This is a genomic window from Streptomyces sp. NPDC088553, assembly GCF_044752965.1.
Classification (GTDB): Bacteria; Actinomycetota; Actinomycetes; order Streptomycetales; family Streptomycetaceae; genus Streptomyces.
Map to the genome: position 1 here is coordinate 223,907 of NZ_JBIVMG010000006.1, position 113,444 is coordinate 337,350.

Here is a 113,444-nt window from a genome sequence, read left to right on the forward strand (position 1 = left end):
AGGCCCCCAAGGCCATGCACGGCGTCATGCCGCGCGCCAAGGGCGTCGCACGGGCCGGTCTCGCCACCGTCAACCGGAACCTTTCGCCTTTCGTCTGGGCCGGGAAGCAGCGCTGGTTCGCCGAGCCGCCGCACATGCAGGTGTCGATCCTGTTCGTGCCGGCCGACGCCCAGGAGCCCCGGGTCGGCGACGAGCTCGTGGCCCATCTGCGCCACACCACGACGCAGTTCGACCGGCTCGTCGAGCGCTGAGCCGGCCGGTCGCCCCACGCCCCCGGGAGCTCAGCTCCTGGGGGTTCCCCATTCCACCAGAAGCCCGTCCTCCGCGGCCGGGGCCGCGTGCCGGGCGGGATGGGCGGCCCTGCCCGCCACGAAGACGTCCTCGGCGCCGTCCAGGACGCCTCCGGAGGGGTCGTCCGCGCCGTCCTGCCGGACCGGGTCCTTCTCGGGCGTGAGGATGTCGCGTACGACCATCACGCACAGGTACAGGGTGCCGAGCAGGTGCAGCACGATCGCGAACTGGTAGCCGTCCACCGGCAGACCCTGCTTGTTGCCGCTGGTCGTGAACGCCAGGTACATCCAGACGCCCACGAAGTACATGACCTCGCACGCCTGCCAGACCAGGAAGTCGCGCCAGCGCGGCCGGGCGAGCGCCGCCAGCGGCACCAGCCACAGCACGTACTGCGGTGAGTAGACCTTGTTGGTCAGGACGAACGCGGCGACGATCAGGAACGCCAGCTGGACGAAGCGGGGCCTGCGGGGCGCCGTGAACGCCAGATAGGCGAGCCCTCCGATCGCCGCCAGCATCAGCAGCAGCGCGTACAGATTGGCCTGGCCCGGCGTTATCGCGTCGCCCGTCCGCTGGCTGACCAGCAGCCAGATCGAACCGAAGTCGACGTTCCGGTCCCGGCTGAAGAGGTAGAACTGCTTCCAGCCCTCGGGTGCGAGCAGCATCACCGGCAGGTTCACCACCAGCCACGCGCCGCCGGCGGCCAGCACCGCCGTCCCGTACTCCCGCCACTTCCCGGCCCGCCAGCAGAGCAGCAGCAGCGGGCAGAGGAGCAGTATCGGGTAGAACTTGGCGGCGGTGGCCAGGCCGAGCAGGATCCCGAAGGCCAGCGGCCGTTCGCGCGACCACATCAGGATCGCGGCGGCCGTGAGCGCGACGGCCAGCATGTCCCAGTTGATCGTCGCGGTCAGCGCGATCGAGGGCGCCAGGGCGACGAGCAGTCCGTCCCAGGGCCGCAGCCGGTGCGTCCGGGTCACACAGACCGCGAGGACAGCCGCGCAGACCATCAGCAGACCCGCGTTGGCCAACCAGTACGACTGCTCGCGCTGCATCGTGTCGCCGCCGCCCGGCGTCAGCCAGGCCGCGACCTCCATGAAGAGCCCGGTCAGGACCGGGTACTCGAGGAACGGTATGTCGCCGCCCAGCCGGTCGAAGTAGGGCACCAGGCCCTCGGCGAAGCCCCGCCCCGTGAAGAGGTGCGGGATGTCCGAGTAGCAGGCGTGGGTGTACTGGGAGGTCGTGCCCCGGAACCAGGCCCAGTTGTAGCAGGGCAGCTTCTGCACCATGCCGAGGGCGAACATGCCGATGGCCACGAGGGCGATCACCCGCACCGGCGAGAACTGCCCGGTGCCGGTCCTCGCCCGCCGGCCGTAGGGGCCGCCGATCAGTTCGCTGCCCGCGGCGGCCACCTTGTCCCGGTGGGTGGGGATGACCGTCTGCGAGCGGCCCTCGGGCCGGTCCTGCGGCGCGCTCGTCTTCTGGAGGCTCGGCATGGGGGACATCCTGCCGTACGGCTCCGGGAAAACGGCGAGGGCCGCCGCGGCCGGCCCGTACGGAAAGGTACGGATCGGACGCGACGGCCCTCGGATCACGCGTCGGCGGGGAACCGGGGAGTGCCCCGCCGGAGGGTCAGGGGACCCAGACCCCGCTGCCGGGTTTGCCGTTCCCCCCGCCCGGACCGTTCCCGTCGTCCGTCGGCGTGCCGGTCCCGGTCGGTGTGCCGGTGGTGGGTGGCGCGGTCGTGGGCTGCCCGGTGTTGCCGCCGGGATCGCCCGGATCCTCCGTGCAGCCCCAGCCCCAGACACCACAGGTCGTCTTGCCCGGCTTCGGCGTCCGCGTCGTGGTCGGTGCGGTCGTCGTCGGCGGCGGCGTGGTGGTCGGCGCGGACGTCGTCGGCGTGGCCGAGCTCTCGGTCGGCGTCGGGGTGGCCGTCGGAGTCGGCGTGGGGCTGGCCGCGCCACCGCCGAAGACGGGCTCGGCGCCCTCCAGCTTCTCCGGCTTCGGGAAGGCCTTGACGTCGTCGTTCTTCACGGCCTGGGTCATGTAGTCGTGCCAGATCTGGGACGGGAACGACGAACCGTGAATCCGGGGCTGGGCACCCGTGCCGAACATCTCCTGGAACTCGCGGTTCTTCTTCGTGTCGTCGTCGTCGAACCGGTACATGTCGATCGCGGTCGACAGCTGCGCGGTGTAGCCGACGAACCAGGCCGACTTGTTGCCGTCGGTCGTACCGGTCTTGCCGGCCACGTCACGGCCCGGGATACGCGCCTTGCGACCGGTGCCCTCGTCGTCCTCCACGACGGAGCGGAGGACGTCGGTGACGTTGTTGGCCACCGCGGGCGAGAAGGCGAGCTTCTCGTCCTGCTTGTGCTTCTTGAAGGGGGCGCCTCCCTTGCGCACCTCCTCCACCGAGTAGGGCTCGTTCTGCTTGCCCTGGTTGGCGAAGGTCCCGTAGGCACCGGCCATCCGGATGGCGCTCGGGCTGGAGACACCGAGGGAGAAGGAGGGGAACTCACCCGGGACGAGCGAGTCGGGGCGCAGGCCCGCCCGGACGGCCGCATCACGGACCTTGTCGATGCCGACGTCCATGCCGAGCTGCACGTACGGCGAGTTCGCCGACTTGACCATGGCCCGGCGCAGGGTCATGTCCTTGTAGTCCGCGTCGTCGTCGTTGGTCTGGCGCCACTCCTTGCCCTTGTCGTCGTGCCAGACCTCGCCGTCGTACCTGCGGATCGTCAGCCCGTTCTTGCCGGAGTAGCGGCTCTTGTCCGGGTCCACGATCGTGCGGCTGGACGCGTCCTGCTCCGCACCCAGCTTCTTGTCCCGGACCCCGTCCGTCATCGCGGCGGCGAGCACGAAGGGCTTGAACGTCGATCCGACCTGCGCACCGGTGTTGTCGGCGTTGCTCCGGAAGTGCTTGGTCGCGTCCACGCCGCCGTAGAGGGCGACGATCTTCCCGGTCGCGGTGTCGACGGAGGCACCGCCGAACTGCACGTTGGTGTCCTCCTTCGGGCGCTTCTTCGGGTCGATGTGCTCGTCCAGGATCTTTGTGACCGACTTCTCCAGAGTGGCCACCTTCTGCTTGTCGAAGGTGGTGTAGATCTCGTAGCCGCCGCGCTCCAGATCCTGCTCGGTGATATCGAACTGGGCCTTGATGTTCGCCTTCGCGGTGTTGACCAGATAGCCGATCTGACCGCTGAGGTTGGCGTTCTTCTTGGGCTTCTCGATCTTGGGGAACGTCGTGTACTTCGCACGTTCCGCGGCCGGGAGGTGCCCGTCCTTCTGCATCTCGTCGAGAATCCAGGACCACCGCTCGGTGGCCCGCACGGTGTTCTTCTCGGGCGTGGCCTCGGGGTCGACCTCGGGGAGGCCGGCGGGGTCGTAGTACGTCGCGCCCTTGAGCACCGCGGCGAGCAGCGCCGACTGGCTGGGGTCGAGATCCTCGGCGTCGACGTTGAAGTACGCACGTGCCGCCGCCTGAACGCCGTAGGCGCCACGTCCGTAGTACGCGGTGTTCAGATAGCCGGCGAGGATTTCGTCCTTCTCGACCTCGCCGCCGACCTTCATGGAGATGAAGAGTTCCTTCACCTTCCGGCTGAGGGTCTGCGACTGGTCGTCGAGACGGTTGTTCTTGACGTACTGCTGGGTGATCGTCGAACCACCCTGGGTCTCGCCGCCCTTGGCCATGTTCCACACGGCACGGCCGATACCCATGGGGTCGATTCCGGAGTCGTCCCAGAAGGTCTTGTTCTCCGCCGAGATCACGGCGTTCTGCATGGACTTCGGGATGTTGGCGAACGGGATGATCTGGCGGTTCGCGCCGCTGCCCGTCGCGACCATCCGGGATCCGTCGGCCCAGTAGTAGATGTTGTTCTGCGACTTCGCGGTCAGCGCCTCGTTGGGAATCTCCACCCGCGAGTACGCGATCGCGGCCGCGCCCATCAGGCTGGCCATGAAGAACAGGAACGTGCCCGTCACGAGCTTCCATGACGGCATCCAGCGACGCCATCCGTACTTTCCGTGACGGGGGTAGTCGATGATGCGCTTCTTGCCCGGCGGACGCCCGCCGGAGCCACGGCCGGGACCGCTGCCGCGGCCGCCACCGCCGCCACCTCGCCGCCCGCCCCCGGGACCACCGGGACCCCCGGGGCCGGCCTCGGCCCCCTTTCGGCGGCTGCCGCGCTGGGCAGCCCTGCGGGCCTCGGCACGGCCCCCGTAGGGCCGCTGCTCCTCCCCAGGGGAGGAAGGAGGTCCGTACGAGGCCGAAGGGGCCTCCCTACCGACGTCTTGGGTGGGGGCCGACCTGCGGCCCACCGGCTGCTGGGCAGCGCGCCGTGCCGCCGCGCGACCGCCCGTCGGCGGCTGCTGCGGCGGCATTTTGCGACGATGCTCGCTCATCGAACGACTACTCCTCGGGCAGGCGTGAACGCCTGGAAGCGGCAGTTGAGTTCCGGTCCCCCCGAAATGCGCACGGCCGGAGCCCCATCGGAGGCCCCTCCGTATCGCAGCCGGTCACCCGGAGCACTGACGCCCCTCGGCAGCGCTCGGTTCCCGGTGTTCTGCATGCGGCACAGCCTACGCACGGCCAAAACCCACCTAGGGCCGGAGTTCACCCCAAATCAGGCAAGTCGAACGCTGTGAATTGACGATGTGACGCCGGTCACGGCGGGCCCACTTGTCGGGACCTTCGGGCCGTTCTATCGTGCTGATGTATCGAGCCGATACATCAGCACGGCATAAGGGCCCCGAAGGCGGAGGAGGCGACGAATGAGCAGACGTTCCGGCATCCTCGAGTTCGCCGTCCTCGGCCTGCTGCGCGAGGCTCCGATGCACGGGTACGAGCTGCGGAAGCGCCTCAACACCTCGCTGGGCGTCTTCCGGGCCTTCAGCTACGGAACGCTGTACCCCTGCCTCAAGACGCTGGTCGCCAACGGCTGGTTGATCGAGGAACCGGGCAGCGCTCCCGAGGAAGCCCTCGCCGCTTCACTCGCAGGACGCCGAGCCAAGATCGTCTACCGGTTGACGGCCGCGGGTAAGGAGCACTTCGAGGAGCTCCTGTCCCACACCGGCCCGGACGCCTGGGAGGACGAGCACTTCGCCGCACGCTTCGCCTTCTTCGGGCAGACCGAGCGCGAGGTGCGGATGCGGGTCCTCGAAGGCCGCCGCAGCCGGCTGGAGGAGCGCCTGGAGAAGATGCGCGCCTCCCTGGCACGCACCCGCGAGCGCCTCGACGACTACACGCTTGAGCTGCAGCGCCACGGCATGGAGTCCGTGGAGCGCGAAGTGCGCTGGCTGAACGAGCTCATCGAGAGCGAGCGGGCAGGGCGGGATCAGCGATCCGGCCCCGACGCCCCCGCTCTGCACGACAACGATTCTGGAGACACGGGCGGCCTGCCCCGGCACGGGGGCAGTACCCGGCCGGATCCGTCCGACGACACCACCAAGTGAAACCCTGCGCACAGCAGGGCTTCCACGATCACACAGGGAGCAACCGGAATGGGTTCGGTTCGCGTAGCCATCGTCGGCGTGGGCAACTGCGCCGCCTCGCTGGTTCAGGGCGTCGAGTACTACAAGGACGCCGACCCGGCGGCCAAGGTCCCCGGCCTGATGCACGTTCAGTTCGGCGACTACCACGTCCGTGACATCGACTTCGTCGCGGCCTTCGACGTCGACGCGAAGAAGGTCGGCCTCGACCTCTCGGACGCCATCGGCGCCAGCGAGAACAACACCATCAAGATCTGCGACGTCCCGAACAAGGGCGTCACGGTCCAGCGCGGTCACACCCTCGACGGTCTCGGCAAGTACTATCGCCTGACCATCGAGGAGTCCGCCGAGGAGCCGGTGGACGTCGTCCAGATCCTCAAGGACCGCGAGGTCGACGTTCTCATCTGCTACCTGCCGGTGGGTTCCGAGGACGCGGCGAAGTTCTACGCCCAGTGCGCCATCGACGCCAAGGTCGCCTTCGTCAACGCGCTTCCGGTCTTCATCGCCGGCACCAAGGAGTGGGCTGACAAGTTCACCGAGGCGGGCGTCCCGATCGTCGGCGACGACATCAAGTCGCAGGTCGGCGCGACCATCACGCACCGCGTGATGGCGAAGCTGTTCGAGGACCGCGGTGTCCGTCTTGAGCGCACGATGCAGCTCAACGTCGGCGGCAACATGGACTTCAAGAACATGCTCGAGCGCGACCGCCTCGAGTCCAAGAAGATCTCCAAGACGCAGGCCGTCACCTCGCAGATCCCCGACCGCGAGCTGGGCGAGAAGAACGTCCACATCGGTCCCTCGGACTACGTGGCCTGGCTGGACGACCGCAAGTGGGCGTACGTGCGCCTCGAGGGCCGCGCCTTCGGCGACGTTCCGCTGAACCTCGAGTACAAGCTCGAGGTGTGGGACTCCCCGAACTCGGCGGGTGTCATCATCGACGCCCTGCGCGCCGCGAAGATCGCCAAGGACCGCGGCATCGGCGGCCCCATCCTCTCCGCGTCGAGCTACTTCATGAAGAGCCCGCCGGTGCAGTACTTCGACGACGAGGCCCTGGCCAACGTCGAGAAGTTCATCAAGGGTGAGGTCGAGCGCTAAAGCGCCGCACGCTTGTCGATCGAGGGTCCCCGCGGCACTGCCCGGGGGCCCTCTTCGTATGTGAGTCTTGCTGCCATGTCCGTCGTACGTGATCTGCGCGTACTCCTGCGCCTGACGAACTTCCGCCGCCTGCTCGCCGTCCGGCTGCTCTCCCAGTGCGCCGACGGCGTCTACCAGGTGGCCCTGGCCACGTACGTCGTGTTCTCCCCCGAGAAGCAGACCTCCCCCGCCGCGATCGCCTCCGCCATGGCGGTGCTCCTGCTGCCGTACTCGCTCGTCGGGCCCTTCGCGGGGGTGCTCCTCGACCGCTGGCAGCGCCGCCAGGTCTTCCTGTACGGCAACCTCCTGCGGGCCCTCCTCGCCGGCGGCACCGCCGTACTCATCCTCGCTTCCGTGCCCGACTGGCTCTTCTACGCCTCCGCGCTCTCTGTCACGGCCGTCAACCGCTTCGTCCTCGCGGGGCTCTCGGCCTCGCTCCCGCGTGTCGTCGACGACGAACGGCTGGTCGTGGCGAACTCGCTGTCGCCCACCGCCGGCACCCTCGCCGCGACCGTGGGCGGCGGACTCGCGTTCGGCATCCAGCTGATCGCCGACAGGTCCGACGCGGCCGTGGTGGCCTTCGGCGCCGTCCTCTACCTCTGCTCCGCCCTCGCCTCGCTACAGATGTCCCGGGAGCTCCTGGGCCCCGATCCGGCCCTCGCGCCCCAGCGACTCGGCTCCGCTCTGGCCTCCACGGCGCGAGGACTGGGCGAGGGACTGCGACACCTCTCGGAACGACGGCCCGCCGCGCGCGCCCTCATCGCGGTGGGTCTCATGCGCTTCTGTTACGGCGCCCTGCTCGTCACCGTGCTCATGCTCTGCCGCTACGAGTGGGGCTCCACGGAGTCCGAAGGGCTCGGGCTCCTCGGAATCGCCGTCGGCGTCTCGGGCGCGGGATTCTTCGCGGCCGCCCTGCTCTCCCCGTGGGCGGTGGGACGGCTCGGGCCCTTCGGCTGGATGACGGTGTGCGCGGCGACGGCAGCCGTGCTCGAACCGGTGCTGGGCCTGACCTTCGCCCCGATGCCCTTCTTCGTCGCCGCCTTCGTCCTCGGGCTCACCACCCAGGGCTCCAAGATCGCTACGGACACCGTGGTGCAGACGTCCGTGGACGACGCCTACCGGGGCAGGGTCTTCGCGCTGTACGACGTGCTGTTCAACGTCGCCTTCGTGGCCGCGGCAGGGGTCGCCGCGCTGATGCTGCCGCCCGACGGCCGTTCCTCGCTCCTGGTCGTGCTGGTGGCCCTGATCTACGCGGTGATCGCGCTGGCCTTGCGGGGGGAACGCACCGAGGGGTGATGTTTCACGTGAAACATCACCCCTCACGGCTGTCGCGTGACCGATGTTTCACGTGAAACATCGAGGCTCACGGACGAGGCTCAGCCCTGCGTGGCCCACCACTCCTTGAGCGCGGCCACGGCCTGGTCGTGCTCCATCGGCCCGTTCTCCAGCCGGAGCTCCAGCAGGAACTTGTACGCCTGCCCGATGGCGGGACCGGGACCGATGCCCAGGATCTCCTGGATCTGGTTGCCGTCGAGGTCAGGACGGATCGCGTCGAGCTCCTCCTGCTCCTGGAGCTGGGCGATGCGGTCCTCCAGGCCGTCGTAGGCACGGGAGAGAGCGCCCGCCTTGCGCTTGTTGCGGGTGGTGCAGTCCGAGCGGGTCAGCTTGTGCAGACGCGAGAGCATCGGCCCGGCGTCCCGGACGTAGCGGCGCACGGCCGAGTCGGTCCACTCGCCGGTCCCGTAGCCGTGGAAGCGGAGATGCAGTTCCACGAGCCGCGAGACGTCCTTGATCATCTCGTTGGAGTACTTGAGCGCGGTCATGCGCTTCTTGGTCATCTTCGCGCCCACCACCTCGTGATGGTGGAAGGAGACCCGGCCGTCCTTCTCGAAGCGGCGGGTGCGCGGCTTGCCGATGTCGTGGAGCAGGGCCGCGAGGCGCAGCACCAGGTCGGGACCGTCCTCTTCCAGGTCGATGGCCTGGTCGAGCACGGTCAGCGAGTGCTCGTAGACGTCCTTGTGACGGTGGTGCTCGTCGCTCTCCAGACGCAGCGCCGGCAGCTCGGGGAGCACGTGCTCGGCGAGCCCCGTGTCCACGAGGAGCCCGAGGCCCTTCCTGGGGTGGGAGGAGAGCAGCAGCTTGTTGAGCTCGTCACGAACCCGCTCGGCGGAGACGATCTCGATCCGGCCGGACATCTCCTTCATCGCCGTGACGACCTCGGGGGCCACCTCGAAGTCCAGCTGAGCGGCGAACCGCGCGGCCCGCATCATGCGCAGCGGGTCGTCGGAGAAGGACGCCTCCGGCGTACCCGGCGTACGCAGCACGCGGGCGGCGAGGTCCTCAAGACCGCCGTACGGGTCGATGAACTCCTTCTCCGGGAGCGCCACGGCCATGGCGTTGACGGTGAAGTCACGCCGGACGAGGTCCTCGTCGATGGAGTCGCCGTAGGAGACCTCGGGCTTGCGCGAGGTCCGGTCGTACGCCTCGGAGCGGTACGTGGTGACCTCGATCTGATAGCTCTGATCGACGTCTCCGACGCGGGCCTCCTTCTGGCAGCCGACGGTCCCGAAGGCGATGCCGACCTCCCACACCGCGTCGGCCCATGGACGGACGATCTTCAGTACGTCCTCGGGGCGGGCGTCGGTGGTGAAGTCCAGGTCGTTGCCGAGCCGGCCGAGCAACGCGTCCCGTACCGAGCCACCGACCAGCGCGAGGCTGAACCCGGCCTCCTGGAAGCGGCGGGCGAGGTCGTCGGCGACAGGGGACACACGCAGCAGTTCACTGACCGCGCGGCGTTGCACCTGGCTCAGTGCAGTCGGGGTGTCTTCGTTGGCGTTCGGCACAACAGAAAAGGGTACGTGCCCCGGCCCGCGCCGACGTCCTCGTTTTCCCGTGGGCGATGCACAGGGAGCCACCGGACGGGCCCCGTCGAAGATCGGCTGGAGCAGTCCCCGGCACTTGCTCCCAGCGTGCCTCGTTACCATGCCTGGACACAGCAACCGGGAACCACCTACTCCACTCACACCAGAGACAACGACGAGGACGGGCGAACGCGTGGCCGAGGCGGCAGACATCCAGGGAACCGGTCCCTCACCTGCCCGCCGATGGCTGCGGCGCACGATCACCGTCGCCTTCGGGGCGCCGCTCCTCGCCGGCCTCCTCCAGGCCCCGGCCACGTCCTCCCCGGTGTTCGCCGCCGAGGACGCCACCAGCTCGAAGGCCGTCGACTCGAAGACCGTCGATGTGTCTCTCGACACGCTGGCGCCGAGCGCGCCCGTCGAGGGGGACACGGTCACGATCACCGGCTCGGTGACCAACCGGAGCAAGAAGACGGTGACCGACGCGACCGTGAACCTGCGCGTCGGGCCGCAGATGACGAGCCGCAGCGAGATCGAGCAGGTGACGGGGCGCACCGGTTACCGGAGCGACAGCGACCCCGCCCCCCTCGACGACGCTCCCACGGTCAAGATCCCCCGCCTGGGCCCCGGCCTCAGTGCGGGCTTCTCCCTCTCCGTGCCGGTCTCCGAGCTCGGCCTCGACGAGGCCGGCGTCTACCAGCTGGGCGTCTCGCTCACCGGGCAGACCTCGGACCGCCGCTCCGACCGGGTGCTCGGTATCGAGCGGACCTTCCTCCCGTACCAGCCCGAGGCCACCGAGAAGAAGACCCAGCTGACGTACCTCTGGCCGCTGATCTCCTCGGCCCATGTGTCGGCCGAGACGGCGACCGACGACCAGCAGACCCCGGTGTTCGAGGACGACACCCTGGCGGACGAGCTGAAGCCGGGCGGGCGGCTCGACGAGCTCGTCTCGCTGGGCAAGGACCTCCCGGTCACCTGGGTGGTCGATCCGGATCTCCTGGCCTCCGTCGACGCCATGGCGAACGGCTACCGCGTCAAGGGCGGCACCCTGCGCCTCCCCGGCAAGCACCAGGCCGTCGCACAGCGGTGGCTGGACTCGCTGGAGAAGGCCGTCCAGGGCCACAAGGTCGTCGCCCTGCCCTTCGCCGACCCCGACCTCGCCTCCCTCGCCCACCGCGGCAAGGACGTCCCCGGCTCGCTGGGGCACCTCCAGTCGGCGACCGCCCTGGCCGGGACGACGGTCGAGACCATCCTCCACGTCCAGCCCGCCACCGACTTCGCCTGGCCCGTCGACGGGGCCGTCGACCCGTCCATCCTGTCGGTGGCGACCTCGGCCGGTGCCGACAAGGTGATCGCACGCAGCGACAGCGTCCGCGACGACCTCCCCTACACGCCCACCGCGGCCCGCCCCTTCAGCAACGGCACCAACGCCGTGGTGAGCGACGCGCTCCTGTCCACGGCCTTCGAGGGGGACATGGTCCGGACGGAGAACTCGACCCTCGCGGTCCAGGAGTTCCTCGCCCAGTCCCTCGCCATCACCCTGGAGCAGCCGGAGGCCCAGCGCAGCATCGTCGTCGCCCCGCAGCGGGTGCCGACCGCCGCGCAGGCGCAGACCATGGCGACCGCCCTGCGCGGGCTCTCCGCCAAGCGGTGGAGCCAGCCGAGCGACCTCCTGGCGGCCGCCGCGGCCAAGCCGGACCCCGACGCCTCCACCGCGGTGCCCGCCGGCTCCCGGTACCCGAAGAAGCTGCGCGACCGGGAGCTTCCGGTCCAGGCCTTCCGCGACATGAAGACCACGCGCGACGAGCTGGACGACTTCAAGGTCATCCTGACCGCCCAGTACCGCGTCGTGCCCCCGTTCACCAACGCGATCAACCGCGAGATGTCTACCTCCTGGCGGGGACAGGCCCGGGCCGCCGCGCTCTACCGGATCAACGTCCTGGAATACCTGCAGACCCTCACCGAGGGGGTCCAGCTGGTCGACAAGTCCGACCTCACCCTCTCCGGCCGCAGCGCGACGATCCCCGTGACCGTCCAGAACAAGCTGCTGCAGGACGTGCATCTCGTGCTGCGGCTCACCTCCGGCAGCAAGAACCGGCTCAACCTGAACGGCGAGAGGTACAAAGAGCTGCCCGTGAGGATCAGCGGCGGCCACAGCCAGTCGGTGAAGTTCTCCGCCTCCGCCAACGTCAACGGCCAGGTGCCGATGACGGCCCAGCTCTACACCGAGGACGGCACTCCCTACGGGCAGCCGATGACGTTCACCGTGAAGGTCTCCGAGATCACCGCCACGGTGATGCTCGTGATCGCCGGTGGTGTCCTCCTCCTCGTCCTGGCCGGCGTGCGGATGTACAGCCAGCGCAAGCGGGTGGCCGCTCGGAAGGCTGAGGCCGAGGCGGAGGAGACGGGCACCACCCCGGAGGAGTCGGAGCCGCGGCCGGAATCCGGGGCGGATCCCGAGGTGGAACCCGCGGCGGTCCCGCCGCAGGAGCCGGAGGCCGCTTCGGACGGGCGCGACGCGGACGAACCCGAGCAGCCGAGTGACCCGACACCGGACACCGGGCCCGAAAGCGGCGACCCGTCGGGCCCGGGTGAGAAAGTGGACCGTTGAGCTATGTCGTGGCCGGTCGGCCGGGGACGATGAGGTGGGGTAACCATGAACGCGCCGTACGACGGTGACCGCGGCCAGGGTGCGGGCGGCACCCCGCCGTCCGGTGGGACGCCCGCGGCACCTCCCGGCTCCGGCCACCCGCCGGTGCCGCCCCCGCCGCCGGGTGCCGCCGGCCCGCAGGGGCACGCCCCCTACCCGCAGGACGGCTACGCGCCGGACGGCCACCAGCAGAACCCGTACGCCCAGGACCCCTACGTCCAGGACGTGTTCACCCATGACCCGTACCGGGCCCAGGACCTGTCCGCGCAGGACCCGGTGACCGAGGCGCTCTACGACCGCGCCGCGCATCCGCCGCCCCCGCCCGGCACGTACCAGGAGCCGCAGCCGCTCTACCAGCAGCCGGCCGCACCCCACCACGCTCCCGACCCACGGGTGTGGGCCCAGACCCCGGCGCCGGAGCCCGAGGGCCCCTCCCGCCACCTGCCGTACGGCGACGACGCGCGCACCGTCCAGTTCACCGGCGTCGACGACCTGGTGACCCGGGCCGGCGAGGAGGAGCCCGAGCCGGACGCCTTCGCGCACCTCTACCGCGACCAGCAGACGCCCGGCCAGGTGCCCCCGCCCGCCCCGGAGCCGGATCCCATGCCCGCCCCCGCACCCAAGAAGTCCGGCCGCGCCTCAGGCCTGCTGAAGTCGAGCGCGGTGATGGCCGCCGGCACCCTGGTCTCCCGGCTCACCGGCTTCGTCCGCAGCCTGGTGATCACCGGTGCGCTCGGCGCCGCCCTGCTCGGTGACACCTTCACCATCGCCTACACCCTGCCGACGATGATCTACATCCTCACCGTCGGCGGCGGCCTCAACTCGGTCTTCGTCCCGCAGCTCGTCCGCTCGATGAAGAACGACGAGGACGGCGGCGAGGCCTACGCCAACCGTCTACTCACCCTGGTGATGGTGGCCCTCGGCGCGATCGTGGTCCTGGCCGTCTTCGCGGCACCGCTGCTCATCAGGCTGATGTCGAACACCATCGCCGACGACGCCGCGGCCAACAGCGTGGCCGTGACCTTCGCCCGCTACTGCCTGCCCACGATCTTCTTCATGGGTGTGCACGTGGTGATGGGTCAGATCCTCAACGCCCGCGGCAAGTTCGGCGCGATGATGTGGACCCCGGTCCTCAACAACATCGTCATGATCGTCACCTTCGGCCTGTTCATCTGGGTCTACGGCACCTCCGCCGAGTCCCACATGGGTGTGCAGACCATCCCCGACGACGGCATCCGCCTGCTCGGCATCGGCACCCTGCTCGGACTCGTCGTCCAGGCCCTGGCGATGATCCCGTACCTCCGGGAGACCGGCTTCCGCTTCCGGCCCCGCTTCGACTGGAAGGGCCACGGGCTCGGCAAGACGGTCAAGCTCGCCAAGTGGACCGTGCTCTTCGTCCTCGCCAACCAGGCGGGCGTCCTGGTCGTCACCCAGCTCGCCACCGCCGCCGGTGAGGAGTCCGGGAAGAACGGTGCGGGCTTCCTCGCCTACTCCAACGCCCAGCTGATCTGGGGCATGCCGCAGGCCATCATCACGGTCTCCGTCATGGCCGCGCTGCTGCCGCGAATCTCCCGCGCCGCCCACGACAACGACCCGGGCGCCGTCCGGGACGACATCTCGCAGGGCCTGCGCAACTCGGCCGTCGCGATCGTCCCCGTCTCCTTCGCCTTCCTGGCGCTCGGCGTCCCGATGTGCACCCTGCTCTACGCCTCCAGCGGCGTCGAGGCCGCCCAGGGCATGGGCTTCATCCTGATGGCGTTCGGCCTCGGCCTGATCCCCTACTCCGTCCAGTACGTCGTGCTCCGAGGCTTCTACGCCTACGAGGACACCCGGACGCCCTTCTACAACACGGTCATCGTCGCCGCCGTCAACGCGGCCGCCTCCGCGATCTGTTACGTCGTCCTGCCCGCCCAGTGGGCCGTCGTCGGCATGGCCGCCTCGTACGGCCTCGCCTACGCCGTCGGTGTCGGCATCGCCTGGCGCCGCCTCCGCAAGCGGCTGGGCGGCGACCTGGACGGCACCCATGTGCTGCGGACCTACGCCCGCCTGTGCATGGCTTCCGTGCCCGCCGCCATCGTCTCCGGCGCCGTCGGCTTCGGCCTGCTGAAGCTCCTCGGCGAGGGGGCGTTGGGCTCGCTCGTCGCCCTGATCGTCGGCGGTGCGGTGCTCCTCGGAGTCTTCTTCGTCGCGGCCAAGCGCATGCGGATCGCGGAGCTGAACACCCTGGTCGGAATGGTGCGCGGACGCCTGGGACGCTGAGCCGACAGCTCCCGCACAACCATCGGGGGGAACCGCGTGTCGTGCATAGCGTCCGACTGTGGGCACAATTGGCTTGGCTGTTGGATGTGGCGCAACGGATGGGGAGGCAGGAACGACGGTGGCGGAACGTAGCACGGCTGCCGTCGACGTGGCCGACAACAGCGGTGACGACCCGCTGACCGCCAAGGCGGACACGGCCGCGACCGACGGGGTGGCGGACAAGAGGAAGACGGCGGAACAGCCCGCCGAGGCCACGGACAAGAAGGCGGTCGAACGACAGAGCGGCGAACAGCCCTCCACCACGGCTCCGGAACTGCACAGCGGCCACAAACTGGCCCGACGGTACCGGCTGGAGGAGTGCGTCACCCGTCTGGACGGATTCAGCAGCTGGCGTGCCGTCGACGAGAAACTACGGCGTGCCGTCGGGGTCCACCTGCTGCCCGCCGACCACCCCAGAGCCCGTTCGGTCCTGGCCGCGGCCCGCTCCTCGGCCCTCCTCGGCGACCCCCGCTTCGTGCAGGTCCTCGACGCCGTCGAGGAGAACGACCTCGTGTACGTCGTGCACGAGTGGCTGCCCGACTCCACCGAGCTGACCGCGCTGCTCGCGGCCGGCCCCCTGGAGCCCCACGACGCCTACCAGCTCGTCAGCCAGGTCTCCCAGGCCATGGCCGCCGCCCACCGTGAAGGCCTCGCCCACCTCCGCCTCACGCCGAGCGCCGTCCTGCGCAGCTCCACCGGCCAGTACCGGATCCGCGGCCTGGCCGTGAACGCCGCCCTGCGCGGCATCACCGCCGAACGTCCGCAGCGCAACGACACCGAGGCCATCGGCGCGCTCCTGTACGCCGCGCTCACCCAGCGCTGGCCGTACGACAGCGACGCCTATGGGCTCTCCGGCCTGCCCAAGGGCGTCGGCCTGCTCCCGCCCGACCAGGTCCGCGCCGGCGTCCACCGGGGCCTCTCCGAGATCGCCATGCGTGCCCTGGCCAACGACGGGGCCACCGCCTCGCGCCAGGAGCCGCCCTGCACCACTCCGGACGAGCTGGCCAAGGCCGTGGCCGCCATGCCCCGTGTGAAGCCCCCGGAGCCCGAGTTCACCGCTCCGCCCGAGTACCAGCGCACGACGTACCAGCAGGGCACGTACGGGCGTCCCCAGGCGCATCCCGCGATCACCCAGCCGGTGGTCGTCCCGCCGCCCCCGCTGCAGAGCCGTACCGGCAAAGCGCTGAAGTGGGCCGTCTCGGCCCTCCTGATCGCGGCCCTGGGCCTCGGCAGTTGGCAGATCGCGGACCGGCTCCTCGCGCCGGACTCCAGTCAGAAGGAAGTTCCGGTCCCGGCACCGAAGGTCGACGAGAAGCCCGCACCGCTCAAGCCGGTCACCATCGAGTCGGCCCACGACTTCGACCCGCTGGGCAACGGCTCCGAAAAGCCCCAGGCCATAGACCTCGCCTACGACGGCGACCCCAGCACGTCCTGGTACACCGAGAACTACCACGGCCCCGGATTCGCCAATCTGAAGACCGGCGTGGGCCTCGTGCTCGACCTCGGCAAGGTACAGAAGATCAGCGCGGTCGACCTGTCGTTCGTGGGCCGCACCTCGGTGGAACTGCGCACGGCGCCCTCGGACGCGACGTCGGAGCCGACCCTGCCCGACGCGTACACGACCCAGGCGGCCGGAGACGGCAGCCAGGTGGCGCTGAAGCTCGAGAAGCCCGTCACGACCCGCTACGTTCTCGTGTGGCTGACGGAACTGCCCTCCAACGACGGGGGCTACCGAGGCAAGCTGAGCGAAGTCAAGATCATGGGCTGACGACCGCAGGGGAGGGGGCTCACCGTTGGACCGACCGATAGACGACGCCACGGACGACCAGGAACTCCTGGCTCGTCATGTCGCCGGCGATCCCGACGCCTTCGGTGAGCTCGTACGGCGCCATCGCGACCGGCTCTGGGCGGTGGCCCTGCGCACCCTGGGGGACCGCGAGGAGGCCGCTGACGCCGTCCAGGACGCCCTGCTGTCGGCCTTCCGGGCAGCCCATACCTTCCGCGGCCAGTCGGCCGTCACGACGTGGCTCCACCGCATCACGGTGAACGCCTGCCTCGACCGTCTCCGCAAGACGGCCTCGCGCAGGACCTCGCCGGTCGACGACAACGACCGTTTCGAGCAGCTCCTCGAACCGCACGAGTCCGCCGAGGCCCCCGTGGAACGGCAGGACGTCCACCGTGAAGTCCTCGCCGCACTGGCTTCGATCCCCGCCGATCAGCGCGCCGCCCTCGTCCTGGTCGACATGCAGGGATACCCGGTCGCGGAGGCGGCCCGTATCCTCGGCGTTCCCACCGGCACCGTGAAGAGCCGCTGCGCGCGCGGGCGGGCACGACTGCTTCCGATGGTCACTCATCTGCGCGTCGACACCGTGGGTAACGAAGCCCCCGATGGGGGAAGGAACCGGACGGCGGGGACATCCGTCCCACCGGTGCCGGGGCCGACGGACACCGGACCGACTGATCCAGCTGCTGTGAAGGGCGGAGGTGGGCGCACGTGACTTCCACGGCCGGCAGGGCCAACGCCACACAGCACCCGGACGTCTCGGAAATCTCCGATCTGACCGAGGGGCTCCTCTCACCGACCCGCTCGGCCGCCGTCCGCCGGCACCTGGACGGCTGCCCCCTCTGCGCGGACGTACGGACCTCCCTGGAGGAGATCCGAGGACTGCTCGGCACCCTCCCCGGGCCGCCTCGCATGCCCGCGGAGATCGCCGGACGGATCGATGCCGCCCTCGCCGCCGAAGCCCTCCTCAACGCCACCACGCCGGAGAGCGACACCCCCGTTTCACGTGAAACACCGCCCGCCACGGCCGCGGCGGCTCCCACGGACCCTCCCGTCCCTGTCACGGACGGCCCCGCCGGCCGTGCCGCAGATCGCCCCGCCGGCCGCTCCGGTGCCGCCACCGGCCCCGGGCGGGCGGGGAAGCCCCGCCGCCGTCGCATCGCCCTGCTCTCGACGCTCGGCGCCGCCTTCGGTGCCGTGGTCCTCGGTACGAGCCTCTATCTCAGCCAGGCGGGCCATGTGACCGCCGGTGGTGAGGCGGCCGACACCAAGAAGGCGGACACCGTCGCCGGGACGGCCCTGAGCCCCTTCTCCGGCTCCCCGGTCGAGGACCGGGTCCGCGCGCTCCTGACCGAGGACGTGCCCGCCGGGACACCCCGTGCGATCGGACCGGAATCGATGTCCGCCGAGACCGGCACCAAGGCCCCCCAGCGGAACAGGGACAGCGCCGTCCCCGGCTGTGTCCTGGCCGGCACCGGCCGCTCCGACGCGGTCCTGGAACACGAGCAGGGCGAATACCAGGGGAAGTCCGCCTATCTGCTGGTCCTCACCGATCCCGCGGACAGCAAGCGGGTCCAGGCCTATGTGGTCGACGCCTCGTGCGCGGAGCGGACCACCGGGAGCGGAAGCCCGACCGCTGATCTGCTGTTCAGCGGGACATACCCCCGCTCCTGACCTCTCTCCCCGTCCGGCGACGGTGCCGCGCGGCGGTTTCGGGAATGTACGCCCCTTAGGATCCGTTGGGTGGGGTGAGAGTGACCGAGACAACCGCCCCCGTAGGCAGTGCCAGTCTGCAGAGACGAGGAAGAAACCCGTGAGCGACGTCCGTAACGTGATCATTATCGGCTCCGGGCCCGCGGGTTACACCGCTGCGCTCTACACCGCCCGAGCGTCGCTGAACCCCCTGGTCTTCGAAGGTGCCGTCACCGCCGGTGGCGCGCTCATGAACACGACCGAGGTCGAGAACTTCCCCGGTTTCCGTGACGGCATCATGGGCCCGGACCTGATGGACAACATGCGGGCCCAGGCCGAGCGCTTCGGCGCCGAGCTCGTCCCCGACGACATCATCGCCGTGGACCTGTCGGGTGAGATCAAGACCGTCACCGACACCGCCGGCACCGTGCACCGCGCCAAGGCCGTCATCGTCACCACCGGCTCGCAGCACCGCAAGCTCGGCCTCCCGAACGAGGACGCTCTCTCCGGCCGCGGTGTCTCCTGGTGCGCCACCTGCGACGGGTTCTTCTTCAAGGACCAGGACATCGCCGTCGTCGGCGGCGGCGACACCGCGATCGAGGAGGCCACCTTCCTCTCGCGTTTCGCCAAGACGGTCACCATCGTCCACCGCCGGGACACCCTGCGTGCCTCGAAGGCCATGCAGGAGCGCGCCTTCGCCGACCCGAAGATCTCCTTCGCCTGGGACAGCGAGGTCACCGAGATCCACGGTGAGCAGAAGCTCAGCGGCCTGACCCTGCGCGACACGAAGACCGGCGAGACCCGCCAGCTGCCCGTCACCGGCCTCTTCATCGCCGTCGGCCACGACCCGCGGACCGAGCTCTTCAAGGGCCAGCTGGACCTCGACGAGGAGGGCTACCTGAAGGTCGCCGCCCCGTCGACGCGCACCAACCTCACGGGTGTCTTCGGCGCCGGCGACGTCGTCGACCACACCTACCGTCAGGCCATCACGGCCGCCGGCACCGGCTGCTCCGCCGCGCTGGACGCCGAGCGCTTCCTGGCCGCCCTCGCCGACAGCGAGAAGCTGGCCGAGACCCCCGCGGTCTGACCCCGTCTCTCCCCACCCCACACCCCGCGAGATCAAGGAGGCCGCTGTGGCCCTGAAGACTGTGACCGACGCTTCCTTCGAAGAGGACGTCCTCAAGAGCGACAAGCCCGTCCTGGTGGACTTCTGGGCCGAGTGGTGCGGCCCGTGCCGCCAGATCGCCCCGTCGCTGGAGGCCATCGCCGCCGAGCACGGCGAGATCGAGATCGTGAAGCTCAACATCGACCAGAACCCGGCCACGGCTGCCAAGTACGGCGTCATGTCCATCCCGACGCTGAACGTCTACCAGGGTGGCGAGGTCGTGAAGACGATCGTCGGCGCCAAGCCGAAGGCCGCCATCCTGCGCGACCTCGAGGGCTTCGTCGAGCCGACCAAGGCCTGACGCTGCCGCTCTGTTTCACGTGAAATCGTGAAACAGAAGCAGCGTTTCACGTGAAACACAGAACGGCCCGCCCCTGAAAAGGGGCGGGCCGTTCTCGTGTCCCGAGCGGATCGTCTTCGTGTCCCGACGCTACAGAGGCCGCAGGACGGGTTCCTTCTGGACCGCGCCGAGGAGCCGGTCGAGCGCCATCTCGACGTCCTCCTTCCAGGAGAGCGTCGTCCGAAGTTCCAGCCGCAGCCGGGGGAAGGCCGGATGCGGCCGCACCGTCTTGAAGCCCACCGCCAGCAGATGATCGGCCGGCAGCACACAGGCCGGCTCCTTCCACCGGGCGTCCCCGAACGCCTCGATGGCCTTGAAGCCCCTCCGCAGCAGATCCTTGGCCACGGTCTGTACGACCATCCGGCCGAGCCCCTGCCCCTGATAGCCGGGCATGATCCAGGCCGTCATCAACTGCGCGGCATCGGCCGCCACGGGGCTCGTGGGGAAGGCCGTGGAACGCGGCACATAGGCCGGGGGAGCGTAGAGGACGTAGCCGACCGGCACCTCGTCGACATAGACCACCCGGCCGCAGGAGCCCCACTCCAGGAGAACCCCCGAGATCCATGCCTCCTTCTCCAGCTCCGGACGCCCCGCCTTCACCGCGGCTTCTCCACTGACCGGGTCGAGCTCCCAGAAGACACAGGAGCGACACCGCTTGGGCAGATCCGGAAGGTTGTCCAGTGTGAGCGGTACGAGCCGACGCCCCACGGCCGCGCCTCACTTCCCTCGCGATCGAGCACGGATACGCCTGCTGGAATCGTATCGATCGGCTGATCGGGACGACACCGCTCACAGGCAAAGGGCGGGCCGTGTTCCGGTGAAACCGGAGCACGGCCCGCCCTCAGCGGCCTTGGACAGCGGAAGGCGTCAGCCCTCCGCCCCCTTCTCGGCGTTCTTCTGGTCCATGACCCGTCCCTCACCGGGGGCCAGGGTCGCCAGGATCCGGTCCAGATCCTCCACCGAGGCGAACTCGACGACGATCTTTCCCTTCTTCTGACCGAGGTCGACCTTCACCCGGGTCTCGAAGCGGTCCGAAAGACGAGAGGCGAGATCCGTGAGCGCGGGCGAGACCCGGCCACCGGCGCGCGGCTTCGTCGGCTTGACCGCACCGCCGGGCTCCTCGGAGCCCATGAGGCTCACCATCTCCTCGACGGTGCGCACCGAGAGGCCCTCGGAGACGATCCGGTACGCCAGCTTGTCCTGGGCCTCCGGGTCCTCGACACCGAGCAGCGCCCGCGCGTGGCCGGCGGAGAGCACTCCGGCGGCGACCCGGCGCTGCACCGGCGGGGAGAGACGCAGCAGTCGCAGCGTGTTGGAGATCTGCGGCCGGGAGCGCCCGATCCGCTCCGCGAGCTGATCGTGGGTGCAGCCGAAGTCCTTGAGCAGCTGCTCGTAGGCGTGCGCCTCTTCGATCGCGTTCAGCTGGGCGCGGTGGAGGTTCTCCAGGAGCGCGTCCAGGAGCATCTTCTCGTCGTCGGTGTCCCGGACGATCGCCGGGATCCGCTCAAGACCCGCTTCCTTGGACGCCCGAAGACGCCGCTCACCCATGACCAGCTCATAGCCCTCGTCATCGGTCTTGCGCACGACGACGGGCTGGAGGAGGCCGACCTCCTTGATGGAGACGACGAGCTCCGCCAGGGCGTCCTCGTCGAAGACCTCACGCGGCTGGTGCCGGTTGGGAACGATGGAGTCGAGCGGAAGCTCGGTGAAGTAGGCACCCGCCGGAGGCTCCGGCCGGACCGCCGGCTCGGCGTCGTTCCACGACGGAGCCGACTCCGGGGACTGCGCGCTCTGCGGCAGTGACGCCAGCTTCGCGGCCGCCACCCCCCGGCCCGCGGGCATGGCGGGGGCCGCACCCTGCGAGGCCACGCCCACGCCACCCGACGGCGACTGCCGTTCCTGGGGAGCAGCGGGGATCAGCGCACCGAGCCCACGCCCCAATCCCCTACGTCGCTCACTCACTGGATCCCCTCCGACATGCTGCGCTGGTGGTTCTGGTGCCCGACATGGGCGTGCTGCGGGTCATAGTGCACGGCGGCCCCCCGCAGGGCGATCTCACGGGCCGCTTCGAGATACGACAGGGCGCCGCTGGAGCCCGGGTCGTAGGTGAGGACCGTCTGCCCGTAGCTCGGTGCCTCCGAGATACGGACGGACCTCGGAATGCTGGTCCGCAGCACCTCCTCGGCGAAGTGGGTGCGCACCTCGTCGGCGACCTGGGAGGCGAGCCTCGTCCGGCCGTCGTACATGGTGAGCAGGATCGTCGAGACATGGAGCGCCGGGTTGAGGTGCCCCCGGACCAGGTCGACGTTCCGCAGGAGCTGACCGAGCCCCTCCAGGGCGTAGTACTCGCACTGGATCGGGATCAGCACCTCGGCTCCGGCCACCATCGCGTTGACCGTGAGGAGACCGAGCGAGGGCGGGCAGTCGATCAGGATGTAGTCGAGCGGCTGCTCGTAGGCCTGGATCGCCCGCTGCAGTCGGCTCTCGCGGGCCACGAGCGACACCAGCTCGATCTCCGCGCCGGCGAGGTCGATGGTCGCGGGGGCGCAGAACAGGCCCTCGACATCCATGACCGGCTGGACGACTTCGGAGAGCGGCCTGCTGTCGACAAGAACGTCGTAGATCGAGGGGACCTCGGCGTGGTGGTCGATGCCGAGCGCCGTGGAGGCGTTGCCCTGCGGGTCGAGGTCGATGACCAGGACCCGGGCCCCGTGCAGGGCGAGGGACGCGGCAAGGTTGACCGTCGTGGTCGTCTTGCCCACGCCGCCCTTCTGATTGGCGACCACCATCACGCGAGTCTGCGCCGGGCGGGGAAGACCCTCGCCGGCACGACCCAGTGCCTCTACTGCCAGCTGGGCAGCACGACCAATGGGGGTGTCGTCCATCGGGGGCGGTGTTTCACGTGAAACATCCTCCCCCACCGATTCGGTTCGGGGACCGGGGACCGGATCGGTCATCGGTCCCGCGATGTTGGCGTCGGACCGCAAGGATTCACTCTCCTCGGCTTCAGGCTCGCGATGGGGAGAGCCTGCCATGCTTTCGGGGTCGTGAACCAGCGAGCCCGGTGGTTCTGTGGATGAATCCACCTCTGTGGACATCTCCGTAACTCTCGCGGGTGGGTTCACGCGGGGTCTACGGTCCCGGGGCGTGGCAGCCGCGCGACCGCGGCTGATGATCCCCTGCAGCAGTGAGCGACGTTTCACGTGAAACACCATGCCCCTGCTGCCCGGCCGGGACCGTTCGACACTCCGAAATGGTACGAATGCGACGCTCAGCGGCGTCGACGGGTCTTGCTCGTCCGGGCGGCCTTGGCGCGCTTGGCGGCGAACCTCACACCACCCGGGCTCTCGCCGACCTCCACTCGGACGACGGTGGACAGCGGATCGACGATCCCCTCGCCCACCTGCAGCACGGAGGTCTCCACCACGCCGAGGCGGGAGAGCGCGGCGCGAGCCCCGGTGATCTCCTCCTCCGCGGTGTCGCCCTTGAGCGCCAGCATCTCCCCGTACGGGCGCAGCAGGGGAACGCCCCAGCCGGCCAGCCGGTCGAGCGGCGCCACCGCGCGGGCCGTCACCACGTGCACGGGCGTGATCTTGCCGAGCATCTCCTCCGCGCGACCGCGGACCACGGTCACATGATCGAGGCCGAGCAGCTCGACGACCTCCTGGAGGAAATTCGTCCGACGCAGAAGCGGCTCCAGGAGCGTGATCTTCAGGTCGGGCCGGACCAGCGCCAGAGGGATACCGGGAAGCCCGGCACCCGAGCCCACGTCGCAGACGGTGACGCCCTCGGGGACGACCTCGGAGAGAACGGCACAGTTCAGCAGGTGCCGCTCCCACAGTCGCGGGACCTCACGCGGGCCGATCAGACCGCGCTTCACACCCGCGTCCGCGAGGAGCTCCGCGTACCGCACGGCCTCCGGGAAGTACTCACCGAAGACTGTCCGCGCCTGCTCCGGAGCCTCGGGGAGCTCCGCTTCCTCCGTCACGGGAACCGTCCTTCCGTACCGCACGCATCGTGTGCGGGCGCACTGTGGTGGCTGACTATCAAGGCTGACAAAGATCGGCCCCGCCTGCGAACAGACGGGGCCGACACTACGTGAGGGTTCAGGCCGGGAGAACAACGACGAAGCGCTGCGGCTCCTCGCCCTCGGACTCGCTGCGCAGACCGGCGGCGGCGATCGCGTCGTGCACGACCTTGCGCTCGAACGGCGTCATCGGGTCCAGCTTGACCGGCTGGCCGGTGGACTTGACCTCGCCCGCGGCCTTGGCGCCCAGCTCGGCGAGCTCGGCACGCTTCTTGGCCCGGAATCCGGCGATGTCGAGCATCAGACGGCTGCGGTCACCGGTCTCCCGGTGCACGGCCAGCCGGGTCAGCTCCTGGAGCGCCTCCAGGACCTCGCCGTCGCGGCCCACGAGCTTCTGCAGCTCACGAGCCGAGTCGCTGATGATCGAGACCGCGGCCCGGTCCGCCTCGACGTCCATGTCGATGTCGCCGTCGAGATCGGCGATGTCGAGCAGACCCTCGAGGTAGTCGGCCGCGATCTCACCCTCCTGCTCCAGGCGGGTCAGGGTGTCGCCACCCTCGGCGGCGGCGGAGGTGGTGCCTTCCGTCACGGATGGACTCCTTCTTGCTTCGGCGAGGCTTACTTCTTGGAGGACGGGTGCTTGGGCCGCTGCTGGCCCTTGCGCTGACCGGACTTGCCCTGCTGGCGGGACCCTCCGGAGTTGGCGCGGGGACGCGCGGGCTTGTCGCCCTGCGCCTCGCTCTGGGCCTCGCCCTTGGGCTCTTCCTTGGCGGCGGCCTTGGCCGAACCCTGGGGCTTCTTCTCGAGCGAGGTGGTCGGCGCCTCTTCGGCGGCCGGCTCGGAAGCTTCCTCGGTGTCCTTCGCCGTGGCGTGCTGGGCCGCGGCGGCCTGGCGCTGGGCCTTGGTCTGGCGCTTGGGCTGCTGACGCCTGGCGGCGGGCCCGCCCTCGGCGTCGGCCACGATCGTGTCGCTCTTGATCACGGTGCCGTCGGCCTGGGCGGCGAAGCCGGCCTTGGTCAGACCCGCGAAGAAGCGGCGCTCGTTCTCGTTGCGGTCACTGCCCTTGGCGACGATGACCTTGACGATGGTCTTCCGGCGACGGCCGCGGACCTCTTCGTGCTGCGTGATGCTCTTCAGCAGACGCTGCAGGTAGGAGTCCTGCGCCTTGCTGCCCGGGGTCGGGTTCTGGTTGATCACGTACATCTGCTGGCCCATGGTCCACACGTTGGTGGTCAGCCAGTAGACGAGGACACCGACGGGGAAGTTGACGCCCATGACGGCGAAGATCACCGGGAAGATGTACATGAGCATCTTCTGCTGCTGCATGTACGGGGTCTTCACGGAGAGGTCGACGTTCTTCATCATCAGCTGGCGCTGGGTGAAGAACTGCGAGGCCGACATCATGACGATCATGACCGCGGTGACGATGCGGACGGAGGTCAGCGAGGCGTCGAGAGCGGCGACCTCGGCGGCGGAGTCCGTGAACTTCGACGCGAGCGGGGCACCGAAGATGTGGGCCTGACGGGCGCTGGCGAGCAGCGGGCCGTCGATGACGCCGATCTCCTTGCCCGAGGCGATCGAGGAGAGCACGTGGTAAAGGGCGAAGAAGAACGGCGACTGCGCCAGGATGGGAAGGCACGAGGAGAGCGGGTTGGTACCCGTCTCCTTGTACAGCTTCATCATCTCTTCGGACTGACGCTGCTTGTCGCTCTTGTAGCGCTCCTGGATCGCCTTCATCTTCGGCTGGAGCGCCTGCATGTTCCGGGTCGACTTGATCTGCTTGACGAACAGCGGGATCAGACAGATCCGGATCAGCACCACGAGGGACACGATCGACAGGCCCCAGGCCCACCCTGTGTCCGGGCCGAAGATCGCCCCGTACACCTTGTGGAACTGGACGATGACCCAGGAAACGGGCCAGGTGATGAAGCTGAACAGACTGGCAATCGTGTCCACTAATCAGGCTCCTTGAGCATTGGGCGAGGTCTCTGCGGCCGGGCTCGTCTCGGCGGTGGACCCGCCCTTGTCGCCGCGCAGCGCGTTCCTCAGCATTTCGTGCCAGCGGGGGCGCTTACGCGGGGGGACATGGTCCACACCGCCGGGCGACCACGGGTTGCACCGCAGGATGCGCCAGGCGGTCAGGGCCGTGCCCTTGATCGCGCCATGCCGGTCGATGGCCGTGAATCCGTAGTGGGAACACGACGGGTAGTACCGGCAGACGGGCCCGAGAAGCGGGCTGATCGTCCACTGGTACAGCTTGATGAGAGCCAGCAGCGGGTACTTCATCGCGCGCCCCCTCCCAGCAGCCGCTGAAGAGCGGCGTCCAGGTCTCGGGACAGCTGTGCGTGTTCGGCGTCGCCGGCTCCGGGCAACGCCCGTACGACCACCAGGCTACCGGGGGGCAGCTCGGCGAGCCGGTCGCGGACGAGGTGGCGCAGACGACGCTTCACTTGGTTGCGTACGACCGCACCGCCCACGGCCTTGCTCACGACGAAACCCGCACGTGCCGGGGGAGCGCTCTCCCCAGGCGCGTGCGGGTTCGTTGCACCGCTGCGTAGGTGGACGACGAGGAGCGGGCGACCGGCCCGGCGACCTCGGCGTACCGCGGTTGCGAAGTCCTCGCGCCGCCTCAGCCGATTCTCGGTAGGCAGCACGTCATGACCTGTTAAGCAGATCAGGCGGACAGCTCAGAGCGACCCTTGGAACGGCGGTTCGCAAGGATGGCTCGGCCGGCACGCGTACGCATCCGCAGGCGGAAGCCGTGGGTCTTGGCGCGACGACGGTTGTTCGGCTGGAAGGTGCGCTTGCTCACTCGGGGGCTCCAGAAATGATTCGTAGATGGCGGGACATCGCCTGGCTGTCACCGTGCGCCCACGAGTAGCTCGCAATACGCCCGAGTGCACCGCTACACGTTCACAGACCGTGATCTTTGCCCATCGGAGGCAGGCGGCAGCAGCCATCGACAACTCGACCTGGTCACGGTACGCGCGGCTACGCCATCCGGTCAAACCGACCTGTCGCCACCCCCCATTGTGCACAGGCTGTGGACAACAACTTGAACCACGTCAGCCGCCGCGACTACCGTGGTTGGACTCCACAATCTTTTCCGTTCTGTCCTTACCTGTCCTCACGGGTCTGTCCTCACGGACATCGCCCCACCGTCCCCCGAGAACCACACCATCGTGGGACCTGCGAGAAAGCGTGCCCTGTGGCTGACGTACCTGCTGATCTTGCCGCAGTGTGGCCACGCGTCCTCGAGCATCTCCTCGCAGAGGGCCAGCAGGGGATCGAGCCCAAGGACAAGCAGTGGATCGAGCGCTGCCAGCCCCTCGCCCTGGTCGCCGACACGGCGCTCCTCGCCGTACCCAACGAGTGGGGCAAGCGCGTCCTCGAGGGCCGGCTCGCCCCGCTGATCAGCGAGACCCTCAGCCGTGAGTGCGGCCGCCCGATCCGGATCGCGATCACCGTCGACGACTCCGTCGGCGAGCCGACCCCGCCGGCGCCCCCGCTCCAGCAGTCGCAGCAGCCGCGCTACGACGAGCGCCAGCAGCCCGAGCCGTACGAGAAGTACGACGGCGGCTACGGCCACCGGCCGATGCCCGACGACGGGCTGCCCACCGCACGCCCGGCCTACCCGGACTACTCGCAGCAGCGCCCCGACCCCGGCGCCTGGCCGCGCACCCAGGAGGACCTGTCCTGGCAGCAGCCCCGGCTGGGCGGCTACCAGGAGCGGGCTCCGTACACCGGCCCGACCGGCCCCGAGCAGTCCCGGCCGTCGCGGTACGACGAGCCGCCCCGCGGCTACGAGCAGCAGCGGCCCGAGCGCGCCGAGCTGCCCGACCCGCAGAACCACGGCGCCCGCCCCGGTCCCCGGCCCGGCGGTCCGAGCGGTGGCGGCCCGGGCGGCGGCCACGGTTCCTCCGCCGCGCAGGGCGCCGGCGCTCCCGGCGAGCAGCACGCGCGCCTGAACCCCAAGTACCTCTTCGACACCTTCGTCATCGGTTCCTCGAACCGTTTCGCGCACGCGGCCGCGGTCGCGGTGGCCGAGGCGCCCGCGAAGGCGTACAACCCGCTCTTCATCTACGGGGAGTCGGGCCTCGGCAAGACCCACCTGCTGCACGCGATCGGGCACTACGCGCGGAGCCTCTACCCGGGCACGCGCGTGCGGTACGTGAGCTCCGAGGAGTTCACGAACGAGTTCATCAACTCGATCCGCGACGGCAAGGGCGACGCCTTCCGCAAGCGCTACCGCGATGTGGACATCCTGCTCGTCGACGACATCCAGTTCCTCGCGAGCAAGGAGTCGACGCAGGAGGAGTTCTTCCACACCTTCAACACCCTGCACAACGCGAACAAGCAGATCGTGCTCTCCTCGGACCGGCCGCCCAAGCAGCTGGTGACCCTGGAGGACCGGCTCCGCAACCGTTTCGAGTGGGGTCTCACCACCGATGTGCAGCCGCCGGAGCTGGAGACGCGCATCGCGATCCTCCGCAAGAAGGCGGTGCAGGAGCAGCTCAACGCCCCGCCGGAGGTACTGGAGTTCATCGCGTCCCGGATCTCGCGGAACATCCGTGAGCTGGAGGGCGCGCTGATCCGGGTGACGGCCTTCGCGAGCCTCAACCGGCAGCCGGTGGACCTCGGGCTCACCGAGATCGTCCTCAAGGACCTGATCCCGGGCGGCGAGGACTCGTCGCCGGAGATCACGGCACCGGCCATCATGGCGGCCACCGCCGACTACTTCGGTCTGACGGTGGAGGACCTCTGTGGATCCTCGCGCAGCCGCGTCCTGGTGACGGCCCGGCAGATCGCCATGTATCTGTGCCGCGAGCTCACGGACCTGTCGCTGCCGAAGATCGGTGCGCAGTTCGGCGGCCGTGACCATACGACGGTGATGCACGCGGACCGGAAGATCCGCGCGCTGATGGCGGAGCGGCGCTCCATCTACAACCAGGTCACTGAGCTCACCAACCGCATCAAGAACGGCTGAGGGCCGGCTGCGGCCGGCCTCCGAAGGGCGCCCCGGGACACCTCCCGGGGCGCCCTTCGGCATTCCCCGGCACTCCCGGGAGCGGTCCCGAGGCGATTCGAAGGCGGTCCTGAAGCGGTCCCGAGGCGATTCGAAGGCGGTCCTGAAGCGGTCCCGAGGCTCTCCCGAAGTTCTCCTGGAGCCGTCGTAAGGCCGTCCACAGGACCCACCGACAGCCTTCCCGGGCCCTCCGGAAGACGCCGAAGAGCCCTCTTGAAGCCCTCTCGGAGCGCTCGCGACCGCCGCCCAGCACCGCGTCCGGGGGACGGGCTGTTCGATTACTCCGTTCCGGTGGCAGGTTCTCCACAGATTGCGGGATGATCTCCCGTCCACAGGGTGGGGACTATTGAGTTATCCGGATTGTGTCCACAGGCCGGACTGCTGACAGATCATCACCCCAGGTCAGACCCTTGTGGAATTGTTGGTAAAAGATCTCCACAGGCTGTGGACAGAACTTTCGTCCACAGGGGCTCCCGAAGGTTGTCCACCGGCTGCCCACAGGGAGGGGTCCGTTGCCCACAGCTTCTCCACACCCCTGTCCACTGTTCGGCAACGAATCGCCCGCTCTCACCGCGTCGAGTGAAAGCCGTCACACCAAGGAGGACGGTTGGGCTGTGGGGAACGTGGGTAAAGCTGGGGACAGCGCTGGGGAGAACTCCCCATGGCCTGTGTATCGGGTGTGCAGAACTTTCGGGTGTCCACAGAGAACCCCAGTTGTCCACCGGCTCCACCCACAGGCGCAGTGGACAAAAAACCGGGCCTGACCTGCGAAAACGACGTTATCCACCGTTTCCACAGGCCCTACTACTACTCCCACTTAGAGTTAGCTAGGAATCCGCTTCGAAGTGGGGCCTGTGCACAACTCGGCGCCGGAGCTCCGCCGCGCCCTCGTCGCGACTTGACCCCGAGCAGCACCGAGTGTCGGCGGCGTACGTCAGACTGGTTCCCGCAGTCGACGAAGAGCCAGCAACAAGCAGGAGGCGGTTCCGGTGAAGATCCGGGTGGAGCGCGACGTACTTGCCGAGGCGGTGGCCTGGGTGGCCCGCAGCCTCCCGGCCCGTCCGCCGGCTCCCGTACTCGCGGGCCTTCTGCTGAAGGCCGAGGACGGCGCGCTGAGCTTCTCGAGCTTCGACTACGAGGTCTCGGCCCGTGTCTCCGTCGAGGCGGAGGTCGAGGAGGACGGCACCGTCCTGGTCTCCGGCCGACTGCTCGCCGACATCTGCCGCGCTCTCCCCAACCGGCCGGTGGAGATTTCCACAGACGGTGTACGGGCGACCGTGGTCTGCGGCTCCTCCCGCTTCACCCTCCACACCCTGCCTGTGGAGGAGTACCCGGCGCTGCCGGAGATGCCCACCGCGACCGGCACCGTTCCCGGTGAGGTCTTCGCCTCCGCCGCCGCGCAGGTGGCCATCGCCGCCGGCCGTGACGACACGCTGCCCGTGCTCACCGGTGTGCGCATCGAGATCGAGGGCGACACGGTCACCCTGGCCTCCACCGACCGCTACCGCTTCGCGGTCCGCGAGTTCCTGTGGAAGCCGGAGTCCCCGGACGCCTCCGCCGTCGCCCTGGTGCCCGCGAAGACCCTCTTGGACACCGCCAAGGCGCTCACGAGCGGCGACACGGTCACCCTGGCGCTCTCGGGCTCCGGCAAGGGCGAGGGCCTCATCGGCTTCGAGGGCGCGGGCCGCCGCACCACCACCCGTCTCCTCGAGGGCGACCTGCCGAAGTACCGGACGCTGTTCCCCACCGAGTTCAACTCGGTCGCGGTCATCGAGACCGCGCCGTTCGTCGAGGCCGTGAAGCGTGTGGCCCTGGTGGCCGAGCGCAACACCCCGGTCCGGCTGAGCTTCGAGCAGGGCGTGCTGATCCTGGAAGCCGGCTCCAGCGACGACGCACAGGCTGTGGAGCGCGTCGACGCGCAGCTCGAGGGCGACGACATCTCGATCGCCTTCAACCCGACCTTCCTCCTGGACGGCCTGAGCGCGATCGACTCCCCGGTCGCCCAGCTCTCCTTCACGACCTCCACCAAGCCGGCGCTGCTGAGCGGCAAGCCCGCCGTGGACGCCGAGGCGGACGAGGCGTACAAGTACCTGATCATGCCGGTCCGCCTCAGCGGCTGAGCCGGCTGACAGCGGGTCTCTTCGGGGTATCGCCTGAGCGGCTGACCCCACAGGTGTGCACCCGGGTCCGGGCGTAGGCTCGGATCCGGGTAAACCGCACACGACGCTTAAGGAATCTCTGATGGAGCTCGGTCTCGTCGGTCTCGGCAAGATGGGCGGCAACATGCGCGAGCGCATCCGCCGCGCAGGCCACACCGTCATCGGATACGACCGCAATCCGGACCTCGCCGATGTCCACAGCCTCTCGGAGCTTGTGGGCAAGCTCAAGGGGCCCCGCGTCGTGTGGGTCATGGTTCCGGCCGGTGCCGCGACCCAGTCCACCATCGACGAGCTGGCCGATCTGCTCTCCCCCGGCGACATCGTCGTGGACGGCGGCAACTCCCGCTGGACGGACGACGAGAAGCACGCCGAGGAGCTGGCGGCCAAGGGCATCGGCTTCGTCGACTGCGGCGTCTCCGGTGGCGTCTGGGGCCTGGAGAACGGCTACGCGCTGATGTACGGCGGCTCCGCCGAGGACGTCGCGAGGGTCCAGCCGATCTTCGACGCGCTCAAGCCCGAGGGCGAGTTCGGCTCCGTGCACGCCGGCAAGGTCGGTGCCGGCCACTTCGCGAAGATGGTCCACAACGGCATCGAGTACGCGATGATGCAGGCCTACGCCGAGGGCTGGGAGCTCCTGGAGAAGGTCGACTCCGTCACCGACGTGCGCGAGGTCTTCCGCTCCTGGCAGGAGGGCACGGTCATCCGTTCCTGGCTGCTTGACCTCGCGGTCAACGCCCTGGACGAGGACGAGCACCTGGACAAGCTGCGCGGCTACGCGTCGGACTCCGGCGAGGGCCGGTGGACGGTCGAGGCCGCCATCGACAACGCCGTTCCGCTGCCGGCGATCACCGCCTCGCTGTTCGCGCGGTTCGCCTCCCGCCAGGACGACTCCCCGCAGATGAAGATGATCGCCGCGCTGCGCAACCAGTTCGGTGGCCACGCGGTCGAGACGAAGAAGTAATCCACAGGCTGTGCACCCCGCGGTGCACAGCCGCCGGGGGAAGAAGGTCGGCGCCCAACCATGCACGTCACGCATCTGTCGTTGGCCGACTTCCGCTCCTACGCCCGGGTCGAGGTCCCGCTCGACCCGGGCGTCACCGCTTTCGTGGGCGCGAACGGCCAGGGCAAGACCAATCTGGTCGAGGCCGTCGGCTATCTCGCGACCCTCTCCAGCCACCGCGTCGCCTCCGACGCCCCGCTCGTCCGGATGGGGGCGGAACGCGCGGTGATCCGCGCCGCCGTCACCCAGGGCGAGCGCTCCCAGCTGATCGAGCTCGAACTCAACCCGGGCCGGGCCAACCGTGCCCGCATCAACAGGTCCTCGCAGGTCAGACCGCGTGACGTGCTGGGCATCGTTCGGACCGTGCTGTTCGCGCCCGAGGACCTCGCCCTGGTGAAGGGCGACCCCGGCGAGCGCCGACGCTTCCTCGACGAGCTGATCACGGCGCGCACGCCGCGCATGGCGGGCGTGCGCTCCGACTACGAGCGCGTGCTCAAGCAGCGCAACACGCTCCTGAAGTCCGCGGCGATGGCCCGCCGGCACGGCGGCCGCGGCATGGACCTGTCCACCCTCGACGTCTGGGACCAGCACCTGGCCCGGGCCGGGGCCGAGCTGCTCGCCCAGCGGCTCGACCTGATCGCCGTACTGCAGCCGCTCGCCGACAAGGCGTACGAGCAGCTCGCGCCCGGCGGCGGACCGATCCTCCTGGAGTACCGGCCCTCCGCGCCGGGCACCGGGCACACCCGCGAGGAGCTGTACGGACAGCTGATCGCCGCGCTGGCCGAGGTGCGCAAGCAGGAGATCGAGCGGGGCGTCACCCTCGTCGGACCCCACCGCGACGAGCTGCTCCTCAAGCTCGGCGAGCTGCCCGCGAAGGGGTACGCCAGCCACGGCGAGTCCTGGTCGTACGCGCTGGCGCTGCGGCTCGCCTCGTACGACCTGCTGCGGTCCGAGGGCAACGAGCCCGTCCTCGTCCTCGACGACGTCTTCGCCGAGCTGGACGCGCGGCGGCGCGAGCGGCTCGCGGAGCTGGTGGCCGGCGGCGAGCAGGTCCTGGTGACGGCCGCTGTGGACGACGACGTACCGGGGGTCCTCGCGGGGACGCGGTACCAGGTGGCCGGAGGGACGGTGGAGCGCGTATGAGCGAGGAGAACCTTCCCCAGCCTGTGGATACTCCTCCGGTGCCGTCCGTTCCCGAACCCTCGGGTGTGGATCTCGCGCGGGTCGCGCTGCGCGCCGCCAAGGAACAGGCGAAGGCCAAGGGCGCCGCCGCCCAGCAGAAGAAGCAGGCCCGGCGCGGGGGCGGCCTGCGCTCCGGCGCGCGCGCCGACGGGCGCGACCCGATGGCGCTCGGCGCCGCGATCAACCGGCTGATCACCGAGCGGGGCTGGGAGACGCCGGCGGCTGTCGGCGGGGTCATGGGCCGCTGGCCGCAGATCGTCGGCGAGGACCTGGCCAAGCACTGCGTACCGGTGAGGTTCGACGACGAGCCGGACGCGCGGGTGCTGACCGTGCAGTGCGACTCGACGGCGTGGGCCACGCAGCTGAGGCTGCTCGCGCCGACGCTGGTGGCACGGCTCAACGAGGACCTCGGGCACGGCACCGTACGGATGATCAAGGTGCTGGGGCCGGGGGCGCCGCGGCGGGGGTACGGGCCGCTCAGGGCGCCGGGGTCCGTCGGGCCCGGGGACACGTACGGATAGCCGTTCGGCGCGGGCGGGCGGCACGGCGCGGGTCCAGGCGACGGGCGCCGCGCGATGGGCTGTGCCCACCTGTTCCGCCCTGCGGAACGACGGCCCGCGGCCGGTGCCACTCGCCGTCACAGCTCGAAGCGCTGGGTGGCCGTCAGGGGGCTCTGAAGCCCCTGTCCGGATATGGGGAGTCGTTTGGCTCCCGCTCAGGGCGGCACATGCGGACTCAGGCACCGGCAAACCCCCATGACTGTCGGCGCTACCGGTAGACTGGGAGACAATCCCGCCACCCTGCGGAACAAGTCGAACGACGCAGCCGCTCCCGCATGCCCGGAGAACGGCCTGTGCTGTGCCAGAAAGGGCGCTTCGTGGCCGATTCCGGCGACCCCAACGAGAACAACCAGTACACCGCCAGCAACATCCAGGTCCTCGAAGGCCTGGATGCGGTGCGCAAGCGCCCTGGCATGTACATCGGCTCGACCGGCGAGCGCGGTCTGCACCACATGGTGCAGGAGGTCGTCGACAACTCGGTCGACGAAGCCCTGGCCGGCCACGCCGACACCATCGACGTGACGATCCTGGCCGACGGCGCCGTGCGCGTCGTCGACAACGGCCGTGGCATCCCCGTGGGCATCGTGGCCTCCGAGGGCAAGCCGGCTGTCGAGGTCGTGCTGACCGTGCTCCACGCGGGCGGAAAGTTCGGAGGCGGCGGCTACGCCGTCTCCGGCGGTCTGCACGGTGTCGGTGTGTCGGTCGTGAACGCCCTGTCCACCAAGGTCTCCGTCGAGATCAAGACGGACGGCCACCGCTGGACGCAGGACTACAAGATGGGCGCCCCGACCGCGCCCCTCGCGCAGCACGAGGAGACCGACGAGACCGGCACCTCGGTCACGTTCTGGGCCGACCCGGACATCTTCGAGACGACCGAGTACTCCTTCGAGACGCTCTCGCGCCGCTTCCAGGAGATGGCCTTCCTCAACAAGGGCCTGACGATCACGCTCACCGACGAGCGCGAGTCCGCCAAGGCCACCGTCGGCGCCGACGACCCGGACGCCGAGGCGGCCGCCGAGCCGGCCGCGCGCACGGTGAAGTACCACTACGAGGGCGGCATCGTCGACTTCGTGAAGTACCTCAACTCGCGCAAGGGCGAGCTGGTCCACCCCACCGTCATCGACCTTGAGGCGGAGGACAAGGACAAGGCCCTGTCCCTCGAGGTCGCGATGCAGTGGAACAGCGGCTACAGCGAGGGCGTGTACTCCTTCGCCAACATCATCCACACCCACGAGGGCGGCACGCACGAGGAGGGCTTCCGCGCTGCGCTGACCTCGCTGATCAACAAGTACGCGCGCGACAAGAAGCTGCTCCGCGAGAAGGACGACAACCTCACGGGCGACGACATCCGCGAGGGTCTGACCGCGATCATCTCGGTCAAGCTGAGCGAGCCGCAGTTCGAGGGCCAGACCAAGACCAAGCTGGGCAACACGGAGGTCAAGACCTTCGTCCAGCGAGCGGTCTACGAGCACCTCAACGACTGGCTCGACCGCAACCCGCTCGAGGCCGCGGACATCATCCGCAAGTCGATCCAGGCCGCCACCGCGCGCGTGGCCGCGCGCAAGGCGCGCGACCTGACCCGTCGCAAGGGCCTGCTCGAGTCGGCGTCGCTGCCGGGCAAGCTGTCCGACTGCCAGTCGAACGACCCGGCCAAGTGCGAGATCTTCATCGTCGAGGGTGACTCCGCCGGCGGCTCGGCCAAGTCCGGCCGCAACCCGATGTACCAGGCCATCCTGCCGATCCGCGGCAAGATCCTGAACGTCGAGAAGGCCCGGATCGACAAGATCCTGCAGAACACCGAGGTCCAGGCGCTCATCTCGGCCTTCGGCACCGGTGTGCACGAGGACTTCGACATCGAGAAGCTCCGCTATCACAAGATCATCCTGATGGCGGACGCCGACGTCGACGGTCAGCACATCAACACCCTGCTGCTGACCTTCCTCTTCCGCTTCATGCGGCCGCTGGTCGAAGCCGGTCACGTCTACCTCTCCCGTCCGCCGCTCTACAAGATCAAGTGGGGCCGGGACGACTTCGAGTACGCCTACTCGGACCGGGAGCGCGACGCGCTCGTCGAGCTGGGCAAGCAGAGCGGCAAGCGGATCAGGGAAGACTCGATCCAGCGCTTCAAGGGTCTCGGCGAGATGAACGCCGAGGAGCTGCGCGTCACCACCATGGACGTCGAGCACCGCGTACTCGGCCAGGTCACCCTGGACGACGCCGCGCAGGCCGATGACCTGTTCTCGGTGCTGATGGGCGAGGACGTCGAGGCACGCCGCTCGTTCATCCAGCGCAACGCCAAGGACGTTCGCTTCCTCGACATCTGAGTCGGTCTCAGCTGACCGTACGAAAGGACTGACGACCAGCAATGGCCGACGAAACCACCCCGACCGGGACCACCGAAGAAGAGCCCGTGCTGCGGATCGAGCCCGTCGGGCTCGAGACCGAGATGCAGCGCTCGTACCTCGACTACGCGATGTCCGTCATCGTGTCCCGCGCGCTGCCCGACGTGCGGGACGGCCTCAAGCCCGTCCACCGTCGCGTGCTGTACGCGATGTACGACGGCGGCTACCGGCCCGAGAAGGGCTTCTACAAGTGCGCCCGCGTCGTCGGTGACGTCATGGGTACGTACCACCCGCACGGCGACTCCTCGATCTACGACGCGCTCGTCCGCCTCGCCCAGCCCTGGTCGATGCGCATGCCGCTCGTCGACTCCAACGGCAACTTCGGCTCCCCGGGCAACGACCCGGCCGCCGCCATGCGTTACACCGAGTGCAAGCTCATGACGCTGTCGATGGAGATGCTCCGGGACATCGACGAGGAGACCGTCGACTTCCAGGACAACTACGACGGCCGCAACCAGGAGCCGACGGTCCTGCCGTCCCGCTTCCCGAACCTGCTGATCAACGGCAGCGCCGGCATCGCCGTCGGTATGGCCACCAACATCCCGCCGCACAACCTCCGCGAGGTCGCGGCCGGTGCGCAGTGGGCGCTGGAGCACCCCGACGCCAGCCACGAGGAGCTCCTCGACGCCCTGATCGAGCGGATCAAGGGCCCGGACTTCCCCACCGGCGCGCTCGTCGTCGGCCGCAAGGGCATCGAGGAGGCGTACCGCACCGGCCGTGGCTCGATCACGATGCGCGCGGTCGTCGAGGTCGAGGAGATCCACAACCGCCAGTGCCTGGTGGTCACGGAGCTCCCGTACCAGACCAACCCGGACAACCTCGCGCAGAAGATCGCCGACCTGGTCAAGGACGGCAAGATCGGCGGCATCGCCGACGTCCGCGACGAGACCTCGTCCCGGACCGGTCAGCGCCTCGTCATCGTGCTCAAGCGCGACGCCGTCGCCAAGGTCGTCCTCAACAACCTGTACAAGCACACCGATCTGCAGACGAACTTCGGCGCGAACATGCTGGCGCTCGTCGACGGCGTGCCGCGCACCCTCTCGCTGGACGCGTTCATCCGCCACTGGGTGACGCACCAGATCGAGGTCATCGTGCGCCGGACCCGCTTCCGGCTGCGCAAGGCCGAGGAGCGCGCCCACATCCTGCGCGGTCTGCTCAAGGCGCTCGACGCGATCGACGAGGTCATCGCGCTCATCCGGCGCAGCGACACGGTCGAGGTCGCCCGCGGCGGCCTGATGGACCTGCTCCAGATCGACGAGATCCAGGCCAACGCGATCCTGGAGATGCAGCTCCGCCGGCTCGCCGCCCTGGAGCGCCAGAAGATCGTCGCCGAGCACGACGAACTCCAGGCCAAGATCAACGAGTACAACGCGATCCTGGCCTCGCCCGAGCGTCAGCGCGCGATCGTCAGCGAGGAGCTGGCCGCGCTCGTCGAGAAGTTCGGCGACGACCGCAGGTCCAAGCTCGTGCCCTTCGACGGTGACATGTCCATCGAGGACCTGATCGCCGAGGAGGACATCGTCGTCACCATCTCGCGCGGTGGCTACGTGAAGCGGACGAAGACCGAGGACTACCGCTCGCAGAAGCGCGGCGGCAAGGGCGTGCGGGGCACGAAGCTGAAGCAGGACGACATCGTCGACCACTTCTTCGTCTCCACCACCCACCACTGGCTGCTCTTCTTCACCAACAAGGGCCGGGTCTACCGCGTCAAGGCGTACGAGCTGCCCGACGCCGGCCGGGACGCCCGCGGCCAGCACGTGGCCAACCTGCTGGCCTTCCAGCCGGACGAGCAGATCGCCCAGATCCTGGCGATCCGCGACTACGAGGCCGCGCCGTACCTGGTGCTCGCCACCAAGGCCGGCCTGGTCAAGAAGACCGCGCTGAAGGACTACGACTCGCCGCGTTCCGGCGGTGTCATCGCGATCAACCTCCGGGAGACGGACAACGGCGCCGAAGGCACCGCCGACGAGCTGATCGGGGCCGAGCTGGTCTCGGCCGAGGACGATCTGCTGCTCATCAGCAAGAAGGCGCAGTCGATCCGCTTCACCGCCACCGACGACGCGCTGCGTCCGATGGGACGTGCCACCTCGGGCGTCAAGGGAATGAGTTTCCGCGCCGACGACGAGCTGCTCTCGATGAATGTCGTCCGGCCCGGTACGTTCGTCTTCACCGCGACCGACGGCGGGTACGCGAAGCGCACCCCCGTCGACGAGTACCGCGTCCAGGGCCGTGGCGGCCTCGGTATCAAGGCCGCCAAGATCGTGGAGGACCGCGGCTCGCTCGTGGGCGCGCTGGTGGTCGAGGAGACGGATGAGATCCTCGCCATCACGCTGTCCGGCGGTGTGATTCGTACGCGAGTCAACGAAGTCAGGGAGACCGGCCGTGACACCATGGGCGTTCAGCTGATCAACCTGGGCAAGCGTGATGCCGTCGTCGGCATCGCACGGAACGCCGAGGCCGGCAGCGAGGACGACGACATCGACGAGGCAGTCGACGCCGAGGGAGCCGTGGAGGCGCCCGAGGCAGCGGTGGTCGAGACCGTCGTGGTCGAGACCGAGGCAGTCGAGGGCACGGAGCCCTCGGCCGGGGAGCACGAGGAGTAAGAGCGTGAGTGGAGCCACGGGCGCCGCATCGGCGGCTGCCGGAGCTTCTGCTGGTGCTGGAGCGAACGGCGCCCGTGGCCCCGCCACGGACTCCCAGGGGGTTGCGGTGACGGACACTCGGGGGCAGCAGCCCTCGTACGAGACCTACAACGGGCCGCTGCCCGGCGAGCGCACGGGTGCGCAGCAGCCGGGCGGGCCCTACCACCCGCCGCAGGCGTACGGTGCTCCGGCGCCGGGCGGTACGGCGGGCGGACAGACCGGTGCCGTGCGCCGGCCGCGTACGGGGGCCCGCACGACGCCCCGTACGCGCAAGGCGCGGCTGCGGGTGGCCAAGGCCGACCCGTGGTCGGTGATGAAGGTGAGCTTCCTGCTCTCCATCGCACTGGGCATCTGCACGATCGTCGCGGCGGCTGTGCTGTGGATGGTCATGGACGCCATGGGCGTCTTCTCGACGGTCGGCGGCACGATCAGCGAGGCCACGGGCTCGAACGAGTCCAACGGCTTCGATCTGCAGTCGTTCCTGTCGCTGCCGCGGGTGCTGATGTTCACCTCGGTGATCGCCGTGATCGACGTGGTCCTGATGACCGCGCTGGCGACGCTGGGCGCGTTCGTCTACAACCTGTCGGCCGGCTTCGTGGGCGGCGTGGAGCTCACGCTCGCCGAGGACGAGTGACGGGCGAGTGACCTGCGAGGGGGCCGGTCGGTTACCGATTTTGGGACTGGCCCCCCTGTGCGCTAATGTTCAGGAGTCAGCGCGCGGGACACACACCGCAGAGCGCGGCGGGGCTATAGCTCAGTTGGTTAGAGCGCATCCCTGATAAGGATGAGGCCACAGGTTCAAATCCTGTTAGCCCCACAGTGTTGATCGACCCGGACGGTTCCTCCGTCCGGGTCGATTTGTTTGTCCGGGGGCCTTGGAAGGTTTGAACCTCGCACAGGTCACCGATCGGTATCGGTCGATGTGTAGAGTGGGCGTCAGAAGTCTCCTACGTCAACGAAAGACGAGGTCGCGCGGTGAAGAAGCTTCTCCTGGTCGCACTGGCCGCCATCGGCGGGCTCCTCGTGTACCGCCAGATCCAGGCGGATCGCGCCGAGCAGGATCTGTGGACGGAGGCGACCGACTCCGTGCCCGCAGGTTCCGGTGTCTGAGACGAAAACCGTCTGTGGGTGAAGCCCCGGCCGCGCGAGAGCGGGCCGGGGCTTCGCTTTGCCTGAGCAAACTTTTGACTTGCTTAAGTGAAGAGGAGCAGCGCGTGAAGAGGCAGTCCGGCATCGGCCGGAGGGCGGGGGCCCTGATCACGGCGGTCGCGGCGGTGGGAGCGGTCGTGGCGCTTCCCGGGCAGACGGCGGCCGCGGCGGCCCGGGGTGCGGTCGCCGGGGGTGCGGCCGCGGGAGCCGGAGCCACCGGGGGCGCGATTCCGCCGTACACCTTCGACAGCTCGGCCCAGCGCGTCCAGGGCGCCGCCTCGAGCTCGGACGCCGTGCAGCTGAGGACCGGGCAGACCTACCGCGACACGCTCAAGAGGAACGGCAAGGTCTACTACCGGGTCGACCTCGATCAGCAGAACGCGTACGTCTCCGTCGTCGCGGTGCCCAAGGCCGGCGGCAAGGTCGAGTACGGCGACGGCTTCAAGGTGAGCATGCAGGACGGCTCCGGCGCCGAATGCGGATACCAGCAGGCGAACTTCTCCTCCAGCGAGTACACCCGGCCGCTCGCCGCCTACGCCCGCCGCATCGTCGACGCCGACAGCTCCACCTGCCGGCGCGCCGGCGCCTACTACGTCCTCGTCGAGCGCGAGTCGAAGGCGAGCACGGACGACTGGGAGCTGGAGATCCGCTACGCGTCCGAGCCCGTGCTGAAGAAGGCAGGACCGACCGAGCTCCCCGAGGTCTGGGCCTCCGGCACACCCGGGCCGCCCGCGGGCGACCCGCAGCCGCGCCGGGGAGGCTCCGGCGTGTACGACGCCACCTCGCTGACGCAGGGCGAGTGGCGGTCCGACATCCTGCCCGGCCAGACGCTCTTCTACCGGGTGCCCGTCGACTGGGGACAGCAGCTCTTCGCCACCGCCGAACTCGGCAGCAGCGCCACCGGCGACGAGTACATCGGCCACGCCCTGGTCCTCTCCCTGGAGAACCCCGCGCTCGGCCACGTCGACGAGAACACCGTCAGCTACAGCGGCAAGCCCGCGACGCTCGCGCTCGACGCGCTGCGGCCGGTGGCCCACGAGAACCGCGGCTCCTACGACGAGGCCACCAGCGGGATGCGCTTCGCCGGCTGGTACTACCTGTCGGCCACGCTCAACCCGGCGATGGCCAAGGAGTACGGGAACAGGACGGTGCCGCTGACCCTGCGCGTCTCGCTGCGGGGCAACGCCGAGCCGGGGCCCGGGTACGACGGGGATCCCGGGCAGTTCAGCGTGACCGCCGACGACAAGAAGGCCGCCGAGAAGGGCACCTCGGGCGCGCAGGAGGCGTCGGGGAGCGACTCCATGCGGGTCGTCGCGGCGGCCGGGATCGGCAGCGGGACGGTCCTGCTCCTCGGGCTCGGCGGGTGGACGCTGATGGCGCGGAGGCGGGCGGCGTAGGGCGGGGCCGGCCCTTCGCCCGTCAGCGGACGGCTCAGGTCTGGGCGAGGGCCCAGAAGCCCACCGCGAAGCAGACCAGCGCGAGCAGCAGGACCGGGATCGTCACCTTCGGGGGCGGTCCCGGTCGGCGTACCGGGGCCGGGGCGGACGGCGCCGCGGGGGCTCCCGCGGCGGCCGGGGGCCACGCGGGAACCTGACCGGGGCGAGCGGTGTACGGATGAGTAGGGGCTTGTCCGTACGGCATCGCCGAGATCGGTGCCGGGTCGAAGGAGGGGGTCGGGTGGCCGACCGGCGGGGGCAGGTGGAAGCTGCCCGTCTCGGAGGGCCCGGGCAGCGGCGCGGGAGCCGCGGCCGGGGCGGCGAGCGGCGCCGTGGCCGGGGTGACCGGGTGCTGGGGCCGGTAGTGCGGCTGTGGGGGCTGCTGCTGGGGTGGTACGGGGGCGGCGGCGGGCGTCGGTACGGCGCCGGGCGCGGCGGCCGTGGAGGCGCTCACAGGGGCGCCCTGGGCGGCCGTGGCCGCTCCGACGGCCGGGCCGGCGGGTGCGGTGGGCCCGGCGGTGCCCGTCGGGCCCTGGGGGCCGAAGCCGGACGGCAGGGGCCCGAGTTGGTCGAAGATCTCGACCCGCTCCTCGTCCGGGCGCGGCTCGGGAAGCATGTCGACGGCGGCGGTCAGGGCCTTGCGCGCGCCCGTGGCCGTCCGGAAACGGGCCTGCGGATCGGGCTGCAGCAGACCGGCGAGCACCTGCCACAAGGGCTCCGGGACGCCCTCGGGGGCGCCGGGAGTGCCGTGCGTGAGGAAGTGCTCGACCAGCGCCTGCGAGTCCGGCTTGCGGCCCTGGAGCAGATAGAGGGCGACCAGGCCGACGGCGAAGAGGTCGGCGGTGAAGTCGGGTTCGGCGCCGAGGAGCTGCTCGGGCGCGAAGTATCCGGGCGTGCCCACCACGTAGTTGGTCTCGGTGAGACGGGGCTCGCCCTTGCGCATGGAGATGCCGAAGTCGGACAGCCGCAGATGCGGCCGTCCGGTCCCGGTGACGTCCATCAGGATGTTCGCGGGCTTGATGTCGCGGTGCACGACCCCCTCGGCGTGCACCGTGGCCAGGCCCGAGAGCAGCTGGTCGAGCAGGATGCAGACGAACCGGGGCGGCAGCGGGCCGTAGTCGCCGATGACGTGCGCCAGAGAGCCGCCGGCGACCAGGTCCATGGTGAACAGGACCTTGTCGTCGTCGGCGGCCCAGCTGGCCGGGGCGAGGACGTGCGGATGGTCGATCCGCAGCGCCTGCTCGCGGACGAAGCGGAGCAGCGTGTGCGCGTCGCTCTGCAGGAGCACCTTGGCCGCCACATAGCGGCGCCGCCGGTGGTCCCAGGCACGCCACACGGCGCCCGCCCCGCCCCGTCCGATCGGGTCGACCAGCTCGTACCGACCAGCGAATACCTCACCCATCGTGCTGTGTCCGCTCCCCGTTGCCTCGTCTGTGGACGACGCCGGCCGACGGCCGACCGCGTCAGTTCTGGTGCGACTCGTAGTGCGCGACCGCGTCCGCGGTGCGCCCCGCGCCGTACACCCGGAGGAACTCTGCCAGTTCCGGGTGGGCCGGGGCGAGGGAGTCGGCGGCGTCGATGATGTCGCCCGCGGCGGCTACGGAGCGCAGCAGCGACTGGATCTCGCGGACCACCCGGCGGACGGTCGGGGCGCCCGAGCCGGTGGCCGGCTGACCGGTGCTGGTGAGGACGGAGCCGCCCTGCGACTTCTTGACCTCGTCCATCCGGTCGGTGGCCTCGGCGGCGCTGACGGTGCCGTCGGCGACCTGCACGGCGAGCTCCTGGAGCGCCTGGACGCGCTGGACGACGGCCGGGTTCCCGATCTTGGCCCGCTGGCCGCTCATCAGCTGGGACAGCATGGGCGCGGACAATCCGAGCACGGCCGCGAGCCTGGCCTGATTGAGTCCGAGATCGTCGATCAGCCGACGGAAGAGCGCCCCCAGCGGCTCTCCGTACCAACTGCGCTGAAGCTCTCTGGCTCGCGCCGTGGCTTCCTGCTGCGCTGCGTCCATTTCTTCTCCCCATCCCTAGGTTCGCCACTGCGAACCTCGATCAGCATCTTACGGAGAGTGGTCGTCGACCGGGAGTCCCAATCCTTTTGCCGGGCATGGGGGGTGACCCGGTACGCTGTTCTCGTTCCGGGGCCTTAGCTCAGTTGGTAGAGCGCTGTCTTTGCATGGCAGATGTCAGGGGTTCGACTCCCCTAGGCTCCACGACAAGCACCCCCTGTGAACTGCGGAAACGCAGGTCACAGGGGGTGCTTCGCGTGCTGGTGCCGGAAAGGCCCGGGGTCGGCGGTCGGGGTTCTTGCCCGCCGCTACCTCCCTGACGCGGCCGACCTGGATCTTCGCCGCGTACTCCAGGTCCTTGGCTCCCGTCTCGGACGTGAAGATGTGCGACGCGACCGAGCCGATGCGCAGGCAGACGTGGGCGGAGGACCCGTCCGGGAGCGCCTCGGTCTCGTCGGCCGCGGATGTCACGGTCACCGGCTTCGTCGGGTAGCCGTTCTTCACGCTTCCTTGCCCTGGATCCCGATTCGGGGCACTGCTCCCGGACGAGTCCGACGGCCATACGCTCCCGTCGTGCGGGGGCCATTGCTCCGGACGGGTGGTGTTCATCGGAAGAACTGCGCGACGGCGGCGACGTTCCGTGGAAATCGGGAGCGCATCCACATCATGAGGAAAGTACGTAAAGCGCGCAAACCGAAATGAACCATTCGAGAACGTCACGAAAGTGAGGGGCCATGGCCACCGCCAAGGTCAAGCAGTTCTGGACCGCCTTCATCTCCGTCCTCTTCGCCCTGCTCGCCTCCGTCGGCCTGGCGAGCACCGCCGCCGCGGCCAAGCAGCCCGCCGTCCAGCAGCCGGAGGAGCCGGCCGGCCCCACCACGGCCGCACCCGCCGTCGGGGAGAAGCGGGCCGCGCTCGCCTCCGTACCGGCGCAGAGGGCTCACCGGTGGCCGCTCGCCGGGGACCGCTCCCTGCCGCCCACGATCAAGCAGCGCATCGCCGCCGAGGCCCACGGTTCCTCTCCCGCCACCCGGAACCGCTCCGCCGCAGGCGTGACCGCCGTGGCCGAGAGCGACGAGCCGGCCGCGCTGACGGAGCTGGCGCTCGCCGCGGCGGCGTAGGGCGCGGGGAGACGACGATGCGCACTCCCCACACCCGTACCCGTACCCGTATCCGTACCTCCTCGTACGACTCCGCTTCGTACGGCCCGGCACAACCCGCAGGACCCGGCAGGACCTCCGCGGAGCCGAGCCGGACCCCGGCGGAACCCGGCAGGACCCCTGCGGCAACAGCACCCGGCAGGAGCCCTGTGGACGGAACTCGGCAGGACCCCGCAGGAACCAGGACCCCGGCAGACAGCGGCAGGGCCCTGGTGGAACCCGGTAGGACCTCGGCAGCACCCGGCGGCACCCCGGTCGGTCAGCGGCGCTCGTCGCGTTCGGCGGCCTCTTCGGCTGCGGCCGCGGCTTCGGCCTCGGCCTCGGACTCCTTGGCCTCCACCTCCGGGGCGAGGACATCCCCACCCTCGTCGTAGGACGTCACTACGGAACCTTCCTCCTCCACCTCGGTGGCAGCGGGCGGCTCGACCAGCCAGTCGGGGTTGGCCTGCTTGTCCCACCACTTCCAGGCGGCGAACGCGCCGCCGGCGAGAACGCCCAGGACCAAGAGGCCCTTGGCGAGGCGTCCGGCCCGTGCCCGGCGCTCGTGCTTCCTCACGATCTTCTGGATTTCCCTCGGTGTCACCTGACCGCGCAGCGCGGCCCAGGCGGCAGTCGAACGCGACCCGGCCTCCTCAAGGACGGGACCGGTCGCGGCGACCGCCTGCTCGACACGAGGAACGGTGTAGTCGGCCGCCTGACGGCAGGCCCAGCGGGTCTTGACCGCCGCACGCTGTGCGGCCGCGTCGACCCGCGGCGGTACATGCGGTGCGACATACGAGTCGTACTGCGCACGAGCCTGCACCCGTGCCTGATGAGCGGCCTTCGAGACCTTCGGCGCGATCAGCACACGCGCCTCTTGGGCGTAGTGCGCCGCCTGGTCCTTTGCAGTGCCGGCGTACGGCGCCACCACTTCCGCGGCGTGCAGCACGCTCTCCTTCGCCGAATCTGACGCGGCGCGCACGCTCTCCATGCGGGTCACGGGATTCCTCCTCCTCGGTGGCGACGATGTCGGGTTTTCGCCTTTCCATCCTTTTCGAAATCATGCCCCCCGGAGCCAGGTACGGCATGTGGGGTGGGCATCCGGGGCATGCGAGGATCGGACACGCCAGAGACAGACGTGGGCATCACGCGACATGACGTGGACGGAAGGCGACCGTGGCCGAGCAGCTGTACGCGATCCTCAAGACCAGCCTGGGTGACATCGAGGTGCGGCTGATGCCGTTCCACGCCCCGAAGACGGTCAGGAACTTCGTCGAGCTCGCCGGCGGTGAGCGCGAGTGGACGCACCCCGCGACCGGCACGGTCTCCTCGGACCCGCTGTACGACGGCACGGTCTTCCACCGGGTCATCAAGGGCTTCATGATCCAGGCCGGTGACCCGCTGGGGAACGGCACGGGCGGGCCCGGCTACGAGTTCGCCGACGAGTTCCACCCGGAGCTCTTCTTCGACCGTCCCTATCTGCTGGCCATGGCCAACGCCGGCCCGGGCACCAACGGCTCGCAGTTCTTCGTCACCGTCGGCCCCGCTACCTGGCTGAACCGCAAGCACACCATCTTCGGCGAGGTCGTCGACAAGGAGAGCCGGAAGGTCGTGGACGCGATCGCGGCCACCGCGACCGACCCGCACACCGAGCGACCGCTGCAGGACGTGGTCATCGAGTCCGTGGTGATCGAGAAGCGCTGAGGCGGAAGGGACGGCACCTCTCATGGAACCGAAACCCTCCGAGAACGCGCACGCCGGTCTGCCGCGCTGCTACCGCCACCCCGAGGTGGAGACCGGCATCCGCTGCACGCGCTGCGAGAAGCCGATCTGCCCCGCGTGCATGGTCTCCGCCTCCGTCGGCTTCCAGTGTCCCGACTGCGTACGCCAGGGTTCGGGGACCGGTCACGCCCCGGACGCCAACCAGCCGCGGACGCTCGCGGGCGGCCGGGTCGCGGCGGACGACCGCCTGGTCACCAAGATCCTCATCGGGATCAACCTCGCGGTGTACCTGGCCGTGCTGGTGTTCGGTGACCGGCTCGTCGACGAGCTCGTGCTCATCGGCTACGCCTACAGCCCGGCGCTCGGCGAGCTCGTCGGGGTCGCCGACGGCGAGTGGTACCGGCTGCTGACCTCGACCGTCCTCCACCAGGAGGTCTGGCACATCCTCTTCAACGTGCTGGGCCTGTGGGTGATCGGCGGGATCGTCGAGCCCGAGCTGGGCCGGGCCCGGTACGCGGCCCTGTGCCTGCTCTCCGGTCTCTCCGGCTCCGTGCTGGCCTATCTCGTCGCCGCGCAGAACCAGCCCTCGCTCGGCGCCTCCGGCGTCGTCTACGGCCTGATCGGCGCCTGGGTGGTGCTCGCCCGCCGGCGACGTCAGGACATGCGGCCGGTGGTCCTCTTCGTGGCCCTGTCGCTGCTGATGACATTCACCCGACCGGGGATCTCCTGGGAGGCCCACGTCGGTGGTCTGGTCGCGGGCGTCGTGGTGACGTACGCGCTCGTGCACGCGCCGAGGGCCCGCCGGGACCTGGTGCAGTACGGGGCGCTGGCCCTGGTGCTGCTGCTCGACGTGGGCATCGTGCTGGCCCGCACGGCGGCGCTCACCTGAGCGCACAGGGCTGTGGACGAGCTTCTCTGTGAGCTTTCCCCAGAGTTATCCACAGTGCGTGGCGGTGCCTCCCCATTCTGTGGGGAAAGGCCGCGCCCCTCGCCTCTGACCTGGTGTTTCTCCAGGGAGGCGAGGGGCATTATGGTCTCCGGCGAGGGTGATTCCGGTCATACCGGCGTCAACCTCGTGCGAGTTATCCACAGATCTTCGTAAGTTATCCAGTGCTGTGCACAACGCTGTGGATAAGTTCAGGGGAGAGCTTGACGGGCAGCCGGTACGGACGCTAGACGGCCGCCGTACCCCTGCTGTTCGCCGCTACTTCCACTGCGTGGAGACACCGAAGCCGGCCGCGATGAAGCCGAAGCCCACCACGATGTTCCAGTTCCGGATCGACTCGATCGGCATCGAGCCGTCGGTGACGTAGAAGACCACGATCCACACCAGACCGATGGCGAACAGCGCGAGCATCACCGGCGCCACCCAGCTGCGGTTGGTCAGCTTGATCGAGGTGGCCTGCTTCGCGGGCGGGGGCGTGAAGTCGGCCTTCTTGCGGATCCGTGACTTCGGCACGAGGGACTCTCCTGTCGATGCGCTGCGTGACCGCGCAGGGAACTGTGGCTGGCGCCGGGATGTGACGAAGGAGGACGACTGCGTCCCCCAGGCGTCCGTTAGCGTAGTGGTTCCGCGGCACCGAAGGGGATCAGGGTACGTTGAGCAATTCCGTCGGCACTCCCGAAGGGCCTGGCCGCACCGCGAGGTGGCGCCCCGTCCAGGTGCTCACCCTTGCCGTTTTCGCCCTCGCCGGACTGATCTTCGTCACGAGCTTCAACACCGCCAAGGGCACCAACATCCGCACCGACGCCTCGCTCCTGCGGCTCTCCGACCTGATCGAGGAGCGCAGCCACAAGAACGCCGGCCTCGACGAGTCCACCTCCGCCCTCCGCGCCCAGGTCGACTCCCTCGCCGCCCGTGACGACGGCTCCACGCGCGCGGAGGACGCGAGACTCGCCGCGCTGGAGGCCGCGGCGGGCACCACCGAGGTCTCCGGCTCCGGTCTCACCGTCACCCTCAACGACGCCCCGCCGAACGCCCAGGCAGCCCCCGGCTACCCCGAGCCGCAGGCCAACGACCTGGTCATCCACCAGCAGGACCTCCAGGCCGTCGTCAACGCCCTGTGGCAGGGCGGCGCCGAGGGCATCCGGGTCATGGACCAGCGGCTCATCTCCACCAGCGCCGTCCGCTGCGTCGGCAACACCCTGATCCTCCAGGGCCGCGTCTACTCGCCCCCGTACAAGATCACCGCCGTAGGTGACCGGGGAAAGCTGACCAAGGCGCTCGCGGGCTCCCCGGCGATCCAGAACTACCAGCTGTACGTGAAGGCGTACGGGCTCGGCTGGAAAGTCGACGAGCACAGGGCGGTGACTCTTCCCGGGTACTCGGGCACAGTGGACCTCCACCAAGCGAAGCCGGTGAGCTGACACCACGCGCACAGCCGGGGTGGCAGCGCCGGCAGCCGACCGCGGGAGGGGCGCTTGCGTCTCGTCGTGAGGACCTTCAGCGAGCTGTGCATCACCGTCGGCACCCTGATCGTCCTCTTCGTCGCGTACGTCCTGTACTGGACCGGGGTCCAGGCCGCGAGCGCGAGCGCCGGCCAGATCGACACCCTCCAGCGCGAGTGGACCGGCACCCCGGCCCGGGCCGCCGCTCCCGCCCCCACCCCCGGAGCCGTGCCGTACGCCCCCGGCAAGGGCATCGCCGTCATGTACGTCCCCCGGCTCGGCAAGGACTGGGAGTGGCCCGTCCTCCAGGGCACCGAGGCCGGCACCCTGAAGAAGGGGCTCGGCCACTACGCCGGCACCGCCCGCCTCGGCGCGACCGGAAACTTCGCCGTCGCCGGCCACCGCCGCACCTACGGCGACCCCTTCAAGGACTTCCCCCGGCTGCGGAAGGGCGACGCGATCGTCCTCACCGACGGGACGACCTGGTTCACGTACCGCGTCGACCGCGCCCCCTACCGGACCGTGCCCACCGACGTCGGCGTCATCGACCCCGTACCCGCGAAGTCCGGATTCGACGGCCCCGGCCGCTATCTCACCCTCACCACCTGCGAACCCGAGTGGGGCAGCAGCCACCGGCTCGTCGTCTGGGCGCACCTCGACGCCACCCGGCCGGTCGCCGACGGCCGTCCACAGGCTTTGGACAGCTGACCCCCCACGGCCCCCACGCCCCGTACTCTGGTCCCCGTAACGAACGGAAGGGGCGGTCGACGTCATGTACGGCTGGATCTGGCGGCATCTGCCGGGCAACGCGTGGGTGCGGGCGCTGATCTCGATCGTGCTGGTCCTCGCGGTCGTGTACGTCCTCTTCCAGTACGTGTTCCCCTGGGCGGAGCCGCTGCTTCCGTTCAACGATGTGACGGTGGACGGCCAGTGAGCGCGCGAATTCTCGTCGTCGACAACTACGACAGCTTCGTCTTCAACCTCGTTCAGTACCTCTACCAGCTCGGCGCGGAGTGCGAAGTCCTCCGCAACGACGAGGTCGAGCTGAGCCACGCCCAGGACGGCTTCGACGGCGTCCTGCTCTCGCCCGGCCCCGGCGCGCCCGAACAGGCCGGGGTCTGCATCGACATGGTCCGGCACTGCGCCGACACCGGCGTGCCCGTCTTCGGCGTCTGCCTCGGCATGCAGTCGATGGCCGTGGCGTACGGCGGCGTCGTCGACCGGGCACCCGAGCTGCTGCACGGCAAGACCTCCCTCGTCACCCACGAGGGACAGGGCGTCTTCGCCGGACTGCCCTCGCCGTTCACCGCGACCCGCTACCACTCCCTCGCCGCCGAGCCCGCCGCGCTGCCGGCCGAGCTCGAAGTGACCGCGCGGACCGAGGACGGCATCATCATGGGCCTGCGCCACCGCGAACTGCCCGTCGAGGGCGTCCAGTTCCACCCCGAGTCGGTCCTCACCGAGCACGGACACCTGATGCTCGCCAACTGGCTGGAGCAGTGCGGCGACAAGGGGGCGGTCGGACGGTCGGCGGGGCTCGCGCCGGTGGTGGGCAAGGCCGTCGCGTGACGACGGGCTCTCCGTGGTTCCGGGCGACGAACGAGCCGGAGCCCGAGCCGATACCCGCGGACCCCTCCTACGGGGCCTCCTCGCCGTACCAGGAACCGGCTCCGTCCCCGTACCCGTACACCGAGCAGGCCTACCCGGAGCCCCAACAGCCCTACCAGGACCCCGCGCAGGCGTACCAGGAACCCACACGGACGTACGGGGAGCCCACCCAGGCGTACCAGGAGCCCGAGCCCGTCTACGAGGCCCCGTACGAGCCCCCCTACGCGGCCACCTACGACGCACCCCGCGCGACTCCTCACGAGGACGCCCACACGCCCCCGTACGAGCCGTACGAGGCGCCCGAGACCTCTGAGTCCTCCCCGGACGACACGACCGTTCTGGAGGCCGTGGAACCCCTTCCCGGGCCCGGCCGGGCAGAACGCCGCCGCGCGGCCAAGGGCGGCAGCCGGGGCAGGAGCCGCCGAGGTGGTCCGCCCGCCACCACGGCCGGCGCCCCGACCGCCGCACCCGCGGCACCGCTCTCCCGCGTCGAGGCCCGGCGCGCCGCCCGCGCCGCCAAGGACAGCGTCGGCGTCATCGCCAGCCGCGCCGTCGGAGAACTCTTCATCACCTTCGGCGTCGTCATGCTGCTCTTCGTCACCTACCAGCTGTGGTGGACGAACATCCTCGCCGGCCAGGAGACCGACAAGGCCAAGGAACAGATCGAGGACACCTGGGCCAAGGACGACGCCGACAAGGACGACAGCGAGCCGGGGGCGTTCGAGCCCGGCGAGGGCTTCGCCATCATGTACATCCCCAAGCTGGACGTCGTCGTCCCCGTCGCCGAGGGCATCAACAAGGCGAAGGTCCTCGACAAGGGCATGGTCGGCCACTACGCCGAGGGCAAGCTCAAGACGGCCATGCCCTCCGACAAGCAGGGCAACTTCGCCGTCGCCGGCCACCGCAACACCCACGGCGAACCGTTCCGCTACATCAACCGGCTGAAGCCCGGCGACCCGATCGTCGTCGAGACCCGGAACGCGTACTACACCTACGAGATGGCGAGCATCCTCCCGCAGACCGCGCCCTCGAACGTCTCCGTGATCGAACCGGTGCCGAAGGGCTCCGGCTTCACCGGCCCCGGCCGGTTCATCACGCTGACCACCTGCACGCCCGAGTTCACCAGCACGTACCGCATGATCGTGTGGGGGAAGCTGGTCGAGGAACGCCCGCGCAGTGAGGGAAAGCCGAAAGCGCTCGTAGGCTGAGACCCCACACCTCCGGACGGGACGACGGGACGACCTAGTGGCACGCGTGCGTAATCGGATCGCCGGAGTCATCAGCCTCTTCGGCGAACTCCTCATCACGGCGGGCCTGGTGCTCGGCCTCTTCGTCGTCTACTCCCTGTGGTGGACCAACGTCCTCGCCGACCGCGCCGCCGACCAGGACGGCGCCCAGGTCCGCGACCGCTGGGCCGACGGACCCGGAGCGCTCGACACCAAGGACGGCATCGGCTTCCTCCACGTGCCGGCGATGGGCAACGGCGAGGTCCTGGTCAAGCAGGGCACCAAGAGCGCCATCCTCAACAACGGCGTCGCCGGCTACTACACCGACCCGATCAAGTCCGCGCTCCCGCAGGACAAGCAGGGCAACTTCACGCTCGCCGCGCACCGGGACGGACACGGCGCCAAGTTCCACAACATCCACAAGTTGAAGAACGGCGACCCGATCGTCTTCGAGTCCAAGGACACCTGGTACGTCTACAAGGTCTACAAGACCCTGCCGGAGACCACGAAGTACAACGTGGACGTCCTCCAGTCCGTCCCCAAGGAGTCGGGGAAGACGAAGCCCGGCCGGTTCATCACGCTGACCACCTGCACCCCCATGTACACCTCCGACTACCGGTACATCGTCTGGGGCGAGCTGGTGCGCACGGAGAAGGTCGACCGCGACCGGACGCCTCCGGCGGAGCTGCTCTGAAGCGCTGCGCTTCAGCGCCCCGCCTCCGGGAGAAGCCGAAGCGCCCTGCGCGGGGGGAACGGGAGAACCTGCGCGGGACAACCTGCGCGGGAGAACGGGAAAAGGGGAGAGCCCCGGCATCCAGTGGATGCCGGGGCTCTCCCCTTCGAACGGTCGTGGCGGGTCAGTCGAAGAAGCCGCCGCCGCCACCGTTGTTGTCTCCACCGCCGCCGGGGTTGCCGCCCTGGCCGCCGCCGAGCGTGATGACGGTGATCGGCTGCGTGGTGGGAACCATCGAACCCTCCGGGGGGTTCGTGCTGAGGACCATGGCGTCCTCCTTGTCCGAGCCCTGCTGCACGACGGTCAGGCCCATGCCCTGCAGCACGTCCCTGACCTCCTTGAACTGCTTGCCGGTCAGACCGGTCGGGATCTGGACCTGGGTCTGCTGCGGGCCCTTGGAGACCTTCAGCGTGATCTGGGTCTCCTTGGACTGGTCCGAGGGGCCCTGCGGAGTCTGGTCGATGACCGTGCCCGCGGGCTGGTCCGAGTCGACCTCTTCCTTGGTGATGTTGGTGAAGCCGACCCCGTTCAGCTGCTGAACGGCCTGGTCGTAGCTCCGCGTCTTCACATCGGGAAGCTGCAGCAGCTTCTGCTTCGCGACCGTGATCGTCACCTCGGAGTTCTGCTCCGCCCGGGTGCCGCCGTCCGGATTCTGCTGCAGGACCGTGCCGGGGTCCTCATCGGACTCCTGCTGCTCGACCTTGACCTTGAAGCCCTTGTCCTTCAGGGACTGCTCGGCGCGCTCCTGGGACTGCTCCTGGACGTCCGGAACCTCCACGAGCGGCGAGCCCTCGGAGACGACCACCTGGATCGTGCCGCCGGTGTCCATCTTCGAGGTGCCGTCCGCGACCGGGGTCTGGCGGCAGATCGCGCCCTTGGGCTGCTCGCAGCGCTCGGTGCCGGTCTCCTGCACCTTCACTTCCGCGTTGGTCGCCCGTTCCTTCGCCACATCGAGCTTCTGGCCGACCAGCTGCGGAATGGCGACCTGCCGGGTGCCGTCCTTCTTCTCGAACAGCGAGACACCGATGAAGATCGCGCCGACGAGCACCAGGACGCCCGCGAGGGCCAGCAGGATCGTCGACGTGTTCGACTTCTTCTGGCCACCGCGACGCCGGTCCGGGCGGTCGTCGTAGCCGTAGCCACTGTCGTCCTGGTTGATCGGGGGCAGCATCGAGGTCTGGCCCGCCGGGTCGGCCTGGCGCAGCGCCGTCGTCGGCTGGTCCTCCGGGTAGCCGCCGTAGCCCCCGCCGTACGCGGGGGCACCCGCCATGCCCATCCCCATGCCCATCGCGGCGGCGGCCGCGACCGGCTGACCGTCGAGGCAGGCCTCGATGTCCGCGCGCATCTCGTCGGCGGACTGGTACCGGTAGTCGGGGTCCTTGACCAGCGCCTTCAGGACGATGGCGTCCATCTCGGGCGTGATCTCGTGGTCGAAGTTGCTCGGCGGCTGCGGCTCCTCGCGCACGTGCTGGTACGCGACCGCGACCGGGGAGTCACCGATGAACGGGGGACGGACGGTGAGGAGCTCGTACAGCAGGCAGCCCGTGGAGTACAGGTCGGAGCGGGCGTCGACCTGCTCGCCCTTGGCCTGCTCGGGGGAGAGGTACTGGGCCGTGCCGATCACCGCGGCGGTCTGCGTCATGGTCATGCCGGCGTCGCCCATGGCGCGCGCGATGCCGAAGTCCATGACCTTGACCTGGCCGGTGCGCGTCAGCATGACGTTCGCCGGCTTGATGTCACGGTGCACGATGCCGGCACGGTGCGAGTACTCCAGCGCCTGGAGGATGCCGACCGTCATCTCGAGCGTGCGCTCGGGCAGCAGCTTGCGCCCGGAGTGCAGCAGCTCACGCAGGGTAGACCCGTCGACGTACTCCATCACGATGTACGGGATGGAGACGTTGTCGACGTAGTCCTCGCCGGTGTCGTAGACCGCGACGATCGCCGGATGGTTCAGCGAGGCGGCGGACTGTGCCTCACGGCGGAACCGGGCCTGGAAGGACGGATCGCGGGCCAGGTCGGCCCGCAGCGTCTTCACGGCGACGGTGCGGCCGAGCCGGGTGTCCTGGGCGAGGTACACCTCGGCCATGCCACCACGGCCGAGCACCGAGCCCAGCTCGTACCGGCCGCCGAGGCGACGCGGCTCTTCCATAGCTAATCCAGCCCTCTCCGTCTGTCCCGACCGCACCCATGGGTGGTCCGGCGGTGTGTGCTGTTCGCGCATACGGTACCGGCCCCGGGAAGACGATCCGCCCGGGGCCGGTACCTGATACCTGACCGGTACCTGGCACGTACGGGCCCGAGACGTCAGCCCCGGGTCTTCAGGACCGCCTTCATCACGGCCTTCGCGATCGGGGCGGCGAGACCACCACCGCTGATGTCCTGGCGGTCGGTGCCGGCCGAGTCCTCGACGATCACGGCGACCGCGACCGGGGAGCCCTCGGCGGTCTTCGCGTACGAGATGAACCAGGCGTACGGGCGCTTGGCGTTCTTCTCGCCGTGCTGGGCCGTACCCGTCTTGCCGCCGACCTTGACGCCGTCCATGTTCAGGTCGGCGTTGCCGCCGGTGCCGTTGGTGACGACGCTCTCCATCATCTGCTGGAGCAGCTGCGCGTTCTCCTGCGAGACCGGGCGGCTCATCTCCTCCGGCTCGGTCTTCTTGAGCAGGTCGACGTTGGGGGCGCGCAGCTCGTCGATCATGTACGGCTTCATCAGCTTGCCGTCGTTGGCGATCGCCGCCGTGACCATCGCCATCTGGAGCGGGGTGGTCGCGGTGTTGTACTGGCCGATGGAGGAGAGCGCGTTGCCACCGCGGTCGGCCGTCTTGTCGTAGACCGAGGCGGAGGAACGGACCGGGGTGAACTGCTCGGCGTTGAAACCGAACTTCTCGGCCATCTCCACCATCTTGTCGCGGCCGACGTCGTCGCCGAGCTTCGCGAAGACCGAGTTGCAGGAGATGTCGAGGGCCCGCTTCAGGCTGGCGTTGGCACAGCCCTTGGCGTGGTTGATCATCTCCTTCGTGGAGAGGGGGATCTTCCAGCCCTCGGGGGTGTCGGTCGCCGCGTTGATGTCCTTGACCTTGCCGTTCTCCAGCGCGGCGGCGGCGGTGACGACCTTGAAGACGGAACCGGGCGGGTAGATCTCACGGATCGCCCGGTTCTGCTTCGGCTTGTTCTTGTCCTTCTCCAGAGCCAGCCAGGCCTTCTCGTCCTTGGCGGAGTAGCCGGCGAAGGAGGAGGGGTCGTACGACGGTGTGGACGCCATCGCCAGGATCTTGCCGGTCGACGGCTCGATGGCCACGACGGCACCGGTCTTGTTGCCGAGGCCCTCGAAGGCGGCCTTCTGCGCGGCCCCGTTGAGGGTGGTGACGACGTCGCCGCCCTTCTTCTTGTCGCCGGTGAACATGGCGAGCGTGCGGTCGAAGAAGAGCCGGTCGTCGTTGCCGGTGAGGATGCCGTCCTCGATCTTCTCGATCTGGTTGGCGTCGTAGGCCTGCGAGGCGTAACCGGTGACCGGGGCCCACATGGGGCCGTCGGTGTAGGTGCGCTTGAACTTGAAGTACTCGTCCCCGGAGTCGACCGAGCCGGTGATCGGCTTGCCGTCGACGATGATGTTGCCGCGCTCGTTGGCGTAGCGCTCGATCCGGACGCGCGTGTTCTTCGGGTGGGCGTTCAGCTCGTCGGCACGGACGAACTGGAGCCAGTTGTCGCGCACGAGCAGGGCGAGGATGAGCAGGCCGCAGAAGATCGCGACCCGGCGCAGCGGCTTGTTCACGGACGGACCACCTGGGTCATCTCGGCGTCGGGGGACGGGGCGGGCGCGGGCGCGGGGCGGCGCGCGGTGTCGCTGATCCGGATCAGGATGCCGATCAGAGCCCAGTTGGCGATCACCGAGGATCCGCCGTACGCGAGGAACGGCATCGTCATACCCGTGAGCGGGATGAGCCCCATCACACCGCCGGCGACGACGAAGATCTGGAGCGCGAACGCGCCGGAGAGACCCATCGCGAGCAACTTGCCGAAGGGGTCGCGGGCGGCGAGGGAGGTGCGGATGCCGCGCTCGACGATCAGTCCGTAGAGGAGCAGGAAGACCATGACGCCGGCCAGCCCGAGCTCCTCGCCGACGGTGGCGAAGATGAAGTCGGAGTTGGCGGCGAACTGGATCAGGTCGGAGTTGCCCTGGCCGAGACCCGTGCCGAGGATGCCGCCGGAGCCGAAGGACATCAGCACCTGCGTCATCTGGTCGCAGGCGTTCAGCATGTTCTGGTCGGTGGCCGTCTCCAGACAGCCGAAGGGGTCGAGCCAGGCCGCCACACGGGACTTCACGTGGCTGGCCGTCGAGCCGACGACCGCCGCACCGGCGACCGCCATCAGCAGACCCATGACGATCCAGCTGGTCCGCTCCGTCGCCACGTACAGCATGATCACGAACATGCCGAAGAACAGCAGCGACGTACCGAGGTCGTTCTCGAAGACCAGGATGAGAAGGCTGACCGCCCAGATCGTGAGGATCGGGCCGAGGTCACGGCCACGCGGCAGGTAGAGCCCCATGAAGCGGCGGCTGGCCAGGGCCAACGCGTCCCGCTTCACCATCAGGTAGCCGGAGAAGAACACCGCCAGCACCAGCTTGGCGAACTCACCGGGCTGGATCGAGAAGCCGCCGATCCGGATCCAGATCTTGGCGCCGAAGACATCCGCCCCCAGGCCCGGGACCAGCGGGAGCAGCAGCAGGATGAGCGAGACCACCATGGAGATGTACGTGTAGCGCTGCAGGACGCGGTGGTCCTTCAGGAGCAGCAGCACGCCCACGAACATGGCGATGCCGACCGCCGAGTACATCATCTGGCTGGGCGCGTCGGGGCTGAAGGTGCCGAAGCGGCGCATCGACGTGGCGATCAGCCGGGGCGACTGGTCGAGGCGCCAGATCAGCACCAGGCCCATGCCGTTGAGCAGGGTCGCCAGGGGCAGCAGCAGCGGGTCCGCGTACGGGGCCCACTTGCGCACCACGAGGTGGGCGACGGCGGCGAGCAGCCCCAGGCCGAGTCCGTACCCGAGCATGCCGGCCGGGACCTTGCCGTCCATGGCCAGGCCCACGTTGAGGTAGGCGAACACCGGGATGATGACGGCGAACGCCAGCAGCGCCAGCTCGGTGTTGCGGCGGCTCGGCGCCTCGATCGCGCCGATGGTGGTCGTGTTGGTGACAACGCTCATGGTGGTGAAAGGCCCCCTACGGGTGCTTACTGCTTGCCGCAGTTCGAGGCCAGCTTCTGCTCCTCCGCGGTGAGGGTGGGACCCGGGGTCGGAGCGGCTGTGGTGGGCTTGGAGTCAGGGGTGGCGGCGCCGTCCGGCGTCTCGGCCGGCGGCTTGCTCGCCTGGTCGGCCGCCTTCTCGGCGGCCGCGCGGCGCTCCGCGGTCTTCTTGCAGGCCGAGGCCTGCACGGCCAGCTCGGCGATCTTCGTCTCGGCCTTGGCGAGGCTGCCGCCCGTGATCGTGTCCTCGACCTGCTTCTGCTGGTACGCGGGGAGGTACTTGAGTTCGATCTCGGGGTGGTCCTTCTCGACCTTCGACAGCGAGACCCAGGCCAGGTCCTGGCTGATGCCCTGGTACAGCGCCACGTGCTGGTCCTTGGACCCGACGAAGTACTGGGTCTGCGTCCAGCGCCAGCCGCCGTACAGCCCGCCGCCGATGATCGCGAGGACGAGGATCAGGAAGAAGGAGCGCTTCAGCCACTTGCGGCCCTTGCGCGGCTTCACGAAATCGTCGTCGGTGTACGACTCGAAGGAGCCCTGAGGGGGCATTCCGCCGTAGCCGTGGCCGTCGCCGCTTCCGGGCGGGCCGAACCCGCCGGCGGGCGGCTGGGGGTGCGGGGCCGGGCGACCGAGTCCGGAGGCGCGGCCCGCGGGGGTCTGCATCGCCCCGCCGTCGTTCAGCTGGGCGGCCTGGTTCTCGGCGACCGCGCCCACGATGACCGGGGTGTCGCTGAGGTGACCGGCGAGGGTGTCGCCGCCGTCGACGTCCAGGACGTCGGCGACGATCACCGTGATGTTGTCGGGGCCGCCGCCGCGCAGGGCGAGCTGGATCAGCTCCTGCACGGTCTCCTGCGGGCCCTGGTAGCTGGCGAGGGTGTCTTCGAGCGTCTGGTGCGAGACCACGCCGGACAGGCCGTCGGAGCAGATCAGGTAGCGGTCGCCGGCCCGGACCTCACGGATGGAGAGGTCGGGTTCGACGTGGTCGCCACTGCCGAGCGCGCGCATGAGGAGCGAGCGCTGCGGGTGGGTGGTGGCCTCTTCCTCGGTGATCCGGCCCTCGTCGACGAGCCGCTGGACCCAGGTGTGGTCCTGGGTGATCTGGGTCAGCACACCGTCGCGGAGCAGATAGGCGCGCGAGTCGCCGACGTGCACCAGACCGAGCCGCTGGCCGGTCCACAGCAGGGCGGTGAGCGTGGTGCCCATGCCCTCGAGCTGCGGGTCCTCCTCGACCATCATCCGGAGCTGGTCGTTGGCGCGCTGCACCGCCGTACCGAGCGAGGTGAGGATGTCGGAGCCGGGGACGTCGTCGTCGAGCGTGACGAGGGTGGAGATCACCTCGGAGGAGGCGACCTCACCGGCGGCCTGGCCGCCCATGCCGTCGGCGATGGCGAGCAGCCGGGGGCCGGCGTAGCCGGAGTCCTCGTTGCCCTCGCGGATCATGCCCTTGTGCGAGCCCGCGGCGAATCGCAGGGACAGAGTCATGCGCACCTGCCCTGTCGACGCTGCATCGGGGTACAGCCGGTCTCGACCCACACTGCCCACCCTCCGGTCGCTCCGGTCACGCCGGTCGCTTCAGTCGCTCCGGTCGGGAGCCCGGCACGGTCTGTGGCGGGGACCGTCCCGACTCGCTCGCTCCGCTCGCGCCTATTCATGATGTAGCACTACTTCCGCAGCTCGATGACGGTCTTGCCGATGCGGATCGGCGCGCCCAGCGGAATGGGTGTGGCGGTGGTGAGGCGGGTCCGGTCGAGGTACGTGCCGTTCGTGGACCCGAGATCCTCGACGATCCACTGGCCGTCCCGGTCCGGGTAGATCCTGGCGTGCCGGCTGGACGCGTAGTCGTCGTCCAGCACGATCGTCGAATCATGGGCCCGGCCCAGCGTGATCGTCTGCCCCTGGAGGGCGACGGTCGTGCCGGTGAGGGTGCCCTCGGACACGACCAGCTTGGTCGGGGCGCCGCGGCGCTGCCGCCCACCGCCCGCGGTCTGCTGGCCGCGTTGCTGCGGAGGCGCGGCGGCCTGCCGCGCCTGCTGCTGCTGCGGTCGCGCCTCCTGGCGCCGTGAACCGCGCTGGGTGACCCGCGTACCGAAGAGGTCGCTGCGGATGACCTGGACGGCCACGATGACGAACAGCCACAGAACGGCCAGGAAACCCAACCGCATGACCGTCAGGGTCAGCTCTGACATTGCCCCCGCTTCACCCTTCGGCTTGCCGGTAAACGATGGTGGTGCTGCCCACGACGATCCGCGAGCCGTCGCGGAGCGTAGCGCGGGTGGTGTGCTGCCCGTCCACCACGATGCCGTTGGTGGAACCCAGATCCTGGATCGTCGAGGGCGTTCCGGTCCGGATCTCGCAGTGCCGGCGGGAGACGCCGGGATCGTCGATCCTCACGTCCGCGTCGGTGCTGCGGCCGAGGACCAGGGTCGGGCGGGAGATCTGATGGCGGGTGCCGTTGATCTCGATCCAGCGGCGCACCTGGGTGCCCGCTCCCCCGTGCGTACCGGGGCCGGGGGCCGCGGGACGGCCCGCCGCGGCGGCCGCCGGCCGGTGGCCGGGAGCGCCGGGAGGCGGGGAGGCGGGCATGGGCGGGGCGCCGGCCGGGGGGTACCCGTATCCGCCGCGGCCCTGTCCCTGGCCCTGCTGCTGGTGAGGCTGCTGCTGGCCGCCCGCGGGCGGCTGCGGCTGTGACGTACTCGACGCCAGGGTGCGGCTGCGGACGCGGTACAGACCGGTGTCGAGGTCCTCGGCCTTCTCCAGGTGGACCTTGATCGGTCCCATGAAGGTGTACCGCTGCTGCTTCGCGTAGTCCCTGACCAGGCCGGCGAGCTCGTCGCCGAGCTGACCCGAGTAGGGGCTGAGGCGCTCGTAGTCCGGCGCGCTCAGCTCCACGATGAAGTCGTTGGGGACGACGGTCCGCTCGCGGTTCCAGATCTGCGCGTTGTTGTCGCACTCGCGCTGGAGCGCGCCGGCGATCTCGACAGGCTGGACCTCGGACTTGAACACCTTGGCGAAGGTGCCGTTGACCAGACCTTCGAGACGCTGCTCGAAACGCTTCAGGACTCCCATGGGGCACCTCCTCCGTCGTTGTCGTCCTGGTACTGCTTACTGATCGTATCCACGCGTCGGGAAATCGGCTGGTTCCCCTTCTCTGCCCTGTGGACGAGTGTCACCTCTCACAAGCTTTCCCCACGGATCGTAGAGGCGGCCTGTGGACAGTGTCCCGCACCCGGCTGTGGGAGCGGGGGCTCGGTAGAGGTCTGGGGGTGGTTCGGGGGCGGTCGGGAGCGGTCCGAGACCGGTTCGGCGTCGATCCGGGGCCGGATCGGGGGCGGTTCGAGGGCGGTCCGGGACGGTGCCGGGTGATGCATCCCTCTTTTTGCTTCTCCTCCCTCTTCTCCCCCTTCCTCCTCTTCATCCCTCACCTTCCCTCTGCCTTCCCTCTGCCTTCCTTCCCGTCTCTCCTTCTCCTGGCGTCCTTCCCTCCCTCTCCCTCCCTCTCCTTCCCTCCTCCGCGCATCTGTCCCTCCCTCACCTTGGTCTGCGTGAGCGGGGGCCAAACAACGGATGTGAATCCACGGTCTGCGACGTGCTAATCTTCTGATGTCGCCAGGCGCTCGCACCGCAAAGTGAGAGAGTCCGGAGCACACCCAATGCGCGGGTGGCGGAATAGGCAGACGCGCTGGATTCAGGTTCCAGTGCCCGAAAGGGCGTGGGGGTTCAACTCCCCCCTCGCGCACAAGTAAGAAACGGTCGGCATCGTGATCACGATGCCGACCGTTTCGTTTGTCCCCTGAAGTGACGAGGCTCGATGTGACGAGCCTTGATGGGGCGAGTTGATGCGACGAGGTGGCGCGACCTCGGGTGGGGTGTGAGGTAGCTCGCACACCTGGAACTCGGGCTGTCGTCGGAGGAACGCGAAAGGGGCCCGGCTGGTGCCGGGCCCCTTCCTTCTCGTAGCGGGGACAGGATTTGAACCTGCGACCTCTGGGTTATGAGCCCAGCGAGCTACCGAGCTGCTCCACCCCGCGTCGGTGATGCCACTCTACACAAGTCCGAGCCCGCCCCCTCCCGCCCGCCATGACCAACGTCACAACGGCCCCCGGGGGTGGTCCGCGTCATCGGATTCCCGTCCGGCCGAGCGAGGACCCGGGACCGTGCCCGGTGAGCAGCCGGGTGTTCTCCGGGCAGAGACCGGTGACCGTGCGGAGGGAGTCCTCCATGCTCGTCGGGCTCGCGGTCGGCGCGTCCGCGCGCCCCCGGCCGCTCGCGAGCAGGGTGTCGCCGGTGGCGAGCAGGGGCGGCTCGTCGCCGCCGTCGAAGCGGAACATCACCGAGCCGCTGGTGTGGCCCGGCGTGTGCAGCACCGTGACGGTGCCGGCGGCGAAGGCCAGCTCACCGCCCCGCTCCGGGAGTTCGCGCACCTCGTCGGGCTCCCGGTCCGGATGGCCGACGAGCAGGTCGCGGGGGAACGAGTCGGGCAGCCCCTCGGCGGGAGCGCCGAGTTGGTAGCGGTCGGCCGGATGGATCCAGGCCGGGACGCCGTAGTGCCGGACGAGCGGAACGGCGTCCCAGGTGTGGTCCATGTGGCCGTGGGTGATGAGGATGGCCTCGGGTTCGAGGCGGTGGGCGCGGACGGCCCGTAGGACCGCCTCGCGGGATTCATGTCCGGGATCGACGACGAGGCAGGGATGCCCCGGTCCGGCGGCGACGATGTGGACGTTCGTTCCGAACATGCCGGTGGTGGTGGACAGGACGAGCGTGCGCATGGCGTGGGATCCCGTACGTTCAGCGCGCGCCGACCGGATCCGGCAGGGCGGCGAGTTCGGCAAGGGCCCCCGGCGGGAGCGTCAGGGAGCCGGCCTTCACGTTGTCCTCCAGGTAGCGACGGGTCTTGGTGCCCGGGATGACACCCACGTGCCCGCCCTGGGCCAGCACCCATGCGATCGCGACCTGGGCGACGGTCGCGCCGAGGCCGTCGGCCAGGGCCCGTACCCGGTCGACGATTCTCTGGTTGGCGGTGATGGCCTCGGGCTGGAACCGCGGGATCCGGTGCCGCGCGTCCGCCGCCGGCAGGTCCTGCGGGCTGCCGATCAGGCCGGACAGGAACCCCCGGCCGAGCGGGGCGAACGCGATGAACGCGATGCCCTCGCGGCCGCAGTACTCCACCACCCCGTCCTTCAGGGCGTCCCGGCTCCCCAGCGAGAGCTCGCTCTGCACGGACGCCACCGGGTGGATCGCGTGGGCACGGCCGATCTCCGCGACCGAGGCCTCGGAGAGCCCGATCGCGCCGAGCTTGCCCTCCCTCACCAGCTCCGCGAGCGCGCCCCAGCTCTCCTCCACCGGCACCTCGGGGTCGATGCGGTGCAGCTGGTAGAGGTCGATGTGGTCCACGTCGAGCCGCCGCAGGCTCGCGTCGACGGCGGCGCGCAGATGCGAGGGCCGGCCGTCGCGGTGGCTCTTGTAGGTGGCCGGGTCGTCGACGACGAGCCCGCCCTTGGTGGCCAGCAGGACCTTCTCGCGATGGCCCTTGAGCGCCTTGCCGACCAGCAGTTCGTTGGTGAACGGGCCGTACTGGTCCGCTGTGTCGATCAGGTCGACGCCGAGGTCGATGGCGTGCCGTACGACCGCGATGGACTCGCTCTCGTCCCGGCCCAGCTCGTCGTACCCCCACGACATGCCCATGCAGCCGATGCCGACGGACGCGAAGGTCCGCCGCGAGCCGCCCAGTTGGATTCTGCGCATGGTCGTGCGCACCGCCTCTCCCGTTGTGCCCCCGTGGAGCCCTGTCCGCTCGTCTCGCGTGACAGACGCCCCGTCATGTGCAGGCAGAACTCTGTCATACGACATGGATCAAGACCAGAGTCAGGCATCTTGTGTATGACAGAGGGCTGCGATACTCGGTCCGCTGGTGGAGCGGCGGGCGAGGGGCGTGTGGCGGTGACGCGTTCCCCTGGTTCGTCCTCTGTCATATGGGAGACTCTTGACATGGCGAAGACGACGACGGAGACGGTCGCCGCAGGTCGGCTCGGGCACACGATCAAGAGGGCCGAGCAGGCTCTGATCGGGCGCAAGACGGAGGCGCTGCGGGAGTTCGGTCTGACGGTGCCGCAGTACGCGGTCCTGATGCTGTTGTCGGTCTCGGACGGCATGTCCGCGGCGCAGCTGGCACGGGAGTGCATGGTCACGCCGCAGACGATGGCCACGGTTCTGACCAACCTGGAGAAGGCCGACCTGGTGGTCCGGGAGCCCTCGGAGCTGCACCAGAAGGTCGTGGTCAACAGGGCGACCCGGGCCGGCCGGGCCATCGTGAAGAAGGCCGACAAGGCGGCGCTTCGCGTCGAGGGGGCGCTGGGCGCCGAGTTCACGCCCGAGGAACGGGCGCGGTTCGAGGAGTACCTGGAGCGGGCGGTCGCCGTTCTGGGATCGCTCGACCAGATAGCTCCCGCATCCTGAGGGCTGCGGTGTGCGGCCCGCGGCGTGCGGCCGGCGCCCTGAGGGTGGGCGTCCCACGGGTGCGACTTTTGTCGACGGGGGCCGCGACGAAAGTGGGACGACCCGGAACCGGGCTGCCGCCTACGGTGCGAGCGTGGACGTTATGTCGAAGTCGGGGACCCGGAGTTCGTACGGGATCGGGGCCGCGCTCGCCACAGGGTGGGCGTGGTTCGCGGTGCCGGGGCAGTGGTCGGGGCGCAGGATCACCGGTGAGGTGGCACTCGCCGCGGTCGTCGCGCTGCTCGGCGCCGGCACCGAGGACCTCCTGGGCGGCGAGGGATGGGTCCTGGGCGTCGTCGCCGCCGGGTCCGCCCTGCTGTCCCTCGTGCGGCGCAGACTTCCCGCGAGCGTGCTCGTCCTGACCGCGGGACTCACGCCCTTCGTGCCCGGCTTCGGTCCCCTGCTGCTGGTCGTCGGCTGGTCCTCCGGCCGGTACATCGCGGGGGCCGGCCGCGCGCTCGCCGCGTTCATCGCCGCCTTCGTCCTGAACGTCGGAGGGAGTCTCGTGGGGCCCTGGGAGGGGGGCCGGCTGCTCACCATCGCCCTCACGGCGACCCTCTACTACCTGGGCACCACCCTGGCCCCCGGGCTCGCCCACCGCTACTGGACCCAACGGCGGACCCTGCTGCACGCGCTCCAGGAGCGCAACGCCCAGCTGCTGCGGGAACGGACCATGGTCGTCGGGCAGGCACGGCTGCGGGAGCGGCAGCGGATCGCCCAGGACATGCACGACAGCCTCGGGCACCAACTGGCCCTGATAGCCGTCCACACCGGAGCCCTGGAGGTGGACCGGGAGCTGAGCGAGCGCCAGCGCGAGGTCGTCGGCGTCCTGCGGAACGCGTCGGTGACCGCGATGCACGAACTGCGGGAGGTCGTCGGGATCCTGCGCGACGGGATCGAGGCCGCCGACGGCTCGGCGGCGGCGCCCGGGCGGTCCGGGGACGAGACCGGCCGCGCGGCGCGGGGGATCGCGGGCATCGAAGGCCTCGTGGAAGCGGCGCGCACGGCCGGCACCTCGGTCGGCCTGAGACGGTCGGGAGAGGAGCGGACACTGGCCCCGGCCGCCGACCACGCCGCGTACCGGATCGTGCAGGAGGCCCTCACCAACGCCTACAAGTACGCGCCGGGGGCGGCTATCGGCGTCGACCTGCGGTACGAGCCGGACACCTTCGTCGTCGAGGTCCTCAACGAGAAGCCCACGGACGAGCCCGCGAAGGACGTGGTGAGCGGCGGGCAGGGGCTGACCGGTCTCGCCGAGCGGGCCCGGCTGGTGGGCGGCATGTGTCACGCGGGTCCGGCCGACGGCGGCGGGTTCCGGGTGGCCGGGATGCTGCCCTACGGGGCGGCGCCCCTCGCGGAAGCAGCGCCTTTGGTCGATGAGGCCGACGACTTCCGGCAGCAGACCACGAAGCCGCTGGTGGGTGATGGTCGTCCGGTCGTGGTCGGACCGGCCGACTGGACATTCACGGAGCGGGAGCTGGCCATGGCGGTGCGCGGGGGAAGAGGCAGAAGCACGGGCGGTTCGATCGCGCTGGGCTGCGGCATCGCGTTCGCGGCGCTCGTCCTGCTGTTGGTCGCGGCGGGCTTCGGTCTCTACTTCCTGATGGGATCGGTGAAGGAGGGCATGATCGAGCCCGCGCAGTACGACGCGGTGAAGGTCGGGGCTCCGGAGAAGGAGGTACGGGGCCAGCTCCCGTCCGGCGACACGATCGCCACGGCAGGCCTCAGCGGCAAGGGACCGGCGCAGCCGGAGGGAGCCGACTGCCTGGTGCTGATGTCCTCGGAGTTCAGCGACACCTTCGACAAGGAGCCTGTTTTCCGGTTCTGCTTCAAGGACGGCAAGCTGATCGAGAAGAAGTCGTACGAGGTCGAGGCGCGCTAGCGCCGACCCGCCCGTACCGGAGCCGTGGGGAGTAGCTGTGGCAGGGCAGCCCATCAGGGTCGTGATCGCCGACGACGAGCCGCTGATCAGGGCCGGGATCCGGATGATCCTCACGTCCGACCCGGAGATCGAGGTCGTCGCCGAGGCCGCCAACGGCCGGGAGGCGGTCGAGGCGACACGGGCGCACGCCGCCGACGTGGTGCTGCTCGACATCCAGATGCCGGTGCTCGACGGCCTCTCCGCGCTGCCGGAGCTGCGCCGGGCGGCGCCGGCGGCCCGGGTGATCGTCCTGACGACGTTCGGGGAGCGGGACAACGTCCTGCGGACCCTGGAGCACGGGGGCGCCGGGTTCCTGCTGAAGGACACGGCACCCGCGGAGCTGATCCGGGCCGTACGGGCCGCCGCGGCCGGCGACGCGTATCTGTCACCGGCGGCGACCCGGCACGTCGTGGAGCGGCTCGCCACGGGCCGGGAGGCGGCCCGCGCCGAGGAGGCGCGGGGGCGGGTCGCGGGCCTGAGCGAGAAGGAGCGCGATGTGCTGGCGCTGCTCGGCGAAGGGCTCTCCAACGCGGACGCGGGAAAGCGGCTGCACATGAGCGAGGCCACGGTGAAGACGTATGTGAGCCGGATCCTCGCCAAGCTGGACTGCGAGAACCGCGTCCAGGCGGCACTGCTCGCCCGGGACGCGGGGCTGTAGGAGGAGCGGGCCGAGGCGCGCCGCTGGTGGGGGCGGCGAGCGGGGTGGAGGAGGAGCCGGAGGAGGGGCCGTCACCGTCCGAGGAGTTGTCCACAGGCCCTTGTCCACAGGGGGAGACGACCACTCGGATGCGGCGGTACCGTCAGGCCGGATGATGTTGGACTTTCGTATCGGGGGAGGGCAGGCCATGGACGACAACCAGGTCGTCGTGCCAGGACAGCACGGCACGGACGGAGCACCAGAAGGCGGGTCGGACGGCATGCGCGTGCCGCACGTGCCGGGCTTCGCCCGCCGCACCGCCGTCCCCGGCGGGGCCGCCGGGGACGCGGCCTCCCCCAAGGAGCGCGGCAAGGCCCTGCGCGAGCGCGTCCCGCGCTCCTCCCACCGGCAGCCCGCCCTCGCAGCCGACCGGCCCGACGCCGTCCGCGCCGTCGAGGAGTCGAACCGGGATCGCGTCCCCGAACTCGCGCCGATCCGGGTCGGCAGGATGGCGGCCAGCCCCTTCACTTTCCTGCGCGGAGCCGCCGGGCTCATGGCCCAGGACCTCGCCGGCACCCCCGTCACCGGGATCGCCGCCCAGCTGTGCGGTGACGCCCACGCGGCCAACTTCGGGCTCTACGGAGACGCGCGCGGCCGACTCGTCATGGACCTCAACGACTTCGACGAGACCGTCGTCGGCCCCTGGGAATGGGACCTCAAGCGGCTCGCCACCTCCCTCGTCCTCGTCGGCCGGGAAGCGGGCGCGAGCGAGGACGTGTGCCGGGCCGCCGCCTTCGACACCGTCGGCACCTACCGGCGCACCATGCGGCTGCTCGCCCGGCTCCCCGCCCTCGACGCGTGGAACGCCATCGCCGACGAGGAACTCGTCTCCCACACCGACGCCCGTGACCTCCTCGGCACCCTGGAACGGGTCTCCGCCAAGGCCCGCAACAACACCAGCGCCCGGTTCGCCGCCCGCTCCACCGAGGCCGTCCCCGACGCCGAGGGCGGCGGCCGCCGCTTCGTGGACGCTCCCCCGGTCCTGCGCAGGGTTCCGGACGCCGAGGCGGCCGCCGTCGCCGTCTCCCTCGGCCCCTACCTGGAGACCGTGTCCGAGGACCGGCTGCCGCTCCTCGCGCGGTACGCCGTCCACGACGTCGCCTTCCGGGTCGTCGGCACCGGCAGCGTCGGTACCCGTTCCTATGTCGTGCTGCTCCTCGACCACCGGGGCGAGGCACTTGTCCTCCAGGTGAAGGAGGCCCGTCCGTCCGCCCTGCTGCCCCATCTGCCGACCGCCGGATTCACCGTGCCGGACCCCGGCCACGAAGGCCGGCGCGTGGTGCTCGGGCAGAAGCGGATGCAGGTCGTGAGCGACATCCTGCTCGGATGGACCACCGTGGAAGGGCGCCCCTTCCAGGTGCGCCAGTTCCGCAACCGCAAGGGCAGCGTCGATCCCTCCGCACTCACCGTGGACCAGGTCGACGACTACGGCCGGATGACCGGGGCCCTGCTCGCCCGCGCCCACGCCCACAGCGCCGACCCGCGCCTGATAGCGGGGTACTGCGGGAAGAACGAGGAGTTCGACGAGGCCGTCGCCGCGTTCGCCGTCTCCTACGCGGACCGCACCACCGCCGACCACGCCGACCTGCTCACCGCCGTCCGAGCGGGCCGTATCGCGGCGGAACTGGGCGTCTGACCGACGCCCCGAGAATGCCGGAGGCCGCGCGGTCGCGACGCCGCGGCGCGGGGAACACAGGCGTGGCGGCCTGCTGCCCCCGTCCGGGGCACGACCCCTGCGGCGAGGGGACCACAGGCGTGGCGGCCTGCTGCCCCCGTCCGGGGCACGAGGGGGAGGGTGGGGAGGGGGAGGGGAGGGGGGAGGCCCCCTCGGAAGGACCGTAGGCTGGGTGGGACGAGCCGGAACGAGGACGTGGGCGGGCGTAGACGTGAGCGTGCACCAGGGTGCGAACGAGGGCCCCGAGAGCGAGCGGCCTCAGGACGAGCCGTCCCGGAGCGAGTCGCCGCAGCAGGAGCCGGGCCGGGGCGAGGCGTCTGCGAGCGGGGTGCCGCTGGCCGAGCAGCGGGACGAGCGGCCTGAGGCGCGGCTTGAGCGGGCTGTGCGGGTGGCCGAGCAGGCGTTGATCGAGTTCGAGATCGCCGTCGAGACCTTCCGCGTCGAGGTGGACAACTTCTCGCGGCTGCACCACCAGAAGCTCGGCCCGATGTACGCGCGGCTCGACGAGCTCGACGCGCGGATCGCCGAGGCGCGGGCGGCACGGACCGGTGACCCCGAGGACCTGCGGCGTGCGCAGGAGGCGCGGGCCGCGGTCATGCCGATGCCCGGGGTGGACGAGCTGTTCCACGACTGGATCGACTCCGACGGCTTCTCCCCCGAGGCCGAGGCCATGCTCACCGACCGTCCGGTGCGGCCGCCGAAGCGGGTCCGCCCCAACGAGGAGGTCCGCAGGCTCTACCGGGAGCTGGCCCGCAAGGCCCACCCCGACCTGGCCCGCGAGGAGGACGAGCGGAAGCGGCGCGAGGAGTTCATCACGCGGGTGAACGCCGCCTACGCCCGCGGCGACGAAGCCGCCCTCCGCGAGCTGTCCGCCGAGTGGGAGGCCGGTCCCGTGCCGGCCGAGGAGCGGCTCAGCGAGAGCGAGGAGCTGTACGCGCGCCTCGAGTGGCTGGCGCAGCGCAAGGACATGCTGTCGACGCTGGCGCGCGAGCTGGAGGAGAGCGCGATCGGCGCGATGCTGCGGATGGCGCCGGAGGACCCCGACCGTCTCCTGGAGGAGATCGCGGAGCAGCTGCTCGCGCAGGTCTCCGAGCGGGAGAGCGAGCTGGCCGGGCTGGTGCAGTAGGTTTTTCCGTGCGCTCGAGACTCATCGGGCGGTACTGATCGAGAGAAGGCCGGTCCCATGAATTTCTCCCCTCTGCCCTCGGTGGACGCGGCGTCCGTGCCGGCCGATGCCCTGGTGCTGGACGTCAGGGAGGACGACGAGTGGGCGGCCGGGCATGTCGAGGGCGCGCTGCACGTGCCGATGAGCGACTTCGTCGCCCGCTTCGGTGAGGTGACCGAGGCGGTGGCCGAGCGCGGTCGCGCGTACGTGATGTGCCGGGTGGGTGGTCGGTCGGCGCAGGTCACGCAGTATCTGGTGCAGCAGGGCTTCGACGCGGTGAACGTCGACGGCGGAATGCTCGCCTGGGACGGTGCCGGGCGTCCGATGGTGACGGGTACCGGAAACCCGGCTTTCGTTCTCTGACGTTCCCCGGGCCCGTGCCGGCCGGCTTCGGCGGGTCTCAGTCGAGGGGGTGGGCGGCCAGGAGGTCGCCCAGGGCGTCCTCGTGGGCCGCGGCGGGGCCGAGCGACAGCTCCAGGTGTTTGGCCCAGGCGTGGAAGCGGTGCAGCGGGTAGTCGGTGTCGGCGCCGAAGCCGCCGTGCAGATGCTGAGCGGTCTGCACGACGCGTCGTACGCCTTCGGAGGCCCAGATCTTCGCGACGGCGATGTCCCCTTCGGCGGGGAGGGCCGCTTCGGCTCCGCTGGACAGACGCCATGCCGCCTGCCAGAGGGTGACCTCCATGGCGCGCAGGTCGATGTAGCGGTCGGCGGTCTGGACGGCGACGGCCTGGAAAGTGGCGACGGGGTGGCCGAACTGTTCGCGTTTTCCGGTGTATTGGCTCGTCATGGTGAGGACGGCCTCGCCGAGGCCGAGGGCGAGCGCGCAGGTGCCGGTGGTGAGGAGTCCGCGCAGCCAGTCCCAGGCGCCTTCGGTGTCGATGACGTCGGTGCTGTCGAGGCGGACGGCGTCGAGCCGTAGTTCCGCGAGGAGTTCGCCGCTGGTGGAGTACTGCGCGGTGAGGGTCAGTCCGTCGTGGGTGCGGGGCAGCAGGGCGAGGACGGTGGCGCCGTCGGGGGTGTGTGCCGGTACGGCGATGATGTCGGCGCCGTGGGCCCAGGGGACGGCGGTCTGCAGGCCGTCGAGGATCCAGTCGGTGCCGTCGCGGCGTGCGGTGACGGCGCGTTCGGCGGGGTCGTGGCCGGTGCGTCCCTGGGAGGCTGCGGTGAGGACGAGTTCGCCGCGGCTCACGCGGGGGAGGAGTCCGGCGGCCGTCTCCGGGGGTGCGTACCGCTCGATGGTCATGGCGAGGGCGCTGGTCTCCAGGAGGGGGACGCGGGCCAGGACGCGGGCCGATTCGCGCAGGACGAGGCAGAGGGCGACGGGGTCGAGCCCGCCGCCGCCGTGTTCCGGGGACACCACGAGGCCGAGGAGGTCGGCGGCGGCGAGGTGGGACCAGAGCGGTCGGTCGAGGTCCTCGGACACGGCGCCCGGGGTGAGGGCGGGGCTCGGTACCGCGTCGGGCGTGACGCCCGAGAAGACCGCCTTGGCGGCCTCGACGGCCGCCTGCTGCTCTTCGGTGAAGGTGAAGTCCACTGCCCTGCCCTCCCGTTGTGCCCCTGCTGGTCCTGACGGTTCGTCAAGATAGAACAGGTTCTAGTGGAAGGGAATGGCGGCGCCACAGTTGGCTCGGGGTGTGGCGCCGGCTTCTCCTGGGTCAGCGGTCGAAGTCCAGCTCCACGTCCGGGGTGACCGGGTGGGACTGACAGGCCAGGACGTATCCGGCGTCGGTCTCCTCCGGTTCCAGCGCGAAGTTGCGGTCCATCCGCACCTCTCCGCCGACGAGGAAGGCACGGCAGGTGCCGCACACTCCGCCCTTGCAGGCGTACGGGGCGTCCGCGCGGGAGCGGAGCACCGTGTCGAGGAGGGTCTCGCCGCGGTCCACCGGCCAGGTGCCGGACCGGCCGTGCAGGGTCGCGGTCAGCGTGGCGTGCGCGGGGGTGTCGGCGGTGGCGACCGGGGCGGGCGCGGAGCCGTCGTCGACGTGGAAGATCTCCTGGTGGATGCGGGCGCGATCGACCTTGAGGCCGCGCAGGGCCTGCTCGGCACCCTGGACGAGCCCGAACGGGCCGCAGAGGAACCAGCCGTCGATGGCCTCGACGGGCAGCAGCGAGGGCAGGAGCGCGGCGAGCCGCTCGCGGTCGAGCCGGCCGGACGGCAGGCCCGCCTGCTGCTCCTCCCGGGAGAGGACGGTGACCAGCTGGAAGCGGTCGGGGTAGCGGTCCTTCAGGTCGGCGACCTCGTCGAGGAACATGGTGGACGCGGCGGTGCGGTCGCTGCGGATCAGGCAGAACCGGGCTTCGGGCTCGCGGGCGAGCAGGGTGGCCGCGATCGACAGGACCGGGGTGATGCCGCTGCCGCCGACGACGGCCGCGAAGTGGCCGGGGCGCGGGGCGAGGGAGAAGCGGCCCATCGGTTCCATGACCTCGACGAGGTCGCCGACGGCCAGCTCCTTGAGTGCGTACGTCGAGAAGGCGCCGCCGTCGACGAGCCGGATGCCGACGCGCAGGACGGGTTCCTCGCCGGCCGGGGTGGCGGGGGCGCAGATCGAGTAGGTGCGCCGGATCTCCTCCCCGTGCTCGCCGGTGCGGCGCAGGGCGAGGTGCTGGCCGGGGAGGTGCCGGTAGGTGTCGTGGAGCTCGGGCGGGACGGCGAAGGTGACCGCCACGGAGTCGTCCGTGAGCTGCTCGACCTCGCTCACCCTGAGGGGATGGAACCCGGCCCGTCCGCCGGCCCGGGCGCCCACGCCTGAGGACTCCATCTACAGCTCCTTGAAGTGGTCGAACGGTTCGAGGCAGGCGGTGCAGCGGCGCAGGGCCTTGCACGCGGTGGAGGAGAAGCGACTGAGGAGTTCGGTGTCGGTGGAGCCGCAGTTCGGGCAGCGGATCGCCAGGGTCAGCGGTATCGGGCCGCCGGCCGGGCCTTGGGGGCGCGGTGGGGCGACGCCGAACTCGGCGAGCTTGCGGCGCCCTTCCTCGCTGATGTCGTCGGTGGACCAGGCGGGGGCGAGGACCGTGACGACGGAGACGTCGGGCACTCCGTGCTCGTGGAGTGCGCGCTCGATGTCCGAGGACATGGTCTCGACGGCGGGGCAGCCCGTGTACGTCGGGGTGAGGGCGACCTCGACCTTGCCGGGTCCGGTGACGTGGACGCCGCGCAGGACGCCGAGCTCCGCCAGGGTGAGGACGGGCAGTTCGGGGTCGAGGACGGCGCCGGCGATCCGGCTCAGCTCCTCCTCCAGGGCCGTCATGGTCACCATGACGCTCCCGGGTGGCTGCGGTGGAGGTGCTGCATCTCGGCGATCATCCGTCCGAACGACTCGGTGTGCAGCCCCTGCCGGCCGGCGCCCGCGGCCCAGGCGCCGGTGCGCGGTCCCTCGGGCACGGTGAGCGTGGCCCGGCCGAGGACGTCGGTGACCGAGGCCAGCCAGGCGCTCTCCATGGCAGCGTGGTCCACGTCGATTCCTTCGACGGGCTGGAACAGTTCGCCCGTGTACCGCCAGAGGGCGTCGCAGGCGTGCTGCATGCGGCGGTGGCTCTCGTCGGTGCCGTCGCCGAGGCGCAGCGTCCAGTGCTCGGCGTGGTCCTGGTGGTAGGCGACCTCCTTGACGGCCTTGGCCGCGAGGCCGGCGAAGGGCCCGTCGCCGGAGGCCAGCTGCCCGTACAGAAGGTGCTGGTAGGTGGAGAAGTAGAGCTGCCGGGCGATGGTGTGGGCGAAGTCGCCGTTGGGCTGTTCGGCCAGCTGGGTGTTCCGGAAGGAGCGCTCTTCGCGGAGGTACGCCAGTTCGTCCTCGTCGCCGACGAGGGAGAGCAGGACGCGGGCCTGGCCGAGGAGGTCGAGTGCGATGTTGGCCAGGGCGACCTCCTCCTCCAGGACGGGGGCGGAGCCCGCCCACTCTCCCAGGCGGTGAGAGAGGACGAGGGCGTCGTCGCCGAGGGCGAGGGCGGCGCCGGTGATCACGGCGGCCTCGTTCGTGGCCGGGGTGGTGCTCACAGGTGCTTCACCCCCTCCGGGATCTCGTAGAACGTCGGGTGGCGGTAGGGCTTGTCCGCGGCCGGCTCGAAGAACGGGTCCTTCTCGTCGGGCGAGGAGGCGGTGATCTCCGTGGAGGGCACGACCCAGATCGAGACGCCCTCGCTCCTGCGGGTGTACAGGTCACGGGCGTTGCGCAGGGCCATCTCCGCGTCGGGGGCGTGGAGACTGCCCGCGTGGGTGTGGGACAGTCCGCGGCGGGAGCGCACGAACACCTCCCACAGCGGCCAACCGTCGCTCGTCATGCCTGTGCCTCCCCGTGCTTGCCGGTGTGCTGGTGCTGCTCGCCGTGGTGCTTGTCGACGCGGTGCTTCTCCGCGTGGGCCGCCGCGGCCTCTCTGACCCAGGCGCCGTCCTCGTGGGCCTGGCGCCGGCGGCTGAGCCGCTGCTCGTTGCAGGGGCCGTTGCCCTTGAGGACGTCCCAGAACTCGGTCCAGTCGATGGCGCCGAAGTCGTAGTGTCCGCGCTCCTCGTTCCACCGGAGGTCGGGGTCGGGGAGGGTGAGTCCGAGGGCCTCGGCCTGGGGCACGGCGATGTCGACGAAGCGCTGTCGCAGTTCGTCGTTGGAGTGCCGCTTGATCTTCCAGGCCATCGCCTGGGCGGTGTGGGTGGACTCGTCGTCCGGCGGGCCGAACATCATCAGGGAGGGCCACCACCAGCGGTCCACGGCGTCCTGCGCCATGGCGTGCTGGGCCTCGGTGCCACGGGAGAGGGCGAGCAGTGCCTCGTATCCCTGGCGCTGGTGGAAGGACTCCTCCTTGCAGACCCTGACCATCGCGCGGGCGTACGGCCCGTAGGAGCAGCGGCAGAGGGGGACCTGGTTGGTGATCGCGGCGCCGTCCACCAGCCAGCCGATCGCGCCGACGTCGGCCCAGGTCAGTGTGGGGTAGTTGAAGATCGAGGAGTACTTCTGGCGGCCCGAGTGGAGCTTGTCGAGCAGCTCGTCGCGGCTGGTGCCGAGGGTTTCCGCCGCGCTGTACAGGTACAGGCCGTGGCCGGCCTCGTCCTGGACCTTGGCCATGAGGATCGCCTTGCGCCGCAGCGAGGGCGCGCGGGTGATCCAGTTCGCCTCCGGCTGCATGCCGATGATCTCGGAGTGGGCGTGCTGCGCGATCTGCCGGACGAGCGAGGCGCGATAGGCCTCGGGCATCCAGTCGCGCGGCTCGATCCGCTCGTCGGCGGCCACTGCGGCGTCGAACACGGCCTCGTAGGCGGCCTGCTCCGCCGCCACGGCCGCGTCCGACACGCCGGGCGTGCCCGTGGTCTCTGCCATCCCTGCCGTCACTGCGGTCATCGGACTCCCTACCGACCGATCGTTCGGTTGAATAGCTTCAATGGTGAGTCGGCGGCCCGTATGGTGTCAACCCTGTGGATAACCGAGGTGGGCCGATCGAGATCGGGGCGGGATGGACGCGTACGTCGAAAAAGGCGCCGCTGACGCGGACGACGGCCGTCCGACGCCCCCGTCGGGCACCGGGATCATGGCCCTGTCGATGCCCTACCAGGTCGTCCTCGCCGTGGCCCTCGCCGTCGCCGGGGTCTTCGCGTGCGTCCATCTGGCGATGGTGTTCCTGCACGTCGCGCCGTCCAACACGCTGACCAAGCGGCACGGCCAGGCCGTCGACGACTGGGTCTATCCCGAGTTCGAACAGAACTGGAAGCTCTTCGCGCCCAACCCGCTCCAGCAGAACGTCTCCGTCGAGGTCCGGGCCGAACTTGCCGCCGCCGACGGCAGTCGCCGCACCACCGGCTGGATCGACCTCACCGCGCAGGACGCCGAGGCGATCCGGCACAACCCGATGCCCAGCCACGCCCAGCAGAACGAGCTCCGGCGGGCCGTGGACTTCTATCTCAACTCGCACTCCGACGACCACACCCCCAACGGGATGCGCGGCCTTCTCTCGGAGGAGTACATGCGCCGGATCGCGATGCTCCGCCTCGCGGACCGGTCCGGTGACGTGCGGCGCGTCCAGCTGCGCACCGTCACCCGGGCGGTCCCCGCCCCCGCGTGGAGCTCCGAGAAGACCGACACCGCCCCCTCCTACCGCGACTTCCCGTGGTGGCCGGTCACCGAAGCCGACCGGCCCGCCGGTGCCGACAGAAGCCGCACGGAGGCGGGCCGGTGAGCACTCCCATCCCTCCCGCCCCCACGCCCGCGCGTGGCCGGGCCCGCGAGCCCTTCGACCGTCGGCTCGCGCGCGCCGTCCAGGCCGTCACGGGCCGTTCCCTCGGCCCGTACCAGACCGCGATCGTGCGGATCGGCTTCTCGCTGACCTGGCTGGTCTTCCTGCTGCGCGAGCTGCCGTTCCGGCACGAGCTGTACGGCCCCGACGGCCCCTGGTCCTGGGAGATGGCCCGCCGGCTGATCGCCGACAACCGGTCCTTCACCGTGCTCATGTGGTCGGACGGCCGGCTCTGGTTCGAGCTCGTCTACGGGCTCGCCGTGCTCTCGGCCGTACTGCTCCTGCTCGGCTGGCGCACCCGCGCCGTGTCGGTGGTCTTCATGGCCGGCGTGCTCTCGCTGCAGAACCGGTCCGTCTTCGTCGGCGACGGCGGCGACAACGTCCTCCACCTCGCCGCGATCTACCTCGTGCTGACCCGCTGCTCCCAGGTGTGGTCCCTCGACGCCCGGCGGGCCGCCCGCGAGGCCCGCGCCGCGGCCGCCGGTGAGCCCCCGCGCCACGATCGCGTCGGTCCCCTCCTGTGGACGGTGCTCGGCGGTTTCCTCCTCGCCACCACCTGGTTCAGCCAGGTCACCGGCGAGTGGTGGCTGCCGGTGCTGCTGTGGGTCCTGTGGCTGGGGAACGGCCTGTGGTGGCTGGTGTGCCGGTTCGCGCCCGGGGAGCCGCGCACCCTGCTCGACGCCCTCGCGCACCTCGCGCACAACGCCGCCCTCGTCGTGATCATGGCGGAGGTCTGCCTGATCTACGCCACGGCCGGCTGGTACAAGATCCAGGGCTCGCGCTGGCAGGACGGCACCGCGCTGTTCTACCCGCTCCACCTCGACTACTTCACACCCTGGCCCGCCCTCTCCGAGCTGCTCGGGACCAGCGGGGTCATGGTGATGCTGCTGACCTACGGCACGGTGATCGTGCAGGTCGCCTTCCCGTTCACGCTCTTCCACCGCAAGGTCAAGAACGTCCTGCTCGTCGCGATGATGCTGGAGCACGCCGGGATCGCGGTGCTCCTCGGGCTGCCGGTCTTCTCGCTCGCGATGATCTCCGCCGACGCCGTGTTCCTGCCGACGCCGTTCCTGGTGGCGCTCGGAGCCCGGGTCGTACGGGGCAGGGAACGGCTGTGGCGGCGGACGCCCGCCGGGGCGGTGCCCGAGCAGCGCCGTACGGGTGAGGAGCACGGTCCCCGTACCCTCGTCGGGTGAGCACCACCGAAGAGACGGCAGCGCCCGAGGCGTCGGAGCCGGTCCAGTACGACGAGGGTTTCGGCACCGAGATCGGCGTCGGTCCGCACCCCGAGCCGTGGCCCGAGGGCGAGCGGTACGACCCCGAGCTGCTCGCCGGGGGCGACCGGCGCAATGTCGTGGACCGCTACCGGTACTGGACGCGGGAGGCGGTCGTCGCCGACCTGGACACCCGGCGGCACGACTTCCACGTGGCCGTGGAGAACTGGGGCCACGACTTCAACATCGGTTCGGTGGTACGGACGGCCAACGCGTTCCTGGCGAAGGAGGTCCACATCGTGGGCCGGCGGCGCTGGAACCGGCGCGGAGCCATGGTCACCGACCGCTACCAGCACGTCCGGCACCACCCGGACACCGCGTCGCTGACCTCGTGGGCGGCGGCCGAGGGCATCCCGGTCATCGGCATCGACAACCTGCCGGGCGCCGTACCGCTGGAGCGGACCGTGCTGCCCCGCCGCTGTGTGCTGCTCTTCGGGCAGGAGGGCCCCGGGCTCACCGAGGAGGCCCGCGCCCATGTGGAGAGGGTCTGCTCGATCGCCCAGTTCGGCTCGACCCGCTCGATCAACGCGGGAGCGGCCGCCGCCATCGCCATGCACGTGTGGGTCCAGCGCTACGCGGAGATCGAGACCCCCTAGACGCGAGGGCCCCGGGGGAGCCGCGTGGAGGCCCCTGGGGGCCTCCACGAGGGTCTGTCTCAGGCCTGGCGGCGGACCTCCACCACCCGGAAGCGGTTGGAGACGAAGGCGCCGTCGCACAGCGCCGCGTTCGCCGCCGGGTTGCCGCCGGAGCCGTGGAAGTCGGAGAACGCGGCGGTCTGGTTCACATAGACCCCGCCCGTGAGGTTCAGCGACAGCTGCGCCGACTCCTCCAGGCAGACCTCCTCCACCGCGCGCTCGACGTCCGACGAGGTCGTGTAGGCCCCGACCGTCATCGCGCCCTTCTCGCGGACCGTGCGCCGGAGCAGCTCCAGGGCGTCGGCGGTGGAGTCCACCGAGACGGCGAAGGAGACCGGGCCGAAGCACTCCGAGAAGTACGCAGCCTGGGCGTCCGGCTTGGAGCCGTCCAGCTTCACGAGGACCGGCGTACGGACCACCGCGTCCGGGTACTCCGGGTTGACGACCTCGCGGGAGGCGAGCGCCACCTCGCCGAGGCCCGAGGCGGCCTCCAGGCGCGCCTTAACGTCCGGGTTGACCAGGGCGCCCAGCAGACCGTTCGCCCGGGCGTCGTCGCCGAGCAGACCGCCGACCGCCGCGGCGAGGTCGGCGACCACCTCGTCGTACGACTTGGGGCCCTGGTCGGTGGTGATGCCGTCGCGGGGGATCAGCAGGTTCTGCGGGGTGGTGCACATCTGGCCGCTGTACAGGGACAGCGAGAAGGCCAGGTTGGCGAGCATCCCCTTGTAGTTGTCGGTGGAGTCGACCACCACCGTGTTGACGCCGGCCTTCTCGGTGTAGACCTGCGCCTGGCGGGCGTTGGCCTCCAGCCAGTCGCCGAAGGCGGTCGAGCCGGTGTAGTCGATGATCCGGATCTCGGGGCGCACGGCCAGGGCCTTGGCGATGCCCTCGCCCGGCCGCTCCACGGCGAGCGCGACCAGGTTCGGGTCGAAGCCGGACTCGGCGAGCACCTCACGGGCTACCCGCACGGTCAGCGCGAGCGGGAGCACCGCGCGCGGGTGCGGCTTGACCAGGACCGGGTTGCCGGTGGCGAGGGAGGCGAACAGGCCCGGGTAGCCGTTCCACGTGGGGAAGGTGTTGCAGCCGATGACCAGGGCGATGCCGCGGCCGACCGGGGTGAACTCCTTGCTCAGCTCCAGGGGGTCGCGCTTGCCCTGCGGCTTGGACCAGTCGGCCCGTCCGGCGGGGGTGCGGGTCTGCTCCGCGTAGGCGTACGCCACGGCTTCGAGGCCGCGGTCCTGGGCGTGCGGGCCGCCGGCCTGGAACGCCATCATGAACGCCTGGCCGCTGGTGTGCATGACGGCGTGGGCGAACTCGTGGGTGCGGGCGGAGATCCGGGCGAGGATCTCCAGGCAGACCAGGGCGCGGGTCTCGGCCCCGGCGTCGCGCCAGGCACCCATGCCCGCGCGCATCGCGGGGAGCAGGACGTCGATGTCGGCGTGCGGGTACTCGATGCCGAGCTCGGGGCCGTACGGCGAGGTCTCGCCTCCGGTCCAGCCGTCCGTGCCGGGCTGGTCGAGCTCGAAGCGGGTGTTCAGCACGGCCTGGTGGGCGGCGAGACCGGCCGCCGCGTCGAGCGAGCCGTCCTCCCCGTACGCCTTCGGGTGCTCGGGATACGGCGACCAGTAGGCACGGGTCCGGATGGTGTCGAGCGCCTGGTCGAGCGTGGACCGGTGCTTCTCGGCCAGACGGTCGGTGGTCGGCAGAACGGTGGCCATGGGTGGACCAACTCCTCGTCGAGCTGGGCAGGGAGACACGTACGGAGTTAGAGTAACCGAACGATCGGTCGGGACAAGGGGGCCTGTCGATCCTGTGGAAAACCCATCGGGGAGGATCACTCCTATGAGCGCCAACGTGACCGTCAGGGGGAGCGACGACGTGACCGCCAGTGAGCCTGCCGCCGCCGTGGAAGCATCCGAAGCCGCCGCCGGAGGGGCCCCGGGCCCCGTCGGTCGGGACCGGGCCGTCGCCGTCGTCGGCACCGGCACCATGGGCCAGGGCATCGCCCAGGTCGCGCTGGTCGCCGGCCACCCCGTGCGGCTCTACGACAGCGCCCCCGGCCGCGCCGAGGAGGCCGTGGCCGCCCTCACCGCACGCCTCGACCGCCTCGTCGAGAAGGGGCGCCTCGACGCCACCGCGCGCGAGGCGGCCGTCGGACGCCTGTACGCCGCCCAGGACCTCGCGGAGCTCGCGGACGCGGCGCTCGTCGTCGAGGCGATCGTCGAGCTGCTGCCCGTCAAGCAGCAGCTCTTCGCCGACCTGGAGAAGGTCGTGGGCGACGACACCGTCCTCGCCACCAACACCTCCTCGCTCTCCGTCACCGCCATCGCGGGAGGCCTGCGGCTGCCCGGCCGGTTCGTCGGACTGCACTTCTTCAACCCGGCGCCGCTGCTCCCCCTCGTCGAGGTCGTCAGCGGCTTCGCCACCGAGCCGGACGTCGCCACGCGCGCGTACGAGACGGTGAGGGGCTGGGGCAAGACGCCGGTGCGCTGCGCGGACACCCCCGGTTTCATCGTGAACCGGGTCGCCCGCCCCTTCTACGCGGAGGCGCTGCGGGTCTTCGAGGAGGGCGCGGCCGACCCGGCCACCATCGACGCGGCCCTGCGCGAGTGCGGCGGCTTCAGGATGGGCCCGTTCGAGCTGACCGACCTCATCGGCCAGGACGTGAACGAGGCCGTCACCCGGTCCGTCTGGGACTCCTTCCACCAGGACCCGAAGTTCACGCCCTCGCTCGCGCAGCGGCGGCTCGTGGAGTCGGGGCGCCTCGGCCGCAAGACGGGCCAGGGCTGGTTCTCGTACGCGGAAGGCGCCGAGCGGCCCGAGCCGCACGCGGCGGCGCCGGCGGAGGCGCCGAAGAGGATCGTCGTACGGGGCGACCTCGGGCCCGCGGAGCCGCTGATCGGGCTCTTCGAGGAGGCCGGGATCACCGTCCGGCGCAAGGGCGGCAACGGCTACATCCTGCTGCCCGGCGGTGGGAAGCTCGGCCTCGTCGACGGCGAGACCTCCTTCGAGTACGACACCGACGAGATCATCTACTTCGACCTGGCGCTCGACTACGCGCGCGCGTCCCGGATCGTGCTCTCCACCCGGGAGGGGACCTCGGACGAGACGCTCGCGGAGGCGGTCGGTCTCTTCCAGGCGCTCGGCAAGCAGGTGTCCGTGATCGGCGACGTGCCGGGCATGATCGTCGGCCGTACGGTCGCCATGCTGGCCGACCTCGCCGCCGACGCCGTCGACCGGGGCGTCGCCACCGCCGAGGACGTGGACACGGCCATGCGGCTCGGGGTCAACTATCCGGCCGGCCCGCTGGAGTGGGCAGGAAACGTGGGCCACGCGCGCGTGAGGGACCTCCTCGCCGCGATGCACGACCGCTACCCCACGGGCCGGTACGCGCCGAGCCTGGCCACGGTCCGCCGGGGGTACGCCGAGGACGCGGAGGACTCCCGATGACCACCGCCAAGCGCGACACCTACACCCCCGAGACGCTGCTCTCGGTGGCCGTGCGGGTCTTCAACGAGCGCGGCTACGACGGCACGTCCATGGAGCACCTCTCCAAGGCGGCCGGGATCTCCAAGTCGTCGATCTACCACCATGTGGCCGGCAAGGAGGAGCTGCTGCGGCGGGCGGTCAGCCGGGCGCTCGACGGGCTCTTCGCGATCCTCGACGAGCCGGACGCGGGGCGCGGCCGGGCCGTCGAGCGGGTCGAGTACGTCACGCGCCGCACGGTCGAGGTGCTGATCGCGGAGCTTCCGTACGTGACGCTGCTGCTGCGGGTGCGCGGCAACACCGGCACCGAGCGGTGGGCCATGGAGCGGCGGCGCGAGTTCGACCACAAGGTGGCCGATCTGCTCAAGGCGGCCGCCGAGGAGGGCGATCTGCGGGCCGATGTGGACATCCGGCTCGCGACCCGGCTGCTCTTCGGGATGATCAACTCGCTGGTGGAGTGGTACCGGCCGCATCCGGACGCGACGGTGGAGCGCGAGCAGCTCGCCGAGACCGTCGCGCACCTGGCGTTCGACGGGCTCAGGACGGCCCGCTGAAGGGCTCGGACAGCTGACGGGAGGGCGGCCCCCTGCCGGGGCCGCCCTCTCGTCGTCGTCAGGCGTGCGGATCCGTGTTGAGGTCCGTCTCCTCGAAGACCAGCAGCGTGCGTGTGGACAGCACCTCGGGGATCGCCTGGATCCGGGTGAGCACCAGCTCGCGCAGCGTCCGGTTGTCCGGCGTGTGCACCAGCAGCAGGACGTCGAAATCGCCGCTGACCAGTGCGATGTGCGTGGCCCCCGGCAGTGCGCCGAGCTGCTCGCGGACCGTGCGCCAGGAGTTCTGGACGATCTTGAGCGTGATGTAGGCGGAGGCGCCGTGGCCCGCCCGCTCGTGGTTGACCCGGGCGCTGAAGCCGCGGATCACCCCGTCGTCGATGAGCCGGTTGATGCGCGCGTAGGCGTTGGCCCGGGAGACGTGCACCCGCTCGGCGACGGAGCGTACCGAGGCGCGACCGTCCGTTTGCAGCAGTCGCAGGATGTCCCGGTCGATCGCGTCCAGCGGGCGTGCCGGAAGGGCGCCCGTCGGCGTGCCGATCGGGGCGCTCAGGGCCTCGCCGGGCACCTCGCTCCCGGTCCCGCGGAGCGCGCCGCCCGGGTCGCCGCCCGTGTCGTCGCCCGGAGCCCCGCTCCGGTCGACGGCCATTTGTTCATCCGCCATGTCCCCCCGCCTCTCTCCGGTGGACGACCTGTACTCATCCCAGGCTGTGGAGAACCGTTTGTCCACAGGCTGCAGGTGCCTGTAGCCAAAATGCCTCCACGACCGAACAATCGGTAGGTGAGGCGCGCCACACTCGCGCCACCCGCCTTCGGGTCTTATGCCCGCTCCCACGAGGAGGTGGACTCGTTGCAACAGCGCAGTTCGACAGTCCAAGAGCCGCCCGGTGCCGTTCCCGCCTACCGGCCGGCCCCGCCGCCGGCGTGGCAGCCGCGTACCGACCCCGCCCCGCTGCTGCCCGACACCGAGCCGCTGCGCGTGCTCGGCACGGACGCCGTGGCCGACGCCGACCCCGCGCTGCTGCTCCGGCTCTACGCGGAGCTGATCCGCGGCCGCCGGTACAACACGCAGGCCACCGCCCTCACCAAGCAGGGCCGCCTCGCCGTGTACCCGTCCACCCACGGCCAGGAGGCGTGCGAGATCGCCGCCGCCCTCGCTCTGGAGGAGCGGGACTGGCTCTTCCCCTCGTACCGCGACACCCTGGCCGCGGTCGCCCGGGGCCTCGACCCCGTGCAGGCCCTGACCCTGCTGCGCGGCGACTGGCACACCGGGTACGACCCGCACGAGCACCGCATCGCGCCGCTCTCCACGCCGCTGGCTACCCAGCTCCCGCACGCGGTGGGCCTCGCCCACGCCGCCCGGCTCAAGGGCGACGACGTCGTCGCGCTCGCCATGGTCGGCGACGGCGGCACCAGTGAGGGCGACTTCCACGAGGCGCTGAACTTCGCGGCCGTCTGGCAGGCCCCCGTGGTCTTCCTCGTGCAGAACAACGGCTTCGCGATCTCCGTACCGCTCGCCAAGCAGACCGCCGCCCCGTCCCTGGCCCACAAGGCCGTCGGATACGGGATGCCCGGCCGGCTCGTCGACGGCAACGACGCGATCGCCGTCCACCAGGTGCTCACCGAGGCCGTGGCCCGCGCGCGGCGCGGCGGCGGCCCCACCCTCGTCGAGGCGATCACGTACCGGATCGACGCCCACACCAACGCCGACGACGCCACCCGCTACCGCGCGGCCGGCGAGGTCGAGACCTGGCGGGCGCACGACCCGATCCTGATCCTCGAACGGGAACTGACGGAGCGCGGCCTGCTCGACGAGGACGGCAGGCGCACGGCGGCCGAGGCCGCCGAGACGATGGCCGCGGAGCTGCGCGAGCGGATGAACGCCGACCCGGTACTGAACCCGATGGACCTCTTCTCGCACGTGTACGCGGAGCAGACCACGCAGCTGCGGGAACAGGCGGCGCAGCTGCGCGCCGAGCTCGAAGCCGAGGGTGAGGCGTGATGACGACGGCGACGACCGGATCCACGGCGGGCAGGACCGCCGGGGCCGCCGGCAAGGGCGGCGGGGCCGGGAAGGCCAAGCCCGCCACGATGGCGCAGGCGCTCCAGCGCGCCATGCGCGACGCGATGGCCGAAGACCCCACCGTCCATGTGATGGGCGAGGACGTCGGCACCCTCGGCGGGGTCTTCCGGGTCACCGACGGGCTCGCGAAGGAGTTCGGCGAGGACCGCTGCACCGACACCCCGCTGGCCGAGGCCGGCATCCTCGGCGCGGCCGTCGGCATGGCCATGTACGGCCTGCGGCCGGTCGTCGAGATGCAGTTCGACGCGTTCGCCTACCCGGCGTTCGAGCAGCTGCTCTCCCACGTGGCGAAGATGCGGAACCGGACGCGCGGCGCGATGCCGATGCCGATCGTCATCCGCGTCCCGTACGGCGGCGGGATCGGCGGCGTCGAGCACCACAGCGACTCCTCCGAGGCCTATTACATGGCCACCCCGGGACTCCATGTCGTCACCCCGGCCACCGTCGAGGACGCCTACGGGCTGCTGCGCGCGGCCATCACCTCCGACGACCCGGTGGTCTTCCTGGAGCCCAAGCGGCTCTACTGGTCCAAGTCCGACTGGTCCCCCGAGGCGCCCGCGGCCGTGGAGCCGATCGGCAAGGCCGTGGTGCGACGGCAGGGCACCGGGGCCACGCTGATCACCTACGGCCCCTCCGTGCCCGTCTGTCTGGAGGCGGCGGAGGCCGCGCAGGCCGAGGGCTGGGACCTGGAGGTCGTCGACCTGCGCTCGCTCGTCCCCTTCGACGACGAGACGGTCTGCGCCTCGGTGCGGCGCACCGGCCGCGCGGTCGTCGTCCACGAGTCGACGGGCTTCGGCGGCCCCGGCGCGGAGATCGCCGCGCGCGTCACCGAGCGCTGCTTCCACCACCTGGAGGCGCCGGTGCTGCGGGTCGCGGGCTTCGACATCCCGTACCCGCCGCCGATGCTGGAACGGCACCATCTGCCGGGCGTCGACCGGGTCCTGGACGCGGTGGCGCGACTGCAGTGGGAGGCGGGAAGCTGATGGCACAGGTGCTCGAGTTCAAGCTGCCCGACCTCGGTGAGGGACTCACCGAGGCGGAGATCGTCCGCTGGCTGGTCGCCGTCGGCGACGTCGTCGCCATCGACCAGCCGGTCGTCGAGGTCGAGACGGCCAAGGCCATGGTCGAGGTGCCCTGCCCGTACGGCGGTGTCGTCACCGCCCGGTACGGCGAGGAGGGCACCGAACTGCCCGTCGGCGCGCCGCTCCTGACGGTCGCGGTGGGTGGCACGGGCGCGCCGGAGGAGCTCGCGGAGGCGGCTCCGGGAGCCGCCCCCACGGTGGGGGAGACCGCCGCCGAGTCCGCCGTGTCGTCCGAGTACTCGGGCAATGTGCTCGTCGGGTACGGCACGGCCGGGCCCGCCGCCCGGCGCCGCCGGGTACGGCACGAGAGCCACGCCGTGCCGAAGGCCCCCGCGCCCGCCCCGGCCGCGGCCCCGACCGCGGTGGCCGCTCCGGCTCCCGCCGCCGTGGCCGGCTCGGTTCACGACGGCCCGGTGCCGGTCATCTCGCCGCTGGTGCGGAAGCTGGCCAGGGACCGGGGGCTCGACCTGCGCGAGGTGCGCGGATCGGGGCCCGAGGGCCTGATCCTGCGGGCCGACGTGGAGCTGGCCATCGCGTCCCAGGAGCGGCCCGTCGCCGCCCCGGCCGCCGCGCCCGCTCCCGCGCTTGCTCCGGCGCCCTCTCCGGCGGTCGCTTCGGCCGGTGAGCGGGTGCCGCTCCGCGGGGTCCGCGGCGCCGTCGCGGACAAGCTGTCGCGCAGCCGTACGGAGATCCCGGACGCCACCTGCTGGGTGGACGCCGACGCGACCGAGCTGATGGCCGCGCGCGCCGCGATGAACGCGGCGGGCGGGCCGAAGATCTCCCTGCTCGCGCTCCTCGCCCGGATCTGCGTCCACGCCCTGGCGCGGTTCCCCGAGCTCAACTCCACCGTGGACATGGCGGCCCGGGAGATCGTCCGGCTGCCGGCCGTGCACCTCGGCTTCGCCGCCCAGACCCCGCGCGGACTGGTCGTCCCCGTGGTGAAGGACGCGGGGACCCGGACGGCCGAGTCGCTGACGGCGGAGTTCGCCCGGCTGACGGAGGCCGCACGGGAGTCGGCGCTCACCCCGGCCGATCTGACGGGGGGCACCTTCACCCTGAACAACTACGGGGTGTTCGGGGTCGACGGCTCCACGCCGATCATCAACCACCCCGAGGCCGCGATGCTCGGCGTCGGCCGGATCATCCCGAAACCCTGGGTCCACCAGGGTGAACTGGCCGTACGTCAGGTGGTGCAGCTCTCGCTCACCTTCGACCACCGGGTCTGCGACGGCGGCACGGCGGGCGGCTTCCTGCGGTACGTGGCGGACTGCGTCGAGCAGCCCGCGGTCCTGCTCCGCACGCTCTGACGCCGGGCGCTCCGGCGGGACCTGCCCGGTTCCGCCGGAGCCGCCTGGCTCGCCGGGCCGGCCCGGTCCCGCCGGACCTGCTCCCGGTTCCGCGGGAGCCGCCTCCGGACTGGGCTCCGGACCCGTCCGCCGTCCGTTCCGCGAGACGCGCCCGACGGCGGGAAGGGGCGGCGGACCATACTGCTGGGGTGACCACCCCACATGACGCCGTCGTACTCGCCGGAGGCGCCGCCCAGCGACTCGGCGGTGCCGACAAGCCCGGCGTACGGGTCGGAGGCCGGGCGCTCCTCGACCGGGTCCTCGCCGCGTGCCGCGGCGCGGGCCGGACCGTGGTCGTCGGCGATTCCCGTCCGACCGTCCACCCCGTCCGCTGGACCAGGGAGGACCCGCCCGGCGGAGGGCCGCTCGCCGCCCTCGACGCGGGGGTGCGCGCCGGAGTCGGGGAGACCGGGGCCGACGTTCTGCTCGTCCTCTCCGCCGACCTGCCCTTCCTCGACGAGGGCACCGTCCACCGGCTGCTCGGCGCACTCGCCGACGCCCCCGACGCCGAGGCCGCGCTCCTCACCGACGCCGGGGGAAGGGACCAGCCGCTCGTCGCCGCCTACCGAGTGGCCCCGCTCCGCCGGGAGTTGGCGCGGATCACCGAGGAGCGCGGCACCCTCGCCGGCGGCCCGCTGCGGCGGCTCACCGGCGCACTGCGCCTCACCCGGGTCGCCGCCGGGCCCCTCGCCTCCTTCGACTGCGACACCTGGGAGGACATCGCCACGGCCCGGGCCCGCATCAGGGAGCATGGGACCGTGCTGGATGAATGGATCACCGCAGTCAAGGACGAACTGGGCATCGAGCTGGACGTCGACACCGGCGTACTGCTCGATCTGGCCCGCGACGCCGCTCATGGAGTGGCCCGCCCCGCCGCACCCCTGACCACCTTCCTGGTCGGCTACGCGGCGGCGCGCGCGGGCGGCGAGAGCGGCGAGGGCGGTCCCGAGGCGGTCGCCGAGGCAGCCCGCAAGGCCGCAGCGCTGGCCCAGCGCTGGGCCGCCGAGCAGGACGAGGCCGGATGACCCTGAAGGAGCCCCTCCCGGTGGCCCCCGCGACCGACGACGCGCGGGCCGGACAGCCGCACCGGGCCACGGCCTGGCCCGAGGCCCGCGCCGCGGCCGTCCGCGCCGGGGCCTCCGCGCGGGTCGGCCGGGCGCCGCTCGGCGTACCCCTCGGGCAGGCACTCGGCCAGGTCCTGGCCGAGCCGCTGCTCGCCCTCACCGACCTGCCGCCCTTCGACACCTCCGCCATGGACGGCTGGGCGGTCGCGGGTCCCGGCCCCTGGACCGTACGCGCGGAGGGCGCCGTCCTCGCCGGGCAGGCGTCCGCGGCCGTGGCGGCCGACGGCGAGGCCGTACGGATCGCCACCGGCGCCCGCGTCCCCGCCGGGACCACCGCCGTCGTCCGCACCGAGCACTCACGCACCGAGCACTCACGCACCGAGCACTCACGCACCGAGCACTCACGCGAGCGCTCAAGCAACGCGCGCTCACGCACGGAGGACGCGCTGCTGCACCCCCTGCGCGAGGTCGTGCCGGGTCAGGACATCCGGCCCCGGGGCCAGGAGTGCCGGGCCGGCGACGAGCTGCTGCCCGCCGGCACCGTCGTGACCCCCGCCGTACTCGGCCTCGCCGCGGCCGCCGGCTACGACGAGCTCCCCGTACCGCCGCGCCCCCGGGTCGAGATCCTGGTCCTCGGCGACGAGCTGCTCACGGCGGGTCTCCCCCACGACGGCCTGATCCGCGACGCCCTCGGCCCCATGCTCGGCCCGTGGCTCACGGCGCTCGGCGCCGACGTCCTCGCCACCCGCAGGATCGGTGACGACGCGGAGGAGCTGTACGCGGCCGTCGCGGGTTCCGCCGCCGACCTGGTGCTCACGACCGGCGGGACCGCCGCCGGGCCCGTGGACCACGTCCACGGCGTGCTGGACAAGGCCGGCGCGACCCTCCTGGTCGACGGCGTGAAGGTCCGCCCCGGCCACCCGATGCTGCTGGCCCGCCTCGCCGCCGAGCCCGCTCGACCCGAGCCCACACCGTCCGAGCCCGCCCGGCCTCCGCGTGTCCGTCACCTCGTCGGGCTTCCCGGCAACCCGCTCGCGGCCGTCTCCGGGCTTCTGACGTTGGCGCAGCCGCTCCTGGCCGCCCTGACCGCCCCGGCCGTGGCCGCGGCAGAGGCGGCCGCCCCGCCCCGCGTTCCCGTCCAGGACGAGGTGCACGGGCATCCGTACGACACACGGCTCGTCCCGGTCGTCCGCCGTGGTGGACGCGCCGTGCCCCTGCGCTACAACGGACCGGCCATGCTCCGGGGCATCGCCGCCGCCGACGGCCTGGCCGTCGTCCCGCCCGGCGGCGCCCGCCCCGGCCAAGAGTTGGATGTCCTCGACCTTCCCTGGCCGGCGGCCGAGGGGGCCGTACCGGCCCAAGGAGCGTGTTTCACGTGAAACTTCCCAGTCGTGACGTGATGGCCCGCCACGCGGACGAGCGGATCTCCGGACCGCAGATCAAGCTGCCGCGCCGGGAGGTCGAGCGGCCCCTGCGGCAGGTCGGCAAGCGGCTCCTGATGGCCCTCGGCGTGCTGGTGGTGACGGTCCTCATCGTCTACGTCGACCGTGAGGGCTACCACGACAACGCCAACGAGACGCTCGACTTCCTCGACTGCGCCTACTACGCGACCGTCACGCTCTCCACCACCGGATACGGCGACATCGTCCCGTACAGCGACTCGGCGCGGCTCGCCAACATCCTGCTGGTCACGCCCCTGCGCGTGCTGTTTCTGATCATCCTGGTCGGCACCACCCTCGAGGTCCTCACGGAGCGGACCCGCGAGGAGTTCCGGCTGAACCGCTGGAGGTCCACCTTGCGCGACCACACCATCATCGTCGGCTTCGGCACCAAGGGGCGGTCCGCGATCCAGACGCTCTGCGCGACCGGACTCAGCAAGGAGCAGATCGTCATCGTCGATCCCTCCAACAAGGTGATCGAGACGGCGAACGCGGACGGTTTCGTCGGCGTGATCGGCGACGCGACCCGCAGCGACGTCCTGCTCCGCGCCGAGGTGCAGCGGGCCCGGCAGATCGTCATCGCCACTCAGCGCGACGACACGGCCGTCCTGGTCACCCTCACGGCCCGGCAGCTCAACCGGGGCGCGAAGATCGTCGCCGCGGTCCGCGAGGAGGAGAACGCGCCGCTGCTGCGCCAGTCCGGCGCGGACGCGGTCATCACCAGTGCCAGCGCCGCCGGGCGCCTGCTCGGCCTCTCCGTGCTGAGCCCCAGCGCCGGCACGGTGATGGAGGACCTCATCCAGCAGGGCTCCGGCCTGGACCTGGTGGAACGCCCGGTGACCAAGAGCGAGGCCGGGAAGAGCGTGCGGGAGACCGGTGACCTGGTCGTGAGCGTGCTCCGCGGCCACCGGCTGCTGGGTTACGACGATCCCGCGGCCAGCCCGCTCCAGCTCACCGACCGGGTGATCACCATCGTGCGCGCCGCGCCGGTCACCCCGCTCAGGACACCGCCGGAGGACTGAGCCCGCGGCACCGCGCTCCCTGCCGGTGCGGGAGTAGCCTCGCCGCCATGTATGCGATCACGATTCCGGAACCCGGTGGTCCCGAGGCCCTCGTCTGGGCCGAGGTGCCCGATCCCGTACCCGGCGAGGGCGAGGTCCTCGTCGAGGTGGTGGCGAGCGCCGTCAACCGCGCCGATCTGCTCCAGCGCCAGGGCTTCTACGACCCGCCGCCGGGCAGCTCGCCGTACCCCGGCCTGGAGTGCTCGGGCCGGATCGCCGCCCTCGGGCCGGGGGTGTCCGGCTGGGCCGTCGGCGACGAGGTCTGCGCGCTGCTCGCCGGTGGCGGTTACGCGGAGAAGGTCGTCGTCCCCGTGGGGCAGCTGCTCCCGGTGCCGGAGGGCGTCGACCTGACCACGGCGGCGGCGCTCCCGGAGGTCGCCTGCACCGTCTGGTCCAACATCTTCATGATCGCGCACCTGCGGCCGGGCGAGACGCTGCTCGTGCACGGTGGTGCCAGCGGGATCGGCACGATGGCGATCCAGCTGGCGAAGGCCGTCGGGGCGCGGGTCGCGGTCACCGCCGGTGGCCCCGAGAAGCTGGCGCGCTGCGCCGAGCTCGGCGCGGACATCCTGATCGACTACCGCGAGCAGGACTTCGTCGAGGAGCTGGCCAAGGCGACGGACGGGGCGGGGGCGGACGTCATCCTGGACATCGTCGGAGCCAAGTACCTGGAGCGGAACGTGAAGGCGCTGGCCGTGAACGGCCGGCTCGTCGTCATCGGCCTCCAGGGTGGCGTCAAGGGCGAGCTGAACCTCGGGGCGCTGCTCGCGAAGCGCGCCGCCGTCATGGCGACCACGCTGCGCTCCCGCCCGGCGGAGGAGAAGGCGGCGATCGTCGCCGCCGTACGGGAGCACGTCTGGCCGCTGATCGGAGCGGGCACGGTCAGGCCGGTCGTCGACCGGACGCTGCCGCTGGACGGCGCCGCCGAGGGCCACCGGGCGCTGGAGTCCGGCACCCACGTGGGCAAGGTGCTCCTCGTGGCCCCGCAGGCCTGACGGGCACGGCCTCAGTCCCGGCGGGCGGGCACGGCCTTCAGGCCCGGCGGGCGAGGCCCCAGGCCCGGCGGACACGGCCCCAGGCCCGGCGGGCACGGCCTCAAGGCCGGCGGGCACGACGCCAGGCCCGGCGGGCCGGGCTGGCGGGCACGACCCCAGGACCGGCGGGCACGGCCTCAAGGCCGGCGGGCACGACGCCAGGCCCGGCGGGCGAGGTCCTCCCCGCATCGCCCTCGCCTTCCCCGCCGGCCCCGCCCTCCCCCTGCACACGCGTGAGGGGCCCGGCACAGCTCGTGCCGGGCCCCTCACGCGTGTCTTCCGCGGCGGCCTACAGGTACGGCCCCGAGCGGACCGCGTGGCCGTGGCCGCCGTCGTCGTCATCGTCGTGCGACGCACCCGGCGGGAGCGCCCTGCGCATCTGCTCCAGCTGGGCGCGGGCCGCCATCTGCTGGGCGAAGAGCGCCGTCTGGATGCCGTGGAAGAGGCCTTCCAGCCAGCCCACCAGCTGCGCCTGCGCGATGCGCAGCTCCGCCTCGGAGGGGATCGCCTCGTCCGTGAACGGGAGGGAGAGACGCTCCAGCTCCTCGACCAGCTCCGGCGCGAGCCCGTCCTCCAGCTCCTTCACGGAGCTGGCGTGGATGTCCTTGAGCCTGACCCGGCTGGCCTCGTCGAGAGGTGCCGCGCGTACTTCCTCCAGGAGCTGCTTGATCATGCTGCCGATCCGCATGACCTTCGCAGGCTGCTCGACCATTTCCGTCACCGGGACCTCGCGGGGTTCGTCGTCGCCCTGAGTGCCGCCGAGCGCCATCCCGTCCTGTCCCACGATGAGGACCTGGGGGCTCTCCTGCGACCTGTCATTCCTCGGCATCTCCATGCCGCCATTCTCTCGTACACATGCGTCACCACGAGGTGTGCCCCCGCACGAGGGTGATCCACCCTCGTGCGGGGGCACAGGACGACAACGAAGACCGTCAGGTCGCCTCGCGCCGGGACAGCGCGCCGCGCGAGCGGGTCACCAGGGCGGCGAGCAGCGCGGCACCCACGGGTACGGCGACGAGCAGGCCGGCGAGGGTCTCCCAGGGGATGACGATCGGGACGTACGGCACGTCCGAGGCCGCGCTCCAGCCCTGGGCGACGGAGTCCTCGTGCCAGCTGATCTGCTGCCGCTCCTCGTTGAGCCGGAGGCCTATCGCCGGCAGCACTCCGGCGGCCGAGCCGAGGAGGACACCCATCGCGGCGACGACACCGCACTGGAAGCCGCTGAGGGTCCGGCGGACCCGTGGCGGGGCGCCCACGGCGGCCAGCGTCTTCAGATCGGCCTCGGCGTCGGCCTGGGCGAGTCCGGTGGCGATGCCGGCGGCGCCGACGGTGACGAGCCCCGCGAAGATCGCCAGCGACAGCAGGATGAGGCTGTTGGCGTTGACGAATCCTTCCTCCACATGGAGCTCGACGTTGCTGCCGAGCTTGGTGAGCTCGCCGTCGAGCTTCTGGCGCGCCTCGGTGTCGGGCAGCCGGTCGGTGCTGGCGTACGTGCCGAGCGGCACCGTCGCGAGACCGGCGGCCTTGGCGGTGGCCGGGCTGATGAGGGCCTGCACGCCGTAGGACTTCTCGTCCCCGGGCACCTGGTAGGCGGGCAGGGAGACGATCTTGCCGGGAGCGGGCTTGCCCTCCTGGGAGGCCTTGTCGGCGGCGGCGAGGTCGGTGATCTGCTTGATCCCGTACGTGCCGTTCTTGTCGACGTTGACGGGGTTGAAGCTGACGACCTTGCCCTCGTCGAGGGCCTTCACGGTCGCGGGGTCGTCGAGGCCGAGCACCTTCAGGAGCGCGGCGTCACCGACGAGCAGCCCGCCGTCGGAGACGTACATCCCGCTGCTCCGGCCCTGCTTGCACCGCCAGTCGTCGGTGAGCATCTTCCGTCGCTGCTCGGGCGTGTACTTCTCCGAGGGGTCTCCGCCGCCGGGGAGCGTCGCGTACATGGGGCACTCGTTCGCCGGGGGGACGACGACCTCGAAGCGGCCGCAGCCCGGGCCGCTGTCCCACGGCTGGCAGCCGGGCTTGCCGACGGAGACGCGCGCGACATCCGCGCGGACGTCGACGGGGACGTACCGCTCGATCGCCTCGCGGACCGCGGGGACGTCCCGGCCGCCCTCCTCCGTGACGAACGCGGCGACGGTCCCGTGCGGCATCTGGGCGGTGTACTCGGACCTGCGCTGGGCCTCCTCGCTGGCCATGTACGTGGAGACGGCGACCGTACCGGCGACGGCGGCGAGGACGGCGGCGACGGCGGGTGCCGTACGGCCCCGGTTGCGCACGGCGTCCCGCAGCGCGAGCCGCGGCGACAGCGGCAGCCAGCGCCCGGCCCGCCCGAACAGGCCCACCAGGGCCGGGGTCATGGCGACGACGCCCAGCTCGGCGATGGCCGAGCCGCCGGCCACGACGATGAACTGCTGGGTGACCATGGAGCCGAAGAGTGCGACGGCGCCGCCGATCAGGAGGGCCACGAGGCCGACCAGGGGCAGCACCCGGCTGCTGCGGCGGACACCGCGCCGGCCGGTGAGCGAGGCGAGGACGGTCTGCCGGGAGGCGGTGATCGCCGGCACGATGGCGGCGAGCAGGCCGGTCAGCACGGCGAGCAGCGCGATGCCGAGGATTTCGAGCGGCCGGATGTCGAAGGCTCCGAACCGCTGGCCCATGGTCTCCTCCAGGTACGGCTGGAGGGCCTTGGTGAGGATCAGGGCGAGGACCGTACCGGTGACCGCCGCGGCGACACCGATGACCAGACCGCCGCTCAGCACGATGGCCCGGATGTGGCTGCGGGCTCCGCCGTTGGCACCGACCAGACCGAGCTGGCGGCGCGAGCGACGGGCGCCGACCGCGAAGGCGGGACCGGCGAGCAGACAGATCTCCAGCATCGCCAGACCGACGACGGTGCCGATGGCGGCGAGTTCGGCGGCGTTGCCCACCGCGCTGGACTCGAAGTCGCCCCAGTGCTCCTTCTGGTAGAGCGGGACCTCGGACTTGGCCGGCGGGTCGAGGATCACGGCACGCGAGGAGACGATCACACCCTTGGCGTTGATCTCCTTGACCATGTTCCACGTGAAACCACCGGACTTGCGCACCAGGTACGTGGTGCTGGTGTCGGGCTTCTGCAGACCCGCCTTCTCGACGGCCTTCGCGTGCGGGGCGAGGAAGGCCCCCGGGAGCGCGTTGACCTGGACGGCGTTCAGGTCGTCGGGGATCTCGTACGAGCCGACGATCCGGTACGGGCGGTCGAAATTGCGTGCGGAAAGGGTCGAGCCGACCGACAGGCCGCTGCTCTCCAGGAAGTGCGAGGTCGCGATGACCTCGTCGTTCTTCTCCGGGTAGCGCCCCTCCAGAAGGGTCGTGATGCCCCGGGCGATCGGATCGGCCGTCTTGAGCTCACGCACCTGGGTCACGAGCAGGCCGTGCTTCGTCGTCAGCTTGGCCGTGCCGGAGCTGTCCGTGAGGACCGTGGAACCCGCGGGGAAGGTCTTGGTGACATCGGTCGGGCCGCTCGGCCACGCCGTGTCCTCGTAGTCCTTGGCCGGCGTGCTCATCTCGCCGATCGGGTCCTGGAAGACCGGCACCCCGCCGTAGCCGGGGTCCTTGAACTGGGCGTCGGCCGCGCCGATCATGCGGTCCGCCCGCTCGGCGGGGGACAGCTGGGAGCTGCGGAAGGTCAGATCGAGGGCGCTGACGCCCAGGATCGGCAGGGCGATCATGGCCAGGACGAGGGCGCTGCGGCCCTTGGAACGCCAGGCGTCGCGGCGGGCGATCCGGATCGCGGCCCGCCAGGAGTGGAGCCAGGTCTTCACGCCTCAGCCACCTGGCCCGACAGCAGGGAATCGGCCTCGCTGCGCACGGTCTGGTCGACGATGGCGCCGTCCCGCAGGAACACGACCCGGTCCGCCCAGGCCGCGAACCGCGGCTCGTGGGTGACGAGGACACCGGCGGCTCCGGCGTCGCAGCGGCTGCGGAGCAGGGCGAGCACGGACTCGCCGGTCTCGGAGTCGAGGGCGCCGGTCGGCTCGTCGGCGAGGACGAGCCGGCGCTCGCCGACGAGCGCGCGGGCGATGGCCACACGCTGCTGCTGGCCGCCGGACATCTCGTCCGGGAAGCGGTCGGCGAGGTGGCCGAGGCCCATCTCCTCCAGCGCCTTGAGGGCCTCGACGCGTGCCTTGCGGGAGGAGGTCCCGTCCAGCTCGCGCGGCAGGGCCACGTTCTCGGCGGCGGTGAGGGCGGGGATGAGGTTGTAGTCCTGGAAGACGTAGCCGATGCTGCGGCGGCGCAGGGCCGCGAGCTCCTTGACGCTCGCCTTGGTGATGTCGGTGTCCTCGACGATCACGTGACCCGAGGTGGGGGTGTCGAGGCCGCCGGCGATGGTGAGGAGCGTGGACTTGCCGGAGCCGGACGGGCCCATGACGGCGACGAGTTCACCCGGGTACACGGCGAGGTCGATGCCGCGCAGGGCATGCACCTCGGTGGCACCCGCGCCATGGACGCGGGTCAGGTTCTGGAGTTGCAGCACGGGCTGCTGTGCGGACATGAGGGGTCCCCCTTTGGGCGTACCCGGCGGTCGGCCGGGTACGGGAGCGAGCGGTGGAAAGGTGATGCGGGAGTGGTACGGCGGGCGGTGCGCGGGCCGTACGGCGGGTGAGGCGCGAGCGGTACGGGTGGCGGGGTGCGACCGTGCGGTCAGCGCGCCCCGGCCACGGGTGACGCGGCCTCGGGTGGTGCGGCTTCGGTGGGCGCCGTCCCGGCGCCGGTCTGGGCGGTCGCGGACGCTGCCTCGGCGGTCCCGGACCCGGCAGCGCCCCCGGCGGGGCCCCCGGCCGTGGTCGCCGTGCCGGACCCGGTGTCCGCGGCCGTCGCCGTCGCCGAGAGGCGGATCAGCCGGGACTCGCAGTGGTCGAGCCAGCGCGCCTCGGCCTCGGTCTGGAAGATCAGCTGCTCCAGGACGAGCAGCCAGGCGACGTCGTCCCGCTCCCGCGCCCCGCCGCTCTCGACGGCGATGAGCGCCTGGGCCTTGAGGCGGGTGTAGTCCTGCATGGCCTTCACGGTGTGCCGGCGCTGGGACTGGATGACATCGCGGATGTCGACGCTGGGAGCGCCGACGGCCATGGCGAGCTTGATGGCCAGCTCGTCACGGGCGGGGCTGGTGCGGTCCACCGGCTTCTCGAACCAGGTCCTGAGTTCGGCGCGGCCGCTGTCCGTGATCGCGTAGAGCGCGTGCCCGGCCGCGTCCTCGCCGCCCTGGGCGACCATGCCGTCGCGCTCCAGCCGGCTGAGGGTCGTGTAGACCTGGCCGACGTTGAGCGGCCAGGTGGAACCGGTGCGGGACTCGAACTCCGTACGGAGCTGGGAGCCGTACCGAGGGCCGCGTTCGAGGAGGGCGAGAAGCCCGTGGCGGATCGACATACTCAGTATGTATACCGGGTATGCCGTCGCGGACAACCGTCCTGAGAGGGAAGGGCCACGTCCCCCTCAAGGGGGACCCGGGCGGTCCGGAGGGGCTCAGCGGCGCCGCATCCGGAGTCCGAGGAAGCCGATTCCGAGCCCCATCAGGGCAAGCCCGACCCCCAGCGTGAGCACGGGAATCCGCTGGTCGACGAGGGGCGGCGCGGATTCGGCCGCCATCCGCGGCGCGGCGCCCGGCCGGCTGGCGTGCGCCGCCTCCGATACGACGGCCTCCTCCTCGCGTACCCCCTCGGCCTCCTGTGCGACGTCCTCGGGGCCCTCGGGGCTCTCCGGGTCTGTTGCAGTTTCGGTACGAGAGGCCTCCGGCGACGGGGTGGTGTCGCCCGCGGGGGACGGCGGCACGGAGCGTCCGGGGCGCGGCCGCCCCTCCCCCGCCGGCCGGCCCGCCAGTGAGGCGGAGCCCTCGGGCGAGGGCGCGTCGCTGGGCCCGGCGCTCGGCGCGGCGGGGGGTGCCGGCAGGCCCGTACCTCCCGTCCCGGTGCCGGTGGGCGCGGGAGGCGCGGGCCTGCCGGCACCCCCGGTCCGCCCCGGCGAGGCGGAGACGGAGGCGGAGGAGGAAGGGGAGGGTGTGACCGTCGCGGAGGGTGCGACGGAGGAGGGCGACGGCGCGACGGGAGTCGAGGAGGGGGAGGACGGGAGCGGCGCAGAGGCCGACGGCGCGGTCGGGGCCGTGGCCCCCACCGAGCTGCCGGGCGCCTCGGCTCCGTACGCGAGCGGCTCCCCGTACAGGGCACACGCGCAGGCGAACACGCAGGTGAGAGCGGGTCCGAGGAGCCGCGCCCGTGCCCTGCGGAGTGCTGGAGTCACCGGGTGACCCCCTCCCGATACCGAGCCGCCGAGGTAGTGAACTCAGCGTCACATGTCGGGACACTTCTGGCATCCGGGACGGGGTCAGCAGACGTAAAGGGGCGTCAGAAGGCCTGAGCAGCGCCAGAAGCGGGGAGGAGCGTCCTGAGGAGGGAGGCGTGTCAGGAGAAGGGCGGGCGGAGCCCCCGGGAACCCGGACGGGTCCGGGAGCGGGGGCCGGACCGTCGGGCCCGTCCTACTGCCCCGGGTTGCCCGTCGAGATGTTCAGGGTGAACTCGGCGTCCTTGGACTCGATGTCCTGGCCCGCCGGCGGGTACTGCTCGAGGACGGTGCCCTCGCCGTACGTCGCCTCGTCCACCGGGCGCTGGGTCATGAGCTTCCAGCCGGCCGCCTGGATGCACTCCTTCACCGACTGGATGTTCTTGTAGGTGAAGTTGGGGACCTCGAACTTCTCGGGGTCGTCGCTCGACTCGGTCGGCTGCGTGCACTTCTTCGGGTCGATCGTCTTGGTCAGGTCGGGGCCCTTGTGGCCGGGGGCCGCCGACTGGCTCTGCTGGGTCTCCGTGCCGCCCGTGCCGCCGGCCTGGGGGTCTTTCTCCTTGTCGAGGTTGAGGGCCACGAGGAGACCGCCGATCGCGAGCAGCGCGACGACCGCCGCGCCCACGATCACCGGCGTGTTCCGCCGCGAACCGCCGCCCGCCGGGGCGGGCACGGGTGTGTGCACCGGGGCGTACGGGGCGGGGGTCGGCGCCTGGTACGAGGACTGAGGGGAGGGGGCCGGGGTCTGGTACGCCGGAGCGGGCGTCGGCGCCTGCTGCGGGTAGCCGTACGAGGGGGCGGGCGCCGGGGTCGCCGGACCGTACGGTCCCGGCTGCGGCGTCGGCGGCTGGTAGGGGTGCTGCACCCCGTGCGGTCCGGAATGCGGGGCCGGCGGCGGGGTCTGGCCGACGGGCGGGAAGACCGCCGAGCCGACGCCCGCACCGCTGCTGACGGGACCGCCGGCGACGATCACCGGGGCACCGGTCTGACCGGCGGAGAGCACCCGCAGGCACTCGTCGCGCATCGCGGCCGCGCTCGGGAACCGCTCGTTCGGGTTCTTTCGCAGCGCGCGGGCGACGAGCGCGTCCATCGCCGGCGTCACCGCCCGGTTGACGGTCGACGGGGCGACCGGCTCCTCCTGCACGTGCGCGTAGGCGATGGCCAGCGGGGAGTCGGCGTCGAAGGGCAGTCGGCCCGTCAGCAGCTGGAAGAGCATGATGCCGACCGAGTAGAGGTCGGAACGGGCGTCCACCGCGCGCCCGAGGGCCTGCTCGGGGGAGAGGTACTGAGGGGTGCCGACGACCATGCCGGTCTGGGTCATCGACGTGACGCCGGACTGCATGGCCCGCGCGATGCCGAAGTCCATGACCTTGACCACGCCGCGCTTGGTCTGCATCACGTTGCCGGGCTTGATGTCGCGGTGGACCAGGCCCATCTCGTGGCTGACCTCGAGGGCGGCGAGCACGTCGGCCGTGACCTTCAGCGCCTTGTCGGCCGGCATCGCTCCGTACTGCTGGATGTCCGAGGCGAGGACCGAGCCGAGCGGCTGCCCCTCCACGTACTCCATGACGATGTACGGCATGACGGCGCCGTCGAGGGTGTCCTCGCCGGTGTCGAAGACCGAGACGATGTTGGTGTGCGACAGCTTCGCGACCGCCTGCGCCTCGCGGCGGAAGCGCTCGCGGAAGGACTGCTCCCGGCCGAGCTCGGTGTGCAGCGTCTTGATGGCGACCTGGCGGTCGAGGGCGCTGTCGTAGGCCAGGTAGACCGACGCCATGCCGCCCTCGCCGAGAAGGTCGCGCAGCTGGTACCGGCCGCCCGCGACCGAACCGCCCGCATAGCGGCCCTGTGCGCCGTCCTGGCTCATCTGTGCTTCCCCCTACGCGCGCGTGGCGGCGTTGATCCGGAATTTCCTGGCCAAGTCTGCCCGAGGGCAGTGACACGTCAAGCCGGGTGCCCGTTCCGTGACCCTCCGCACAGGAAGGTTCCCCGAACCGTTCACGCGGGGGCGGAGGAATCCTGTCGAATTTGCACAGGTGTACGTGGAAGGGGTTGGATGGCCGGTCCATCTCGGACCGTGGTGTCGTACGGAGCCTGTAGCGTGACGACTGGACACGGCACGACAGACGACGGCGAGGACTGATGGCACCCGAATCCGGAGCAGGCGGCGGTGTGCCGGAGTCGTCGGCGGAGTCCTGGGGCGTCGGCGGAGTCGTCGGCGACGGCCGCTACCGCCTGACGCACCGTCTGGGGCGCGGCGGCATGGCCGAGGTCTTCGCGGCCGAGGACGTACGCCTCGGCCGTACGGTCGCGGTCAAGCTCCTGCGCGCCGATCTCGCCGAGGACCCGGTCTCCAAGGCCCGCTTCACCCGTGAGGCGCAGTCGGTCGCCGGGCTCAACCACCACGCCATCGTCGCGGTCTACGACTCGGGCGAGGACCTCGTGGCCGGCCGGCCCGTGCCGTACATCGTGATGGAGCTGGTCGAGGGCCGCACCATCCGCGACCTGCTGCTCAGCGCCGAGGCCCCCGGGCCCGAGCAGGCCCTCATCATTGTCTCCGGAGTCCTGGAGGCGCTGGCCTACTCGCACCAGCACGGCATCGTGCACCGTGACATCAAGCCGGCGAACGTGATCATCACTGACGGCGGCGCCGTGAAGGTCATGGACTTCGGCATCGCCCGCGCCCTGCACGGCGCGCAGTCGACGATGACCCAGACCGGCATGGTCATGGGCACCCCGCAGTACCTCTCCCCGGAGCAGGCGCTCGGCAAGGCCGTCGACCACCGCTCCGACCTGTACGCGACGGGCTGTCTCCTCTACGAACTCCTCGCGCTGCGGCCCCCCTTCACCGGTGAGACCCCGCTGTCCGTCGTGTACCAGCACGTCCAGGACGCGCCGGTCCCGCCGTCCGACGTCACGCAGTCCGTGCCGCCGGAGCTCGACGGTCTGGTGATGCGCTCGCTCGCGAAGGACCCGGACGACCGGTTCCAGAGCGCCGAGGAGATGCGCGGCCTCATCCAGTACGGCCTGCAGATGCTCCAGCAGCAGGGCGGTCACACCGGCACGTGGAACACCGGGCCGGTCGAGATGCACGAGGGCGGGCACACCCCGGTCGGCGGCATGGCCGCGACGACCGCGATGGGCCACCCCATGCACGGCGAGACCGCGCAGCGCCCGATCCTTCCGCCGCGGAACCCGGAGGACGGCGGCGTCGGCGGGTACGGCGGCTACGACGGCGGTACGGGCGGGAACGGCGGCTACGGCCAGAACGGTTCGTACGGCTCGCACAGCGGTGGCAACGGCCGCCGCGGCAAGATCCTGCTGTTCGCCGCGCTCGCGCTGGTCGCGGTCGTCGCCGGTGTCGTCTACGCCCTGGACAAGGCGGGCGACACGGGCAACCACAAGGGCGGCACGCCGACGCCGACGGTCTCCACCTCGCCGTCCACGCAGTCGGAGGAGCCGACCCCCTCGGACGAGCCCTCCGAGCAGCCGTCGACCGACTCGGGCACGAGCGACGGGGGCGTCACGGAAGCACCGTGGCCGCCGCCGACCACGTACGAGCCGACGACCCGGCCGCCGACGACGACTCCGCCGACGACCGAGCCGTCGAAGACGACCGAGCCGCCGACGGAGCCCACGGACGAGCCGACGGATCCGACGGATCAGCCGACGGATCCCACGGGCACCCCGTCGACCAACACGCCCACCGATCCCACCGGGGGCGGCAACAACTCGGACCCGCCGCCGACGGGCGGCGCCCAGACCGGCTGACCGGGCTCCGCCCAGGTACCGGCCCGGACCCGCCTCACCCCGCGAACGCGTCGCTCACCGCCTCGTACTCGCGGGTCCACCAGACCGCCAGGGCCGACACCGCGGGAAACTGCGGGTCGGCCCTTCGGTCGTGCAGCTGGTAGCGCCAGCGCAGCGTCCAGAAGTCGTTGAGCCGCTCCCACCACACCCGGTGCGCCGCAGCCGCCAGTTCGGCGCGGTCGGCGCCGGTCGCCCGCCGGTAGGCGCGCGCGTACGCCCGCACCTTCTCCAGGGCCAGCTCGCCCCCCGGCCGTACGAAGAAGATGGCGGCGGCCCTGACCGCCTCCTCGGCCCTCGGGCGGACCCCGAGCCGGTCCCAGTCGACGATCGCGGCGGGCTCGGCGCCCCGGTAGAGCAGGTTCAGCGGGTGGAAGTCGCCGTGCACCCAGCCGGCGGCCGCGGCGGGCGGCGGCCGGTGGTGGGCGTGCTGGGCGAGGAGCCGGCGGCGCTCCCTGAGCCGGTGCTCGGCGAGCGCGTCGAAGCTGTCGTGGGGGCGGTGGGCGCGGGCCAGTCGGATCAGCTCGTCGATGGCCCGGAAGGTGTCCTGGAGGTCGGCGCTGGCGCAGACGCCGTCGTCGGCGGTGGTGCCGGGCGCGCCGTCGGGCCCCGAGGGCTCCATGACCCGGTCCAGGGCGGTGTGGACCTGTCCGAGGAGGGTGCCGAGGCGCCGGGAGCAGCCGGTGGAGAGCTGGGCGCCGTCGCGGTGACGGCCGTCGATCCAGGGGTGCAGGGCGTAGCAGCGGCCGTCGACGACGGCGACCGTGCGGCCGGTGGCGTCGGGCAGCGGCGGGGCGACGGGCAGGCCGAGGGCGTGCAGCCGCTGGGTGGCGCGGTGCTGACGGGCGATGGTGGCGCGGTCGGCGGTGGGGGCGTCCAGGTGCTGCTTGAGGAAGTAGGTGCCGCGGGTGGTGGAGAGGCGGAAGCCGCGGTTGAGCAGCCCCTCGGCGACGGGCACGCAGGAGAGGGGTTCTCCGGCGTGCCGGTGGCGGCGGAGCAGGGCGCCGACCGGTGGGGCGGGTGGGGCGCCGACGGGCCGGGCGGCGCCCGGGCGACCACCGGTCCGTGGAGCGGGCGGTTCGGCCGGTGGAGTGAGCGTTTCAGATGAGCGCGGCACCCGCCAGATGTTAGATCACGCTACGTGGTGGAGGTGTCGCCGCACGGAGTGGGGGGCGGGACGGGTCCCCGGGGTCTCGCTCGCGTAGTCGAGCGCGTGCACCGTCACGAACTGCGGTTCGATCCGCATGTAGACCGGGTCGAAGGCCTCGCCGTCCACCAGCTCCGGCTCGGCACCGAACTCCGCGAGCTCCTCCGCGGTCGGCTCGACGATCTCGGCGGTGCCGGTGAACTGCACGGACCAGAGGTTCGCGGATCCGGAGCTGAAGTTGTCCGCGCCGTAGGCGACGACGCTGCCGTTGCAGGCGCGGTGGTAGCCGAGTCCCCGGTGCAGCCGGAGCAGGACGCGTCCGTCGGCCACGATGTGGCGGGCGGGGGCGACGAACGGCATCGCCCGCATGCTCGTCGCCACCCGGCCGTACGACACGCGGCTGAGCAACTCGATGGCGCGGATCTCGTCGGTGGACATGGCATCCACTCTCCGCCACCGGCACCGTGTCGGAAAAGGGGCCCCTGCCCCGGTTTCACGGGGACGTAGGTCCCGAATCGGGGCCGCCGGCCGCGCTCTGGCCCGTCCGGGTGAGGGGCCCGCCCGACCGGCCCCGCGTCATCGACGCCGGACGGCCCGCTCCGGGGCCCCGCCGGGCGTCAGTGGCGCTCCGCCTGGAGCCGCGCCACGTAGGCGGCGGCCTGCGAGCGCCGCTCCATGCCCAGCTTCGACAGCAGGCTGGAGACATAGTTCTTGATGGTCTTCTCCGCGAGGTGGAGCCGCTCGCCGATGACCCGGTTGGTCAGGCCCTCGCCGATCAGATCCAGGATCTTGCGCTCCTGCTCCGTCAGGTTGGCGAGCTTGTCGTCACCCTTCGGATTGTTGCCGTCGCGCAGCCGCTCCAGGACGCGTGCGGTCGCCACCGGGTCGAGCAGCGACTTGCCTGCCGCCACGTCCCGTACCGCGTTCAGGAGTTCGTTGCCGCGGATGGCCTTGAGGACATAACCCGAGGCTCCGGCCATGATCGCGTCGAAGAGCGCCTCGTCGTCCGCGTACGAGGTCAGCATCAGGCACTTGATGCCCTCGTCCTGCGAACGGATCTCCCGGCACACCTCCACCCCACTGCCGTCCGGCAGCCGGACGTCGAGCACGGCGACATCCGGGCGGGTCGCGGGGATCCTGACCAGCGCGTCCGCCGCCGTCCCGGCCTCTCCGACCACCTCGATGTCGTCCTCCACGGAGAGCAGCTCGTGGACGCCGCGCCGGACGACTTCGTGGTCGTCCAGCAGAAATACCCGGATTTTTCCTTCTTCGCGCACGCTGTCAGTCTCACATATTGGCTCTTCCCGCGCCCGGGGTGCGCGGGATAACGTGCCGGGTGTTCCGACGACGGCGTCGGGCCGTTGTCCACGCGCTGACCAGCAGCGGGTCCCCCTTTTCTCGATTTACTTGGAAATCCAAGCAAAATCGCAGGTCAAGGAGGGTTTCGCGGGAATGCCGCACTATGGGTAACGTGCCTATGACGGCGCTCGCCGGGGCACCTGTCACGCCCGACTCCGGCCGCGTCGCACCCACCCCGTGCGAAGGGTACGGATAAGGCGGAGCCGCACTGGCTTACCGGCGAACCCGGAGGCCGGACCGACGGAGGAGCACGCACGTGACCGTGGAGAGCACTGCCGCGCGCAAGACGACGCGACGCAGCAGCGGCGCCAAGCGCACCACCAGCGCCGCGAGCGCGAAGAAGGCACCGGCAGCACAGGGCACAGAGCCCGAGCTCGTCCAGCTGCTGACGCCCGAGGGAGAGCGCGTCCAGCACCCCGATTACGACATCGACCTGAGCGCCGAGGAGCTGCGCGGTCTCTACCGCGACATGGTCCTCACCCGTCGCTTCGACGCCGAGGCGACCTCGCTGCAGCGGCAGGGCGAGCTGGGCCTGTGGGCCTCGCTGCTCGGCCAGGAGGCCGCCCAGATCGGTTCGGGCCGCGCCCTCCGGGACGACGACTACGTCTTCCCCACCTATCGCGAACACGGTGTCGCGTGGGTCCGTGGCGTCGACCCGACGAACCTGCTGGGAATGTTCCGCGGTGTGAACCACGGTGGCTGGGATCCCAACAGCAACAATTTCCACCTCTACACGATCGTCATCGGCTCCCAGACCCTGCACGCCACGGGTTATGCGATGGGTATCGCCAAGGACGGCGCGGATTCCGCCGTGATCGCCTACTTCGGCGACGGCGCCTCCAGCCAGGGCGACGTGAACGAGGCGTTCACCTTCTCCGCGGTCTACAACGCGCCCGTCGTGTTCTTCTGCCAGAACAACCAGTGGGCGATCTCCGAGCCCACCGAGAAGCAGACCCGCGTCCCGCTCTACCAGCGCGCCCGCGGCTTCGGCTTCCCCGGTGTCCGGGTCGACGGCAACGACGTCCTGGCCTGCCTCGCCGTCACCCGCTCCGCCCTGGAGCGCGCCCGCCGCGGCGAGGGCCCGACCCTCGTCGAGGCCTTCACCTACCGCATGGGTGCCCACACCACCTCCGACGACCCGACGAAGTACCGCCGGGACGAGGAGCGGGAGGCCTGGGAGGCCAAGGACCCGATCCTGCGCCTCAAGGCGTACCTGGAGCGGGAGGGCCACGCCGACGAGGCCTTCTTCGAGGCCCTGGAGGCCGAGAGCGAGGCGCTCGGCAAGCGCGTCCGCGAGGGCGTGCGCAACATGCCCGACCCGGACGACATGGCGATCTTCGAGAACGTGTACGCGGACGGGCACTCGCTCGTCGACGAGGAGCGCGCGCAGTTCGCCGCCTACCAGGCGTCCTTCGCGGATGGCGAGGTCAAGTAACCATGGCAGTACAGAAGCTTCCGCTCGCCAAGGCGCTCAACGAGTCGCTCCGCAAGGCACTGGAGACCGACCCCAAGGTCCTCATCATGGGCGAGGACGTCGGCAAGCTCGGCGGTGTCTTCCGGGTCACCGACGGTCTGCAGAAGGACTTCGGCGAGGACCGGGTCATCGACTCGCCGCTCGCCGAGTCCGGCATCGTCGGCACCGCGATCGGTCTGGCCCTGCGCGGCTACCGCCCGGTCGTCGAGATCCAGTTCGACGGTTTCGTCTTCCCCGCGTACGACCAGATCGTCACGCAGCTCGCCAAGATGCACGCCCGTGCGCTCGGCAAGGTCAAGATGCCCGTCGTCATCCGTATCCCGTACGGCGGCGGCATCGGCGCGGTCGAGCACCATTCCGAGTCCCCCGAGGCGCTCTTCGCGCACGTCCCGGGCCTCAAGGTCGTGTCGCCGTCCAACTCGTCGGACGCCTACTGGATGCTCCAGCAGGCGATCCAGAGCGACGACCCGGTCATCTTCTTCGAGCCCAAGCGCCGCTACTGGGACAAGGGCGAGGTCGACACCGAGGCCATCCCCGGCGCGCTCCACGACGCCCGGGTGGCGCGCGAGGGCAGCGACCTCACGCTCGCCGCGTACGGCCCGATGGTGAAGGTCTGCCTGGAGGCCGCCGCGGCCGCCCAGGAGGAGGGCAAGTCGGTCGAGGTCCTGGACCTCCGCTCGATGTCCCCGATCGACTTCGACGCCATCCAGCGGTCCGTCGAGAAGACCCGCCACCTCGTGGTGGTCCACGAGGCCCCGGTCTTCTACGGTGCCGGCGCGGAGATCGCCGCCCGGATCACCGAGCGCAGCTTCTACCACCTGGAGGCCCCCGTCCTGCGGGTCGGCGGCTACCACGCGCCGTACCCGCCGGCGCGCCTGGAGGAGGAGTACCTGCCGGGTCTCGATCGCGTGCTCGACGCCGTCGACCGCTCGCTGGCGTACTGAGGAGAGCACCGTGACGATCCGCGAATTCAAGATGCCCGATGTGGGCGAGGGCCTCACCGAGGCCGAGATCCTCAAGTGGTACGTCCAGCCCGGTGACACGGTCGAGGACGGCCAGATCGTGTGCGAGGTCGAGACGGCCAAGGCCGCGGTCGAGCTGCCGATCCCGTTCGACGGCACGGTCCACGAGCTGTGCTTCCCCGAGGGGACCACGGTCGACGTCGGCCAGGTCATCATCTCGGTGAACGTCGGCGGCGGGGCGGCGGCCGAGGCCGCTCCGGTCGCCCAGGCCACGGCGCCCGCCACGGTCGCTCCGGCCGCTCCGGTCGTCGAGGAGGAGGCCGAGCCGCAGGGCCGTACGCCGGTCCTCGTCGGCTACGGCGTGGCCGCCAGCTCCACCAAGCGGCGCCCGCGCAAGGGGGCACAGGGCGCGGTCCCGGCCGCTCCCGTCGCACCGGCGCAGGCCGTTCCGGCCGCCGTCCCCGTCGCCGTTCCGGTCTCCGTGCCGGAGCAGCTCAACGGGCACGGCCACGGCGCCGGGCGCCCGCTGGCCAAGCCGCCGGTCCGGAAGCTCGCGAAGGACCTCGGCGTCGACCTGGCGACGGTCGTCCCGACCGGCCCGGACGGCATCATCACCCGGGAGGACGTCCACGCGGCGGCCGCTCCGGCGCCCGCGCCGGCCGTCGAGGCCCCGGCCCCGACGCCCGTCGCCCAGCCCGTGGCCGCCCCGGCGGCCGTGCAGGCCGCTCCCGTCGTGTCGACCGACGCCCGGGAGACCCGTATCCCCGTCAAGGGCGTACGGAAGGCCACGGCGGCGGCGATGGTCGGCTCGGCCTTCACCGCCCCGCACGTCACCGAGTTCGTGACCTTCGACATCACGCGCACGATGAAGCTGGTCGAGGAGCTCAAGTCCGGTACGGACATGGCGGGCCTGCGGGTCAACCCGCTGCTCCTCATCGCCAAGGCCGTCCTGGTCGCCGTCCGGCGCAACCCGGAGATCAACGCGGCCTGGGACGAGGCGGCGCAGGAGATCGTCCTCAAGCACTACGTGAACCTGGGCATCGCCGCGGCCACCCCGCGCGGTCTGCTCGTGCCGAACATCAAGGACGCGCACGCGCAGACCCTGCCCGAGCTCTCGGCGTCGCTGAGCGAGCTGATCTCCACCGCCCGCGACGGGAAGACGACCCCGGCGGCGATGCAGGGAGGCACCTTCACCATCACCAACGTCGGCGTCTTCGGCGTCGACACCGGTACGCCCATCCTGAACCCCGGCGAGTCCGCGATCCTCGCGGTCGGTGCGATCAAGCTCCAGCCGTGGGTCCACAAGGGCAAGGTGAAGCCGCGCCAGGTCACCACGCTCGCCCTCTCCTTCGACCACCGACTGGTCGACGGCGAGCTCGGCTCCAAGTTCCTGGCGGACGTCGCCGCGATCCTGGAACAGCCGAAGAGGCTCATCAGCTGGGCGTAGTGCGCGGGTTCGCCCGTTTCACGTGAAACATGAGGCCCCGTCCATGATGTGGACGGGGCTCTCTGTTGCACCTCTGTTGTATCTATGCTGTGCGCATGCCCTCAGCGCCAGCCGGTCCCGCCCCGCAGCCCACCAGGCAACCCCCCGCGGCCGACCGTGTCTACATGCACGTCAAGCAGGCCGTACTCGACCGGCGCTACGAGGGAGGCACCCTCCTCACCGAGGGCGAACTCGCCCTCGCCGTCGGGGTGTCACGGACGCCCGTCCGTGAAGCGCTGCTCAAGCTGGAGATGGAAGGGCTGCTCAAGCTCTACCCGAAGAAGGGCGCCCTCGTCCTCGCCGTCTCCGCGCAGGAGATCGCCGACGTCGTCGAGACCCGGCTGCTCGTCGAGGAGTTCGCCGTCCGCCGGGCCGTACCCGCGCCCGCCTCGCTCATCGAGCGCCTTGAGGAGCTCCTGGAGGAGCAGAAGCTGCGGGCCGCGGCCGGGGACCTCGCCGAGGTGGCGATCACCGACCGGTGCTTCCACGCCGAGATCGTGCAGCACGCCGGCAACCAGATCCTCTCCCGCCTCTACGACCAGCTCCGCGACCGCCAGCTGCGGATGGGCGTCGCCGTGATGCAGTCCCAGCCCGACCGCGTCGCGAAGAACATCACCGAGCACGCCGAGATCCTCGACCGGATAAGAGCCGGAGACGCCGAGGGCGCGGCGCGCTGCGTCCGACAGCACCTCAGCTGGGTCAAGGTCCTGGTCCGGGGCGAGGACCGATGAGCAACCGCAACGGCTACGGCTCCGCAGTCACGCTCCCCGGCGATCCGCCCGGCGGCCGCCGCGCCGCCCTCGTCTGGGGCGTCGGCGTCGCCGTCTACTTCGTCGCCGTCATCTTCCGCACGTCCCTCGGGGTCGCCGGACTCGACGCCGCCGACCGCTTCGACGTCAACGCCTCCGCGCTCTCCACCTTCTCCATACTCCAGCTGCTCGTCTACGCGGGCATGCAGATACCCGTCGGCCTCATGGTCGACCGGCTCGGCACCAAGAAGGTCCTCGCCCTCGGCGTCGTCCTCTTCACCCTCGGCCAGCTGGGCTTCGCGCTCTCCCCCTCGTACGGCACCGCGCTCGCCTCCCGGGCCCTGCTCGGCTGCGGCGACGCCATGACCTTCATCAGCGTCCTGCGGCTCGGCAGCCGCTGGTTCCCGGCCCGCCGGGGCCCGCTCATCGGGCAGGTCGCCGCGCTCTTCGGCATGGCCGGCAACCTCGTCTCCACCGTCTTCATCGCCCGCGCCCTGCACGGCCTCGGCTGGACGACCACCTTCGTCGGCAGCTCCCTCGCCGGCGTCGTCGTCCTGGTCCTGCTGCTGCTCTTCCTCAGGGACCACCCCGAGGGATACGAGCCGCAGCCCTCCACGCACGCGGGTGCCGCCTTCGTGCGCCGTCAGATCGCCGAGTCCTGGCGGGAACCCGGCACCCGGCTCGGCATGTGGGTGCACTTCACCACCCAGTTCCCCGCGATGGTCTTCCTGCTGCTGTGGGGACTGCCGTACCTGGTGGAGGCACAGGGCCTGTCCCGGTCGACCGCGGGGACCCTGCTCACCCTGGTCGTCCTGTCGAACATGGTCGTCGGCCTCGCGTACGGGCAGATCATCGCCCGTCACCACACGGCCCGCGCCCCGCTGGCCCTCGGCACGGTCGCCGCGACCGCCCTGCTGTGGGCGACCACCCTCGCGTACCCCGGTGACCACGCCCCGATGTGGCTGCTCGTCACCCTCTGCCTGGTCCTCGGCGCCTGCGGACCGGCCTCGATGATCGGCTTCGACTTCGCCCGCCCGGCGAATCCGCCGGAGCGTCAGGGCACCGCGTCCGGCATCGTCAACATGGGTGGTTTCGTGGCCTCGATGACGACGCTGCTCGCCGTGGGCGTGCTGCTCGACGCGACCGGCGACAACTACCGGATCGCGTTCTCGTCGGTCTTCGTCCTGGAGGCCCTGGGTGTCGTGCAGATCCTGCGCCTCAAGGCCCGCACCCACCGCAGGGAACGGGAGCGGCTCGTCGCCAGCCGGGTGGAAGCCGTACACGTGCCCGTCTAGGCGACCGCCGCACAGCGAACCGCCAAACAGCGCACAGCCGGACAGCACACCGCCAAACAGCGCACCACCGGACAGCGCACCACCGGGGTTGAACCGCCGCGGGGCGAACTAGCGCGGAGTCACCGCGAAGTTGTCGAGGATGGCCTGCGCCAGCGCCTCGTCGCCCTCCGTCTTGACCCGGTCGGCCACATCGGCCGACCGGACCCGGCCGCAGGCGAGACGCACGAACGTCTCCCAGTCCGTCGCGAGCGTCACCGCGGGGCCCAGCGAGGGCGCGCCGTCGATGGAACCCCGACCCTCCGCGTCGACCCGTACCGTCCGCAGGAACTCCACCGGGCCGCTGACGTCGATGACCACGGCCGAAGAGGCGGGCGCCCCCGCGTCCTTGGCGATGACCTTCGGCAGGGCCTCCAGGAGCACGTCACGGGTCACGTGGGCGCCCGCCGAGTCCAGATTGCCGGGCGTGCCGAGCGCGACCCGCAGGTCCTGCTCGTGCACCCACACGTCGAAGGCGCGCATCCGGTACGCCAGTTCCAGGGACTGCTCGGCGCCGAGGGGGGCGCGGATCAGGTGCTCGGGGGAGCGGTTCTCGTTGCGGAGCTGCCGGGCCCGGCGGATCAGGATGTACTCGAGCTCCGAGGTCATCTCCGGCGCGGTGTGGTGCCGCCGCACATCGACCTGGACCTCCATGTAGCGCGCGAAGTCACTGCGTACGTGGTAGAGATCGCGCGGCAGGGAGTGGATCGGGCGCGGGTCGCCGAGCATCTCCGTCTCCATGCCGATCACATGGGACACGATGTCCCGCACCGACCAGCCGGGGCACGGTGTGGGCCGGTTCCACTCGCCCTCCACGAGCGGCTGCACCAGCTCGGCTATCGCCTCGATGGAGTGGGTCCAGGCGTCGGCGTAGTTCTGGAGGCTGGGATGGACGGTCACGGGACCCCTCGGCGGTTCTTCGGTGCGCGGGCTGAAAACACGACTGGGTGGGAGGCTCGGACGCTAAGTTACGCTGCCCGAAGGCACCCCGGCAGTGCTTTCGTGTGACGATCGTAGGCCGGTGTTGACGGCTCGAATGCCAGGACGGTGGTAGTGTGCGCGCCTCGCTGATCCAGATCGCGGTAGACCCGGACGAACCGGTCGACGCCCGACGGGCCCGCGTGGCCCGTCTCGTACGGGAGGAGTCCGGCCGCGCCGACCTCGTCGTCCTGCCGGAACTGTGGCCCATGGGAGCCTTCGCGTACGAGTCCTTCGCCGCCGAGTCCGAGCCGCTGAACGGCCCCACCCATCGCGCGATGGCCGCCGCCGCGCGCGACGCCGGGGTCTGGCTGCACGCCGGATCGTTCGTCGAGGCGGAGGGCGGCGCGCTGTACAACACCTCGCTGGTCCTCTCCCCCGACGGTGAACTCGCCGCCTCCTACCGCAAGATCCACCGCTTCGGCTTCGACAAGGGCGAGGCGGTGATGATGGCCGCCGGGGAGGACCTGGTCACCGTCGACCTGCCGCACCTCACCGTCGGCGTCGGCACCTGCTACGACCTGCGCTTCCCCGAGCTGTTCCGCGGGCTCGTCGACGCGGGCGCCCAGGCCTTCGTCGTCCCGGCCGGCTGGCCGGCCCGCCGCCGCGCCCACTGGAGCCTGCTCGCCCGGGCCCGCGCCGTCGAGAACCAGGCGTACGTCCTCGCCTGCGGTACGGCGGGCACGCACGCGGGGGTGGAGCAGGCCGGTCACTCGATCGTGGTCGACCCCTGGGGCGAGACCGTCGCCGAGGCGGGCCCGGACGAGGAGATCCTCCGGGTGGTCCTGGACCCGGCGAAGGTCACGACGACCCGCGAGCAGTTCCCGGCGCTGAAGGACCGGGTGCTGGGCATCGCACCGCCGAAGCGGGGCTGAGAGCCCCCGGGCCCGCAGGTGCCGGAAGCGGCCCCGGGCCCGCAGACGGCGGAAGCGGCCCCGGCGCCAGGCCCCGGCGCCAGGCCTCGGTTCCGGCCTCGGTTCCGGCCCGGGGCCAGGCCCCGGCCCCGGCCCAAGCCTCGGCCCCGGCCCCGGCCTCGGCCCCGGCCCCGGCCCCGACCCAAGCCTCGGCCCCGGCCCAAGCCTCGGCCCCGGCCCCGGCCCCGACCCAAGCCTCGGCCCCGGCCCAAGCCCCGGCCCCGGACAGGCCCCGGCCCCGCAGGCGGTCCCCATCGGCGCGGGGGCCGCATGCGGGGCCGATGTCTTCTCTCGTACGAGCTCTGCGGAGCAGGCCCGCTACGGCTGCGCCGGCGCCTCGCGCCGTACGATCTCCGACTCTTCCGGAAGCAGGCCGGTCAGCTCCTGCCAGATCCGCTTCGGGGCGACGCGGCGCAGCCGGAACGGGCTGCCGGCCGTCACCTCGCCCTCCGTCACCGGCTCGGCGGGCAGTTCGCGCAGCCAGTAGCCGAGCGGACCGCAGTCCCAGGCGGCGACCACACGGGCCGTCACACCCTGCACCCCGTCCTGGCGGCCCTGCCAGGCCGCGGTCATCCGCCAGTTGGAGCGCACCTCCACGATCAGCTGTGCGAGCCGCGTGGCGGTGCCCTCCGCCGTCCCGGCCGCCCGCAGCGCCTCGACGACCAGGTGCCGCTCGTCCGCGCCGGGCGTCGACGCGGCCTTCTCCAGGGCCTGGAGGCCCGCCTCCAGGACGCCGATGGTCGTCTCGACGACCTGCTCCTCGGCCTGGTCGGCGCCCGCCGCGTCGGACTGGCGCAGGGCGATCAGGTCGGCCAGCGTCCACACCACGGTCCGGGGCTCGACGAGCCGGTAGACCGCCTCCTCCTCGCCCGGCCAGGTCTCGTGGACGACGACGTGGTCGTCGCCGATGAGCAGCCCGTGGTGCAGGGCGCCCTGCCGGCCGGCCGCCTCCAGGGAGACGATCACGGTGGGGTTGACGAGGGTCTGCATCAGGGGCAGCAGGAGCGTGGACAGCTCCCCGGCCCCGCTCATGAGCCCGGCGTCCCGGAGCCGCGCCTCGGCGGGCGCCATGGACTCCGGAACCGGCTGACCGGTCGCCAGCTGGGCGAGGACGAAGACCTCGTCGTCGGTCAGCCGGAAACGGGATCGGGTCACGTCGAAGGAAGGCATGTGTCGCTCACTCGGGTAGGGCGGGTAGGGCGGGTAGGGCGGGTAGGGCGTGTGGGGAGGGTGCGGCGGGTGGGGTTCGTACCGGGCTCCGGCGGGGTCCGGACCGGACCCCGCCGGGGAATCAGTACGTCGCCTCGGTCCAGAAGTGGGTCACGCGGGAGATGCCCGCCTTCACCGCGCCGATCCGCGTCAGGGCCGACCGGTCGACGCCCGCGAAGATCAGGCCGAGGGCCAGGTCCCCGCCCTCCGCGCGCCCCTCGACCCGCACGGAGAGCCGGCGGTTCTTGCCGCGCCCGGACTCGCGGACGGTGATCCTGACCCCGGGGTCCTCGTCGTCGGGCTCGCGGGTCAGGACGTAGGCGTTCTTGTCGAGGGCCGCGAGCCGGTAGCGGTCGCCCGCGTACTTCATCGTCAGGGCGCGCTGGTCGAGCGTGGCGCCGAAGCGGTTCCGCGAGACGTACACCATCCGGTCGCCGACCCGCAGCGTGGACCGGTTCAGGGTCGGCAGCTTGAGCCCCTCGGCGTGCATGCCGCGGGCCTCGAAAGAGGCCACCGGGAGCAGCCCGCCGCGCACCTCCGAGACGAGCGTCTCGGGGTTGGTGCGGGGGAGGGGCGCCGTCAGCGTGATCTCGCCGAACTCCGGCGAGACCCCCTTCCAGCCCGCGCTGTAGTTGTGCCGGTTCCCCTCCTTCCACGCCTGGAGTTCGAACGGGCTGACCTGGGTGTGCATGAACGGATTCCTCTTCGGTCTCAGGGATCTCGGGGTCTCGCGGCCGGCTCAGTCGAAGGGGTTCAGGGCACTGCCCAGCTTCTTCGCCCCGCTCGCGATCCCGGAGCCCACGTCGGACGCCTTGTCGCCGATCCAGTCCCCCGCCTGCTCGATACCCTTCCCGATGGCCTCGTGGTTGTCCCAGATCAGCGCGGCTCCGTAGGCCACGCCGGTGCCGACGGCGATGCCGAGGGTGACCGGGGTCGGGGCGACGGTCAGCATCGTCATCGAGGCGCTGAACGCCGTTCCGGTGAGGTCCGAGGCGAACTTCGCCGGGTCGGCCTTGATCATGTCCGTGTTGTACGTGGCGAGGTTGGCGACGCCGTACGCGGTGGCCGCGACGCCGCCGACGACACCGGCGCCGCGCAGCACGCCGGCCGCCTTGGCGGCGTTGGCGAGACCGCCGTTCTGCGCGACCTTCAGGAGGTT

The 113,444-nt window shown here is 70.9% G+C and carries 102 protein-coding genes and 4 tRNA genes (2 of these 106 running past the window's edge); 59 read left to right on the plus strand and 47 right to left on the minus strand.

Annotation, left to right across the window (positions count from 1 at the left end):
- On the plus strand, positions 1–251 hold the 3' end of the coding sequence (locus tag ACIP8Z_RS21620; RefSeq protein WP_055599081.1) for an alanine racemase. It extends 781 nt beyond the left edge of the window; 251 of the gene's 1,032 nt are visible here — the last part of the coding sequence; its start codon lies beyond the left edge, outside the window; it ends in the stop codon at positions 249–251.
- A gap of 30 nt (positions 252–281) precedes the next feature.
- Here ACIP8Z_RS21620 and ACIP8Z_RS21625 read toward each other — a convergent pair whose 3' ends face one another.
- Both ACIP8Z_RS21625 and ACIP8Z_RS21630 read right to left on the minus strand, forming a co-directional pair.
- Positions 282–1,781 (minus strand): glycosyltransferase family 87 protein, encoded by a 1,500-nt coding sequence (locus ACIP8Z_RS21625; RefSeq protein WP_402085707.1) that lies wholly within the window; start codon positions 1,779–1,781, stop codon positions 282–284.
- Positions 1,782–1,917: 136 nt separating this feature from the next.
- Positions 1,918–4,686, minus strand: a complete 2,769-nt coding sequence (locus tag ACIP8Z_RS21630) for a transglycosylase domain-containing protein (protein ID WP_402085709.1) — start codon at positions 4,684–4,686, stop codon at positions 1,918–1,920.
- Positions 4,687–5,055: 369 nt separating this feature from the next.
- On the opposite strand from ACIP8Z_RS21630, the gene ACIP8Z_RS21635 reads away from it, so the two are divergent.
- The 3 genes from ACIP8Z_RS21635 (at position 5,056) to ACIP8Z_RS21645 (ending at position 8,202) form a co-directional block, all read left to right on the plus strand.
- Positions 5,056–5,736, plus strand: a complete 681-nt coding sequence (locus ACIP8Z_RS21635; protein ID WP_319315313.1) for a helix-turn-helix transcriptional regulator — start codon at positions 5,056–5,058, stop codon at positions 5,734–5,736.
- A gap of 48 nt (positions 5,737–5,784) precedes the next feature.
- Positions 5,785–6,867 carry an inositol-3-phosphate synthase gene (locus ACIP8Z_RS21640; RefSeq protein ID WP_030317948.1) on the plus strand — a complete coding sequence of 361 codons (1,083 nt, stop codon included), beginning with the start codon at positions 5,785–5,787 and terminating at the stop codon, positions 6,865–6,867.
- 75 nt (positions 6,868–6,942) lie between these two features.
- Entirely contained in the window at positions 6,943–8,202 is a 1,260-nt protein-coding gene (locus ACIP8Z_RS21645; protein ID WP_402085712.1) for an MFS transporter, read from the plus strand.
- 80 nt (positions 8,203–8,282) lie between these two features.
- On the opposite strand, the gene ACIP8Z_RS21650 is transcribed toward ACIP8Z_RS21645, so the two are convergent.
- Positions 8,283–9,749, minus strand: coding sequence for a CCA tRNA nucleotidyltransferase (locus ACIP8Z_RS21650; protein ID WP_402085715.1), 1,467 nt, complete (start codon positions 9,747–9,749; stop codon positions 8,283–8,285).
- A 211-nt stretch (positions 9,750–9,960) separates the two neighbouring features.
- Between ACIP8Z_RS21650 and ACIP8Z_RS21655 the strand changes: the two genes are divergently transcribed.
- From ACIP8Z_RS21655 to trxA, 7 genes are all read left to right on the plus strand, one after another.
- Complete coding sequence (locus tag ACIP8Z_RS21655; protein WP_402085718.1) at positions 9,961–12,375, plus strand: DUF6049 family protein; 2,415 nt, start codon at positions 9,961–9,963, stop codon at positions 12,373–12,375.
- A gap of 45 nt (positions 12,376–12,420) precedes the next feature.
- A complete protein-coding gene (murJ, locus tag ACIP8Z_RS21660; protein WP_402085720.1) occupies positions 12,421–14,673 on the plus strand; it encodes a murein biosynthesis integral membrane protein MurJ in 2,253 nt (750 codons plus the stop codon).
- A 118-nt stretch (positions 14,674–14,791) separates the two neighbouring features.
- Positions 14,792–16,480: a protein kinase family protein gene (locus tag ACIP8Z_RS21665; RefSeq protein WP_402085723.1), complete on the plus strand. Its 1,689-nt coding sequence runs from the start codon at positions 14,792–14,794 to the stop codon at positions 16,478–16,480.
- A gap of 25 nt (positions 16,481–16,505) precedes the next feature.
- Positions 16,506–17,210: an RNA polymerase sigma factor SigM gene (gene sigM / locus ACIP8Z_RS21670; protein WP_402085725.1), complete on the plus strand. Its 705-nt coding sequence runs from the start codon at positions 16,506–16,508 to the stop codon at positions 17,208–17,210.
- On the plus strand, positions 17,207–18,169 hold the full coding sequence (locus ACIP8Z_RS21675; RefSeq protein WP_402085728.1) for a zf-HC2 domain-containing protein: 963 nt from the start codon (positions 17,207–17,209) through the stop codon (positions 18,167–18,169). Before sigM ends, ACIP8Z_RS21675 begins: the two co-directional genes overlap by 4 nt.
- A gap of 139 nt (positions 18,170–18,308) precedes the next feature.
- A complete protein-coding gene (trxB, locus tag ACIP8Z_RS21680) occupies positions 18,309–19,274 on the plus strand; it encodes a thioredoxin-disulfide reductase (protein WP_319315335.1) in 966 nt (321 codons plus the stop codon).
- 46 nt (positions 19,275–19,320) lie between these two features.
- Entirely contained in the window at positions 19,321–19,653 is a 333-nt protein-coding gene (gene trxA, locus ACIP8Z_RS21685) for a thioredoxin (RefSeq protein WP_030321223.1), read from the plus strand.
- 129 nt (positions 19,654–19,782) lie between these two features.
- Here trxA and ACIP8Z_RS21690 read toward each other — a convergent pair whose 3' ends face one another.
- The 9 genes from ACIP8Z_RS21690 to rpmH form a co-directional block, all read right to left on the minus strand.
- Positions 19,783–20,400, minus strand: a complete 618-nt coding sequence (locus tag ACIP8Z_RS21690) for a GNAT family N-acetyltransferase (RefSeq protein WP_266967067.1) — start codon at positions 20,398–20,400, stop codon at positions 19,783–19,785.
- Between the two features lie 159 nt (positions 20,401–20,559).
- Positions 20,560–21,654 carry a ParB/RepB/Spo0J family partition protein gene (locus ACIP8Z_RS21695; RefSeq protein ID WP_402085731.1) on the minus strand — a complete coding sequence of 365 codons (1,095 nt, stop codon included), beginning with the start codon at positions 21,652–21,654 and terminating at the stop codon, positions 20,560–20,562.
- Positions 21,651–22,727 (minus strand): ParA family protein, encoded by a 1,077-nt coding sequence (locus ACIP8Z_RS21700; protein ID WP_078944828.1) that lies wholly within the window; start codon positions 22,725–22,727, stop codon positions 21,651–21,653. The genes ACIP8Z_RS21695 and ACIP8Z_RS21700 overlap by 4 nt, the downstream gene beginning before the upstream one ends.
- A gap of 236 nt (positions 22,728–22,963) precedes the next feature.
- Positions 22,964–23,680: a 16S rRNA (guanine(527)-N(7))-methyltransferase RsmG gene (gene rsmG, locus ACIP8Z_RS21705; protein WP_319315346.1), complete on the minus strand. Its 717-nt coding sequence runs from the start codon at positions 23,678–23,680 to the stop codon at positions 22,964–22,966.
- 118 nt (positions 23,681–23,798) lie between these two features.
- Positions 23,799–24,308: a R3H domain-containing nucleic acid-binding protein gene (locus ACIP8Z_RS21710; RefSeq protein WP_030321234.1), complete on the minus strand. Its 510-nt coding sequence runs from the start codon at positions 24,306–24,308 to the stop codon at positions 23,799–23,801.
- Positions 24,309–24,337: 29 nt separating this feature from the next.
- Complete coding sequence (gene yidC / locus ACIP8Z_RS21715) at positions 24,338–25,675, minus strand: membrane protein insertase YidC (protein ID WP_402085733.1); 1,338 nt, start codon at positions 25,673–25,675, stop codon at positions 24,338–24,340.
- A 3-nt stretch (positions 25,676–25,678) separates the two neighbouring features.
- Positions 25,679–26,005 carry a membrane protein insertion efficiency factor YidD gene (gene yidD, locus ACIP8Z_RS21720; RefSeq protein ID WP_015034858.1) on the minus strand — a complete coding sequence of 109 codons (327 nt, stop codon included), beginning with the start codon at positions 26,003–26,005 and terminating at the stop codon, positions 25,679–25,681.
- Positions 26,002–26,373, minus strand: a complete 372-nt coding sequence (rnpA, locus tag ACIP8Z_RS21725; protein ID WP_319315354.1) for a ribonuclease P protein component — start codon at positions 26,371–26,373, stop codon at positions 26,002–26,004. The genes yidD and rnpA overlap by 4 nt, the downstream gene beginning before the upstream one ends.
- Before the next feature lie 20 nt (positions 26,374–26,393).
- Positions 26,394–26,531 carry a 50S ribosomal protein L34 gene (gene rpmH / locus ACIP8Z_RS21730; protein WP_030205020.1) on the minus strand — a complete coding sequence of 46 codons (138 nt, stop codon included), beginning with the start codon at positions 26,529–26,531 and terminating at the stop codon, positions 26,394–26,396.
- Between the two features lie 396 nt (positions 26,532–26,927).
- Here rpmH and dnaA point away from each other — a divergent pair, with 396 nt between their 5' ends.
- The 11 genes from dnaA to ACIP8Z_RS21785 all read left to right on the plus strand — a co-directional run bounded on the left by dnaA (position 26,928) and on the right by ACIP8Z_RS21785 (position 41,236).
- Positions 26,928–28,706 (plus strand): chromosomal replication initiator protein DnaA, encoded by a 1,779-nt coding sequence (gene dnaA / locus ACIP8Z_RS21735; protein ID WP_402085737.1) that lies wholly within the window; start codon positions 26,928–26,930, stop codon positions 28,704–28,706.
- A gap of 1,028 nt (positions 28,707–29,734) precedes the next feature.
- Positions 29,735–30,865, plus strand: a complete 1,131-nt coding sequence (dnaN, locus tag ACIP8Z_RS21740; protein WP_030205035.1) for a DNA polymerase III subunit beta — start codon at positions 29,735–29,737, stop codon at positions 30,863–30,865.
- A gap of 121 nt (positions 30,866–30,986) precedes the next feature.
- On the plus strand, positions 30,987–31,865 hold the full coding sequence (gene gnd / locus ACIP8Z_RS21745; protein ID WP_389033160.1) for a phosphogluconate dehydrogenase (NAD(+)-dependent, decarboxylating): 879 nt from the start codon (positions 30,987–30,989) through the stop codon (positions 31,863–31,865).
- Between the two features lie 60 nt (positions 31,866–31,925).
- Positions 31,926–33,047, plus strand: a complete 1,122-nt coding sequence (gene recF / locus ACIP8Z_RS21750) for a DNA replication/repair protein RecF (protein WP_266967058.1) — start codon at positions 31,926–31,928, stop codon at positions 33,045–33,047.
- Entirely contained in the window at positions 33,044–33,607 is a 564-nt protein-coding gene (locus ACIP8Z_RS21755) for a DUF721 domain-containing protein (protein ID WP_402085741.1), read from the plus strand. The genes recF and ACIP8Z_RS21755 overlap by 4 nt, the downstream gene beginning before the upstream one ends.
- 332 nt (positions 33,608–33,939) lie before the next feature.
- Positions 33,940–35,970 (plus strand): DNA topoisomerase (ATP-hydrolyzing) subunit B, encoded by a 2,031-nt coding sequence (gyrB, locus tag ACIP8Z_RS21760; protein WP_402085743.1) that lies wholly within the window; start codon positions 33,940–33,942, stop codon positions 35,968–35,970.
- Between the two features lie 41 nt (positions 35,971–36,011).
- A complete protein-coding gene (gene gyrA / locus ACIP8Z_RS21765) occupies positions 36,012–38,651 on the plus strand; it encodes a DNA gyrase subunit A (protein WP_402085746.1) in 2,640 nt (879 codons plus the stop codon).
- Positions 38,652–38,757: 106 nt separating this feature from the next.
- A complete protein-coding gene (locus ACIP8Z_RS21770; protein WP_319315383.1) occupies positions 38,758–39,324 on the plus strand; it encodes a DUF3566 domain-containing protein in 567 nt (188 codons plus the stop codon).
- A gap of 109 nt (positions 39,325–39,433) precedes the next feature.
- Positions 39,434–39,507 (plus strand) — tRNA-Ile (locus tag ACIP8Z_RS21775).
- Positions 39,508–39,665: 158 nt separating this feature from the next.
- On the plus strand, positions 39,666–39,800 hold the full coding sequence (locus ACIP8Z_RS21780; protein ID WP_003958712.1) for a DLW-39 family protein: 135 nt from the start codon (positions 39,666–39,668) through the stop codon (positions 39,798–39,800).
- 104 nt (positions 39,801–39,904) lie between these two features.
- Positions 39,905–41,236 carry a hypothetical protein gene (locus ACIP8Z_RS21785; protein ID WP_402085748.1) on the plus strand — a complete coding sequence of 444 codons (1,332 nt, stop codon included), beginning with the start codon at positions 39,905–39,907 and terminating at the stop codon, positions 41,234–41,236.
- A gap of 34 nt (positions 41,237–41,270) precedes the next feature.
- Here the strand turns inward: ACIP8Z_RS21785 and ACIP8Z_RS21790 are convergent, their stop codons facing one another.
- Together ACIP8Z_RS21790 and ACIP8Z_RS21795 are read right to left on the minus strand one after the other, a co-directional pair.
- Positions 41,271–42,677 carry a serine/threonine-protein kinase gene (locus ACIP8Z_RS21790; protein WP_402085750.1) on the minus strand — a complete coding sequence of 469 codons (1,407 nt, stop codon included), beginning with the start codon at positions 42,675–42,677 and terminating at the stop codon, positions 41,271–41,273.
- A gap of 61 nt (positions 42,678–42,738) precedes the next feature.
- A complete protein-coding gene (locus tag ACIP8Z_RS21795) occupies positions 42,739–43,287 on the minus strand; it encodes a DNA-binding protein (RefSeq protein ID WP_055601717.1) in 549 nt (182 codons plus the stop codon).
- Between the two features lie 128 nt (positions 43,288–43,415).
- Between ACIP8Z_RS21795 and ACIP8Z_RS21800 the strand changes: the two genes are divergently transcribed.
- Positions 43,416–43,488 (plus strand) — tRNA-Ala (locus ACIP8Z_RS21800).
- On the opposite strand, the gene ACIP8Z_RS21805 is transcribed toward ACIP8Z_RS21800, so the two are convergent.
- Positions 43,462–43,788 carry a hypothetical protein gene (locus ACIP8Z_RS21805; RefSeq protein WP_402085753.1) on the minus strand — a complete coding sequence of 109 codons (327 nt, stop codon included), beginning with the start codon at positions 43,786–43,788 and terminating at the stop codon, positions 43,462–43,464. The two genes, ACIP8Z_RS21800 and ACIP8Z_RS21805, sit on opposite strands and share 27 nt — an antisense overlap.
- A 230-nt stretch (positions 43,789–44,018) precedes the next feature.
- On the opposite strand from ACIP8Z_RS21805, the gene ACIP8Z_RS21810 reads away from it, so the two are divergent.
- A complete protein-coding gene (locus ACIP8Z_RS21810; RefSeq protein ID WP_402085756.1) occupies positions 44,019–44,405 on the plus strand; it encodes a DUF6344 domain-containing protein in 387 nt (128 codons plus the stop codon).
- A 298-nt stretch (positions 44,406–44,703) separates the two neighbouring features.
- Here the strand turns inward: ACIP8Z_RS21810 and ACIP8Z_RS21815 are convergent, their stop codons facing one another.
- On the minus strand, positions 44,704–45,423 hold the full coding sequence (locus ACIP8Z_RS21815) for a DUF5324 family protein (protein ID WP_402085759.1): 720 nt from the start codon (positions 45,421–45,423) through the stop codon (positions 44,704–44,706).
- A 176-nt stretch (positions 45,424–45,599) separates the two neighbouring features.
- Here ACIP8Z_RS21815 and ACIP8Z_RS21820 point away from each other — a divergent pair, with 176 nt between their 5' ends.
- Together ACIP8Z_RS21820 and ACIP8Z_RS21825 are read left to right on the plus strand one after the other, a co-directional pair.
- On the plus strand, positions 45,600–46,127 hold the full coding sequence (locus tag ACIP8Z_RS21820) for a peptidylprolyl isomerase (RefSeq protein WP_319315398.1): 528 nt from the start codon (positions 45,600–45,602) through the stop codon (positions 46,125–46,127).
- Positions 46,128–46,149: 22 nt separating this feature from the next.
- Positions 46,150–47,034: a rhomboid family intramembrane serine protease gene (locus tag ACIP8Z_RS21825; RefSeq protein WP_402085762.1), complete on the plus strand. Its 885-nt coding sequence runs from the start codon at positions 46,150–46,152 to the stop codon at positions 47,032–47,034.
- 315 nt (positions 47,035–47,349) lie between these two features.
- On the opposite strand, the gene crgA is transcribed toward ACIP8Z_RS21825, so the two are convergent.
- The gene (crgA, locus tag ACIP8Z_RS21830; protein WP_030321260.1) at positions 47,350–47,604 is read right to left on the minus strand and encodes a cell division protein CrgA; all 255 of its coding nucleotides are present in this window, start codon (positions 47,602–47,604) and stop codon (positions 47,350–47,352) included.
- A gap of 140 nt (positions 47,605–47,744) precedes the next feature.
- Between crgA and ACIP8Z_RS21835 the strand changes: the two genes are divergently transcribed.
- The 6 genes from ACIP8Z_RS21835 to ACIP8Z_RS21860 all read left to right on the plus strand — a co-directional run bounded on the left by ACIP8Z_RS21835 (position 47,745) and on the right by ACIP8Z_RS21860 (position 52,061).
- Positions 47,745–48,512 (plus strand): DUF881 domain-containing protein, encoded by a 768-nt coding sequence (locus ACIP8Z_RS21835; protein WP_402085764.1) that lies wholly within the window; start codon positions 47,745–47,747, stop codon positions 48,510–48,512.
- Positions 48,513–48,566: 54 nt separating this feature from the next.
- Positions 48,567–49,241 carry a class E sortase gene (locus ACIP8Z_RS21840; RefSeq protein WP_402085767.1) on the plus strand — a complete coding sequence of 225 codons (675 nt, stop codon included), beginning with the start codon at positions 48,567–48,569 and terminating at the stop codon, positions 49,239–49,241.
- A 64-nt stretch (positions 49,242–49,305) separates the two neighbouring features.
- The gene (locus ACIP8Z_RS21845; RefSeq protein WP_015034837.1) at positions 49,306–49,467 is read left to right on the plus strand and encodes a hypothetical protein; all 162 of its coding nucleotides are present in this window, start codon (positions 49,306–49,308) and stop codon (positions 49,465–49,467) included.
- Positions 49,464–50,102 (plus strand): aminodeoxychorismate/anthranilate synthase component II, encoded by a 639-nt coding sequence (locus tag ACIP8Z_RS21850; protein WP_086830118.1) that lies wholly within the window; start codon positions 49,464–49,466, stop codon positions 50,100–50,102. Before ACIP8Z_RS21845 ends, ACIP8Z_RS21850 begins: the two co-directional genes overlap by 4 nt.
- Positions 50,099–51,349 (plus strand): class E sortase, encoded by a 1,251-nt coding sequence (locus ACIP8Z_RS21855; protein WP_402085770.1) that lies wholly within the window; start codon positions 50,099–50,101, stop codon positions 51,347–51,349. Before ACIP8Z_RS21850 ends, ACIP8Z_RS21855 begins: the two co-directional genes overlap by 4 nt.
- 37 nt (positions 51,350–51,386) lie before the next feature.
- Positions 51,387–52,061 (plus strand): class E sortase, encoded by a 675-nt coding sequence (locus ACIP8Z_RS21860; protein WP_402085772.1) that lies wholly within the window; start codon positions 51,387–51,389, stop codon positions 52,059–52,061.
- A gap of 163 nt (positions 52,062–52,224) precedes the next feature.
- Here the strand turns inward: ACIP8Z_RS21860 and pknB are convergent, their stop codons facing one another.
- The 6 genes from pknB to ACIP8Z_RS21890 form a co-directional block, all read right to left on the minus strand.
- Positions 52,225–54,249: a Stk1 family PASTA domain-containing Ser/Thr kinase gene (pknB, locus tag ACIP8Z_RS21865; protein ID WP_402085774.1), complete on the minus strand. Its 2,025-nt coding sequence runs from the start codon at positions 54,247–54,249 to the stop codon at positions 52,225–52,227.
- A gap of 155 nt (positions 54,250–54,404) precedes the next feature.
- A complete protein-coding gene (locus ACIP8Z_RS21870) occupies positions 54,405–55,871 on the minus strand; it encodes a peptidoglycan D,D-transpeptidase FtsI family protein (RefSeq protein WP_402085776.1) in 1,467 nt (488 codons plus the stop codon).
- On the minus strand, positions 55,868–57,307 hold the full coding sequence (locus ACIP8Z_RS21875; protein ID WP_402085779.1) for an FtsW/RodA/SpoVE family cell cycle protein: 1,440 nt from the start codon (positions 57,305–57,307) through the stop codon (positions 55,868–55,870). Before ACIP8Z_RS21875 ends, ACIP8Z_RS21870 begins: the two co-directional genes overlap by 4 nt.
- 26 nt (positions 57,308–57,333) lie before the next feature.
- Positions 57,334–58,827 (minus strand): Stp1/IreP family PP2C-type Ser/Thr phosphatase, encoded by a 1,494-nt coding sequence (locus tag ACIP8Z_RS21880; protein WP_402085781.1) that lies wholly within the window; start codon positions 58,825–58,827, stop codon positions 57,334–57,336.
- 179 nt (positions 58,828–59,006) lie between these two features.
- The gene (locus tag ACIP8Z_RS21885; protein ID WP_266967037.1) at positions 59,007–59,531 is read right to left on the minus strand and encodes an FHA domain-containing protein; all 525 of its coding nucleotides are present in this window, start codon (positions 59,529–59,531) and stop codon (positions 59,007–59,009) included.
- Between the two features lie 10 nt (positions 59,532–59,541).
- Positions 59,542–60,411: an FhaA domain-containing protein gene (locus ACIP8Z_RS21890; protein ID WP_402085783.1), complete on the minus strand. Its 870-nt coding sequence runs from the start codon at positions 60,409–60,411 to the stop codon at positions 59,542–59,544.
- Positions 60,412–60,997: 586 nt separating this feature from the next.
- Between ACIP8Z_RS21890 and ACIP8Z_RS21895 the strand changes: the two genes are divergently transcribed.
- Positions 60,998–61,081: transfer RNA gene (locus ACIP8Z_RS21895), tRNA-Leu, on the plus strand.
- Positions 61,082–61,299: 218 nt separating this feature from the next.
- Here the strand turns inward: ACIP8Z_RS21895 and ACIP8Z_RS21900 are convergent.
- The 3 genes from ACIP8Z_RS21900 to ACIP8Z_RS21910 form a co-directional block, all read right to left on the minus strand.
- Positions 61,300–61,373: transfer RNA gene (locus ACIP8Z_RS21900), tRNA-Met, on the minus strand.
- A gap of 87 nt (positions 61,374–61,460) precedes the next feature.
- Positions 61,461–62,111: an MBL fold metallo-hydrolase gene (locus ACIP8Z_RS21905; RefSeq protein ID WP_402085786.1), complete on the minus strand. Its 651-nt coding sequence runs from the start codon at positions 62,109–62,111 to the stop codon at positions 61,461–61,463.
- Positions 62,112–62,130: 19 nt separating this feature from the next.
- Positions 62,131–63,087: an aldo/keto reductase gene (locus ACIP8Z_RS21910; RefSeq protein WP_402085787.1), complete on the minus strand. Its 957-nt coding sequence runs from the start codon at positions 63,085–63,087 to the stop codon at positions 62,131–62,133.
- 243 nt (positions 63,088–63,330) lie between these two features.
- Between ACIP8Z_RS21910 and ACIP8Z_RS21915 the strand changes: the two genes are divergently transcribed.
- The 6 genes from ACIP8Z_RS21915 to ACIP8Z_RS21940 all read left to right on the plus strand — a co-directional run bounded on the left by ACIP8Z_RS21915 (position 63,331) and on the right by ACIP8Z_RS21940 (position 69,658).
- Positions 63,331–63,798, plus strand: coding sequence for a MarR family winged helix-turn-helix transcriptional regulator (locus ACIP8Z_RS21915; protein ID WP_402085790.1), 468 nt, complete (start codon positions 63,331–63,333; stop codon positions 63,796–63,798).
- Positions 63,799–63,940: 142 nt separating this feature from the next.
- Positions 63,941–65,719 (plus strand): sensor histidine kinase, encoded by a 1,779-nt coding sequence (locus ACIP8Z_RS21920; RefSeq protein ID WP_402086519.1) that lies wholly within the window; start codon positions 63,941–63,943, stop codon positions 65,717–65,719.
- Between the two features lie 37 nt (positions 65,720–65,756).
- Positions 65,757–66,416: a response regulator gene (locus ACIP8Z_RS21925; protein WP_383856715.1), complete on the plus strand. Its 660-nt coding sequence runs from the start codon at positions 65,757–65,759 to the stop codon at positions 66,414–66,416.
- A gap of 187 nt (positions 66,417–66,603) precedes the next feature.
- Positions 66,604–68,091, plus strand: a complete 1,488-nt coding sequence (locus ACIP8Z_RS21930) for a DUF2252 domain-containing protein (RefSeq protein WP_402085791.1) — start codon at positions 66,604–66,606, stop codon at positions 68,089–68,091.
- A 256-nt stretch (positions 68,092–68,347) separates the two neighbouring features.
- Complete coding sequence (locus ACIP8Z_RS21935; RefSeq protein ID WP_402086521.1) at positions 68,348–69,256, plus strand: hypothetical protein; 909 nt, start codon at positions 68,348–68,350, stop codon at positions 69,254–69,256.
- A gap of 57 nt (positions 69,257–69,313) precedes the next feature.
- On the plus strand, positions 69,314–69,658 hold the full coding sequence (locus ACIP8Z_RS21940; protein WP_319315446.1) for a rhodanese-like domain-containing protein: 345 nt from the start codon (positions 69,314–69,316) through the stop codon (positions 69,656–69,658).
- 37 nt (positions 69,659–69,695) lie between these two features.
- On the opposite strand, the gene ACIP8Z_RS21945 is transcribed toward ACIP8Z_RS21940, so the two are convergent.
- The 6 genes from ACIP8Z_RS21945 to paaA form a co-directional block, all read right to left on the minus strand.
- Positions 69,696–70,829 carry an acyl-CoA dehydrogenase family protein gene (locus ACIP8Z_RS21945; protein WP_402085794.1) on the minus strand — a complete coding sequence of 378 codons (1,134 nt, stop codon included), beginning with the start codon at positions 70,827–70,829 and terminating at the stop codon, positions 69,696–69,698.
- Between the two features lie 121 nt (positions 70,830–70,950).
- Positions 70,951–72,054 (minus strand): 2Fe-2S iron-sulfur cluster-binding protein, encoded by a 1,104-nt coding sequence (locus ACIP8Z_RS21950; RefSeq protein ID WP_402085796.1) that lies wholly within the window; start codon positions 72,052–72,054, stop codon positions 70,951–70,953.
- Positions 72,055–72,552, minus strand: a complete 498-nt coding sequence (paaD, locus tag ACIP8Z_RS21955; protein ID WP_319315454.1) for a 1,2-phenylacetyl-CoA epoxidase subunit PaaD — start codon at positions 72,550–72,552, stop codon at positions 72,055–72,057.
- Entirely contained in the window at positions 72,546–73,286 is a 741-nt protein-coding gene (gene paaC / locus ACIP8Z_RS21960) for a 1,2-phenylacetyl-CoA epoxidase subunit PaaC (protein ID WP_402085799.1), read from the minus strand. The genes paaD and paaC overlap by 7 nt, the downstream gene beginning before the upstream one ends.
- A complete protein-coding gene (gene paaB, locus ACIP8Z_RS21965) occupies positions 73,283–73,570 on the minus strand; it encodes a 1,2-phenylacetyl-CoA epoxidase subunit PaaB (RefSeq protein ID WP_015034815.1) in 288 nt (95 codons plus the stop codon). Before paaB ends, paaC begins: the two co-directional genes overlap by 4 nt.
- Entirely contained in the window at positions 73,567–74,598 is a 1,032-nt protein-coding gene (gene paaA / locus ACIP8Z_RS21970; RefSeq protein WP_402085800.1) for a 1,2-phenylacetyl-CoA epoxidase subunit PaaA, read from the minus strand. The genes paaB and paaA overlap by 4 nt, the downstream gene beginning before the upstream one ends.
- A gap of 133 nt (positions 74,599–74,731) precedes the next feature.
- On the opposite strand from paaA, the gene ACIP8Z_RS21975 reads away from it, so the two are divergent.
- From ACIP8Z_RS21975 to ACIP8Z_RS21985, 3 genes are read left to right on the plus strand one after another with little or no spacing between them, the layout of a single operon-like run.
- A complete protein-coding gene (locus ACIP8Z_RS21975) occupies positions 74,732–75,451 on the plus strand; it encodes a DUF5819 family protein (RefSeq protein WP_402085803.1) in 720 nt (239 codons plus the stop codon).
- Positions 75,448–76,704, plus strand: a complete 1,257-nt coding sequence (locus ACIP8Z_RS21980) for an HTTM domain-containing protein (protein WP_402085805.1) — start codon at positions 75,448–75,450, stop codon at positions 76,702–76,704. The genes ACIP8Z_RS21975 and ACIP8Z_RS21980 overlap by 4 nt, the downstream gene beginning before the upstream one ends.
- Positions 76,701–77,378, plus strand: a complete 678-nt coding sequence (locus ACIP8Z_RS21985; RefSeq protein WP_402085807.1) for a TrmH family RNA methyltransferase — start codon at positions 76,701–76,703, stop codon at positions 77,376–77,378. Before ACIP8Z_RS21980 ends, ACIP8Z_RS21985 begins: the two co-directional genes overlap by 4 nt.
- A 59-nt stretch (positions 77,379–77,437) precedes the next feature.
- On the opposite strand, the gene paaN is transcribed toward ACIP8Z_RS21985, so the two are convergent.
- Positions 77,438–79,135 (minus strand): phenylacetic acid degradation protein PaaN, encoded by a 1,698-nt coding sequence (paaN, locus tag ACIP8Z_RS21990; protein ID WP_402085809.1) that lies wholly within the window; start codon positions 79,133–79,135, stop codon positions 77,438–77,440.
- A gap of 124 nt (positions 79,136–79,259) precedes the next feature.
- Here paaN and ACIP8Z_RS21995 point away from each other — a divergent pair, with 124 nt between their 5' ends.
- The gene (locus ACIP8Z_RS21995) at positions 79,260–80,867 is read left to right on the plus strand and encodes a 3-hydroxyacyl-CoA dehydrogenase (RefSeq protein WP_402085811.1); all 1,608 of its coding nucleotides are present in this window, start codon (positions 79,260–79,262) and stop codon (positions 80,865–80,867) included.
- Positions 80,864–81,457, plus strand: a complete 594-nt coding sequence (locus ACIP8Z_RS22000) for a TetR/AcrR family transcriptional regulator (protein ID WP_402085812.1) — start codon at positions 80,864–80,866, stop codon at positions 81,455–81,457. The genes ACIP8Z_RS21995 and ACIP8Z_RS22000 overlap by 4 nt, the downstream gene beginning before the upstream one ends.
- 58 nt (positions 81,458–81,515) lie before the next feature.
- On the opposite strand, the gene ACIP8Z_RS22005 is transcribed toward ACIP8Z_RS22000, so the two are convergent.
- Positions 81,516–82,118, minus strand: a complete 603-nt coding sequence (locus ACIP8Z_RS22005) for an Lrp/AsnC family transcriptional regulator (RefSeq protein ID WP_402085813.1) — start codon at positions 82,116–82,118, stop codon at positions 81,516–81,518.
- A 177-nt stretch (positions 82,119–82,295) separates the two neighbouring features.
- On the opposite strand from ACIP8Z_RS22005, the gene pdhA (ACIP8Z_RS22010) reads away from it, so the two are divergent.
- The 7 genes from pdhA (ACIP8Z_RS22010) to ACIP8Z_RS22040 all read left to right on the plus strand — a co-directional run bounded on the left by pdhA (ACIP8Z_RS22010) (position 82,296) and on the right by ACIP8Z_RS22040 (position 90,524).
- Positions 82,296–83,456: a pyruvate dehydrogenase (acetyl-transferring) E1 component subunit alpha gene (pdhA, locus tag ACIP8Z_RS22010; protein ID WP_402085815.1), complete on the plus strand. Its 1,161-nt coding sequence runs from the start codon at positions 82,296–82,298 to the stop codon at positions 83,454–83,456.
- The gene (locus ACIP8Z_RS22015) at positions 83,456–84,520 is read left to right on the plus strand and encodes an alpha-ketoacid dehydrogenase subunit beta (RefSeq protein WP_402085816.1); all 1,065 of its coding nucleotides are present in this window, start codon (positions 83,456–83,458) and stop codon (positions 84,518–84,520) included. Before pdhA (ACIP8Z_RS22010) ends, ACIP8Z_RS22015 begins: the two co-directional genes overlap by 1 nt.
- Entirely contained in the window at positions 84,520–85,926 is a 1,407-nt protein-coding gene (locus tag ACIP8Z_RS22020) for a dihydrolipoamide acetyltransferase family protein (RefSeq protein WP_402085818.1), read from the plus strand. The genes ACIP8Z_RS22015 and ACIP8Z_RS22020 overlap by 1 nt, the downstream gene beginning before the upstream one ends.
- Positions 85,927–86,114: 188 nt before the next feature.
- Positions 86,115–86,990 carry an NTP transferase domain-containing protein gene (locus ACIP8Z_RS22025; protein ID WP_402085820.1) on the plus strand — a complete coding sequence of 292 codons (876 nt, stop codon included), beginning with the start codon at positions 86,115–86,117 and terminating at the stop codon, positions 86,988–86,990.
- Positions 86,987–88,408, plus strand: a complete 1,422-nt coding sequence (locus tag ACIP8Z_RS22030) for a molybdopterin molybdotransferase MoeA (RefSeq protein ID WP_402085822.1) — start codon at positions 86,987–86,989, stop codon at positions 88,406–88,408. Before ACIP8Z_RS22025 ends, ACIP8Z_RS22030 begins: the two co-directional genes overlap by 4 nt.
- A 20-nt stretch (positions 88,409–88,428) precedes the next feature.
- Positions 88,429–89,490, plus strand: coding sequence for a potassium channel family protein (locus ACIP8Z_RS22035; RefSeq protein WP_319316478.1), 1,062 nt, complete (start codon positions 88,429–88,431; stop codon positions 89,488–89,490).
- Positions 89,491–89,537: 47 nt separating this feature from the next.
- Positions 89,538–90,524: an NAD(P)H-quinone oxidoreductase gene (locus ACIP8Z_RS22040; protein WP_402085823.1), complete on the plus strand. Its 987-nt coding sequence runs from the start codon at positions 89,538–89,540 to the stop codon at positions 90,522–90,524.
- Between the two features lie 328 nt (positions 90,525–90,852).
- Here the strand turns inward: ACIP8Z_RS22040 and ACIP8Z_RS22045 are convergent, their stop codons facing one another.
- From ACIP8Z_RS22045 to ACIP8Z_RS22065, 5 genes are all read right to left on the minus strand, one after another.
- Entirely contained in the window at positions 90,853–91,398 is a 546-nt protein-coding gene (locus ACIP8Z_RS22045; protein WP_402085826.1) for a bacterial proteasome activator family protein, read from the minus strand.
- Between the two features lie 97 nt (positions 91,399–91,495).
- Positions 91,496–94,360 (minus strand): FtsX-like permease family protein, encoded by a 2,865-nt coding sequence (locus tag ACIP8Z_RS22050; RefSeq protein WP_402085828.1) that lies wholly within the window; start codon positions 94,358–94,360, stop codon positions 91,496–91,498.
- A complete protein-coding gene (locus ACIP8Z_RS22055; RefSeq protein WP_402085830.1) occupies positions 94,357–95,091 on the minus strand; it encodes an ABC transporter ATP-binding protein in 735 nt (244 codons plus the stop codon). Before ACIP8Z_RS22055 ends, ACIP8Z_RS22050 begins: the two co-directional genes overlap by 4 nt.
- Positions 95,092–95,240: 149 nt before the next feature.
- Entirely contained in the window at positions 95,241–95,963 is a 723-nt protein-coding gene (locus tag ACIP8Z_RS22060) for a PadR family transcriptional regulator (RefSeq protein ID WP_402085832.1), read from the minus strand.
- A gap of 96 nt (positions 95,964–96,059) precedes the next feature.
- On the minus strand, positions 96,060–96,365 hold the full coding sequence (locus ACIP8Z_RS22065) for a hypothetical protein (protein WP_402085835.1): 306 nt from the start codon (positions 96,363–96,365) through the stop codon (positions 96,060–96,062).
- 226 nt (positions 96,366–96,591) lie between these two features.
- Here ACIP8Z_RS22065 and ACIP8Z_RS22070 point away from each other — a divergent pair, with 226 nt between their 5' ends.
- Complete coding sequence (locus ACIP8Z_RS22070) at positions 96,592–96,837, plus strand: hypothetical protein (RefSeq protein WP_402085837.1); 246 nt, start codon at positions 96,592–96,594, stop codon at positions 96,835–96,837.
- A gap of 228 nt (positions 96,838–97,065) precedes the next feature.
- Here ACIP8Z_RS22070 and ACIP8Z_RS22075 read toward each other — a convergent pair whose 3' ends face one another.
- The gene (locus tag ACIP8Z_RS22075; RefSeq protein ID WP_402085840.1) at positions 97,066–98,736 is read right to left on the minus strand and encodes a protein kinase; all 1,671 of its coding nucleotides are present in this window, start codon (positions 98,734–98,736) and stop codon (positions 97,066–97,068) included.
- A 275-nt stretch (positions 98,737–99,011) separates the two neighbouring features.
- Between ACIP8Z_RS22075 and ACIP8Z_RS22080 the strand changes: the two genes are divergently transcribed.
- On the plus strand, positions 99,012–100,640 hold the full coding sequence (locus tag ACIP8Z_RS22080) for a protein kinase (RefSeq protein ID WP_402085843.1): 1,629 nt from the start codon (positions 99,012–99,014) through the stop codon (positions 100,638–100,640).
- A 34-nt stretch (positions 100,641–100,674) separates the two neighbouring features.
- On the opposite strand, the gene ACIP8Z_RS22085 is transcribed toward ACIP8Z_RS22080, so the two are convergent.
- The 3 genes from ACIP8Z_RS22085 to ACIP8Z_RS22095 form a co-directional block, all read right to left on the minus strand.
- Entirely contained in the window at positions 100,675–101,793 is a 1,119-nt protein-coding gene (locus ACIP8Z_RS22085) for a phosphotransferase (RefSeq protein ID WP_402085845.1), read from the minus strand.
- A gap of 15 nt (positions 101,794–101,808) precedes the next feature.
- Complete coding sequence (locus ACIP8Z_RS22090; RefSeq protein WP_187621907.1) at positions 101,809–102,261, minus strand: pyridoxamine 5'-phosphate oxidase family protein; 453 nt, start codon at positions 102,259–102,261, stop codon at positions 101,809–101,811.
- A gap of 179 nt (positions 102,262–102,440) precedes the next feature.
- Complete coding sequence (locus ACIP8Z_RS22095) at positions 102,441–103,100, minus strand: response regulator transcription factor (protein WP_266967008.1); 660 nt, start codon at positions 103,098–103,100, stop codon at positions 102,441–102,443.
- Positions 103,101–103,438: 338 nt separating this feature from the next.
- Here ACIP8Z_RS22095 and pdhA (ACIP8Z_RS22100) point away from each other — a divergent pair, with 338 nt between their 5' ends.
- The 5 genes from pdhA (ACIP8Z_RS22100) to ACIP8Z_RS22120 all read left to right on the plus strand — a co-directional run bounded on the left by pdhA (ACIP8Z_RS22100) (position 103,439) and on the right by ACIP8Z_RS22120 (position 109,148).
- Positions 103,439–104,617: a pyruvate dehydrogenase (acetyl-transferring) E1 component subunit alpha gene (pdhA, locus tag ACIP8Z_RS22100; protein ID WP_402085849.1), complete on the plus strand. Its 1,179-nt coding sequence runs from the start codon at positions 103,439–103,441 to the stop codon at positions 104,615–104,617.
- 2 nt (positions 104,618–104,619) lie between these two features.
- Complete coding sequence (locus tag ACIP8Z_RS22105; RefSeq protein WP_402085852.1) at positions 104,620–105,600, plus strand: alpha-ketoacid dehydrogenase subunit beta; 981 nt, start codon at positions 104,620–104,622, stop codon at positions 105,598–105,600.
- A gap of 31 nt (positions 105,601–105,631) precedes the next feature.
- Complete coding sequence (locus ACIP8Z_RS22110; RefSeq protein ID WP_402086524.1) at positions 105,632–107,065, plus strand: dihydrolipoamide acetyltransferase family protein; 1,434 nt, start codon at positions 105,632–105,634, stop codon at positions 107,063–107,065.
- Between the two features lie 95 nt (positions 107,066–107,160).
- Positions 107,161–107,835, plus strand: a complete 675-nt coding sequence (locus ACIP8Z_RS22115; protein ID WP_402085854.1) for a GntR family transcriptional regulator — start codon at positions 107,161–107,163, stop codon at positions 107,833–107,835.
- Complete coding sequence (locus ACIP8Z_RS22120) at positions 107,832–109,148, plus strand: nitrate/nitrite transporter (RefSeq protein WP_402085856.1); 1,317 nt, start codon at positions 107,832–107,834, stop codon at positions 109,146–109,148. The genes ACIP8Z_RS22115 and ACIP8Z_RS22120 overlap by 4 nt, the downstream gene beginning before the upstream one ends.
- 108 nt (positions 109,149–109,256) lie before the next feature.
- Here the strand turns inward: ACIP8Z_RS22120 and ACIP8Z_RS22125 are convergent, their stop codons facing one another.
- Complete coding sequence (locus tag ACIP8Z_RS22125; protein ID WP_319315532.1) at positions 109,257–110,084, minus strand: maleylpyruvate isomerase family mycothiol-dependent enzyme; 828 nt, start codon at positions 110,082–110,084, stop codon at positions 109,257–109,259.
- 155 nt (positions 110,085–110,239) lie between these two features.
- On the opposite strand from ACIP8Z_RS22125, the gene ACIP8Z_RS22130 reads away from it, so the two are divergent.
- Positions 110,240–111,037 (plus strand): carbon-nitrogen family hydrolase, encoded by a 798-nt coding sequence (locus tag ACIP8Z_RS22130; protein WP_187621900.1) that lies wholly within the window; start codon positions 110,240–110,242, stop codon positions 111,035–111,037.
- A gap of 357 nt (positions 111,038–111,394) precedes the next feature.
- On the opposite strand, the gene ACIP8Z_RS22135 is transcribed toward ACIP8Z_RS22130, so the two are convergent.
- From ACIP8Z_RS22135 to ACIP8Z_RS22145, 3 genes are all read right to left on the minus strand, one after another.
- A complete protein-coding gene (locus tag ACIP8Z_RS22135) occupies positions 111,395–112,246 on the minus strand; it encodes a histidine kinase (protein ID WP_402085859.1) in 852 nt (283 codons plus the stop codon).
- 121 nt (positions 112,247–112,367) lie between these two features.
- Positions 112,368–112,976, minus strand: coding sequence for a hypothetical protein (locus ACIP8Z_RS22140; protein ID WP_402085862.1), 609 nt, complete (start codon positions 112,974–112,976; stop codon positions 112,368–112,370).
- A 48-nt stretch (positions 112,977–113,024) separates the two neighbouring features.
- A protein-coding gene (locus tag ACIP8Z_RS22145; RefSeq protein ID WP_402085863.1) for a hypothetical protein crosses the window boundary here: on the minus strand, positions 113,025–113,444 show its 3' end. Its footprint extends 1,038 nt past the window's final position; 420 of the gene's 1,458 nt are visible here — the last part of the coding sequence; the start codon falls outside the window, past its right edge — the gene reads right to left on this strand; it ends in the stop codon at positions 113,025–113,027.

What these genes read in the sequence shown, in the direction of transcription:
- paaN (WP_402085809.1), bottom strand. Translation starts at nt 79,135, where the DNA reads ATGGCCACCGTTCTGCCGACCACCGACCGTCTGGCCGAGAAGCACCGG.
- ACIP8Z_RS22090 (WP_187621907.1), bottom strand. Translation starts at nt 102,261, where the DNA reads ATGTCCACCGACGAGATCCGCGCCATCGAGTTGCTCAGCCGCGTGTCG.
- ACIP8Z_RS22120 (WP_402085856.1), top strand. Translation starts at nt 107,832, where the DNA reads ATGAGCAACCGCAACGGCTACGGCTCCGCAGTCACGCTCCCCGGCGAT.
- yidD (WP_015034858.1), bottom strand. Translation starts at nt 26,005, where the DNA reads ATGAAGTACCCGCTGCTGGCTCTCATCAAGCTGTACCAGTGGACGATC.
- ACIP8Z_RS21890 (WP_402085783.1), bottom strand. Translation starts at nt 60,411, where the DNA reads ATGGGAGTCCTGAAGCGTTTCGAGCAGCGTCTCGAAGGTCTGGTCAAC.
- ACIP8Z_RS21635 (WP_319315313.1), top strand. Translation starts at nt 5,056, where the DNA reads ATGAGCAGACGTTCCGGCATCCTCGAGTTCGCCGTCCTCGGCCTGCTG.
- recF (WP_266967058.1), top strand. Translation starts at nt 31,926, where the DNA reads ATGCACGTCACGCATCTGTCGTTGGCCGACTTCCGCTCCTACGCCCGG.
- ACIP8Z_RS21640 (WP_030317948.1), top strand. Translation starts at nt 5,785, where the DNA reads ATGGGTTCGGTTCGCGTAGCCATCGTCGGCGTGGGCAACTGCGCCGCC.
- ACIP8Z_RS22060 (WP_402085832.1), bottom strand. Translation starts at nt 95,963, where the DNA reads ATGTCGATCCGCCACGGGCTTCTCGCCCTCCTCGAACGCGGCCCTCGG.
- ACIP8Z_RS22035 (WP_319316478.1), top strand. Translation starts at nt 88,429, where the DNA reads ATGGCCCGCCACGCGGACGAGCGGATCTCCGGACCGCAGATCAAGCTG.
- ACIP8Z_RS21790 (WP_402085750.1), bottom strand. Translation starts at nt 42,677, where the DNA reads ATGGGTGAGGTATTCGCTGGTCGGTACGAGCTGGTCGACCCGATCGGA.
- ACIP8Z_RS22080 (WP_402085843.1), top strand. Translation starts at nt 99,012, where the DNA reads ATGGCACCCGAATCCGGAGCAGGCGGCGGTGTGCCGGAGTCGTCGGCG.
- ACIP8Z_RS21885 (WP_266967037.1), bottom strand. Translation starts at nt 59,531, where the DNA reads ATGTCAGAGCTGACCCTGACGGTCATGCGGTTGGGTTTCCTGGCCGTT.
- ACIP8Z_RS22105 (WP_402085852.1), top strand. Translation starts at nt 104,620, where the DNA reads ATGGCAGTACAGAAGCTTCCGCTCGCCAAGGCGCTCAACGAGTCGCTC.
- ACIP8Z_RS22075 (WP_402085840.1), bottom strand. Translation starts at nt 98,736, where the DNA reads ATGAGCCAGGACGGCGCACAGGGCCGCTATGCGGGCGGTTCGGTCGCG.
- ACIP8Z_RS21950 (WP_402085796.1), bottom strand. Translation starts at nt 72,054, where the DNA reads ATGGAGTCCTCAGGCGTGGGCGCCCGGGCCGGCGGACGGGCCGGGTTC.
- ACIP8Z_RS21645 (WP_402085712.1), top strand. Translation starts at nt 6,943, where the DNA reads ATGTCCGTCGTACGTGATCTGCGCGTACTCCTGCGCCTGACGAACTTC.
- paaB (WP_015034815.1), bottom strand. Translation starts at nt 73,570, where the DNA reads ATGACGAGCGACGGTTGGCCGCTGTGGGAGGTGTTCGTGCGCTCCCGC.
- ACIP8Z_RS22000 (WP_402085812.1), top strand. Translation starts at nt 80,864, where the DNA reads ATGACCACCGCCAAGCGCGACACCTACACCCCCGAGACGCTGCTCTCG.
- ACIP8Z_RS21700 (WP_078944828.1), bottom strand. Translation starts at nt 22,727, where the DNA reads ATGGCAGGCTCTCCCCATCGCGAGCCTGAAGCCGAGGAGAGTGAATCC.
- ACIP8Z_RS22040 (WP_402085823.1), top strand. Translation starts at nt 89,538, where the DNA reads ATGTATGCGATCACGATTCCGGAACCCGGTGGTCCCGAGGCCCTCGTC.
- gnd (WP_389033160.1), top strand. Translation starts at nt 30,987, where the DNA reads ATGGAGCTCGGTCTCGTCGGTCTCGGCAAGATGGGCGGCAACATGCGC.
- ACIP8Z_RS22140 (WP_402085862.1), bottom strand. Translation starts at nt 112,976, where the DNA reads ATGCACACCCAGGTCAGCCCGTTCGAACTCCAGGCGTGGAAGGAGGGG.
- ACIP8Z_RS21930 (WP_402085791.1), top strand. Translation starts at nt 66,604, where the DNA reads ATGGACGACAACCAGGTCGTCGTGCCAGGACAGCACGGCACGGACGGA.
- ACIP8Z_RS21975 (WP_402085803.1), top strand. Translation starts at nt 74,732, where the DNA reads ATGGACGCGTACGTCGAAAAAGGCGCCGCTGACGCGGACGACGGCCGT.
- ACIP8Z_RS21825 (WP_402085762.1), top strand. Translation starts at nt 46,150, where the DNA reads ATGGAACCGAAACCCTCCGAGAACGCGCACGCCGGTCTGCCGCGCTGC.
- murJ (WP_402085720.1), top strand. Translation starts at nt 12,421, where the DNA reads ATGAACGCGCCGTACGACGGTGACCGCGGCCAGGGTGCGGGCGGCACC.
- ACIP8Z_RS21625 (WP_402085707.1), bottom strand. Translation starts at nt 1,781, where the DNA reads ATGCCGAGCCTCCAGAAGACGAGCGCGCCGCAGGACCGGCCCGAGGGC.
- ACIP8Z_RS21845 (WP_015034837.1), top strand. Translation starts at nt 49,306, where the DNA reads ATGTACGGCTGGATCTGGCGGCATCTGCCGGGCAACGCGTGGGTGCGG.
- paaA (WP_402085800.1), bottom strand. Translation starts at nt 74,598, where the DNA reads ATGGCAGAGACCACGGGCACGCCCGGCGTGTCGGACGCGGCCGTGGCG.
- ACIP8Z_RS21910 (WP_402085787.1), bottom strand. Translation starts at nt 63,087, where the DNA reads ATGCGCAGAATCCAACTGGGCGGCTCGCGGCGGACCTTCGCGTCCGTC.
- ACIP8Z_RS21940 (WP_319315446.1), top strand. Translation starts at nt 69,314, where the DNA reads ATGAATTTCTCCCCTCTGCCCTCGGTGGACGCGGCGTCCGTGCCGGCC.
- ACIP8Z_RS22115 (WP_402085854.1), top strand. Translation starts at nt 107,161, where the DNA reads ATGCCCTCAGCGCCAGCCGGTCCCGCCCCGCAGCCCACCAGGCAACCC.
- ACIP8Z_RS21795 (WP_055601717.1), bottom strand. Translation starts at nt 43,287, where the DNA reads ATGGACGCAGCGCAGCAGGAAGCCACGGCGCGAGCCAGAGAGCTTCAG.
- ACIP8Z_RS22110 (WP_402086524.1), top strand. Translation starts at nt 105,632, where the DNA reads ATGCCCGATGTGGGCGAGGGCCTCACCGAGGCCGAGATCCTCAAGTGG.
- ACIP8Z_RS22045 (WP_402085826.1), bottom strand. Translation starts at nt 91,398, where the DNA reads ATGGAGATGCCGAGGAATGACAGGTCGCAGGAGAGCCCCCAGGTCCTC.
- paaD (WP_319315454.1), bottom strand. Translation starts at nt 72,552, where the DNA reads ATGGTGACCATGACGGCCCTGGAGGAGGAGCTGAGCCGGATCGCCGGC.
- ACIP8Z_RS21875 (WP_402085779.1), bottom strand. Translation starts at nt 57,307, where the DNA reads ATGAGCGTTGTCACCAACACGACCACCATCGGCGCGATCGAGGCGCCG.
- gyrA (WP_402085746.1), top strand. Translation starts at nt 36,012, where the DNA reads ATGGCCGACGAAACCACCCCGACCGGGACCACCGAAGAAGAGCCCGTG.
- ACIP8Z_RS21630 (WP_402085709.1), bottom strand. Translation starts at nt 4,686, where the DNA reads ATGAGCGAGCATCGTCGCAAAATGCCGCCGCAGCAGCCGCCGACGGGC.
- ACIP8Z_RS22135 (WP_402085859.1), bottom strand. Translation starts at nt 112,246, where the DNA reads ATGCCTTCCTTCGACGTGACCCGATCCCGTTTCCGGCTGACCGACGAC.
- ACIP8Z_RS22005 (WP_402085813.1), bottom strand. Translation starts at nt 82,118, where the DNA reads ATGGCGGATGAACAAATGGCCGTCGACCGGAGCGGGGCTCCGGGCGAC.
- ACIP8Z_RS22015 (WP_402085816.1), top strand. Translation starts at nt 83,456, where the DNA reads ATGACGACGGCGACGACCGGATCCACGGCGGGCAGGACCGCCGGGGCC.
- ACIP8Z_RS22020 (WP_402085818.1), top strand. Translation starts at nt 84,520, where the DNA reads ATGGCACAGGTGCTCGAGTTCAAGCTGCCCGACCTCGGTGAGGGACTC.
- ACIP8Z_RS21920 (WP_402086519.1), top strand. Translation starts at nt 63,941, where the DNA reads ATGTCGAAGTCGGGGACCCGGAGTTCGTACGGGATCGGGGCCGCGCTC.
- ACIP8Z_RS21905 (WP_402085786.1), bottom strand. Translation starts at nt 62,111, where the DNA reads ATGCGCACGCTCGTCCTGTCCACCACCACCGGCATGTTCGGAACGAAC.
- ACIP8Z_RS21880 (WP_402085781.1), bottom strand. Translation starts at nt 58,827, where the DNA reads ATGACTCTGTCCCTGCGATTCGCCGCGGGCTCGCACAAGGGCATGATC.
- ACIP8Z_RS21915 (WP_402085790.1), top strand. Translation starts at nt 63,331, where the DNA reads ATGGCGAAGACGACGACGGAGACGGTCGCCGCAGGTCGGCTCGGGCAC.
- ACIP8Z_RS22055 (WP_402085830.1), bottom strand. Translation starts at nt 95,091, where the DNA reads ATGTCCGCACAGCAGCCCGTGCTGCAACTCCAGAACCTGACCCGCGTC.
- ACIP8Z_RS22030 (WP_402085822.1), top strand. Translation starts at nt 86,987, where the DNA reads ATGACCCTGAAGGAGCCCCTCCCGGTGGCCCCCGCGACCGACGACGCG.
- ACIP8Z_RS21995 (WP_402085811.1), top strand. Translation starts at nt 79,260, where the DNA reads ATGAGCGCCAACGTGACCGTCAGGGGGAGCGACGACGTGACCGCCAGT.
- ACIP8Z_RS21755 (WP_402085741.1), top strand. Translation starts at nt 33,044, where the DNA reads ATGAGCGAGGAGAACCTTCCCCAGCCTGTGGATACTCCTCCGGTGCCG.
- ACIP8Z_RS21810 (WP_402085756.1), top strand. Translation starts at nt 44,019, where the DNA reads ATGGCCACCGCCAAGGTCAAGCAGTTCTGGACCGCCTTCATCTCCGTC.
- pknB (WP_402085774.1), bottom strand. Translation starts at nt 54,249, where the DNA reads ATGGAAGAGCCGCGTCGCCTCGGCGGCCGGTACGAGCTGGGCTCGGTG.